The sequence below is a fragment of the Pseudomonas siliginis genome, assembly GCF_024072275.1.
GTDB lineage: Bacteria > Pseudomonadota > Gammaproteobacteria > Pseudomonadales > Pseudomonadaceae > Aquipseudomonas > Aquipseudomonas siliginis.
Genome location: NZ_CP099598.1, coordinates 3,614,786 through 3,730,128, shown reverse-complemented (window position 1 = coordinate 3,730,128; position 115,343 = coordinate 3,614,786). Strand labels below are relative to the sequence as shown.

General features: G+C 59.3%; 95 protein-coding genes (2 of these 95 running past the window's edge). 42 read left to right on the top strand and 53 right to left on the bottom strand.

Annotated features, from left to right (window positions below):
• On the top strand, positions 1-457 hold the final stretch of the coding sequence (locus NF676_RS17065) for a DHA2 family efflux MFS transporter permease subunit (protein ID WP_252886434.1). It extends 1,073 nt beyond the left edge of the window; the window shows 457 of its 1,530 coding nt (coding positions 1,074-1,530); its start codon lies off the left edge, out of view; its stop codon occupies positions 455-457.
• 179 nt (positions 458-636) lie between these two features.
• Here NF676_RS17065 and lpxH read toward each other — a convergent pair whose 3' ends face one another.
• Together lpxH and NF676_RS17055 are read right to left on the bottom strand one after the other, a co-directional pair.
• A complete protein-coding gene (lpxH, locus tag NF676_RS17060) occupies positions 637-1,383 on the bottom strand; it encodes a UDP-2,3-diacylglucosamine diphosphatase (protein WP_056788853.1) in 747 nt (248 codons plus the stop codon).
• Positions 1,380-1,886 (bottom strand): peptidylprolyl isomerase, encoded by a 507-nt coding sequence (locus NF676_RS17055; protein ID WP_252886433.1) that lies wholly within the window; start codon positions 1,884-1,886, stop codon positions 1,380-1,382. Before NF676_RS17055 ends, lpxH begins: the two co-directional genes overlap by 4 nt.
• Positions 1,887-2,136: 250 nt before the next feature.
• Between NF676_RS17055 and NF676_RS17050 the strand changes: the two genes are divergently transcribed.
• Entirely contained in the window at positions 2,137-3,834 is a 1,698-nt protein-coding gene (locus tag NF676_RS17050) for a glutamine--tRNA ligase/YqeY domain fusion protein (RefSeq protein ID WP_252886432.1), read from the top strand.
• Between the two features lie 18 nt (positions 3,835-3,852).
• Entirely contained in the window at positions 3,853-5,235 is a 1,383-nt protein-coding gene (cysS, locus tag NF676_RS17045; RefSeq protein ID WP_095182076.1) for a cysteine--tRNA ligase, read from the top strand.
• Between the two features lie 181 nt (positions 5,236-5,416).
• Here cysS and NF676_RS17040 read toward each other — a convergent pair whose 3' ends face one another.
• The gene (locus NF676_RS17040; protein WP_252876569.1) at positions 5,417-7,252 is read right to left on the bottom strand and encodes a sigma-54-dependent Fis family transcriptional regulator; all 1,836 of its coding nucleotides are present in this window, start codon (positions 7,250-7,252) and stop codon (positions 5,417-5,419) included.
• Positions 7,253-7,636: 384 nt separating this feature from the next.
• On the opposite strand from NF676_RS17040, the gene NF676_RS17035 reads away from it, so the two are divergent.
• From NF676_RS17035 to NF676_RS17010, 6 genes are read left to right on the top strand one after another with little or no spacing between them, the layout of a single operon-like run.
• Positions 7,637-8,731 (top strand): ABC transporter ATP-binding protein, encoded by a 1,095-nt coding sequence (locus tag NF676_RS17035; protein ID WP_122508090.1) that lies wholly within the window; start codon positions 7,637-7,639, stop codon positions 8,729-8,731.
• On the top strand, positions 8,731-9,843 hold the full coding sequence (locus NF676_RS17030) for an ABC transporter ATP-binding protein (protein ID WP_252886431.1): 1,113 nt from the start codon (positions 8,731-8,733) through the stop codon (positions 9,841-9,843). The genes NF676_RS17035 and NF676_RS17030 overlap by 1 nt, the downstream gene beginning before the upstream one ends.
• Complete coding sequence (locus tag NF676_RS17025) at positions 9,840-10,706, top strand: carbohydrate ABC transporter permease (RefSeq protein WP_007912484.1); 867 nt, start codon at positions 9,840-9,842, stop codon at positions 10,704-10,706. Before NF676_RS17030 ends, NF676_RS17025 begins: the two co-directional genes overlap by 4 nt.
• A gap of 9 nt (positions 10,707-10,715) precedes the next feature.
• Entirely contained in the window at positions 10,716-11,516 is an 801-nt protein-coding gene (locus NF676_RS17020) for a carbohydrate ABC transporter permease (protein ID WP_024013421.1), read from the top strand.
• A 10-nt stretch (positions 11,517-11,526) separates the two neighbouring features.
• Entirely contained in the window at positions 11,527-11,799 is a 273-nt protein-coding gene (locus NF676_RS17015; RefSeq protein WP_038861868.1) for a DUF2160 domain-containing protein, read from the top strand.
• Positions 11,800-11,846: 47 nt separating this feature from the next.
• Entirely contained in the window at positions 11,847-13,589 is a 1,743-nt protein-coding gene (locus tag NF676_RS17010) for an ABC transporter substrate-binding protein (protein WP_016775286.1), read from the top strand.
• Between the two features lie 154 nt (positions 13,590-13,743).
• Here the strand turns inward: NF676_RS17010 and NF676_RS17005 are convergent, their stop codons facing one another.
• Genes NF676_RS17005 through NF676_RS16990 form a run of 4 tightly spaced genes read right to left on the bottom strand, consistent with a single transcriptional unit; the run spans position 13,744 to position 29,464 of the window.
• Complete coding sequence (locus tag NF676_RS17005; protein ID WP_252886430.1) at positions 13,744-16,422, bottom strand: RHS repeat domain-containing protein; 2,679 nt, start codon at positions 16,420-16,422, stop codon at positions 13,744-13,746.
• A complete protein-coding gene (locus tag NF676_RS17000; protein ID WP_252886429.1) occupies positions 16,419-21,029 on the bottom strand; it encodes a SpvB/TcaC N-terminal domain-containing protein in 4,611 nt (1,536 codons plus the stop codon). Before NF676_RS17000 ends, NF676_RS17005 begins: the two co-directional genes overlap by 4 nt.
• Positions 21,026-25,876 carry a Tc toxin subunit A-related protein gene (locus tag NF676_RS16995; protein WP_252886428.1) on the bottom strand — a complete coding sequence of 1,617 codons (4,851 nt, stop codon included), beginning with the start codon at positions 25,874-25,876 and terminating at the stop codon, positions 21,026-21,028. The genes NF676_RS17000 and NF676_RS16995 overlap by 4 nt, the downstream gene beginning before the upstream one ends.
• A gap of 9 nt (positions 25,877-25,885) precedes the next feature.
• Positions 25,886-29,464, bottom strand: coding sequence for a Tc toxin subunit A (locus NF676_RS16990; protein WP_252886427.1), 3,579 nt, complete (start codon positions 29,462-29,464; stop codon positions 25,886-25,888).
• A gap of 426 nt (positions 29,465-29,890) precedes the next feature.
• Here NF676_RS16990 and NF676_RS16985 point away from each other — a divergent pair, with 426 nt between their 5' ends.
• Complete coding sequence (locus NF676_RS16985; RefSeq protein WP_252886426.1) at positions 29,891-35,053, top strand: hypothetical protein; 5,163 nt, start codon at positions 29,891-29,893, stop codon at positions 35,051-35,053.
• A gap of 137 nt (positions 35,054-35,190) precedes the next feature.
• Here the strand turns inward: NF676_RS16985 and nuoN are convergent, their stop codons facing one another.
• The 22 genes from nuoN to NF676_RS16875 all read right to left on the bottom strand — a co-directional run bounded on the left by nuoN (position 35,191) and on the right by NF676_RS16875 (position 61,471).
• On the bottom strand, positions 35,191-36,654 hold the full coding sequence (nuoN, locus tag NF676_RS16980; protein ID WP_024013420.1) for an NADH-quinone oxidoreductase subunit NuoN: 1,464 nt from the start codon (positions 36,652-36,654) through the stop codon (positions 35,191-35,193).
• Between the two features lie 7 nt (positions 36,655-36,661).
• Positions 36,662-38,194 carry an NADH-quinone oxidoreductase subunit M gene (gene nuoM, locus NF676_RS16975; RefSeq protein WP_016775285.1) on the bottom strand — a complete coding sequence of 511 codons (1,533 nt, stop codon included), beginning with the start codon at positions 38,192-38,194 and terminating at the stop codon, positions 36,662-36,664.
• Between the two features lie 39 nt (positions 38,195-38,233).
• Positions 38,234-40,087 carry an NADH-quinone oxidoreductase subunit L gene (gene nuoL, locus NF676_RS16970; RefSeq protein ID WP_024013419.1) on the bottom strand — a complete coding sequence of 618 codons (1,854 nt, stop codon included), beginning with the start codon at positions 40,085-40,087 and terminating at the stop codon, positions 38,234-38,236.
• Complete coding sequence (gene nuoK / locus NF676_RS16965) at positions 40,084-40,392, bottom strand: NADH-quinone oxidoreductase subunit NuoK (RefSeq protein ID WP_003180046.1); 309 nt, start codon at positions 40,390-40,392, stop codon at positions 40,084-40,086. The genes nuoL and nuoK overlap by 4 nt, the downstream gene beginning before the upstream one ends.
• A 3-nt stretch (positions 40,393-40,395) precedes the next feature.
• Positions 40,396-40,896 (bottom strand): NADH-quinone oxidoreductase subunit J, encoded by a 501-nt coding sequence (nuoJ, locus tag NF676_RS16960; RefSeq protein WP_007951462.1) that lies wholly within the window; start codon positions 40,894-40,896, stop codon positions 40,396-40,398.
• A 9-nt stretch (positions 40,897-40,905) separates the two neighbouring features.
• The gene (nuoI, locus tag NF676_RS16955; protein ID WP_016775283.1) at positions 40,906-41,454 is read right to left on the bottom strand and encodes an NADH-quinone oxidoreductase subunit NuoI; all 549 of its coding nucleotides are present in this window, start codon (positions 41,452-41,454) and stop codon (positions 40,906-40,908) included.
• Between the two features lie 11 nt (positions 41,455-41,465).
• On the bottom strand, positions 41,466-42,473 hold the full coding sequence (gene nuoH / locus NF676_RS16950) for an NADH-quinone oxidoreductase subunit NuoH (RefSeq protein WP_016775282.1): 1,008 nt from the start codon (positions 42,471-42,473) through the stop codon (positions 41,466-41,468).
• Positions 42,470-45,184 (bottom strand): NADH-quinone oxidoreductase subunit NuoG, encoded by a 2,715-nt coding sequence (gene nuoG / locus NF676_RS16945; RefSeq protein WP_252886425.1) that lies wholly within the window; start codon positions 45,182-45,184, stop codon positions 42,470-42,472. Before nuoG ends, nuoH begins: the two co-directional genes overlap by 4 nt.
• A gap of 136 nt (positions 45,185-45,320) precedes the next feature.
• Complete coding sequence (nuoF, locus tag NF676_RS16940) at positions 45,321-46,676, bottom strand: NADH-quinone oxidoreductase subunit NuoF (protein WP_024013417.1); 1,356 nt, start codon at positions 46,674-46,676, stop codon at positions 45,321-45,323.
• Positions 46,673-47,170, bottom strand: a complete 498-nt coding sequence (nuoE, locus tag NF676_RS16935) for an NADH-quinone oxidoreductase subunit NuoE (protein ID WP_003223804.1) — start codon at positions 47,168-47,170, stop codon at positions 46,673-46,675. The genes nuoF and nuoE overlap by 4 nt, the downstream gene beginning before the upstream one ends.
• Positions 47,171-47,172: 2 nt before the next feature.
• Complete coding sequence (gene nuoC, locus NF676_RS16930; RefSeq protein WP_056788887.1) at positions 47,173-48,957, bottom strand: NADH-quinone oxidoreductase subunit C/D; 1,785 nt, start codon at positions 48,955-48,957, stop codon at positions 47,173-47,175.
• Positions 48,958-49,026: 69 nt separating this feature from the next.
• Positions 49,027-49,701, bottom strand: a complete 675-nt coding sequence (locus NF676_RS16925) for a NuoB/complex I 20 kDa subunit family protein (protein ID WP_016775278.1) — start codon at positions 49,699-49,701, stop codon at positions 49,027-49,029.
• Positions 49,702-49,711: 10 nt separating this feature from the next.
• On the bottom strand, positions 49,712-50,125 hold the full coding sequence (locus NF676_RS16920) for an NADH-quinone oxidoreductase subunit A (RefSeq protein WP_003223812.1): 414 nt from the start codon (positions 50,123-50,125) through the stop codon (positions 49,712-49,714).
• Positions 50,126-50,771: 646 nt separating this feature from the next.
• Complete coding sequence (gene aceA / locus NF676_RS16915) at positions 50,772-52,097, bottom strand: isocitrate lyase (protein WP_016775277.1); 1,326 nt, start codon at positions 52,095-52,097, stop codon at positions 50,772-50,774.
• 474 nt (positions 52,098-52,571) lie between these two features.
• Positions 52,572-53,333, bottom strand: a complete 762-nt coding sequence (locus NF676_RS16910) for a secretin N-terminal domain-containing protein (protein ID WP_252886424.1) — start codon at positions 53,331-53,333, stop codon at positions 52,572-52,574.
• A 287-nt stretch (positions 53,334-53,620) separates the two neighbouring features.
• Positions 53,621-54,046, bottom strand: coding sequence for a GNAT family N-acetyltransferase (locus NF676_RS16905; protein WP_016775275.1), 426 nt, complete (start codon positions 54,044-54,046; stop codon positions 53,621-53,623).
• Complete coding sequence (locus tag NF676_RS16900) at positions 54,039-55,208, bottom strand: ribosomal protein uL16 3-hydroxylase (RefSeq protein ID WP_016775274.1); 1,170 nt, start codon at positions 55,206-55,208, stop codon at positions 54,039-54,041. The genes NF676_RS16905 and NF676_RS16900 overlap by 8 nt, the downstream gene beginning before the upstream one ends.
• Before the next feature lie 86 nt (positions 55,209-55,294).
• Complete coding sequence (gene purB / locus NF676_RS16895; protein WP_095182064.1) at positions 55,295-56,665, bottom strand: adenylosuccinate lyase; 1,371 nt, start codon at positions 56,663-56,665, stop codon at positions 55,295-55,297.
• 126 nt (positions 56,666-56,791) lie between these two features.
• Entirely contained in the window at positions 56,792-57,415 is a 624-nt protein-coding gene (gene hflD / locus NF676_RS16890; protein WP_039763308.1) for a high frequency lysogenization protein HflD, read from the bottom strand.
• The gene (gene mnmA / locus NF676_RS16885; protein ID WP_150634940.1) at positions 57,412-58,536 is read right to left on the bottom strand and encodes a tRNA 2-thiouridine(34) synthase MnmA; all 1,125 of its coding nucleotides are present in this window, start codon (positions 58,534-58,536) and stop codon (positions 57,412-57,414) included. The genes hflD and mnmA overlap by 4 nt, the downstream gene beginning before the upstream one ends.
• A 59-nt stretch (positions 58,537-58,595) precedes the next feature.
• Positions 58,596-59,042, bottom strand: a complete 447-nt coding sequence (locus NF676_RS16880; protein WP_041477075.1) for an NUDIX hydrolase — start codon at positions 59,040-59,042, stop codon at positions 58,596-58,598.
• Positions 59,043-59,245: 203 nt separating this feature from the next.
• On the bottom strand, positions 59,246-61,471 hold the full coding sequence (locus tag NF676_RS16875) for an NADP-dependent isocitrate dehydrogenase (protein ID WP_252886423.1): 2,226 nt from the start codon (positions 61,469-61,471) through the stop codon (positions 59,246-59,248).
• A 481-nt stretch (positions 61,472-61,952) separates the two neighbouring features.
• Between NF676_RS16875 and icd the strand changes: the two genes are divergently transcribed.
• On the top strand, positions 61,953-63,209 hold the full coding sequence (gene icd, locus NF676_RS16870) for an NADP-dependent isocitrate dehydrogenase (protein ID WP_024013414.1): 1,257 nt from the start codon (positions 61,953-61,955) through the stop codon (positions 63,207-63,209).
• A gap of 78 nt (positions 63,210-63,287) precedes the next feature.
• Here the strand turns inward: icd and NF676_RS16865 are convergent, their stop codons facing one another.
• Positions 63,288-63,569 carry a cold shock domain-containing protein gene (locus NF676_RS16865; RefSeq protein WP_095182061.1) on the bottom strand — a complete coding sequence of 94 codons (282 nt, stop codon included), beginning with the start codon at positions 63,567-63,569 and terminating at the stop codon, positions 63,288-63,290.
• Positions 63,570-63,793: 224 nt separating this feature from the next.
• Here NF676_RS16865 and clpS point away from each other — a divergent pair, with 224 nt between their 5' ends.
• Both clpS and clpA read left to right on the top strand, forming a co-directional pair.
• A complete protein-coding gene (gene clpS / locus NF676_RS16860) occupies positions 63,794-64,177 on the top strand; it encodes an ATP-dependent Clp protease adapter ClpS (RefSeq protein ID WP_011334948.1) in 384 nt (127 codons plus the stop codon).
• A gap of 30 nt (positions 64,178-64,207) precedes the next feature.
• Complete coding sequence (gene clpA / locus NF676_RS16855; RefSeq protein ID WP_016775266.1) at positions 64,208-66,478, top strand: ATP-dependent Clp protease ATP-binding subunit ClpA; 2,271 nt, start codon at positions 64,208-64,210, stop codon at positions 66,476-66,478.
• A gap of 653 nt (positions 66,479-67,131) precedes the next feature.
• Here the strand turns inward: clpA and infA are convergent.
• The 3 genes from infA to aat form a co-directional block, all read right to left on the bottom strand.
• Positions 67,132-67,350 carry a translation initiation factor IF-1 gene (infA, locus tag NF676_RS16850; protein ID WP_002553999.1) on the bottom strand — a complete coding sequence of 73 codons (219 nt, stop codon included), beginning with the start codon at positions 67,348-67,350 and terminating at the stop codon, positions 67,132-67,134.
• A 112-nt stretch (positions 67,351-67,462) separates the two neighbouring features.
• Complete coding sequence (locus tag NF676_RS16845; RefSeq protein WP_041477071.1) at positions 67,463-68,170, bottom strand: arginyltransferase; 708 nt, start codon at positions 68,168-68,170, stop codon at positions 67,463-67,465.
• A 58-nt stretch (positions 68,171-68,228) separates the two neighbouring features.
• Positions 68,229-68,909 carry a leucyl/phenylalanyl-tRNA--protein transferase gene (aat, locus tag NF676_RS16840; protein WP_095182060.1) on the bottom strand — a complete coding sequence of 227 codons (681 nt, stop codon included), beginning with the start codon at positions 68,907-68,909 and terminating at the stop codon, positions 68,229-68,231.
• Between the two features lie 521 nt (positions 68,910-69,430).
• Here aat and ftsK point away from each other — a divergent pair.
• The 6 genes from ftsK (at position 69,431) to cysG (ending at position 77,110) form a co-directional block, all read left to right on the top strand.
• Entirely contained in the window at positions 69,431-71,839 is a 2,409-nt protein-coding gene (gene ftsK, locus NF676_RS16835) for a DNA translocase FtsK (protein ID WP_041477069.1), read from the top strand.
• Between the two features lie 67 nt (positions 71,840-71,906).
• Positions 71,907-72,527, top strand: coding sequence for an outer membrane lipoprotein periplasmic chaperone LolA (lolA, locus tag NF676_RS16830; RefSeq protein ID WP_056788905.1), 621 nt, complete (start codon positions 71,907-71,909; stop codon positions 72,525-72,527).
• A 195-nt stretch (positions 72,528-72,722) separates the two neighbouring features.
• Entirely contained in the window at positions 72,723-74,045 is a 1,323-nt protein-coding gene (locus NF676_RS16825) for a replication-associated recombination protein A (RefSeq protein WP_042609225.1), read from the top strand.
• The gene (crcB, locus tag NF676_RS16820; protein WP_016775261.1) at positions 74,045-74,419 is read left to right on the top strand and encodes a fluoride efflux transporter CrcB; all 375 of its coding nucleotides are present in this window, start codon (positions 74,045-74,047) and stop codon (positions 74,417-74,419) included. Before NF676_RS16825 ends, crcB begins: the two co-directional genes overlap by 1 nt.
• Before the next feature lie 15 nt (positions 74,420-74,434).
• Positions 74,435-75,715, top strand: coding sequence for a serine--tRNA ligase (gene serS, locus NF676_RS16815; protein ID WP_041477066.1), 1,281 nt, complete (start codon positions 74,435-74,437; stop codon positions 75,713-75,715).
• Positions 75,716-77,110: a siroheme synthase CysG gene (cysG, locus tag NF676_RS16810; RefSeq protein ID WP_041477064.1), complete on the top strand. Its 1,395-nt coding sequence runs from the start codon at positions 75,716-75,718 to the stop codon at positions 77,108-77,110. It abuts the gene before it with no gap.
• 94 nt (positions 77,111-77,204) lie between these two features.
• Here cysG and NF676_RS16805 read toward each other — a convergent pair whose 3' ends face one another.
• The 6 genes from NF676_RS16805 to tusD form a co-directional block, all read right to left on the bottom strand.
• Complete coding sequence (locus NF676_RS16805) at positions 77,205-78,206, bottom strand: glutathione S-transferase family protein (protein WP_252886422.1); 1,002 nt, start codon at positions 78,204-78,206, stop codon at positions 77,205-77,207.
• A gap of 91 nt (positions 78,207-78,297) precedes the next feature.
• Complete coding sequence (locus NF676_RS16800; RefSeq protein ID WP_252886421.1) at positions 78,298-79,299, bottom strand: glycosyl transferase family protein; 1,002 nt, start codon at positions 79,297-79,299, stop codon at positions 78,298-78,300.
• On the bottom strand, positions 79,296-79,631 hold the full coding sequence (locus NF676_RS16795) for a TusE/DsrC/DsvC family sulfur relay protein (RefSeq protein ID WP_016770652.1): 336 nt from the start codon (positions 79,629-79,631) through the stop codon (positions 79,296-79,298). The genes NF676_RS16800 and NF676_RS16795 overlap by 4 nt, the downstream gene beginning before the upstream one ends.
• Positions 79,628-79,921 carry a sulfurtransferase complex subunit TusB gene (gene tusB, locus NF676_RS16790; RefSeq protein WP_056788919.1) on the bottom strand — a complete coding sequence of 98 codons (294 nt, stop codon included), beginning with the start codon at positions 79,919-79,921 and terminating at the stop codon, positions 79,628-79,630. Before tusB ends, NF676_RS16795 begins: the two co-directional genes overlap by 4 nt.
• On the bottom strand, positions 79,921-80,277 hold the full coding sequence (gene tusC, locus NF676_RS16785) for a sulfurtransferase complex subunit TusC (protein ID WP_056788922.1): 357 nt from the start codon (positions 80,275-80,277) through the stop codon (positions 79,921-79,923). Before tusC ends, tusB begins: the two co-directional genes overlap by 1 nt.
• 2 nt (positions 80,278-80,279) lie before the next feature.
• A complete protein-coding gene (tusD, locus tag NF676_RS16780) occupies positions 80,280-80,672 on the bottom strand; it encodes a sulfurtransferase complex subunit TusD (protein WP_150741136.1) in 393 nt (130 codons plus the stop codon).
• Between the two features lie 397 nt (positions 80,673-81,069).
• On the opposite strand from tusD, the gene NF676_RS16775 reads away from it, so the two are divergent.
• On the top strand, positions 81,070-82,041 hold the full coding sequence (locus tag NF676_RS16775) for an IS110 family RNA-guided transposase (protein WP_252867835.1): 972 nt from the start codon (positions 81,070-81,072) through the stop codon (positions 82,039-82,041).
• A gap of 24 nt (positions 82,042-82,065) precedes the next feature.
• Here NF676_RS16775 and NF676_RS16770 read toward each other — a convergent pair whose 3' ends face one another.
• Entirely contained in the window at positions 82,066-82,395 is a 330-nt protein-coding gene (locus NF676_RS16770) for a DUF6388 family protein (protein ID WP_041477057.1), read from the bottom strand.
• 133 nt (positions 82,396-82,528) lie between these two features.
• On the opposite strand from NF676_RS16770, the gene NF676_RS16765 reads away from it, so the two are divergent.
• Positions 82,529-82,879 (top strand): hypothetical protein, encoded by a 351-nt coding sequence (locus NF676_RS16765; protein WP_024013401.1) that lies wholly within the window; start codon positions 82,529-82,531, stop codon positions 82,877-82,879.
• Between the two features lie 102 nt (positions 82,880-82,981).
• Here NF676_RS16765 and NF676_RS16760 read toward each other — a convergent pair whose 3' ends face one another.
• On the bottom strand, positions 82,982-83,407 hold the full coding sequence (locus tag NF676_RS16760; RefSeq protein ID WP_236168577.1) for a GNAT family N-acetyltransferase: 426 nt from the start codon (positions 83,405-83,407) through the stop codon (positions 82,982-82,984).
• Between the two features lie 152 nt (positions 83,408-83,559).
• On the opposite strand from NF676_RS16760, the gene NF676_RS16755 reads away from it, so the two are divergent.
• From NF676_RS16755 to NF676_RS16730, 6 genes are all read left to right on the top strand, one after another.
• Positions 83,560-84,000 (top strand): hemerythrin domain-containing protein, encoded by a 441-nt coding sequence (locus tag NF676_RS16755; protein WP_016775257.1) that lies wholly within the window; start codon positions 83,560-83,562, stop codon positions 83,998-84,000.
• Positions 84,001-84,207: 207 nt separating this feature from the next.
• A complete protein-coding gene (locus NF676_RS16750) occupies positions 84,208-84,843 on the top strand; it encodes a lytic polysaccharide monooxygenase auxiliary activity family 9 protein (RefSeq protein ID WP_095182054.1) in 636 nt (211 codons plus the stop codon).
• Between the two features lie 97 nt (positions 84,844-84,940).
• The gene (locus NF676_RS16745) at positions 84,941-85,528 is read left to right on the top strand and encodes an NUDIX domain-containing protein (RefSeq protein ID WP_024013397.1); all 588 of its coding nucleotides are present in this window, start codon (positions 84,941-84,943) and stop codon (positions 85,526-85,528) included.
• Positions 85,529-85,699: 171 nt separating this feature from the next.
• On the top strand, positions 85,700-87,427 hold the full coding sequence (ggt, locus tag NF676_RS16740; RefSeq protein WP_095182053.1) for a gamma-glutamyltransferase: 1,728 nt from the start codon (positions 85,700-85,702) through the stop codon (positions 87,425-87,427).
• A 64-nt stretch (positions 87,428-87,491) separates the two neighbouring features.
• Positions 87,492-88,025 carry a cysteine hydrolase family protein gene (locus NF676_RS16735; protein ID WP_056788931.1) on the top strand — a complete coding sequence of 178 codons (534 nt, stop codon included), beginning with the start codon at positions 87,492-87,494 and terminating at the stop codon, positions 88,023-88,025.
• 184 nt (positions 88,026-88,209) lie between these two features.
• Positions 88,210-89,226: a lysozyme inhibitor LprI family protein gene (locus tag NF676_RS16730; RefSeq protein ID WP_252886420.1), complete on the top strand. Its 1,017-nt coding sequence runs from the start codon at positions 88,210-88,212 to the stop codon at positions 89,224-89,226.
• Here the strand turns inward: NF676_RS16730 and NF676_RS16725 are convergent.
• On the bottom strand, positions 89,193-89,537 hold the full coding sequence (locus NF676_RS16725; protein ID WP_150634953.1) for a DUF7693 family protein: 345 nt from the start codon (positions 89,535-89,537) through the stop codon (positions 89,193-89,195). The genes NF676_RS16730 and NF676_RS16725 overlap by 34 nt on opposite strands.
• A 160-nt stretch (positions 89,538-89,697) precedes the next feature.
• Between NF676_RS16725 and NF676_RS16720 the strand changes: the two genes are divergently transcribed.
• The gene (locus NF676_RS16720) at positions 89,698-91,143 is read left to right on the top strand and encodes a SulP family inorganic anion transporter (protein ID WP_041477048.1); all 1,446 of its coding nucleotides are present in this window, start codon (positions 89,698-89,700) and stop codon (positions 91,141-91,143) included.
• Here NF676_RS16720 and NF676_RS16715 read toward each other — a convergent pair.
• The gene (locus NF676_RS16715) at positions 91,111-93,342 is read right to left on the bottom strand and encodes a response regulator (protein WP_252886419.1); all 2,232 of its coding nucleotides are present in this window, start codon (positions 93,340-93,342) and stop codon (positions 91,111-91,113) included. The genes NF676_RS16720 and NF676_RS16715 overlap by 33 nt on opposite strands.
• Before the next feature lie 186 nt (positions 93,343-93,528).
• Positions 93,529-94,047 (bottom strand): carboxymuconolactone decarboxylase family protein, encoded by a 519-nt coding sequence (locus tag NF676_RS16710; RefSeq protein ID WP_056788939.1) that lies wholly within the window; start codon positions 94,045-94,047, stop codon positions 93,529-93,531.
• Between the two features lie 131 nt (positions 94,048-94,178).
• Between NF676_RS16710 and NF676_RS16705 the strand changes: the two genes are divergently transcribed.
• Entirely contained in the window at positions 94,179-94,994 is an 816-nt protein-coding gene (locus NF676_RS16705; RefSeq protein ID WP_150741130.1) for an AraC family transcriptional regulator, read from the top strand.
• Positions 94,995-94,997: 3 nt separating this feature from the next.
• On the opposite strand, the gene NF676_RS16700 is transcribed toward NF676_RS16705, so the two are convergent.
• On the bottom strand, positions 94,998-95,891 hold the full coding sequence (locus NF676_RS16700) for a DMT family transporter (RefSeq protein WP_252886418.1): 894 nt from the start codon (positions 95,889-95,891) through the stop codon (positions 94,998-95,000).
• Between the two features lie 89 nt (positions 95,892-95,980).
• Here NF676_RS16700 and NF676_RS16695 point away from each other — a divergent pair, with 89 nt between their 5' ends.
• Positions 95,981-97,312 (top strand): aminotransferase-like domain-containing protein, encoded by a 1,332-nt coding sequence (locus tag NF676_RS16695; protein ID WP_252886417.1) that lies wholly within the window; start codon positions 95,981-95,983, stop codon positions 97,310-97,312.
• Between the two features lie 40 nt (positions 97,313-97,352).
• Complete coding sequence (locus tag NF676_RS16690) at positions 97,353-97,730, top strand: c-type cytochrome (protein WP_236168584.1); 378 nt, start codon at positions 97,353-97,355, stop codon at positions 97,728-97,730.
• Between the two features lie 519 nt (positions 97,731-98,249).
• Here the strand turns inward: NF676_RS16690 and NF676_RS16685 are convergent.
• Positions 98,250-99,905: a sensor domain-containing diguanylate cyclase gene (locus NF676_RS16685; RefSeq protein ID WP_252886416.1), complete on the bottom strand. Its 1,656-nt coding sequence runs from the start codon at positions 99,903-99,905 to the stop codon at positions 98,250-98,252.
• A 177-nt stretch (positions 99,906-100,082) separates the two neighbouring features.
• On the opposite strand from NF676_RS16685, the gene NF676_RS16680 reads away from it, so the two are divergent.
• The gene (locus NF676_RS16680) at positions 100,083-100,418 is read left to right on the top strand and encodes a hypothetical protein (RefSeq protein ID WP_095182042.1); all 336 of its coding nucleotides are present in this window, start codon (positions 100,083-100,085) and stop codon (positions 100,416-100,418) included.
• A gap of 74 nt (positions 100,419-100,492) precedes the next feature.
• Here the strand turns inward: NF676_RS16680 and NF676_RS16675 are convergent, their stop codons facing one another.
• The gene (locus NF676_RS16675; RefSeq protein ID WP_236168586.1) at positions 100,493-101,050 is read right to left on the bottom strand and encodes a phage infection protein; all 558 of its coding nucleotides are present in this window, start codon (positions 101,048-101,050) and stop codon (positions 100,493-100,495) included.
• 124 nt (positions 101,051-101,174) lie between these two features.
• Positions 101,175-101,744: a chorismate mutase gene (locus NF676_RS16670; protein ID WP_150634961.1), complete on the bottom strand. Its 570-nt coding sequence runs from the start codon at positions 101,742-101,744 to the stop codon at positions 101,175-101,177.
• A 198-nt stretch (positions 101,745-101,942) separates the two neighbouring features.
• Between NF676_RS16670 and NF676_RS16665 the strand changes: the two genes are divergently transcribed.
• The 4 genes from NF676_RS16665 to NF676_RS16650 all read left to right on the top strand — a co-directional run bounded on the left by NF676_RS16665 (position 101,943) and on the right by NF676_RS16650 (position 105,809).
• Positions 101,943-103,301, top strand: coding sequence for an MATE family efflux transporter (locus tag NF676_RS16665; RefSeq protein WP_252886415.1), 1,359 nt, complete (start codon positions 101,943-101,945; stop codon positions 103,299-103,301).
• An 88-nt stretch (positions 103,302-103,389) separates the two neighbouring features.
• Positions 103,390-104,415 (top strand): acyltransferase family protein, encoded by a 1,026-nt coding sequence (locus NF676_RS16660; RefSeq protein ID WP_252886414.1) that lies wholly within the window; start codon positions 103,390-103,392, stop codon positions 104,413-104,415.
• A 62-nt stretch (positions 104,416-104,477) separates the two neighbouring features.
• Entirely contained in the window at positions 104,478-105,035 is a 558-nt protein-coding gene (locus NF676_RS16655) for a YceI family protein (protein WP_252876548.1), read from the top strand.
• 87 nt (positions 105,036-105,122) lie between these two features.
• A complete protein-coding gene (locus NF676_RS16650; protein ID WP_110600861.1) occupies positions 105,123-105,809 on the top strand; it encodes a GNAT family N-acetyltransferase in 687 nt (228 codons plus the stop codon).
• 62 nt (positions 105,810-105,871) lie between these two features.
• Here NF676_RS16650 and NF676_RS16645 read toward each other — a convergent pair whose 3' ends face one another.
• Entirely contained in the window at positions 105,872-106,312 is a 441-nt protein-coding gene (locus NF676_RS16645; RefSeq protein WP_095182037.1) for a hotdog fold domain-containing protein, read from the bottom strand.
• Between the two features lie 158 nt (positions 106,313-106,470).
• Here NF676_RS16645 and NF676_RS16640 point away from each other — a divergent pair, with 158 nt between their 5' ends.
• Complete coding sequence (locus NF676_RS16640) at positions 106,471-107,103, top strand: TetR/AcrR family transcriptional regulator (RefSeq protein WP_252876547.1); 633 nt, start codon at positions 106,471-106,473, stop codon at positions 107,101-107,103.
• Positions 107,104-107,320: 217 nt separating this feature from the next.
• Here NF676_RS16640 and NF676_RS16635 read toward each other — a convergent pair whose 3' ends face one another.
• Entirely contained in the window at positions 107,321-108,445 is a 1,125-nt protein-coding gene (locus NF676_RS16635) for a DmpA family aminopeptidase (RefSeq protein ID WP_252876546.1), read from the bottom strand.
• Between the two features lie 73 nt (positions 108,446-108,518).
• Positions 108,519-109,622: a polyamine ABC transporter substrate-binding protein gene (locus NF676_RS16630; RefSeq protein ID WP_252876545.1), complete on the bottom strand. Its 1,104-nt coding sequence runs from the start codon at positions 109,620-109,622 to the stop codon at positions 108,519-108,521.
• A 111-nt stretch (positions 109,623-109,733) separates the two neighbouring features.
• On the opposite strand from NF676_RS16630, the gene NF676_RS16625 reads away from it, so the two are divergent.
• Positions 109,734-110,513: a helix-turn-helix transcriptional regulator gene (locus NF676_RS16625; RefSeq protein ID WP_252876544.1), complete on the top strand. Its 780-nt coding sequence runs from the start codon at positions 109,734-109,736 to the stop codon at positions 110,511-110,513.
• Between the two features lie 122 nt (positions 110,514-110,635).
• Here NF676_RS16625 and NF676_RS16620 read toward each other — a convergent pair whose 3' ends face one another.
• Complete coding sequence (locus NF676_RS16620) at positions 110,636-111,577, bottom strand: class I SAM-dependent methyltransferase (protein WP_252886413.1); 942 nt, start codon at positions 111,575-111,577, stop codon at positions 110,636-110,638.
• Between the two features lie 198 nt (positions 111,578-111,775).
• Here NF676_RS16620 and NF676_RS16615 point away from each other — a divergent pair, with 198 nt between their 5' ends.
• The 4 genes from NF676_RS16615 to NF676_RS16600 all read left to right on the top strand — a co-directional run bounded on the left by NF676_RS16615 (position 111,776) and on the right by NF676_RS16600 (position 114,495).
• Positions 111,776-112,189: a response regulator gene (locus NF676_RS16615; protein WP_056788985.1), complete on the top strand. Its 414-nt coding sequence runs from the start codon at positions 111,776-111,778 to the stop codon at positions 112,187-112,189.
• Positions 112,190-112,245: 56 nt separating this feature from the next.
• Positions 112,246-112,914, top strand: coding sequence for an HAD-IA family hydrolase (locus NF676_RS16610; protein WP_252886412.1), 669 nt, complete (start codon positions 112,246-112,248; stop codon positions 112,912-112,914).
• A 351-nt stretch (positions 112,915-113,265) separates the two neighbouring features.
• On the top strand, positions 113,266-114,063 hold the full coding sequence (locus NF676_RS16605) for an SDR family NAD(P)-dependent oxidoreductase (protein ID WP_252886411.1): 798 nt from the start codon (positions 113,266-113,268) through the stop codon (positions 114,061-114,063).
• A gap of 21 nt (positions 114,064-114,084) precedes the next feature.
• Positions 114,085-114,495: an SRPBCC family protein gene (locus NF676_RS16600; protein WP_252878487.1), complete on the top strand. Its 411-nt coding sequence runs from the start codon at positions 114,085-114,087 to the stop codon at positions 114,493-114,495.
• A gap of 131 nt (positions 114,496-114,626) precedes the next feature.
• On the opposite strand, the gene NF676_RS16595 is transcribed toward NF676_RS16600, so the two are convergent.
• A protein-coding gene (locus NF676_RS16595) for a sensor histidine kinase (RefSeq protein ID WP_041477024.1) crosses the window boundary here: on the bottom strand, positions 114,627-115,343 show its 3' portion. Its footprint extends 678 nt past the window's final position; 717 of the gene's 1,395 nt are visible here — the last part of the coding sequence; its start codon lies off the right edge, out of view — the gene reads right to left on this strand; it ends in the stop codon at positions 114,627-114,629.

Sequence of the window (115,343 nt, the reverse complement as noted above, 5' to 3'; positions counted from 1 at the left end):
CGACTTCCAGCACATCGCTCTGGTGCAGTTGTTCATGGGTATCGGTGTGGCGCTGTTCTTCATGCCGACCCTGAGTATTCTGATGTCGGACTTGCCGCCGAGCCAGATCGCTGATGGCGCAGGCCTGGCGACGTTCCTGCGGACATTGGGCGGCAGCTTTGCGGCGTCGCTGACCACCTGGATCTGGATTCGCCGGGCCGATCAGCATCATGCGTATATGAGCGAAAGCATCAGCACGTTTGAGCCTGCCACCCGTGAGACCTTGAATCAGTTGGGTGGGGCGAGTCAGTCGGCGTATGCGCAGATGGAGCAGATCCTCACCAGCCAGGCGTACATGCTTTCGACCGTGGATTACTTCACGTTGCTAGGGTGGGGATTCATGGGGCTGATTTTGATTGTATGGCTGGCGAAACCGCCGTTTGCCGCCAAGGCCGGGCCGGCAGCTTCGGGGCACTAGAATCAAGAGCCCCTCACCCTAACCCTCTCCCGGAGGGAGAGGGGACTGACCGCGGTGCATGTTCGAGGTACATCGACTTGCGATACCGAGTCGAACTCAGGTTTTGAACTGCATGCGATCAGCTCCCTTTCCCCCTCGCCCCCCTGGGGGAGAGGGCTGGGGTGAGGGGGTAAAGCTCTTCAGCCGTGCGGCAATGCCAGCGGCGGGGCGAAATCGAACGGCGCCAAGGCATACCCGCTCTCATCCACCTGCAACGCCCAACCCTGACGATCCCAATCCCCCAGCACAATCCGCTTCGCCGCTTGTTCACCAAGCTGCAACTTGTGAATTGCCGGGCGATGGGTATGGCCGTGGATCAGGGTTTTCACGCCGAACTCCTGCATCACTCGCGGAATCTCTTCCGGGGTGACATCAACGATGTCATTGGCCTTCATCCGCGTCTGTGCGCGGCTTTCGCTGCGTAGCTTGCGCGCCAGTTTATGGCGGCTGCGCAGTGGCAGGTGACGGAGGATGAACAGGGTGATCGGATTACGCAGATAACGCCGCAGCTTCATATAGCCGACGTCGCGGGTACACAGGCTGTCGCCGTGCATCAGCAGCACCGGCTCGCCGTAGAACTGCACGACACTCGGATCCTTCAGCAAGGTGCAGCCGGCCTGTTTGCAGAAGGCCTTGCCGAGCATGAAGTCGCGATTGCCGTGCATCAGGAATATGGCTGTGCCGCTGTCGCTCAAATCGCGCAGGGCCTGGCAGATGGAACGCTGAAAGGGCGTCATGGCGTCGTCGCCAATCCACGCCTCGAAGAAGTCGCCGAGGATGTACAACGCACTCGCCGAGCGGGCGCGTCCGGCGAGCAAATCCAGAAACGCCCGGGTAATGTCCGGGCGCTCCTCTTCCAGATGCAAGTCTGAAATCAGCAATATCACGCTTCGATGATCTCGGCTTTCTCGATGATCACGTCGTCTGCGGGTACGTCCTGGTGGCCGGACTTGGAAGTGGTCGACACGCCTTTGATCTTGTCGACAACGTCGGTGCCGGCGGTGACTTTACCGAATACCGCGTAGCCCCAGCCCTGCACGTTCTTGCCGCTGTGGTTGAGGAAGGTGTTGTCGGCGACGTTGATGAAGAACTGCGCCGAAGCCGAATGCGGCTCCATGGTGCGGGCCATGGCGACGGTGTATTTGTCGTTGGAGAGACCGTTGTCCGCTTCGTTCTGGATGCTTGGACGCTTATCTTTCTTTTCTTTCATGCCAGGCTCGAAACCGCCGCCCTGGATCATGAAGTTACCGATGACGCGGTGGAATACGGTGTTGGTGTAGTGACCGGCGTTGACGTACTCGATGAAGTTGGCAACGGTGATCGGCGCCTTTTCAGCGTTCAGTTCGATGACGATGTCGCCATGGTTGGTGGTCAGTTTGACTTGAGTCATGATCGCTACTCTTCTGAGGAATTCGTGGTTCTGGGACATTGAGCCCCACAACCGGTTCAGCCTGCTTCGGCCAAGGTGCGCAGTTTAGCGTGACAGGCGCGAATTTCGAGGCGGTTTTTCATTTCCCGGCGATTAAATGCATGCCTTTATCGGGGCTGCTCTGTCAGGCCCTTGACAGCATCGGCTATGATAGCGGCTTTGTTTTGTCTGGCCCCTCTTTGCGGCCGCGCACCTGTACGTCAAGGATCCTATGAGCAAGCCCACTGTCGACCCTACCTCGAATGCCAAGTCCGGCCCTGCCGTGCCGGTCAACTTCCTGCGGCCGATCATCCAGGCAGACCTGGACTCGGGCAAGCACACCCAGATCGTGACTCGTTTCCCGCCGGAGCCTAACGGCTATCTGCACATCGGCCACGCCAAGTCGATCTGCGTCAACTTCGGCCTGGCCCAGGAGTTCGGTGGCGTCACGCACCTGCGTTTCGACGACACCAACCCGGCCAAGGAAGATCAGGAATACATCGACGCCATCGAAAGCGACGTCAAATGGCTGGGCTTCGAATGGTCCGGTGAAGTGCGCTACGCCTCGCAGTATTTCGACCAGTTGCACGACTGGGCCGTCGAGCTGATCAAGGCCGGCAAGGCCTACGTCGACGACCTGACCCCGGAGCAGGCCAAGGAATACCGTGGCAGCCTCACCGAGCCGGGCAAGAACAGCCCGTTCCGTGACCGTTCGGTTGAGGAAAACCTCGACCTGTTCGCGCGCATGAAGGTCGGTGAATTCCCGGACGGCGCGCGCGTGCTGCGGGCGAAGATCGACATGGCCTCGCCGAACATGAACCTGCGCGACCCGATCATGTATCGCATCCGCCACGCCCATCACCACCAGACCGGTGACAAGTGGTGCATCTACCCGAACTACGACTTCACCCACGGTCAGTCGGACGCCATCGAAGGCATCACGCATTCGATCTGCACCCTCGAGTTCGAAAGCCATCGCCCGCTGTACGAATGGTTCCTGGAGAACCTGCCGGTGCCGGCGAACCCGCGCCAGTACGAGTTCAGCCGTCTGAACCTGAACTACACGATCACCAGCAAGCGCAAGCTCAAGCAACTGGTTGACGAGAAGCACGTCAATGGCTGGGACGATCCGCGCATGTCCACGCTGTCGGGCTTCCGCCGCCGTGGCTACACGCCGAAATCGATCCGCAACTTCTGCGAAATGATCGGCACCAACCGTTCCGACGGTGTGGTTGATTTCGGCATGCTCGAATTCAGCATCCGTGACGACCTCGACCACAGCGCCCCGCGCGCCATGTGCGTGCTGCGTCCGCTGAAAGTGGTCATCACCAACTACCCGGAAGGCCAGGTCGAAAACCTCGAACTGCCACGCCACCCGAAAGAAGACATGGGCGTGCGCGCGCTGCCGTTCGCCCGGGAAATCTACATCGACCGTGAAGACTTCATGGAAGAGCCGCCGAAGGGCTACAAGCGCCTGGAACCGGCCGGTGAAGTGCGTCTGCGCGGCAGCTACGTGATCCGCGCCGACGAAGCGATCAAGGACGCCGACGGCAACATCGTCGAACTGCGTTGCTCGTACGACCCGGACACCCTCGGCAAGAACCCGGAAGGGCGCAAGGTCAAGGGCGTGATCCACTGGGTGCCGGCCGCCGCCAGCGTCGAGTGCGAAGTACGTCTGTACGATCGCCTGTTCCGTTCGCCGAACCCGGAAAAGGCCGAAGACAGCGCCAGCTTCCTCGACAACATCAACCCTGACTCGCTGCAAGTGCTGACCGGTTGTCGCGCTGAGCCATCGCTCGGCAACGCACAGCCGGAAGACCGTTTCCAGTTCGAGCGCGAAGGCTACTTCGTCGCGGATCTGAAGGACTCGAAACCCGGTCAGCCGGTATTCAACCGTACCGTGACCCTGCGTGATTCGTGGGGCCAGTGAGTGAGTCAAGGAACTAACGTGCTAACGATCTACAACACGCTCACCAAGAGCAAAGAAGTCTTCAAGCCGCTGGATGGCAACAAGGTGCGCATGTACGTCTGCGGGATGACCGTGTACGACTACTGCCACCTCGGCCACGGCCGCAGCATGGTTGCGTTCGACCTGGTGACGCGCTGGCTGCGCTTCAGCGGTTATGACCTGACCTACGTGCGCAACATCACCGACATCGACGACAAGATCATCAATCGCGCCCGCGAGAACGGTGAGTCGTTCGAAGCGCTGACCGAGCGCATGATCGCCGCGATGCACGAAGACGAAGCGCGCCTGAACATCCAGAAGCCGGACATGGAACCGCGCGCCACCGATCACATCGCTGGCATGCACGCGATGATCCAGACCCTGATCGACAAGGGCTACGCCTACGCGCCGGGCAATGGCGACGTGTACTATCGCGTCGCCAAGTTCATGGGCTACGGCAAGCTGTCGCGCAAGAAGATCGAAGATTTGCGCATCGGTGCGCGCATCGAGGTCGACGAGTCGAAACAAGACCCGCTCGACTTCGTCCTGTGGAAAGCCGCCAAGCCGGGCGAGCCGAGCTGGGAATCGCCATGGGGCGCCGGACGTCCGGGCTGGCACATCGAGTGCTCGGTGATGTCGACCTGCTGCCTCGGTGAGACTTTCGATATTCATGGCGGCGGCAGCGACCTGGAGTTCCCGCACCACGAAAACGAAATCGCCCAGAGCGAAGCGGCCACCGGCAAGACCTACGCCAACGCGTGGATGCATTGCGGGATGATTCGCATCAATGGCGAGAAGATGTCCAAGTCCTTGAACAACTTCTTCACCATCCGCGACGTGCTCGACAAGTACCACCCGGAAGTGGTGCGTTACCTGTTGGTCTCGAGCCACTACCGCAGCGCGATCAACTATTCGGAAGACAACCTCAAGGACGCCAAGGGCGCACTGGAGCGTTTCTACCATGCGCTGAAAGGCCTGCCGAGCGTGGCGCCGGCCGGTGGCGAGGCGTTCGTCGAGCGTTTCACCACGGTGATGAACGACGACTTCGGCACCCCTGAAGCGTGCGCTGTGCTGTTCGAGATGGTGCGCGAGATCAACCGTCTGCGCGAGAGCGATCTTGATGCAGCGGCGGGGCTGGCGGCACGTCTGAAGGAACTGGCGAGTGTGCTGGGCGTGTTGCAACTTGAGGCCGATGACTTCCTGCAGGCGGGCGCTGAGGGGCGGGTCGATGCGGCTGAGGTTGATGCGCTGATTGCGGCGCGTCTGGCGGCTCGGGCGAGTAAGGATTGGGCTGAGTCCGATCGTATCCGTGATCAGTTGACGGCGATGGGTGTCGTGCTGGAAGACGGCAAGGGTGGGACTACCTGGCGTCTGGCTGACTGAGGCCCAGAGCCCCTACCATGATCGTTCCCACGCTCTGCGTGGGAATGCCTCAACGGACGCTCCGCGTTCGGCTCTGTAGGGACGCGGAGCGTCCCGGGCTGCATTCCCACGCGGAGCGTGGGAACGATCGATCCCCTGTGGGAGCGAGCCTGCTCGCGAAGAGGCCCGTCCAGACAACTTGTCATTCAGCCTGCCGCAACCGCTTGTAAAGCGTATTCCGGCTAACCCCCAGCCGCCGCGCCAGATGCGAAATATTTCCCCCGGCCGCCTTCAACTCGCGATTCAACGCCTCAACATCATTCAAATCCAGCCCCAGCGGCGCAGCCGTCTCAACCGGCTCCATCTCCAGATCGACAAAAAAATCATCCGGCAAATGCTCCGGCCGTACCGGTTGCTCCTCGGCCATGGCCAACGCCACCTGCATCACGCTGCTGACCTGACGCAAATTCCCCGGCCACGGATGCTTTTCAAACAACTCCAGAACTTCAGGGCTCAGCCCCGCCCATTGCGTCGGCTCGCGATGCTGCTCCCACAGTCGTTTGAACAACGCTTGCTTGTCGCTGCGCTCGCGTAACGGCGGCAGCTCCAGCGTCAGCCCACCAATGCGGTAATACAAATCTTCGCGGAAGCGGCCCAGTTGCACCTGTTCGCGCAACGAACGGTTGGTCGCGGAAATGATCCGCAAATCAACCGGGAATAACTCGCTGCTGCCCACCGGCTGCACGCAACGCTCTTGCAACACTCGCAACAAACGCGCCTGGGTCGGCAGCGGCATGTCACCGATCTCATCGAGAAACAGCGTGCCTTTGTCGGCCTTGCGGATCAGGCCGATGCTGCCTTTCTGGTTGGCCCCGGTGAACGCGCCTTTCTCGTAACCGAACAACTCGGACTCGACCAGTTCAGCGGGGATCGCTGCACAGTTCACCGCGATGAATGCCTGTTTTTGCCGGGAGCTGGCCTGGTGCAAGGCTTTGACGAACACTTCCTTGCCGACGCCGGTTTCACCGTGGATCAACAACGGAATGTCTTTTTCCAGCAAGCGCTCGGCCTGGCGCACGGCCTTTTCCACGCGGCTGTCGCCGAAATGCAGCGTATTGAGACTGATCACGCTGGCTGGCGCAGGCTTGTCCTCGGCGACAAACACTCGCGCCTGCACCGGTGCCTGTTTCGGCCGTTTCAGCAAACACTGGAAACGGTTGCGTCCAGAGGTCTGCAGGGCAAACGGCAGACCCTCGGGCTGATTGATCAACTCCAGCAGCGACACCTTGAACAGGCTTTCAACGCTGACGCGCGACAAACGCACACCGAGCAAATTGTCGGCGCGGCGATTGGCCGACAGCACTTGACCGCTTTCATCGAAGATCAGCAACCCGGCCCACTGGCTGTCGAGGTTGTTCAACCCGGTGTTGAATGTCAGTTGAAAGTGCTGGCCATGGAACAGGTTGAGGATCAGCCGGTTTTCCACGGTCTGGCTCATCATCTTGACCATGCCGAGGGTGTGCGAGGGTGGCAGATAGCTGTCGCTGGAGACATCGAGCACGGCGATGACCTTGCGCTCGGCGTCGAAAATCGGCGCGGCGGAGCCGGTCATGAAGCGGTTGGCCTTGAGGAAGTGTTCATCGTGTTCGATGTGCACAGCCTGCTCACAGGCCAGTGCGGTGCCGATTGCATTGGTGCCGCTGCTGCGCTCCATCCAGCTCGCCCCGGCCTGAAAGCCCCGGGCCAGATTCGGTTCGATAAAGCGCTGCGTGCCCCACGAGGTCAGCACTTGGCCCTGATTGTCGGCGAGCATGATCAGGCAGTTGGAATTGCTGAGGATGTTTTCGTAGTAGGGCAGGACTTCCTGATGCGTGGTCTGCACCAGCGAATGATGGCTGTCGAGCAATCGTGCAATGCCGGCGGCGGGTAATTGATCGAAGGCCGGCGCGCTCTGGTGGTCGAGGCCGAACGCGCGGCAACGTTGCCAGGAGGTCTGGACGATCGCGTCGTGGGACAGCGGCGAAGCAGGTGCGGCCATGGGGGCGAGCCTCTGAGTGCAGCGATTTTATTATTGTTATGAGCCCGATCTTCAAAACTACACAAATCCCCATGTGGGAGCGAGCCTGCTCGCGAAAGCGTCGGTTCAGTCAATGGATTCATTGAATGACACACCGCTTTCGCGAGCAGGCTCGCTCCCACAGGGGATCCATTTTGCATTCAGGATTGGGCAAAAGCGTGCATAGAGTGTTGTTCACTATTGTTCATTGTCAATCACCCCGACTGTTCAAAAGTGTTCAGCTGTGAACGCCGCTTGCCCCCGTAAACACTGCTTCTCAAGACAAATCAACCACTTGCCATTTCTGGCACGAATGTCGCTCTGTTGCTCCGGTCGCTTGACTCCAAAAATAAAAAAGGCCGAGCCATGTCACTCACCCTGGAGCACGTCAGCCGTACCGTCGAGGGCCAGATCTGGATCGACGATGCGTGCCTGAAATTCGAACCCGGATCCTTCAACGTTCTGCTCGGGCGCACCCTGTCCGGCAAGACCAGCCTCATGCGCCTGATGGCCGGCCTCGACAAGCCCGACAGCGGCCGCGTGCTGATGAACGGTGTCGACGTCACCCAGCGCCCGGTGCGGCTGCGCAACGTGTCGATGGTCTATCAGCAGTTCATCAATTACCCGACCATGACGGTGTTCGAGAACATCGCCTCGCCACTGCGTCAGGCCGGTATTTCGAAAGAGATCATCCACAGCAAGGTGCAGGAAACCGCACGCATGCTGCGCATCGAGAAGTTCTTGCAGCGCTATCCGCTGGAGCTCTCCGGTGGGCAGCAACAGCGCACGGCCATGGCCCGCGCCCTGGTCAAGGATGCTGAACTGATCCTCTTCGACGAGCCGTTGGTCAACCTCGACTACAAGCTGCGCGAAGAGCTGCGTCAGGAAATGCGCGAGCTGTTCAAGGCGCGCCACACCATCGCCATTTACGCCACCACCGAACCCAACGAAGCGCTGGCGCTCGGCGGCACCACGACCATTCTTCACGAAGGCCGGGTGATTCAGAGTGGCCAGTCGACTTCGGTGTACCACCAGCCGCAAACCGTGTTGGCGGCGGAATTGTTCTCCGAACCACCGATCAACCTGATGCCGGGACGCATCGCCGGCAACGAAGTCAGCTTTGCCAACTTCGTCCACTTCCCGCTGAACGTCGATCTGCGCCCGGTAGGCGAGGGCGAGTTCCGCTTCGGCGTGCGCCCGAGTCATATCTCGCTGGTGCCGAGCAACGATGACGATCTCGAACTGGCCGTGACCGTCGAGGTCGCCGAAATCAGCGGCTCGGAAACCTTCCTGCATGTGCGCAACGAGCATTTCCTGCTGGTGCTGCACTTGCCGGGTGTTCATGAATACGACGTCGATGCGCCGATCCGCATCTATATCCCGACCCACAAACTGTTCGTTTTCGATGCGCAGGGCCGTCTGGTGCAAGCACCGGGCCGGCGTGTCGCGAGGGTTGCCTGATGGCCGAAATCCGTTTGCAGCACCTCGCCCACAGCTACAGCAAAACCCCGAGCGGCGCGGAGGATTATGCGATCCGCGAGATGGATCACGTCTGGGAGCAGGGCGGCGCCTATGCTTTGCTCGGCCCGTCCGGTTGCGGCAAGTCGACCTTGCTCAACATCATTTCCGGCCTGCTCAGCCCGTCCCAGGGCCACGTGTTGTTTGACGGCAAAGCGGTCAACGACCTCACGCCGGAGAAGCGCAACATCGCCCAGGTTTTCCAGTTTCCGGTGGTCTACGACACCATGACCGTGTTCGACAACCTCGCTTTCCCGCTGCGCAATCAGGGCATGGCCGAGGCGAAAGTGCACAGCAAGGTGCAGGAAATTGCCGAAGTGCTCGACCTGCAGAATCTGCTGAGCAAGAAGGCGCGCAATCTCACCGCCGACGAAAAGCAGAAAGTCTCCATGGGTCGTGGACTGGTGCGCGATGACGTCTCGGCAATCCTCTTCGATGAGCCGCTGACGGTGATCGACCCGCACTTGAAGTGGAAACTGCGGCGCAAGCTCAAGCAGATCCACGAGCAGTTCAACATCACCATGGTCTACGTCACCCACGATCAACTGGAAGCCTCGACCTTCGCTGACAAGATCGCGGTGATGTACGGCGGTCAGATCGTCCAGTTCGGTACACCACGGGAATTGTTCGAGCGGCCGAGCCACACCTTTGTCGGCTATTTCATCGGCAGCCCGGGGATGAATCTGATCGAGGTGCAGCCGCAGTCCGGTGGCGTCGGTTTCGCCTCGACGCACCTGCCGTTATCCGACGCCTTGCAGCGCCATATCGAGCACGGCCAGTGGAAAAATCTCAAGGTCGGCATCCGCCCCGAGTTCATTCATGTGTGGGACGAGCCGTTTGACGACGCGATGCAGGCCGAAGTCGTACACGTCGAAGACCTCGGCACCTACAAGATCATGACCCTCAACCTCGACGGCGTACCGTTGAAGGTGCGTCTGGCTGAAGACAAACCGGTGCCTCAGGGCACGGCTTACATCAGCTTCCCGGCGCAATGGCTGATGGTCTATGCCGACGAATTTCTCCTGGAAGTCAGCGACGAGGAGGCGCAGCCATGAACAAAGTGCAGAACAACAAGGCCTGGTGGCTGGTGTTGCCGGTGTTCCTGCTGGTGGCGTTCAGTGCGGTGATCCCGATGATGACCGTGGTCAACTATTCGGTGCAGGACATCTTCGACCAGTCCAGCCGCTACTTCGTTGGTGCCGACTGGTACAAGCAAGTGTTGCTCGATCCGCGTCTGCACGACTCGCTGCTGCGCCAGTTCATCTATTCGGCGTGCGTGCTGCTGATTGAAATTCCGCTGGGCATCGCCGTCGCGCTGACCATGCCGACCAAGGGCCGCTGGTCTTCGGTGGTGCTGATCATTCTGGCGATACCGCTGCTGATTCCGTGGAACGTGGTCGGCACCATTTGGCAGATCTTCGGCCGCGCCGACATCGGCCTGCTCGGTTCCAGCCTCAACGCGATGGGCATCAGCTACAACTACGCGGCCAACACCATGGACGCCTGGGTGACGGTGCTGGTGATGGACGTCTGGCATTGGACTTCTCTGGTCGCGCTGTTGTGTTTCTCCGGCCTGCGGGCGATTCCCGACGTCTATTACCAGGCCGCGCGGATCGATCGCGCCTCGGCCTGGGCAGTGTTCCGCCACATTCAATTGCCCAAACTGAAAAGCGTACTGCTGATCGCGGTGATGCTGCGTTTCATGGACAGTTTCATGATCTACACCGAGCCTTTCGTGCTCACCGGCGGCGGGCCGGGCAATGCCACGACCTTCTTGAGTCAGACGTTGACGCAGATGGCTGTAGGGCAATTCGACCTCGGTCCGGCAGCGGCGTTTTCGCTGGTGTACTTCCTGATCATCCTGTTGGTGTCCTGGCTGTTCTATACCGCCATGACGCACTCCGACGCCAACCGCTGAGGCCCGGCCATGAGCAAGAAAAAGCTTATTCCGTTGCTGGTCTACATCCTGTTTCTGCTGGTGCCGATCTACTGGCTGCTGAACATGTCGTTCAAGAGCAACACCGAAATCCTCGGCGGCCTGACGCTTTTCCCACAGGACTTCACGCTGGCGAACTACAAGGTGATCTTCACTGATCCGAGCTGGTACACCGGCTACTTGAACTCGCTGTATTACGTCAGCCTCAACACGGTGATTTCCCTGAGCGTGGCGTTACCGGCGGCTTACGCGTTTTCACGCTATCGTTTCCTCGGCGACAAGCATCTGTTCTTCTGGCTGCTGACCAATCGCATGGCGCCGCCGGCGGTGTTCTTGCTGCCGTTCTTCCAGTTGTATTCGTCGATCGGCCTTTTCGACACGCATATCGCCGTGGCTTTGGCGCACTGCCTGTTCAACGTGCCGCTGGCGGTGTGGATTCTCGAAGGTTTCATGTCCGGCGTGCCCAAGGAGATCGACGAAACGGCCTACATCGACGGCTACAGTTTCCCTAAGTTCTTCGTGAAGATTTTCATCCCGTTGATCGGCTCCGGTATCGGCGTCACGGCGTTTTTCTGCTTCATGTTTTCCTGGGTCGAACTGCTGCTGGCGCGCACGCTGACCTCGGTCAACGCCAAGCCGATTGCGGCAGTGATGACGCGCACGGTGTCGGCATCGGGGATCGATTGGGGCGTGCTGGCAGCGGCGGGGGTGTTGACCATCCTGCCGGGCATGCTGGTGATCTGGTTTGTGCGCAACCACGTGGCCAAGGGCTTTGCCCTCGGTCGAGTCTGAGGAGCTGATGATGGAATGGATGAGCTGGACGACACCGACCGCCGCGTTCTTCATCGGCATCGGTCTGATTCTGGTGGGCATGACCACCTGGGAATTGCGCTCGCCGAGCATTCTGCGGCGCGGGTTTTTGCCGATTGCCACCACCCGTGGCGATCGCTTGTTTATCGGTCTTCTCGGCAGCGCCTACCTGCATTTGCTGGTAATCGGCGTCACCGACTGGAGCATCTGGGTGGCGTCCGCGTTGTCCCTGGTGTGGCTGTTGGCTGTGATGCGTTGGGGCTAGTCGAATCGTTCGGCAACGCGGCTCCACAACTTAAACAGGAGGTCTCTATGTTCGATAAAAACAATAAGCTGCGACATAGCATTTCATTGGCAGCCATGCTGGCACTCAGCGGTTTGAGCGCATCTGCCTGGGCCGACGCCTACGAAGATGCTGCGAAAAAATGGATCGGCAGCGAGTTCAAGCCCTCGACCCTGACGGCCGAACAGCAGCTTGAAGAATTGAAGTGGTTCATCAAGGCCGCCGAGCCGTTTCGTGGCATGGACATCAAGGTCGTTTCCGAAACCCTGACCACCCACGAATACGAGTCCAAGGTGCTGGCCAAGGCCTTCAGCGAAATCACCGGGATCAAACTCACCCACGACCTGCTGCAGGAAGGCGACGTGGTCGAGAAAATGCAGACGGTGATGCAGTCGGACAAGAACATCTACGACGGCTGGGTCAACGACTCCGACCTGATCGGCACGCACTTTCGCTACGGCAAGACCGAATCGATCACCGACCTGATGGCCAACGAAGGCAAGAACTTCACTTCGCCGACCCTCGACATCAAGGACTTCATCGGCATCTCCTTCACCACCGCACCGGACGGCAAGATCTATCAACTGCCCGACCAGCAATTCGCCAACCTGTACTGGTTCCGCGCCGACTGGTTCGAGCGCGCCGATCTGAAAGCCAAGTTCAAGGAGAAGTACGGTTACGAGCTGGGCGTGCCGGTGAACTGGTCGGCCTATGAAGACATCGCCAAATTCTTCAGCGAAGACGTCAAGGAAATCGACGGCAAACGCGTCTACGGCCACATGGATTACGGCAAGAAAGACCCGTCGCTGGGCTGGCGCTTCACCGATGCCTGGTTCTCCATGGCCGGTGGCGGCGACAAGGGACTGCCCAACGGCTTGCCGGTGGACGAGTGGGGGATCCGCGTCGAGGACTGTCATCCCGTCGGTTCAAGCGTGACCCGTGGCGGCGACACCAACGGCCCGGCGGCCGTGTTTGCCACCACCAAATACGTCGACTGGCTGAAGAAATATGCGCCACCGGAAGCGGCCGGCATGACTTTCTCCGAGTCCGGCCCGGTGCCCTCGCAGGGCAACATCGCCCAGCAGATTTTCTGGTACACCGCGTTCACCGCCGACATGACCAAACCCGGCCTGCCGGTGGTCAACGCCGACGGCACGCCGAAATGGCGCATGGCGCCGTCGCCTAAAGGCCCGTATTGGGAAGAGGGCATGAAGCTCGGCTATCAGGATGTGGGGTCGTGGACATTCATGAAATCCACGCCTGAGAAACAGAAACTCGCGGCGTGGCTGTACGCGCAGTTCGTGACCTCGAAAACTGTTTCGCTGAAGAAAACCATCGTCGGTCTGACACCTATTCGCGAGTCGGACATCAACTCGCAGGCGATGACCGATCTGGCGCCGAAACTCGGTGGTCTGGTCGAGTTCTATCGCAGCCCGGCCCGCGTGCAATGGTCGCCGACCGGCACCAACGTGCCGGACTACCCGCGTCTGGCGCAACTGTGGTGGAGCCATATCGCCGAAGCCGCCAGCGGCGAGAAGACCCCACAACAAGCGCTCGATGGCCTGGCCAAGGATCAGGACCGCATCATGGAACGCCTCGAACGCTCCAAGGCCCAGGCCACTTGCGCACCGAAGATGAACCCGGAACGCGATGCGCAATACTGGTTCGATCAACCGGGCGCACCGAAGCCGAAACTGGCTAACGAGAAGCCGAAGGGTGAAACGGTGAGCTATAGCGAACTGCTGAAATCCTGGGCGGATGCGCGTAAATGATGTTGGAAATGTAAGAAGCGAACGGCACCGGAAGGTGCCGTTTGCTTTTCTCCCCCTTCACTTGAATCGACAGCGGCCTGGCTCCCATATGTATTGTAATGCACGCATTTCGCATACACCTCAATGTCCCTTCAAGGGCTTGAGGGAATGGAAGTCAGCGTTTCACGTTGCGAGCAAATTGAGTCAGCAACTGTTTTTTACTTCGCTCGTATGAGTCTATCGTGTACTGGGCAAGCTCAAAGGGGAACGGCTGCATGTCGACGGGGTAAACTTTAGTATCTCTCTCCGACCAGAGGAAATTATGGTCCTGTACATCCTGGTGATATAGGTCCTTTGCTTCCATTTCATTAAACATCTCCAAAAGTGCATTGGCGCCGCTTGCCGGAATGGAACCTTTCTTGATGTCGCCGAGGGGGATGCCATCGAGTTTTATCATCTTGAGGTAACTCTGATTGTCTTCAATAAGTGCCGTCGCCGAGCCTGCTCCATAGTAAGCATTGAAACCCTCGGCTTCGGTTTTTACATACCCCGGAATACTGTTTCGCTTGTCGGCTCCTCTGAACTTTTTATAGACATGTTTTCCGTCGGCGCTTTCGTATATTTCTCCTTCGCCCCCGCCGCCTATAGCAGGGCGACCACCAATATCATCTGCAATCGACGTTGGCTTGTTCTTCAGCGAAGAATCGGTCAATTGCACTTTCTCCATCAACACTTCGATGGAGTGGCTTGCGCTCGCTACTTCTGGAGACAATGGTGGTGTATCAGGAAATCCAAATCTCGTGCTTTCGTTAATTACAGAGTTTGCTGAAAATGGCGTTGATGATTGCGGCGAAGGCGAAGATCCGATGGTCGCTTGAGTCGGGTACTCCTCATTGACGCCTTCACGAATTCGCCCATCAGTATCGAAGTAGGCCAACGGATTGCCTTTCACCATGCTGAACAGATTCAGACCATCAATCGCCCCGGACGGATCCGGATTCAACCATCGCTGCCAACCCGCCACGTAATACCTGAACCCGTAATAATAAAGCCCGGTCGCATCCCGCTCTTTGCCTGAATAGCGCAGCGTTTTATAGCTTGTCTCGATTTCGCTGCGCCCGGCAAACCACGCGGTGGTGCCGAAAGGGTGGTATCGCTCCTGACTGATGAGCTTGCCCGTGGCGTCGAGTTCCAGGGTGCAGGAACCCAAATGGTCGTTGAGGCTGTAACGCGCTTGATCGTTGTCGATGCCTTGGGGCGGTTCGGATTCCCAGTGCAACACCTGCACGCTGCTGCGCCCGGCCTGGACACTGATCACCTGCAGTATTTCTCCCGTACCACTGTGGGTACGGATTTGCAGATTCGGCAGATAACGCACTTCGTTCATCAGCGTTTTAGCGTTGGTCTGCATCAGCCGCACTTTGCGCACGCGCATGCCGTCTGCGGCGTATCGGTATTGCTCGTTATCAGCCGAACGGTCTTCACGCAAAACCAGCCGGACTTCACGCAATCGGTTACGCAAGTCCCAGTTGAAAGTCTGTCCTGGTTGCAGGCCAAGCAGATTGCCATTGGCATCGAAGCCGTTGCGCAAATCTTCCTCGCCCGGGTCCATGCCATCGCGCACCGGCAAGCAGCGGTTACTGTGCTTGGCGGCGACCAGGCGGTGACCGTGGCCTTGTGGGCCGTCGTGGATCAATTTGAGCAAATTGCCACCGCAGTCATAGTGATAGGTCTGGGTGTAATTGGCGATCGCTGCAGGATCTGCCAGTGAAAACTTCGATGTCTGACCGGCCTCCCAACCCGTGGCCTCGATCAACTGATCGAGACTGTCATAACGGTAGCGGTTGACCGGTTCGATGCGCTGGTTGGCAAAGTATCGAATCGGGAGGGCGGCGTCTTCAATACTCAACACGTTGCCTACCGGGTCGTAGACATAACGCAGGTCTTGCAGGATGTCATTGCCGCGCTGGCTTTGCAGACTGATCAGCCTGCCATCCTCGGCGGCGTAGTCCAATGTGGTGATCACTCCGTTGTCAGCGGTTTCCCGAAGGGTATGTCCTTGGGCATCGTACTGGATGGCGCCGACCAGGGTTTTCGGCGCGGAGCCCATCAATTGCAGTCGAACGTCTCGCAACTGGCCGTCCAGGGTCTGGCTGAAAAGCTGTCGGTGTCCTCTGGCGTCGATTTGTTCGATGGTTTCCGAGAGCGGGTTGAAACGCGAGTAGCTCGTGGCGGCAGGCGCGTCTTCGAGCAATTTGTCACGCTCGCTGAGCGATACCGGCCAGTCAGGAGGGTCGAGTGAGCGCAGAAAGCGTCGAGACTGCGCGATGATTCCACCGGTCAATCCGAACTGTTCGAACAACTGCGTGCCGGCCGGATCATCGAGGCGGATGATCTGTCCGCACTGATTCCGCGTGGCAAATGTCGGATTGCTGCCGGCATAACCATATCGCTCCGTGCACAAAGGTTTTCCGTCATCGGCGTGTTCGAACACAGCCAGTGGTCGCAGCTGTTCGTCATACTCGATGCTGCGCACGCTACCCCGGCCATCCCAACCGTGCAGCGGTTGACGCGCCTCGCCCCACAGACTGACGTGCCATCCGGCATCGACGCTGAGCGTGATCAGCACCTGACCGGTCAGTGAGTAAACCGTCCTGAGATTGGCGGGGGCTGATGCGTCGGCGAACAATCGTGGATCGCGCTGCGCCACCCGTCGCCCGGCAACGTCATGCTGAACCGCGGTGATGCGCGCTTCAGATTCGCTGCCATCTTCGCGCCAGTAGGCAACCTGCCGCACCGGTAAGCCTCGGGCATCAGTGACGCTAAGATGCGGTGTCTGCGCATGCTTGCTCACCTTCCTGTCCACCAGTTGCGTCGCCGTTGTTCCGGTGGCGGGTCGAACAGGTCATTTTCGTCGAAGGCGACGTTACACCAGATCCAGTACCAGACTTCCCGGCGTAGGGGTTTGAGCGTCGGTGGATTGCCTTGCAGCATTTGCTTCGCCAGCACGGTTGCGGTCGGTCGGCCCACCGCGTCGTAGAACTGCTGGTCGTGAAAAGCATGCTTGCGCATCGAGCGATCATTGATGTAGCGCGGTTGATCGGCGAAGTAGGGCCGGTAAATCCGCACAGTCTGGCCTTTGTTGTTGTATTCCACTGGCTCGCTGACACGCCAGCGTCGCTGGGCCTGGGCGTCTATTGGTTTGCCATTGTCGTCGAGGACCAACTCACCGTTGTCATCGACCTGCCAGGCCACGCCCGGGGGGACCTCATGTTTGGTTTGCAGAGTGCGGCCGAAACCGTCCAGGCAAGCAATGCTGACTCGCACTTGCAGATCGGGATCAAGCGGATAGCGGTCGGCCACCAGAGAGACGGCATACACGGGCTCACGCTGTGCATTATCGATTTGCTGCTGGAGTTCGGTTTCATTCCGATCGGGATTTTCCACAGCGGCAAGGTACTGTCGGGCGCGATCGCAAATGTGTCCTTCGGGCAGAATGTAGCCTTGGCTTTTCGCCCAGTCCCACCACTCTTGGGAGCGTGAGGACGTGCGGGAGATGCAACCCATCCAACTGAACGTATCCCAGAAAGCGGCATGGGCGAAGTTGCCAATGGCTTGTTTCGGATCGGCGATGGCAATGGCCGGGTCGCGGTCTGCCGGCGGGACGTAGGTTTGCAGCGGGTCAAAACCCACCGGTTCTCCAAGTTCGGTGCCGTGGAAACTGCTCACCAGCGGCTCGCCGAAAGCGTTGTAGCGCGCTTCCTGCAGGTTGCGGTTGGCATCTTCAATGGCCGCAGGGAGGAAGGTGCGGTAGTCCACGTCGAGGCTGCGGGTAGTGCAGCCGTCCGGTAAGGTCACAGCGGTTGTCACACACCAATACGCGTCATAGGTAATCAGGGTTTCGCCGTGACTGCGGGTTTCACGGTATTTCTGCACGTTATGAAAGCCGTCTAGCGTGTGGTAGGTGGGAAAACCTCTGTGCACTGACCACAGATAGTTCTTCGCATCGTCAGGATCATCGATCGGACCGTGGTCTTGCTCGGGCAGGAACAGCGGCATGATGTGGTAACCGACCTCCTGCGATTCGAGTTTCTCTTTCAGGTTGAAGGGTAATTGGCCATCGACCTCGAGTTTGTCATATGCGCTGAGGGCGACGGCGTCCAGTTCGGCCGTCTCCATGTAGGCGGGCAAACCCTCGAAAGTCGCGTCGCCCGGATCCAGCGTTGCACCGCTGCGAGGGTCGATGTAGCGCTGCAGCGTCAATGCAGACAACACTGCTTGCTGCGCCCATTCGCCATCCTCGCGGGCCATTAGCAAAATATGTTCATGGTGGATCGTTGCGGCACTCAGCGCCGCTTTTTCCAGCACCAGCGAATTGCTGCGCAAGCGGCAGGGCAATCCAAGGCGCCAGGCCTCGTCATTGGGCAAATGAATCGATTCTGACCGGAGCTGCGTCAGGTACCATTTTTGTTGCGCATCGTCATGAGCATCCTTCCACCAGTTCTGCTGATGCTCTTCAGTGAACGGCGGCGCATCGCTGCTGATTTTGCGTCGCGCGTAGTTCACCGTGAAAGCATGCACCACACGGCCGTAGGGGTCCCATTCCAGATTCAACTGGTGCTGGCACATCGGATCGTCGGCAATTGCCGGTTCGTACTGATAACTGATGGATTCCGCGTCCAGGGGCAAGATCACTGCATAAGGCTGGTACTTGCCTTTGGGGCGCAGCACCCGTGCACCATAGCGATGTTCCTGGACCACATAGGGGACTGCGGTCGCCGCGTCGTCACCGGCGGCGAACACTTCCGAGCGCATCACTCGGCCGCTCAGGGTGCGGGCGATCTCTCGCGCAGTCTCCTCATCGGCTTCGGTGAAAGGTTGCGCGATGCGATCATTGAAGTGATAGAGCTGCAGCAGTGTGGGTTTGAGATCGACCGCATCATCGTCACGGCTGTAATAACCGGTTCTTGACGGGTCGATGGTTTCGCCTGTGTGAAACCAGGTCTTGCTGAGAATCGGCGCGGTGAACTCGGTTGCTGACGCTTCGGTGTCGCTTTGCAGTAGCAGGCGAAAACCACGGAATTCGCGCTCGAAACGGTCGTAATAACCGCCGCGATAGCTGAAGAGCTGTGTCAGTGCGTTGCCGGTGATCTCATCATTTTGGATTTGCTCGTGTACCAGGTGCATGGCCATTAGTAGACCGGACACTGGATTTTCAACACCGGCTGCCTGTTGCTCACGTTTTTCATCCAGCCATTCCTGCGCCGAACTGCGGTAATTCACGCTGGCGCTGCAACCCATGTTGTTGCAGCTTCTGTTGAGGAGATAGGGTTTGGCGTCGACGAAATCGTAACGCCAGTGTCTGGGCGACATGTGCGGCAATGTCACCACCAGGCTCGAGCAGCCCAGGCCTTGCAGATCTGCGCTGGTGACCTGCCAGAGCGCGTCATGGGCGAGGCCCTCAGGCCAGGGAAGATCAATGGATGTCTGGGCGAAACCGCTGCCGGCATGGTTCATGAAAATACGCAGGCGCTCGGCTTCCATGTAGATCAGGTCAGCCGCACCCGAGCCGTCGAGATCCGCCAGCAAGACCCGTGAGGCGTTGAATTCATCGTAGGCAAAGGGCAGGGTGCACAGCACAAAGCCTTTGCCGAAACGACCATGTCCCAAATTCGGCCAGCACTTGACTTCGTTATGACGGATCCGCACCAGATGTTGCTGACCGCTGCCGATGAGATCGGCGAATGCAACGATTTCGCTCGGTGTATTGCTCAGCACAGGCAGCTCATCATCATCGCCTGCGGCGGTTTTTTCCGCATGCGGCACGTCGACGGCCTCGGCGAAGCCAGCCGCGCGACGATTGGCATACAAACGCACGCTGCGCGGGCCGACCAGCGTCAGGTCGCTCAGGCCGTCACCCAGCAAGTCGGCGATCTGCGCCATCGGGTGGGAAAATTCGCCGGGAAATGCATCGAAGGGCACGAACCCTGACCAGTTGCGGTCTGGGTCGAGGGTGAAAAATCCGCACATGCCCGGCGCGGCGAGCACCCAGTCGAGCTTGCCGTCGCCGGTCAGATCGGTAAGCGACTGATGCACGGGTTTGCCGGCGTCGGACATCGGCACGCCTTCAAGAAGTTTCCACTCGCTGTACTCGACCTGGTCGCTGCCGGTCTCTGCGCGCAACGGCTCGCGGTAATACCAGCCGTGGTCATAACGGCAGAGCACACCCGCCAGGCCCTCACCGTACAGGTCAACCAACTGATATTGATGACCATCGTCGAGGCCGGGCATGGCCGTGAATTCTTTCCAGCCTTGCGGCTGCGGGGCGAGGTCGAACGTGTTGTAGCTGAACTCCATGGGCGGTCGGCTTTCGATCTGGCCGAGGCCGTCATAGGCCTGCTGATGCGCCGCGCTCAGATGGCTGTAACCCAGTGGGCTGAGGCGATATTGCAGGAGCAGGCGCTGCACCAGAACCGGATGGTCACCCAACTCTTTGGGGAAGTGATGAAACATCAGCACTTGTCGACACAGGCGTCGGTTGCCCAGCTCGAAACCGTAGGCGTAGATCCAGTAAGGGTCGCTGCGCTCGGCCCATGGCTGTTGCTCTTCAAACGTTGGCACTTGTTCCAGATCGCTGCTGCGTTCGCCATAGTCGAACACCAGTTGAAAGTGCCACAACTGTTTTTCCCGGCTACCGCTGTCCCAGGCATACAGGTGCGCTGAGGCTTTTTCGTTGCCATAACACACGCGTTTGAGATAGCGCTGAGCGCGATAGTCGCGATACTGCGGAGCGACTGGCAGTTCGGTTTCCGCCTTGTATTCGTAGATGATGTGTTCGCCGCGGGTATTGAGGCTTTCGTCGATCATCCAGACGCCGACGCGCTGCGGGTCGGCAGGGTCGGCCCGGCGTGAATTGGCGGTGGTGCCATAGATATGCAGGCTGCCGTCGGCACCGTGAATCAGCCAGAAACCGGCTTTGTCGGTCTCGTTCGACCAATGTTCGATCAAGGCGAATGCACCCTCGACCCGTGGCCAGTGGCGAACGACGTCATACGCTGTCGTCAGGGGCAAGCCGTTGTATTGCTCAGTGGTGCGGAAGATCAATTCACCGGTGCTTTCATTGCGCTCGGGCAGCCATACATCACCGTCAGGCCCCACGACCTGGTCAGTGCCGTCATAAGTCGGCACGCCATTGACCGTGCGCAGGGTCACCGCGTCAACCGTCAACTGCCAGCCAATCCCGCAGGAACTGTTGCCCGTGCCACTGCTATAGCCCAGACCCAATGGCGGGACAAAACCGCGTCCGGTGGAAATCGGCAACGACAGTTCCAGCGACGCAGTGCCTTTGGTACCCACGCCGGCCGATCCCTTGCCAATACTCTGGATGGCGCCGCCGCCCTTGGGCAGGCTCGGTGTGTTGATCTGCATTGTCGACTGTTGCGGCGGCGGCTGTTCGTTCATAGCGAACCGCCTTCGCATCTCGCGGTGTAGCACACATGCAGGATGATGTCGGGCAAGCGCTGGAGTATGTGCTCCTGACCCTTGGGAAACGTCAGGATCCAGCGTGAAATCGCGCCGGTGTATTCGAATGGCAGATAGCGTTCGTCCTGGAAGTTGAGCTGAAACATGCCGTTGTCTTCCAGCGAACTCGACAGGGCGATCTGTTGACTGGATCGCAGGTTTTCTTTGACGCTGCTGCCGATCGTGGGGGCCATTTCAACTTTGCTGTAGGTCTGTTTCAGCACCGCCCGAATATCTTGATAAGGCCCGAGCACGGCCGGTAGCGTCACGCTTATAGTCTTGATCCGGCGCAGGTAATGATTTTGCCCGGCGTAATCATCGTCGAACATTTGCTGAGTCAGTTCCAATTCACACGTGCCGTTGTCCATCAGCGATTGCTTGATCTGTGCCCACGGTTTATTGATGGTTGAACTCGGGTCCTTGCCGGTCAAATCCTTCAGTGACACGGTTTTCCTGATTTCCAGATCGCGGCGGTTGTGCTGCACGTACTGGCTGTACATCTGTTGCAGGCTCATCTTCAACTCTTCCCCGGCACCGAGGCCGCGGTACGTGGCATTCCACGCGCCGGGATGGACAAAGGTTCGGGTGAAATCGCCCATTTCGTATTGCCAGCAGGCCTCAGCGGCCTGGCATAGCGATTGTGCGTTGGTGAAGGCGGTATGGTAGAAACCGGCGAATTTGCTGTTGAGCCAGTCGTAGGTCTGCGATCGGCTGAAACGATTGCTGCTCAGCAGGAAATCGTGGGTGGCCTTGGCCTGGTTGAGTGCTGCTCGCGCCTGGCGCAGTTGCAGTTGCGTGGCTTTATGTTGTTCGTCGGAGACGGCAAGCTGGGCCTTGATTTGCTCGGCTTCGAGTTTTGCCTGGTCGCGGGCCTGGGTCCATTCCTGGGCGCGGCGCCGGTATTGTTCGATGCGATCCATGGTTTGGCTTGCGCCATACGCAACGTGTGAAAACGCTTGCATATGGGCCGCGAAGCCGTTGGCAGCACCTTCCAGGCGTGCGCCACCGGCCGCCATGCCAAATATGTTCGGTGCTACAGTCATTGCCTGGCCGATTCCGTGGGCAATCGTCGCTCCGGTCTGGCCGAGACTTCCCAGCAGGTAAGAAGCTCCCGCGCCGATTTCCAAGGTGCTGACACCGTCTTTCAGCAATTTCTCGTAATAACTCACTCGGTCCAGAATGGTGTCCTGACTCGCCAGCAACGCCTCCTTGTTTTTTTCATCAATCTTCTCGGCCTGAACCTGTATTTGCACCGCCATCTCCGCGAGGTTCCACGCCTGCTGCTGTTGCAATTCCAGGTACTGCGCCTGCTCCTTGCGTTCGATCAGCGACAGTAGCGTGGCGCCGAACGCGATCACGCTGTCCACCGCGTTCTGCGCGAGTGCGAACATGAAACTGAAGCGACAATGGGGAATCTGCGGGTTCAACAAGCGGCTGAGTGCTGCCCCGGACAAGCCTTGGCCCCAAGCGGCGAGCAGTGCGCGCGGATCCAGCGGCGTGGCGAATAACGGCAGGTTCAGCGGAGCGCCGGCCATATCGAGGTTATGTCGCAGGTTAAACAAGCGGCTTTCGGCTCGATCCCAGTGCATGATCAGTTCGGGGTTGAAGGGCCGACGGAAATACTCAGTGTCCGCGCTCGCCAGTAGCGGGTCATGGCCGTCAGGCCGCAGACACAATAGTGGTGCAGGCTGCGAAGCCGGGGCCCTGCCGATACGCAAAGGTGGCTGTTGTTGCAGCTGCTGGTGCGCGCTGATCAGGCGCTGTTCGAATTGACGCAGTTGCACATTCTTCGACGAACTCAATTCGTCGAGCGTGAGCGGCAACCATTCGTCGATCTGGCGTACATCCGGGCGCGGTCCCAGCAGATCCATGATGTGGACGTAGCGCATCTTGGCTTCAGCCAGGCCGTCCGGCGTCAACTCTGCATACGCCAGATCAGCTTGGCGGCTTTCGATCTCGATAAACAGTTTCCACAGCGCCTTGCGAAAGTGCACCGGAAAACTCAAGGCAATCTGATGCGGATCGTCCGGGTACAGAATGGCCAGGCTGGGGTCGACCGGACCGGGCCATACCGGCTCTTCCAACGGTACGGCCTGCCAGTAACCGGGGTGTCCCGGGTCCGCGCTTTGTCGTGTCGGGTCAAACAGATACGCAAGCCACTGTTTCGCTTCGTCGTACTGCTGCTCTTCGTTCAAGCGGTAGGCCACCAGCCAGGGCAGGTACAGGAACAGTTCCAGGAAATACAGGTAGTAAGCGCCCGAGAAATCCATGGCTTGCGATCCCTGACCGTCCGGGATAGGTGGTTCTGTGTGCTGGGTCTGGGTTTCCCAGCTCAGCAGAGGTTCCATGCCGCCTTCGGCAAGGTTGATCAGTTGCCGGGCGAAGGTGGTGTTCATGCGCACAGCGGCCCGACGTGATCCTTCGGGTTCCTGCCCGTCGCTCAACTCGATGCCGGAGCCGCTGAAGTCAATGAATTGCGCCTTGCCCAAAGAAGGGCTGTCCCCCAGAGACGGGTCGATCATGCTGTTGATGCTGGGCGCTATTTGCAAGTTTGAGGGAGGCACTTCTGCCCATTCAACGGTCAGCGCCTTGAGTGCTCCGCCAATCAGCGTGGTTGCCAAGGAGCCTGCGTGATAAACCAGAACACCATAGATCAGCGGGATTTTCAGTTCCTTTGGATCCTCAGGCCACTCCACTGGCCAGCCGTCGGGCTGGAGGGTGGATTGATCGACCGAAAACGAATAAGTCAGCGAGGAGTCCTTCGACAGGCTATTGACGATGGCTGTAGACGCCAGCTTGCGCATTGCGCTGAATGTTTCAGGCGGCTTTGTTGACAGAACATTCAGCGGGTGTGCGATGAAAAACTGGTAGCCCACGCTGCTGTTATAGCGCCCTGCTGAAGGATGAAGATCGATTTCATTGTGATCGGTGGTAGAACGCCAAAAGGACGTAAACAAAACCATGCTGGAGCCGATCAGTTCATAGAGCACCCTTCGATTTGCATGTTTACCTGCAAGGCACGCCGTTTCTCCTTGCTTGGTGGCGGGTACCGTAAATTCAGTCGGATTCCCGACAGGGTCGGCGATCAAGCTACGCAGCCGATCAGGGTACCCCTTGAAACAGAATGCCGTATCTGCGACATCCATGAAGTCGGTACCAACAGGTTCAATGATGGAGCCTGGAAGTAGTGGAACTTCAAGGTGATTTTCCGAAGGATCGAACACCAGCGTAACTTTGATGAGCTCCTTGTTTTCGTCGTGTTTGTCGAAGACGGAAAGTTTGAAAATCAGGAGGTTGTTGAATCCTGCCGCCAGTCTTGCGGTCAACTCGATATTGGACGCCGCCCGGTTATAGACAAAGTCGACGTCTTTCACGCTGGTCTCGATTCGCGACTGCCACCCCTGATAATCCCAGGTGGTCTTTTCGCTATCCGGTGTCTGGTACTCCACTGCACCAAACATTGGCGTGCCAGAGGGAAGCCAGTATTGGAAACGACCAGCGTTGCCATTGGCGAAAATATTGCCGATCAGCCTCACGTGGGCTTCGCCGTTCTTGAGGACCTCGACGGAGGGAGGTGAGGCCGGTCTGACCTCCGGCGCCATGCCGAATGACGGTGGCAGCGGTGTAACATTGAAGTTCTTGTCTATCTGTACCGTTCGCAGAAAATCATAGGTATCTGCATCGCCCGGAATCTCGGAAGGGACGCCCTGATAGTTCGAATACAGCATGAGCACCATCGACTCAGGTGACGTCGAGTGGTCATACACCGCAATGGTCTGGGTTTGCTCCGCAATTTCTTCCTGCGGTTTTTCGATCAGCGCTTTGGTCTGGCAGTAACTCTCGATGTAAACCCGCGGCGTGCTCCAGGTCTCGTCATATTTCTTGTAGCTGGCATATAGGCGGAACCTGGGATTGACCTTGACGCTCTGGTCGGCCTTGCCGTCAACGGGGGTCTGCATGGCGTCCGCATCCTGAAGCTCCAGCTCGGCCCAGATCACGAACAGACGATTGTTGAACCAGCACGGGCGAATGGTGTGTTCCAGCGCCTTTTCCGAAATGGGCACGTTGGCTTTTTGCCAATCCGACCAGGCATTGGGCAGCGGCTTGTCATATTTGACCGGGGTTTCGCCTGCTGCACTCGCGGGCGCTTTGACCGCGCGCTGCGACATGTCCAGTGAGCGCCAGTAATAAGCATTTTCGGCAGGGGATTTGCCGATGAAATAATAAGTACTGTTGGCAAAATCTTCTCCGTCAATGTAGCCATTGCAGATTTTCAGGTTGGCAATTTCTTCGAACCTGGCAAGGTAAGCCAGCACTGCGGTTTGTACTGTTTCGGGCTGAATCTGCGCCTGGTTGAGGTCATTCTCCAGTTGCTCGAAACTGGCGCTCTTGGTCAGGCGCAGGGTCGGGTCCAGATAGATGTCCGGGAACGTGCGCAACTGCTGGAGGGCGGGCCAGATCGAGTAGCGATTGAGGCCGTCGCGCCAGGTGCTGGTTTGCAAAGGCGTAAAGCTGTCATCGCTGTAACCGGGCTCCAGGTTCAGCATCATGCTGTTGATTTGCTGTTGGTAGCTGGCAATGGCGCAGGCCACCGGACTGGTCGGGACATCCTGGCTGACCAGTACATCCAGCAACCAGAATTCATAAAGGTCGTTGGCGGTCTTGATCGTTTGAGCCAGCCCTTGCTCGATCAGGTAGGGATCGCTGGGTATGGCTTCGTGCAGATAAAGGGCGAGCATCGCGTCACGCAGTGCTTCGTTAAGCGGCGCATCGAAGGCAGTCGTCATGATCGTTCCTCAACCATTGTCACGTGATGGGGCGGCGTTAGAGTGGGCGGCCATGACTCCCTCACCGACGGCTTTCCAGGCCAGCAGATCGCTTTGTTCGCCCAGCGCGGTGGCTTGCAATAGGGTTTTGGCGGCCAAGCCGCTGGCCTGACAAGCGGCCTGGCAACGACGGACCCAGTCGACTTGAGCCATCGAGGTGGCGCGTTTATCGGGGAGCGAGCTGGTCAGCTCGGCAACTTGCGCCTGCGGCCAGTTCAGCAAACGAGCAAGGGCAGCATCGGCCGTTTCGCTGGCGAGCTGGCGCAGGGCCTTGTTTTTCAATTGGGCCTTGGCTGGATTGGCGCAGCTGAAATAACTCAGGACATGGTCTTCGGACTGGCTCTGGCTGTGGAACCAATGACTGAAGCGTTCAAGCAGATAGAGATCGGAAAGCGAAGGCATGCTGTTACTGCCTTCCTCGTATGCCGCGCCACCCAGCCACATCGGATTGATTGCAAACAGGCGCAGAGCGCTATTGCTCAAACGCAGCTCTCTGGCGATCTCGGCGTGGCGAGCCACCCGTTGATAATCCTCGATCAACGCTTGGGGCAGCGGGGTCTTGAGTGCTTGCTGCAAAATGCTATAGGGCGTGGCCCACGCCCAGTGAATGACCGCCCGGCAGCAATCCGGCGCGAGTTTCGCGGTTTCCTGGAAAAGCCCTTCGAGCAACTGGGCCTGACGGTCATGCACATCGAGCAGGAACTTGACGAGTCTGTCTGCGCAAGCATCTTTGACAGGTTGGGCCAGCCCTAGACCTTTGAGCGCTTGCGCGACATCGGCCTGTAACCAGGCAACGGGTTCATCTGTCAGGGTCAGTGTGCGATCAAGGCCAGACAGCAGGCCGTCAGCAGTGATCAGATGGTGTTCGATCAGCAACTGAAACCAATTGATTTCTCCTCGCTTGCGTTTGCCATCCTCTTGCAGTGGCAGACCCAACGCATTGACCTGCGCCTCGGTCGCCAGGCTGCGACGCGTATCGCTCTGCAGCGTGGTCAGACGCGCCCGCAACTCATCGGGCAGGGGAGCTTGCTCGGCCAATCTGATCTGCTGATCATTTTCCTGCTCTTCGGGATTTGGCGGGGCATCGATGCCCAGGCGTTGCAATACCTGCGTCACGGTCTGCTGACTGTCTTTGAGCCAGGCGAAGGCCCAATCCAGTTGCATCAGCACATCGAGGATGTCCGGATTCGCCTCCGCGGTCGTTGCACTCAAGCGGCCGCTGGCCAGTGCGGTTTTGTAAGACGAGCCTCCGAGAAGTCCCGCCAACGCCAGCAGTTCTTCGACCGAGTGACCGAACAACCGGGCTATCCGCGCCTGGCGGTACAACGAGGAAACGGTAGGCAAGTCACGCTTGAGCGCGCCCACGTGCTTTTCGGTCTGACGGGCAATTAACAGCAAAGAGTCTTCGGTGGGTTGCACACCGAGCCCGGCACAGAGTTGCAGCAGGGTTTTCTGCGTCGCGGCATCGAGGGTGGTCAAATCGATGGGTGTTTGATCAAGAATCAGCGGTGTGTCGAACAGTTGCACATGGTTGAACACTTGATCGAACAACGGCACCGCGTCCTTGCCGCTGGCATAGGGGCTGAGGTCGTGCAGCAGCGCCGCGAACTCTTCAGGTTCGATGCTGTAGCGCTGGTTCAGGTAGCGATAGACGCCCAGCGCACGCAGGGTGTTTTCGTTGAGCTCCATGCCCAGGTTTGATTCGCCCTCGGCGCGGATGGCACTGCAGATCAACGTGTCGAGCCTGGCGAAAGGAATGCCGCTCCAGCGTTGCAGGCGGATCATCCGCTGAAGACGATCGAGACGATCAAGTGAGGTTTTGGTCAGACGCCATTGTGTGTTGTCACCCGACGCTATCCGCTCCAGTCCTATGGCGTGGTCTGACTCATCGCTCAGGTCTGTTTCCGGGGCCGGTTCCGGCGCGCTGTCGGACAGTTCAGCACCGGGACCGATGCCATTGACGTAGCAGGCACCGTAGTGATTTGGAAAAGACCCGGTCAGCAGGTCAATCCTGTTCGGGGTCGGCTGCAGGTATGGACAATTGGGCGACAATCGCACTGCAAAGCTGCGGCGGGCCACAAGTTGCTCGACCTGTTCAGCGGTGAGGCCAGTGTGCTGCATGAAGTCGGTCAACAGGGTCAATTGCTGCACAGGCGCATCGCTGGTGACTTCGACACCGTAGGCGCCTTTGAAAAAGTTCTTTTCTGTCGTCGTCAGGCGGTACTGCTCATCCAGCGTAAAGGCGAAGCGCTGTCTGGCCAGACGGACCGGTTGCTCCACCGTCCCGGTGGCGGTGATCAGATCGAATCTGGCTGTGTATTCCTGCTCGGTCGGCGTGGGAAGGGTGGCAGCCTGGAAATGCACAACGATGGGTTTATCTATCGCAGCGTGCAGACGATTTATCAGCCAGCCAGTCCCTGTGAGGTCCGGCACGTTAGAGCTCAGATCGATACTGGCAGGCACGGTCTTGTCGTCTTTACGAAAGGTCAGTGAGACAACGGTTTTGGAGCCGCCTTGATTCGTTGGTGCGTCCGCCAACGGAGTCGCGACCACGTAGTCGGGCTGCCCGGACAGGAGCAAGTAACATCTGCTTGGTGTGGTATGTGGCCGCAGGTAGGCAGTGAGAGGGTTTTGCCAGCCGTTGATGAGATTGCTGCGGGTCAGATAAAAATGGCTGAACACCGGGGGGGCGAGCAGCAATTGCTGCTGTTGCGGGCTCAACCCGCACAGCAACCGTTGTGCCTGTAGCGCCGGTTGCTGCAATTGCCCGTAGTCATTGATTGCCACCTGTTTGATCGGTAGCAACAGACTGGCCCGGTAATTCAACTCGCCCAGACGCGGCTTATTATCAGCGAGCCCAAGTTGGCATTGGTGATGATAGAAGTTGTAGGGCAGTTCGAAGGGGTAGCTCCGTTCGGCCAGTACCTGATAGGTGGATTTGCTTTTGTCGGGAAGATTGCCATCCAGATAGGTGCGCAGATGACTTTCCAATACCTGCGTGACAATTTCCAGCATTGGTCTCGGTGTGAAGGTGCTCTCCTGGCTGATCAACAGGTCCTTGAGGTCAGGACGGCGTTGGTCCATCAACAGTCGCTTGGGATCCTCACTGGTGGCTTCCAGTTGCAGGGAAAATCTCCGCAGTTCAGTCAGGTAGGCCACCGGACTATCGTTGGCGGCAATGGCTCCGACCTTGGTGAACTCGTCCCAGTTTTCATTGAACATGCGTTGATAGGTAGCGCCCAGCGAAACCAGCGAGCTCACACCACTGCGTTGAGCCATTTGCTGCAACGTGCCGGAAGAGGTCTGGTATTCCCGATACAGGCGCGAAATGAGCGCCGCATACTTCATCGCATTGTCATAAGCCACATCGGCGTTGGCGTCGCTGTGAAGGGCGAGCTGGCGAGCGAACGCTGCTTTGGATAAACGGACGATGTCGAAAACTGACGTGAAGCCCATTTGCTGCATGGCGGTGGGGAAGTCGCTGCGGTCTTTCTGTACCGAAACGTGTGGCTTTACCAGTCTCTGCAGCAACGAGTTGTTGTCAGCCATGACTGTGATTCTCCTACTTTCAAGAGTGGCATTGAGGCAATGCGCGGTTAGAGCAAACTAACGGTAAACAACAGGGACGTAACCTGTCAGACCTGACAGGTATTGCCGTATTGATTAGAACTAATTCGAATAAGACGGAATAATTTAAGGGCTTTATGTGCTGGCGGCTTCGGTTGTCTTGGTTTTCGGTTTCGTCCGTTTTGTCTTTGATATCTCTGTTTTTATAATGAGAAGTCATTTTGTTTTGTTCTGGTAATCGCTATTTATTATAAAAGCCTGTCAGGAATGACAGTGTGAATGAGCTCTGTAGTGAATTACTGTGAACTGAAGTTTCCATTCCATATAAAGGCACGCTTCGCTCTGTTTTGATTGTTGTCTGGCGTTGTGCGTTTGTCTGATATGAACCTATTCATCCGAGAAGCCATAATGGAAAATGACGTCACTAAGAAAGAAGACAGTTCAATTACTCAGAGAGAGGCTGCCGAAGGAAGATATGTCAGGCTTATTTCAACAATTACAATGCATGTGAAATATCCGGATTTATTCCTTCCGTGGGAGGCATTTCTTACAGTTGAATGTTTTTGGAATCCTTCAGGTACTTTGTTTACTTGTCACGCGAAGCAGTACGCGGCCACCAATAATGGCAGGCGAAAGGGCAATGTCTACTTGAGTTTCAGCTCGTCAGGGAGGTGGCCTGAGACGGAACTGACGAACGATGATGCGATTCAGGATGGTCGATGGCATGCTATCAGTGGTGGAGGTTCCGTAACAGGTAACAAACATTCGGCCGAGATCAATTTCAAGTTTGTGTTTGATCATGAGCTTAGTGCTGACAAGTCGAAAGATACCTCGGTAACCATGAGTTTTGAAGTTGACTTTCGTCCTCCCATTTTCGTGCATCCTCATGTTGTACATTCGCCGCTGCCGCAAATAAGTGGAACAGGCTATCCAGGCGCCTTGGTTAAACTGTATGAGGTTGATCAACTTGAGTTGGTGATCGGAGCTGCAATTGTAGACAACCATGGCAGATGGACGACTCCCCTGACAAAGCCTTTGTCCATGACCGAGAGCTTTTCGATAACAGCCTTGCAGCTCTATGAGAATGTACCCTCTCGCTGGGCAGTCCATTCCTCTTTTGCGGTTCTTTTTGCGCCCCACATTCTTGGCACAACTGTTACTCCGGAACGTAAACTCAGCGTCCACGGCGGCGGTGGCTTGGCGGGCGCGAAACTTGAGCTCTGGCTTGAAGACAAGAGCAAGGGAATTCAGTTAGCCACGACTGTCTGGCAGGACGGCACCTGGTTGGCGCTCAGTGTTGAAGCGTGGCTTCCTGGCAAGCATCTGCTCACTGCAAAACAGGTGGCATCGGTCAGCGGACAGAGCTCTGACTGGTCAGATACCTACGTCGTCAACGTAAAACCGCCAACTCCACGGATTGAAGTTCCACCCGCATCCAGCTCGGTAAAACAGGCGCTGAAGATTATGAATGTCTGGCCCGAAAGGGCATCCGTGCAAATATTCACTGACAAAGACGAAATTGTCGTTGGCACTTTCGATCGCTTCACATGCACTTTTACACCGTCGGGACAGTGGGCGGTAGGCACCACAAGCCTCAGGGCGGTGCAGACAGTGGACGGAGCGACATCCGACCCGAGCAGTGCGGTATCCGTCAAGATTCGACCCTCGAGACCGGTCATCGAGCCTCCCGCCGTCCCGATTGCAGCCCGGCAGACGCTGAGTATCAAATTCGTTTCACCCGATGCTACCTTGCTGGAAATGTTCAACGAAGTTGGCGAAAGCGTGTCGGGTGAATTTACCGGAAGTGGTACGTCCCGTACCTTCACCCCGGCGCAGGACTGGTCTGTATCCAGCCAGGTCAAAATCGTACAGACCGTAGGCGGTGTCCGCTCCAATCCAAGCGCGCTGGTGCCTATAGTGGTGAAACTCTTCATTGCTCCGCCATCTGATCCGGCAGCCGCGAAAGAAAAGCTGGCCATCAGTTTTTTCCTGGCCAGCGATGACGACTTGCGAATGTACATACAGGGCGGCGGATTGGTTGAAGGCACCTTCCTGGAAAGCGGCTCCGTCCGGTACTTCACCCCGAAGGAGGAGTGGAAGCAGGGAAAAACCACGGTCAGCGTTCACCAGGTCGTGGGTGGCGTCGTCAATTGGAGCAATCTGGTTACCCTTGCGGTACAACCCTCTGAACTGTCGCTTGCCAATCCGCCAGGCTCCGTGAGCTCGGACCTACAACTGACGCTTTTGTCGGCCCCTCCATCTTCCTCGGGCAGTGTGTTGCAGATGCTTACCGAAGCAGGCGCACCGGTGACGGGCGAATTCACCACTGGAACCCCACGCAAGTTCAAACCCTCGCCGCGGTGGCCAGCGGGCTACAATGCGGTCATGGCCGTGCAGTTCGTCGACGGAGTGCCATCCGCACCAAGCAACGTTGTCAGGTTTTTGGTCATACCCGCCAAGCCGGAAATCGAGCCGCCACCAAAACCTGCCTTGCCGAGACAGCGACTGAACATTATCGGGGTCGACCCCGGCGCCGTTACCTTGCAGATGCTTACCGAGGACGGGGCGGCGATTGAAGGTGATTTCACGGGAGTCGACACGTCTCGTATCTTCACACCCGCTGAGGACTGGGCAGGCACGCGCAAAATCGTGGTCGTGCAGACTGTCGACGGTGGCGCGTCGCAGCCTAGTAATGTTGTTACTGTGTATGCGCCCCCGCCGAAGCCGGAAATAGAACAACCACCCATCCCGGCAACATTTAGTCATGTGCTGAACATCAACAGGGGACGTTCATACGGTCCCGTCATCCTGCGAATGTACACGGCAGCGGGCATCAGGCTGGATGGCGAATTCAGCGCGTACAGTACTCCCGCCACCTTCACGCCAAGAAACGGGTGGCCACCGGGGAGGACCGAGGTCATGACAAAACAGGACATAAACGGCGTGGGTTCCGAGTTTAGCGATCCTGTTTTATTAGAGATCCTTCCCCGAAAGCCCTTCATCCAACCACCATACAACCCTGTCACTTCGAAGCACCAACTGAGCATTTCCAGCGTGTATGCCGGTGACGTGACCCTGCACATGTTCTACGAGGACGGCGAAACGGTGCCGGGTTATTTCAACGGCGATGGCGAATTCCGCACCTTCACGCCGGCCATTGACTGGACAGGAACCACCAAAGTCAATGTGGTACAGATCGTAGATGATGTACTTTCCCATCCAAGCGATCCGGTCACTGTTTCGGTAATAGGGAAGCTTCCCACACCCGTAATCACTCAGCCTTTACCCCACACCAGTCATCATGCCGATCTCAGGGTGCAAGGAACCTGCGTGGCTGGAGCGACGATCGCCGTGCAAGATGCCGCTGGCAACTTTCTGCAAGGCAACCTGACCTACAGTGGCACGACATGGTATTTCGAGTATGCCTGGCTGGCCGGTCCGCAACAGATCAAAGCACAGCAGAGCATTGGTGGGGAAACGTCTGAAGCTACCGAGATTCTTGAGTTCTCCATCAAGCCGGCGACGCCTGCTATCGAGCCGCCAAGCCACCCGGTCGCGCTGAAGCAATCTCTGAAAATCACCGGTGTAGCGTCAGGCGCCGTCAGCTTGCAAATGCTCACTGAGGCCAACAGACCGTTGGCTGGCAAATTCACTGCCAGCGGAGCCAACCGCCTCTTCACTCCGGTGGAGGACTGGTCGCCCGGCGAAAACACCGTCTACGTCATGCAAACAGTAGACGGCGTGGACTCTGACCCCAGTGACTTGTGCACTTTCACCGTGGAGGTGGAGGACCGGCCCGACGCCCCTCAATTCCAGCAACCGCAGGCGGGGGGCTTAACCTCACGGTATCCCTCCCTCAAGATCGCCGGCCGGCCAGGCGCGCTGCAAACCGTTCGTTTTGAGAACGGCGCGACGTTGCACGAAGAGACAGCGGGTGCAGACGGGATCCTGACATTCACAGTGGTGGAACCGTTGGATCCAGGCACCATTGTCCTTGAGGCTAAACAGGCCAGCGGTGGGACTGATTCGGATTGGAGCGCGCCGCATCGGTTTACGGTCAAGGCTGCCCCGTCAACTCCATCGATCGAAGCGCCACGGGCGAACTCCGAAACATCCCGCTATCCGAGGATTCGAGGCACAGGAGCAACGGGAGGTGAGATTGTCCTGCGTCATGCGCTTGATCCCAAGGAAGAGTTTGCCATCGTCGACGGTTCAACCCGGTGGAATTGGACCGCAGAAAAAGCGTGGCCCCTCGGAGACTACGCCGTGCAGGCCCGGCAGACATTCGACGGCGACTGGTCCGACTGGACTGAGGCTCGCTCCTTCAAGGTCAGCGAATCGCGGTATGCCATTGGCGACGCTACACCCGCCATCGGTACACCGGTGGTGGGCACCGAGCAGAGCGTGCTGTTGCGAATCCAGGTCATCTCCGGTGTCAGCGGGGAGGTAGCGGCTGGCGTGGAGGTGAAGTGGCGCGTCAATGGGGAGGAGGAATTGCTGGCGACAACGCAGACCGATGTCAACGGCTGGACCAGTTATCGCTATACACCTGAGACAGTCGGCAAGCATGACATTCTGGCGGACGTCACTCAGGATAACGCCGGTGTGATTTTGACCGAACTCTATGAAGTGAATGCCGTACTGGACGATGTCTGGGCGCAGGCAGCAGAGCTTTATCTGGACGGTGAGCGCGTCGACGCTGCAAGCGAACTCGTGCTGTTGAGAAAAAACCTGCCCTATAAGCTGGAGCTGAAGATTGCCGACGACAGTGTTTTGATTGGCTCTACCGTCACTTTGCAGAACTTCTGGGGCGCGAAGGAACGAGGCCTGACTTTCAACCCTGATCTGGGCACGCCGCTGACAATAAACAAAGGATCGTCAATCCATTGGTATATTTCTACCGAAGAGGCGAACAGTGGTTTTTATGGTTTGAGTCTGGCCAGTTCGATACTGCCCGACTGGGAGCTGCCCGGGCGAGTGGAAGCGGGGGATTTGGCTGACGCCGTGAGGTTTGATCTGGATGGGTTCCCCCAGGTGTTCGGTGGTGCCCCGGCGTACCCCTGCCTTGGGGCCACGCATACATTGACTTTGCGACCCCAGGACAGCAGTTTTTTGCTCGGCCAGGACGTGGTTCTGGAGTTGAGTGCGCAAGCGGCCGATCTAGGCGTGACCTTGAGTCCGAGCATTCCGCAAACGCTCGGCGAGGACGGGTTGAGCTGGTTGCTGAACTGCGTCGACAGTACCAGTGCCGGCGATTTCGCAGTCTGGTTGAAGGTGCCGGCGCTGGAATTCAGTTCGCTGGAGTTGCCCATGTCGCTGGCGCATAACAGTGCTGAGGTATCTGAAAGATTCGGCCCTCAGCAAATGGGAGGTTCGGCCTCGTTCTGGAGATATGGCATTCGCGCGGTTTCCACTTTCACGGGGCTGCCGGCGGGGGGAGTGCCGGTGACCGTCGCGGTGACTGGCAAGCCAACCATGGAAAATGTTACTGCTCGCGATGGCTGGATATTTATCAGCTACTACGACGGAGAGTCTGCAAGCCTGACCATTCGTAACCGCTATGGAAAGTAATGGCTGAGCAAGCGTCGGCAAGAGGAGTGAGACGCGCCACTCGTCGAGGATAGCTTGCTGCGCAACAAATCCCGGAGCAAAAAAAAACGGCACCTGCAAAGGTGCCGTTTTCATGTATAGCCAGATCAGCCGAGCAATCAGCCCGCCAGACCCGCCTGTTGTACCAGCACCAGCAACGGCTGCGGGTACACGCCCAGGAAGAAAGCGACCAGGGCGATGGCCAGCAGCATTACGCCGCCTGCCTTCTGTTCCCAGTGCAATTGGGCGTCGTGGCGACGCAGGTTTGGCTCGATCAGGTACAGGGTGACCATCACGCGCAGGTAGTAGAACACGCCGATGGCGCTGCCCAGTACCAGTGCGCCGACCAGCCACCACTGACGCGTTTCGACGCCGCTGGCGATGATGTAGAACTTGCCGATGAAGCCAGCGGTCAGCGGAATGCCGGCCAGGGACAGCATCATCACGGTGAGCACGGCGGTCAGATACGGACGGCGCCAGAACAGGCCGCGGTACTCGTACAGGGCGTCGGCGTCGCGGCCGTTGTACGGCGAGGACATCAGGGTGATCACGCCGAACGCGCCGAGGCTGGTGATGACATAAGTCACCAGATAGACGCCGATGGCTTCTACCGCCAGCCCCTTGCTCGCCACCAGTGCGATCAGCAGATAGCCGAAGTGCGCGATGGACGAGTAACCGAGCAGACGCTTGAGGTTGCTCTGGGTCAGGGCCAGCAGGTTACCGAACAGGATCGAGGCGACCGCGATAACGCTGAGCACATCGCTCAGCACACCACTGCTGGCAGCAGGGGAGAGCTGGAACAGACGCACCATCACCGCAAACACCGCGACCTTCGAAGCGGTGGCGAGGAACGCCGCCACTGGTGCCGGAGCACCTTCGTAGACGTCGGGCGTCCACAGGTGGAACGGTACCAGCGACAGCTTGAACGCCAGACCGATCAGCATCATGCCCAGGCCCAGTTGCGCCAGCGGGCTTGGCAGGCCGGTCGCGGCCAGGGCCTGACCGATGCCGACGAAGCTCAGCGAACCGGCGTCGGCGTAGAGCAGCGCCATACCGAACAGCAGGAACGCGGAACCGGCGGCCGACAGCACCATGTACTTGATGCCGGCTTCCAGCGAACGCTTGTTGAAAAAGGCGTAAGCGACCAGACCGTAGACCGGTACCGAGAGCAGCTCCAGACCGATGAACAACCCGGCCAGGTGCTGCGCGCTGACCAACACCAGACCACCGGCGGCGGCCATCAGGATCAGCAGGTACAGTTCTTCGCGATTGCCCGGGTAACCCGAACCGCCATCACCCAGATAGGCGTGGGCGAGGGTGACGCAGGCGAGGGTGGCGACCAGGATCATCGCCATGTACAGGCAGGCAAACGCGTCGATCTGCAGCAACGGGGTGACGGCCAGAGGCGCGACTTTCAACGCAGGCAGGATCGACAGCAGGGCCAGGTTCAGACCCGCCACCGAAATCAGGAAGGTCTGCGAGTGGTTGCGGCGCCAGGCGATTGCCAGCATCACCACGATAATGGTGAGGCTGGTGATCAACAGTGGCGCAAGCGCAATAAAGTGTTGAATCGTGAATTCCATAGCGCTCTTACCGGGCCGAAGCGAGTTGAGAGAAGGCGGTGCCGAGCCACTGCTGCACGCCATGCATGGTGGCGGCAGAGGTGTCGAGGAACGGTTGCGGGTAGACGCCGAGGTAAATCAGCAACACCGCCAGACCGAGCACCATGATCAGTTCGCGCGCGTCCATGCCGTGCAGCACCGCGTCGGATTTCGACGGGCCGAAGTAGGCACGGTGAATCATGATCAGCGAGTAGACCGAACCGAACACCAGACCGGAAGTGGCAATCGCCGTGACCCATGGAGCGCTGGCGAAGGAACCGATCAGGATCAGGAACTCGCCGACAAAGTTACCGGTGCCCGGCAAGCCCAGCGACGCCGCCGCGAAGAACAGGCTGATCGCCGGCAGGTAAGCGATACGCGACCACAGACCGCCCATCTCACGCATGTCACGGGTATGCAGACGCTCGTACAACTGACCGCTGAGGATAAACAGCGCCGCTGCCGACAGACCGTGCGCCAGCATCTGGATCACTGCACCTTGCAGCGCCAGTTGGCTGCCGGAGTAGATGCCGATCAACACGAAGCCCATGTGGGAAACGGAAGAGAAGGCAATCAGACGCTTGATGTCGGTTTGTGCGAACGCCAGGAACGCGCCGTAGAAGATCCCGATCAGACCGAGGGTCATGGCGATCGGCGCGAACTCCGCCGAAGCGTTCGGGAACAGCGGCAGGGCGAAACGCAGCAGACCGTAGGCCGCAGTTTTCAGCAGGATACCGGCGAGGTCGACGGAACCGGCAGTCGGTGCCTGGGCGTGAGCATCAGGCAGCCAGGAGTGGAACGGTACGACGGGCAGCTTGACCGCGAAAGCGATGAAGAAACCGAGCATCAGAATGTACTCGGTGGTCATCGACATCTTGGTTTTCAACAGGTCGGCGTAGTTGAAGGTGATCACGCCGGTGTTGTTGAAGTTGACCAGCACCAGACCGAGGATCGCCACCAGCATGATCAGGCCGGACGCCTGAGTGAAGATGAAGAACTTGGTCGCTGCGTAGATCCGGGTTTTCTTGCCGTCCGAAGAACTGTGACCCCAGAGCGCGATGAGGAAGTACATCGGCACCAGCATCATTTCCCAGAAGAAGAAGAACATGAACAGGTCGAGGGCGAGGAACACGCCGACGACGCCGCCCAGGATCCACATCAGGTTGAGGTGGAAGAAGCCAACATGACGTTGAATCTCTTTCCACGAGCAGAGTACCGAGAGGATACCCAGCAGACCGGTCAGCAGGATCATCAACAGCGACAGGCCGTCGAGGGCCAGGTGCACGTTGATGCCGAAACGCTGGATCCAGACATGCTTGAACTCAAGCGCCCAGGTCGGATCGGCGCCCGGCGCCGGTGCGAATGAATAGTCACCGTGGGCCCACAGCCAGAGGCCGAGCGCGAGTTCCAGGGTCATGGTCAACAGCGCAATCCAGCGCGGGAGGGTAGCGCCGAAGCGCTCACCCATCCAGCACAGCAGGCCGCCGATGAAGGGGATCAGGATTAGCCAAGGCAGAATCATGACGGGCTCGTTTCCTTTCGCAAATTCGCAAGGTTCATATCAGACCGCTACCAGCACGATGGCGCCGATCACCAGCACGGCACCAGCAGCCATCGAGGCGGCGTACCAACGCAGTTGACCGGTCTCGGTGCGGCTCAGGGCAGTGTGACCACCCTTGGCCATACGCGGGATCAGACCGATGGTCTGGTCGAGCGGGTCTTTGCGCAGTACATGGCTGATCGCAAGGTACGGCTTGACGAACAGTTTGTCGTAGATCCAGTCGAAGCCCCAGGCAGCGAACCACCAGGCCGAAAGGAAACGGCCGATGCCGCTGTTGGCAATTGCCGTGACGAAGCGACGCTTGCCGAGGAACAGCAGCGCTGCCAGCAGGATACCGGCCAGGGCGATGGCGCCCGAGGCGATTTCCAGACTGTGCTTGGCTTCGCCACCGGCATGCCCGACGCTTTGCGGCAGTACGCCGTGCAGCGGTGGCACGATCATCGCGCCGACGAAAGTCGACAGCACGATCAGCACCGACAATGGCAGCCAGTGGGCAATGCCGTGGCCGGCGTGGGCTTCGGTCTTGGCTTCACCGTGGAACGCGATGAAGATCAGGCGGAAGGTATACAGCGACGTCATGAACGCACCGACCAGACCTGCGTAGAGCAGACCCTGGTTGCCGCTGGCGAACGCTTCCCAGAGGATTTCGTCCTTGGAGTAGAAGCCAGCGGTAACCAGTGGCAGAGCGGCCAGCGCGGCACCACCGACGATGAAGCTGGCGTAGGCCAATGGCAGTTTCTTCCACAGACCGCCCATCTTGAAGATGTTCTGCTCGTGGTGGCAGGCAACGATCACCGCACCGGAAGCAAGGAACAGCAGGGCCTTGAAGAAGGCGTGGGTCATCAGATGGAAGATCGCGCCTTCCCAGGCACCAACGCCCAGCGCCAGGAACATGTAGCCGATCTGGCTCATGGTCGAGTAGGCGAGGATACGTTTGATGTCGGTCTGCACCAGCGCGGCGAAACCGGCCAGTACCAGGGTCACGCCACCGACGATGCCGACGAGGTGCAGGATGTCCGGCGCCAGCGCAAACAGACCGTGGGTACGGGCAATCAGGTAGACACCGGCGGTGACCATGGTCGCGGCGTGGATCAGTGCCGAAACCGGGGTTGGGCCGGCCATCGCATCCGCGAGCCAGGTTTGCAGCGGCAGTTGCGCCGATTTACCGACAGCACCGCCGAGCAGCATCAGGGTTGCCAGAACGATCCAGAAGTCACCGACCTTGAAATGCTCCGGCGCACGTACCAGCAGTTCCTGGACGTTCAGCGTGCCCAGTTGCTGGAACAGGATGAACAGGCCGATGGCCATGAACACGTCGCCGATGCGGGTGACGATGAACGCCTTGAGTGCCGCGTTACCGTTGTTGCGGTTGCTGTAGTAGAAACCGATCAACAGGTACGAGCACAGGCCCACGCCTTCCCAACCGAAGTAGATGAACAGCAGGTTATCGCCGAGGATCAGGAACAGCATGCTGGCGATGAACAGGTTGGTGTACGAGAAGAAGCGCGAGTAACCGTCTTCACCACGCATGTACCAGGACGCGAACAGGTGGATCAGGAAGCCGACGCCGACGACCACGCCGAGCATGGTCACCGACAGGCCATCCAGGTACAGCGCGAAGTTCGGCTGGAAACCTTCCACCGACATCCAGCGCCACAGCACCTGGGTGTACACGCCACCTTCCGGCGGCGCGACGTTGAATTGCCAGATCACGTAAGCGGTGACGATGGCCGACAGGCCGATCGAACCGACACCGATCAGCGCCGAGAGGTTTTCCGAGAAGCGGCCGCGCGAGAACGACAGCAACAGGAACCCGATCAGAGGGAATACGAAAGTCAGAAAGAGTAGGTTCATCCGCGCATCTCACTGGCAGCGTCGATATCGAGCGTGTGGAAGCGGCGATACAGTTGCAGCAGGATCGCCAGGCCAATACTGGCCTCGGCTGCGGCAAGGCTAATCACCAGGATGAACATGATCTGTCCATCCGGCTGCGCCCAGCGGGCGCCCGCAACAATGAAGGCCAGGGCAGAGGCGTTCATCATCACTTCCAGACTCATCAACACGAACAAAATGTTGCGGCGGACCATCAGGCCGACCAGACCAAGGCAGAACAGGATGCCGGCGACGGCCAGTCCATGTTCGAGAGGGATAGCAGGCATGTCTTACTCCTTCGCCTCGTTACGGCCCAAATGGAACGCCGTGACGGCTGCGGCGAGCAGCAGCATCGAGGCGAGTTCGACCACCAGCAGGTACGGGCCGAACAGGCTGATGCCCACGGCTTTCGCGTCTACGGTGGTGTGGCCGATGGCCTGGCCGCTCTGGTGAGCGAACAGCACATACAGCAGTTCGGCCAGCAGCAGCGCGGCAAGAATCACCGGTCCTGCCCAGATGCCGGGCTTGAGCCAGGTGCGTTCCTGCTGCACCGAGGCGGGACCCAGGTTGAGCATCATCACCACGAACACGAACAGCACCATGATGGCGCCGGCGTAGGCGATCACTTCCAGCACACCGGCGAACGGCGCGCCGAGGGCGAAGAAAGTCATGGCCACGGCGATCAACGAGATGATCAGGTAGAGCAGGGCGTGCACAGGGTTGGTGTTGGTGACCACACGCAGCGTGGACACCACAGCAATACCCGATGCGAAATAGAAAGCGAATTCCATCGTTCTTCCTTAAGGCAGCAAGCTCTTCACGTTGATCGGTTCGGCTTCGTTCTGCGCAGCGCCTTTCGGCTTGCCAGCGATTGCCATACCTGCAACACGATAGAAGTTGTAATCAGGGTTTTTGCCGGGGCCGGAGATCAGCAGATCTTCTTTCTCGTACACCAGGTCCTGACGTTTGAACTCGGCCATCTCGAAATCCGGGGTCAGCTGGATCGCGGTGGTCGGGCAGGCTTCCTCGCAGAGACCGCAGAAAATGCAGCGCGAGAAGTTGATCCGGAAGAAGTCCGGGTACCAGCGACCGTCTTCGGTTTCAGCTTTCTGCAGCGAGATGCAACCCACCGGGCAGGCCACGGCGCACAGGTTGCAGGCTACGCAGCGTTCTTCGCCATCGGGGTCGCGGGTCAGGACGATGCGGCCACGGTAGCGCGGCGGCAGATAGACCTGCTCCTCGGGGTATTGCAGGGTGTCGCGCTTGCGAAAGCCATGGCCGAAAACCATGACCAGGCTGCGCAACTGGGTACCGGTACCCTTAACGATGTCGCCAATATATTTGAACATGGGTCAAATCCTCACTGAACCGCAACCGCAGGCGTGTTCATCAACACAACCGCAGCGGTCACCAGCAAATTGATCAGGGTCAGTGGCAGGCAGAATTTCCAGCTGAAATCCATCACCTGGTCATAACGCGGACGCGGGATGGAAGCGCGCAGCAGGATGAACAGCATGATGAAGAACGCGGTCTTCAGTGCGAACCAGACGAAGGACAGTTGCGGCAGGATGCCGAACGGACCGTGCCAGCCACCGAAGAACAGGGTGACCAGCAGCGCCGAGATCAGGATGATGCCGATGTATTCACCGACGAAGAACATGCCCCATTTCATACCGGCGTATTCAATGTGGTAACCGTCGGCCAGTTCCTGTTCCGCTTCCGGCTGGTCGAACGGGTGACGGTGAGTCACGGCGACGCCAGCGATGAAGAAGGTACAGAAGCCGAAGAACTGCGGAATGATGAACCACAGGTTCTGCGCCTGGTATTCGACGATGTCGCGCATGTTGAACGAGCCGACCTGCACCACGATGCCCATCAGGGCCAGGCCCATGAACACTTCGTAGGACACGGTCTGCGCCGAGGCACGCAAGCTGCCGAGCAGGGCGAACTTGTTGTTGCTCGACCAGCCGGCGAACAGCACCGCGTACACCGACAGACCGGCCATGGCGAAGAAGAACAGCAGGCCGATGTTCAGATCCGCCACGCCCCAGGTCGGGGTGATCGGGATGATCGCGAAGGCGATCAGCAGGGCGGACATGGCCACCACCGGCGCCAAAGTGAAGATCACCTTGTCGGCAAACGGCGGGGTCCAGTCTTCCTTGAAGAACATCTTCAGCATGTCGGCGGCGATCTGGAACATGCCGAACGGGCCAACGCGGTTCGGACCGTAACGGTCCTGCCACCAGCCCAGCAGGCGACGTTCGACAAAGCTGAGCAAGGCGCCCGCGACCACCACGGCCAGCAGGATCACGATGGCTTTGATGACCGTCAGGATCACATCGATCACTTCAGGGGTGAACCAGGTCATTGCGCTGCCTCCTGCAGACCGTCGACGGATACGCCGGCGAATGCCGGTGGAATGCCGGCGATGCCCGCAGGCAATGCCACCAGACCGGCGCCCAGTTCTTCGTTGATGCGCAGCGGCAGACGCAGGGTCTGGCCGGCAACGTTCAGGCTCAGCAGAGCACCGTCGTTGACGCCGAGGCGATCCGCTTCGGATTTCGCCAGAGCCACGTACGGAGCCGGAATGCGCTCTTGCACCGGCGCGGCTTTCGAAGAATTTTCTTCGCTGCCGAACAGGTGGTAGAACGGCACGGCCTGCCAAGTGCCCGGCGCCGGATTGAATGCGCGCGGAGCAGCAGCGAACCAGTTCAGCGAGTCGCCAGTGCTTTCGATCAGGCGCGTGCCCGGATCGCCAGCGCGCAGATGACCACCGACTTCGTCCTGGAACTTGTTCCAGGCTTGTGGCGAGTTCCAGCCCGGCGACCATGCGAATGGCACTTGTTGACGCGGTTCGGCGGAGCCCGAGTAACCTTCCATGGAGAAGGCGAACGCGGTGTCCTGGTCTTGCGGGGTGCGTGGTTCGTGAACGCTGATGTCGGCGCGCATCGCGGTGCGACCGGAGTAACGCAGCGGCTCACGGGCCAGTTTCAGACCCTTGATGCGGAACGCAGCGGAAGGTGCAGCATCGACGATACGTGCCAGTTGCGCGGTGCTCGAGGCAACGGCAGCGGTGACGTGGTCGAGTTGCGTCCAGTCGATCGGCTGGTTCAGCAGGGTCGCGCGCAGGGCGTGCAGCCAGCGCCAGCCTTCGTGAACCAGGATGCTCGCGTCCAGGTATTGCGGATCGAAAACCTGGAAGAAACGCTGGGCGCGACCTTCCTGGCTGACCAGCGTACCGTCGCCCTCGGCGAAGCTCGCCGCTGGCAGAACCAGGTGCGCGCGATCGGTGGTGGCGGTTTTCTGATGGTCGGCGACGATCACCACTTTCGCGGCGTTCAATGCGGCATCGACCTTGGCGTTGGCAGTGCGGGTGTACAGATCGTTTTCCAGCACGACGATCGCGTCGGCCTTGCCATCGATGACCGCTTGCAGCGCGTCGTCGACCGACTCGCCACCGAGCATGGCCAGACCGAGGCTGTTGGCCTCCGGCACGATCAGGCTGATCGAACCGTTCTTCTCGCGCAGCTTCAGGGCTTTGGCGATGTTCGCGGCGGCTTCGATCAAGGCTTTGGAGCCCAGCGAAGTACCGGCGATGATCAGCGGACGCTTGGCGGCGAGCAGGGCATCGGCGATACGCTGCGCCAGTTCCAGGGCTTCGGTGTCCAGACCTTCAACGGCCGGCGCGCTGGCATCCAGCGCGTGAGCCACGGCGAAACCGATGCGTGCCAGGTCGTCGGGAGCTGCGTGTACGCATTCTTCGGCAACGTCGTCGAGCTTGGTTTCGGCGAGGCTGGCGATAAACAGCGGGTTCAGCGCGTGCTGACCGATGTTCTTCACCGCCGCGTCGAGCCAAGGCTGGACGCGCATGGCTTCGGCCATGTCTTCAGCCTTGCCCTTGACCGACTGACGCAGAGCCAGCGCCATGCGCGCAGCGGTCTGGGTCAGGTCTTCACCGAGGACGAAAATCGCGTCGTGGTCTTCGATATCGCGCATGTTCGGCACTGGCAGCGGGCTGTCGTTCAGCACCTGAAGGACCAGACGAATGCGCTCCAGCTCGGAGGCTTCGATACCCGAATAGAAGTGCTCGGCGCCTACCAGTTCGCGCAACGCGTAGTTGCTCTCGAGGCTGGCGCGTGGCGAACCGATGCCGACGATGTTGCGTCCGCGCAGCAGGTCGGCGGCTTTGTCCAGCGCAGCGTCTAGGCTGAGCTTGGTGCCATCGGCCAGCAGCGGCTGACGTGGACGGTCAGTGCGGTTCACGTAGCCATAACCGAAACGGCCACGGTCGCAGAGGAAATACTGGTTCACCGAACCGTTGAAACGGTTTTCGATGCGACGCAGTTCACCGTAACGCTCGCCCGGGGAAATGTTGCAACCGCTCGAGCAGCCATGGCAGATGCTCGGGGCGAACTGCATGTCCCACTTGCGGTTGTAGCGCTCGGAGTGAGTCTTGTCGGTGAACACGCCGGTCGGGCAGACCTCGGTGAGGTTGCCGGAGAACTCACTTTCGAGGGTGCCGTCTTCAACGCGACCGAAGTACACGTTGTCGTGGGCGCCGAATACACCGAGGTCGGTACCGCCGGCGTAGTCCTTGTAGAAACGCACGCAGCGGTAGCAGGCGATGCAGCGGTTCATTTCGTGGGAAATGAACGGGCCGAGTTGCTGGTTCTGGTGGGTGCGTTTGCTGAAGCGATAACGGCGCTCGTTGTGGCCGGTCATCACTGTCATGTCTTGCAGGTGGCAGTGACCGCCTTCCTCGCACACCGGGCAGTCGTGCGGGTGGTTGGTCATCAGCCATTCGACAACGCTGGCGCGGAACGCCTTGGATTCTTCATCGTCGATGGAGATCCAGGTGTTGTCGGTGGCGGGCGTCATGCAGGACATGACGATGCGACCACGGGTGTCGTTCTCGTCGGTGTACTGCTTGACCGCGCACTGGCGGCAGGCCCCGACGCTACCAAGCGCGGGATGCCAGCAGAAATATGGAATGTCGAGGCCCAGCGACAGACATGCCTGTAACAGGTTGTCTGCCCCGTCGACTTCGAGCGCTTTGCCGTCTACGTGGATAGTGGCCATGGTTCAAAGGTCTTCGTTGGCCCGGTGTCAGCGGGCGTGGCTAATGGAATCTTGTTATGCGTCCGAATCCAAACAGCCCCGGAGGGCGTCATCGGACGAAAGGCGAAGGGCACGGACCCTTCGCCTTTTTAAGCGTTTAAGCGCCGACTACGATCGGCCTTGCCAGAGGCGGGACGGCGGCGCTGACAGGCGCGATACCGGCTTCGAACTCTGGACGGAAGTATTTGATCGCGCTGCCCAGCGGCTCCACGGCTCCCGGTGCGTGAGCACAGAAGGTCTTGCCCGGGCCGAGGAAACCGACCAGGCCCAACAGGGTCTCGATGTCGCCCGGCTGGCCCTTGCCCTGTTCGATGGCCATCAGGAGCTTGACGCTCCATGGCAGACCATCGCGGCACGGGGTGCAGAAACCGCAGGATTCGCGAGCGAAGAACTGCTCCATGTTGCGCAGCAGCGAGACCATGTTGACGCTGTCATCCACCGCCATCGCCAGACCGGTACCCATCCGGGTGCCGACCTTGGCGATACCGCCGGCATACATTTGTGCGTCGAGGTGCTCGGGCAGGAGGAAACCGGTACCGGCGCCGCCTGGCTGCCAGGCCTTGAGCTTGAAGCCGTCGCGCATGCCGCCGGCGTAATCTTCGAACAGTTCACGACCGGTGACGCCGAATGGCAGTTCCCACAGGCCCGGGTTCTTGACCTTGCCGGAGAAGCCCATGAGCTTGGTGCCCATGTCTTCGGAACCTTCGCGGGCCAACGATTTGTACCAGTCAACGCCGTCGGCAATGATCGCCGGCACGTTGCACAGGGTTTCGACGTTGTTCACACAGGTCGGCTTGCCCCACACGCCGACGGCGGCAGGGAAGGGCGGCTTGGAGCGCGGGTTGGCGCGGCGGCCTTCGAGGGAGTTGATCAGCGCGGTTTCTTCACCGCAGATGTAACGCCCGGCACCGGTGTGGACGAACAGCTCGAAATCGAAACCCGAACCGAGAATGTTCTTGCCCAGCAGGCCGGCCGCCTTGGCTTCTTCCACGGCACGGTTGAGGTGCTTGGCGGCGGTAGTGTATTCGCCGCGCAGGAAGATGTAGCCACGGTAGGTTTTCAGCGCGCGGGCACTGATCAGCATGCCTTCGATCAGCAGATGGGGCAGTTGCTCCATCAGCATGCGGTCTTTCCAGGTGTTCGGCTCCATTTCATCCGCGTTGCACAGCAGGTAGCGGATGTTTATGGATTCGTCCTTGGGCATCAGGCCCCACTTCACACCAGTGGGGAAGCCGGCACCGCCGCGACCCTTGAGGCCAGCGTCTTTGACGGTCTGGACGATCGCGTCCTGATCCATCTCGGCGAAGGCTTTGCGCGCAGCGGCGTAACCGTTCTTGGCCTGGTACTCGTCGAGCCACACGGCTTCGCCGTCATCGCGCAGACGCCAGGTCAGCGGGTGCGTCTCGGCCGAGCGCTGGATGCGGTTGGCTGGACCAAAAGATGTCAGGGTCATACGTAGCCCTCGAGCAGTTTGGCCACGCCAGCAGGCTGCACGTCGCCAAAGGTGTCGTCGTCGATCATCAGCGCCGGTGCCTTGTCGCAGTTGCCGAGGCAGCAGACAGGCAGCAGGGTGAAACGACCGTCGGCGGTGGTCTGACCCAAGCCGATGCCCAGATTGTTCTGGATTTCGCTGACCACCGACTCGTGGCCGCCGATGTAGCAGACCATGCTGTCGCAGACGCGAATGATGTGGCGGCCGACCGGCTGACGGAAGATCTGGCTGTAGAACGTCGCCACGCCTTCAACGTCGCTGGCCGGGATGCCGAGGATCTCGCCGATCGCGTACAAGGCGCCATCCGGCACCCAGCCGCGTTCCTTCTGAACGATCTTCAGGGCTTCGATCGACGCCGCGCGCGGGTCTTCGTAGTGATGCAGCTCGTGCTCGATGGCCGAGCGCTCGGTTTCACTCAAGGTGAAACGGTCTGTCTGGATAAGCGTGCTGTTCATGCTTAGCGGTCCACGTCGGCCATAACGAAGTCGATACTACCCAGGTACGCAATCAAGTCCGCGACCATGCTGCCTTTGATCACCGAAGGGATCTGTTGCAGGTGCGGGAAGCTCGGAGTACGGATCCGGGTACGGTAGCTCATGGTGCCGCCGTCGCTCGTCAGGTAATAACTGTTGATGCCCTTGGTCGCTTCGATCATCTGGAAGGATTCGTTGGCCGGCATGACCGGGCCCCACGAAACCTGCAGGAAGTGCGTGATCAGGGTTTCGATGTGCTGCAGCGTGCGCTCTTTCGGCGGCGGCGTGGTCAGCGGGTGATCCGCCTTGTACGGGCCTTCCGGCATGTTGCGCATGCATTGATCGATGATCTTGATGCTCTGGCGCATCTCTTCGACGCGGACCATGCAGCGGTCATAGGCATCGCCGTTGACGGCCAGTGGCACTTCGAATTCGAAGTTCTCGTAGCCCGAGTACGGACGCGCTTTGCGCAGGTCGAAATCGCAACCGGTCGAACGCAGGCCGGCACCGGTGACGCCCCATTCCAGGGCCTCTTTGGTGTTGTAGGCAGCGACGCCGACAGTACGCCCCTTGAGGATGCTGTTCTGCAGGGCGGCCTTGGTGTATTCGTCCAGACGCTTGGGCATCCACTCGACGAAATCCTTGACCAGTTTTTCCCAGCCGCGCGGCAGGTCGTGGGCGACGCCACCGATGCGGTACCAGGCCGGGTGCAGACGGAAACCGGTGATCGCCTCGATCACCGTGTACGCCTTCTGGCGGTCGGTGAAAGTGAAGAACACCGGGGTCATGGCGCCGACGTCCTGGATGTAGGTACCCAGGAACAGCAGGTGACTGGTGATCCGGAAGAATTCGGCCATCATGATGCGGATGACATCGACCTTCTGCGGCACCTTGATGCCGGCGAGCTTCTCGACCGAGAGCACGTACGGCAGGTTGTTCATCACGCCGCCGAGGTAGTCGATACGGTCGGTGTACGGAATGTAGCTGTGCCAGGACTGACGCTCGCCCATCTTCTCGGCGCCACGGTGGTGGTATCCGATGTCCGGGACGCAGTCGACGATCTCTTCACCGTCCAGCTGCAGGATGATGCGGAACGCACCGTGCGCCGAAGGGTGGTTCGGGCCGAGGTTGAGGAACATGTAGTCCTCGTTGGCTCCGGAACGCTTCATGCCCCAGTCTTCCGGACGGAAACGCGCGGCTTCTTCCTCAAGCTGCTGCTTGGCGAGGTTGAGGCTGAACGGATCGAATTCGGTGGCGCGCGCCGGGAAGTCCTTGCGCAGCGGGTGACCTTCCCAGGTCGGCGGCATCATGATGCGCGACAGGTGCGGGTGGCCTTTGAAGTCGATGCCGAACATGTCCCAGACTTCGCGCTCGTACCAGTTGGCGTTGGGCCAGATGCTGGTGACGGAAGGCATGCTGAGGTCGCCTTCGGACAAGGCCACCTTGATCATCACGTCACTATTACGCTCCAGCGACATGAGGTGATAGAACACGGTGAAATCGGCGCCGGTTGGCAGCCCTTGACGCTTGGTGCGCAGACGCTCGTCCACGCCGTGCAGGTCATAGAGCATGACGTACGGCTTGGGCAGGTTGCGCAGGAAAGTCAGGACTTCAACCAGTCTGGCACGGGCCACCCACAGCACAGGCATGCCGGTGCGGGTTGCCTGCGCGGTGAACGCTTCGGCGCCAAAACGGTTGTTCAGTTCGACGACCACATCCTGGTCGTCTGCCTTGTAAGGCGGGATGTACAGAGCACTGCCTGTAGTCATGGTTATTTTTTCGCTTTCGGTCAACGTAAAGAATGAAGCCAGCTTCTCGTTACTTGGAACAGAACTGGATCAGACTTCGTCAGGGCTGCGCAGATTGGTGACTGCGATTCGCTGTTCGCGGCGCTGTTCCTTCTGCGATGGCATGTCGGCGCGATACACGCCTTGATCACCAACGACCCAGGAAAGCGGACGACGCTCCTGTCCAATCGATTCCTGCAACAGCATCAAGCCTTGCAGAAATGCTTCCGGACGGGGCGGGCAGCCAGGTACGTAGACGTCCACGGGCAAGAACTTGTCCACCCCTTGAACCACGGAGTAGATGTCGTACATGCCGCCGGAGTTGGCGCACGAACCCATGGAGATAACCCATTTCGGTTCGAGCATTTGCTCGTAGAGACGCTGAATGATCGGCGCCATCTTGATGAAGCAGGTACCGGCGATAACCATGAAGTCGGCCTGACGCGGCGAGGCCCGGATGACTTCGGCGCCAAAGCGCGCGATGTCGTGGGGCGCCGTGAAGGCGGTGGTCATTTCCACGTAGCAGCACGACAGGCCGAAGTTGTACGGCCACAGGGAGTTCTTACGTCCCCAGTTGACCGCGCCGCTCAGCACGTCTTCCAGCTTGCCCATGAAAATGTTTTTGTGAACTTGATCTTCTAACGGATCGGCAACGGTTTCCCGCTGGCCAATCGGATACTGCTCGTTAGGAGCATCGGGGTCGATCCTGGTGAGATTGTATTGCATTGCCAAAGCCTCATTGTTTCAGCTTCGCCTGCCGCTTGCGACGAGCTTCCGGAGCCCAGTCAAGGGCGCCCACTCGGAACAGGTAGACAAGACCTGCCAACAGAATTGCTATGAAAACGAGAGCTTCGACGAATCCGGTCCAGCCGCTTTCGCGGACGGACACAGACCATGCAAAGAGAAAGAGGGCTTCGATATCGAAGATCACGAAGAGCATCGCGACCAGATAGAATTTGGCTGAGAGCCGCAAGCGGGCGCCACCGGTAGGTAGCATGCCCGACTCGAACGGTTCGTTTTTGCTGCGACCCCAGGCTTTTGACCCGAGGAGGCTGGAGACGCCAAGCATGAAGGCACACAGGCCGACGACACCCAGAAGGAAAATGGCAAAGCCCCAGTTGTGGGCCATGAGTCCTGTCGCTTCGGGCATGCTGGTAATCCTTAACAGAGAGCAAAGGTCTCTGAGCTTGATAAAGAAATAAGGCAGTGACGATATGTCGCAGCAATCAATCGGGCTGATTTTATGGCTAAACACCCGGCAAGTAAAATTCCAAAGGCGAAATTATTTACCGGATTAAGGACATAGCGTCTCCTGAAGGCGCTGCGGCCCATGCGTTGCGGGCATTAGCCGGGTTTCCGTCAATTATGTTTTGTAGGCTTTGTAACGAACATAGTTGCTGCTAAATGATAATTGATATCGTTTGGAGTGGTTTTGTAACTGTTTAACCAGTGAGTGGCTGGGAAGTTGTCTTACTTGCGCATTACTGCAAGTAGCGAAGCCTACCGTTTTAGCGGAAATTTCTGACGCTTGTAGCGCTTCAGATCAATGTTCCATCTCTCGGCTGACGGTAGCCCTGTGGGAGCGAGCCTGCTCGCGAAAGCGGTGGATCAGCCTCCAGATGTGCAAGCTGACTTATCGCCTTCGCGAGCAGGCTCGCTCCCACAGGAAATTTATGGGGGCTTTGAGATTCCAACAGGCAAAAAAACGCCCCGATCCAGTCGGGGCGTCAGTCTTGCGGCTCTGCGGTTAGCTTTTTATTCGATCCGCAAAGGCCGTTTGCTCAGGTGAAGCCGAATCAGTGGAACTGTTCTTCTTCGGTCGAACCGGTCAGCGCGGTCACCGAGGACGAGCCGCCCTGGATCACGGTGGTCATGTCGTCGAAGTAGCCAGTGCCCACTTCCTGCTGGTGCGCAACGAAGGTGTAACCCTTGGCGGCGTCAGCGAATTCCTGCTCTTGCAGCTTCACGTAGGCGGTCATGTCGTTGCGGGCGTAGTCGTGCGCCAGGTTGAACATGCTGTGCCACATGTTGTGAATGCCGGCCAGGGTGATGAACTGGTGCTTGTAGCCCATGGCGGACAGTTCGCGCTGGAACTTGGCGATGGTCGCGTCGTCCAGGTTCTTCTTCCAGTTGAAGGAAGGCGAGCAGTTGTACGACAGCAGCTGGTCCGGGTATTCCTTTTTGATCGCTTCAGCGAAGCGACGGGCTTCTTCCAGATCCGGCTTGGCGGTTTCGCACCAGATCAGGTCGGCGTACGGTGCGTAAGCCAGGCCACGGGCGATCGCTTGATCCAGGCCGGCACGTACCTTGTAGAAACCTTCCTGAGTACGCTCGCCGGTCACGAATGGCTGATCGTACGGGTCGCAGTCGGAAGTCAGCAGGTCAGCCGCGTTGGCGTCGGTGCGGGCCAGAATGATGGTCGGCGTGCCGGCAACGTCAGCTGCCAGACGGGCAGCGGTCAGCTTCTGTACGGCTTCCTGGGTTGGCACCAGAACCTTGCCGCCCATGTGGCCGCATTTCTTCACCGAAGCCAGTTGGTCTTCGAAGTGAACGCCGGCGGCGCCTGCTTCGATCATGCTCTTCATCAGCTCGTAGGCGTTGAGTACGCCGCCGAAGCCTGCTTCAGCGTCGGCCACGATTGGCGCGAAGTAGTCGATGTAGCCGTCATCGCCCGGGTTCTTGCCGGCTTTCCACTGGATCTGGTCAGCACGACGGAACGAGTTGTTGATGCGCTTGACCACGGTCGGTACCGAGTCAACCGGGTACAGTGACTGATCCGGGTACATCGATTCGGCGGAGTTGTTGTCCGCAGCCACCTGCCAGCCGGACAGGTAGATCGCCTGGATACCGGCCTTGACCTGCTGAACAGCCTGGCCGCCGGTCAGGGCGCCCATGCAGTTGACGAAATCTTTCTCTGGACGGAAGGACGGCTTGGCACCCTGGGTAACCAGGTTCCACAGCTTCTCGGCGCCCATCTTCGCGAAGGTGTGCTCAGGCTGAACCGAGCCACGCAGGCGGACCACGTCGGCAGCGGAGTAAGTGCGAGTCACGCCTTTCCAGCGCGGGTTCTCGGCCCAGTCTTTTTCGAGGGCTGCAATTTGCTGTTCGCGTGTCAGTGCCATGGAGATAAACCTCGTCGCGTCTTTTATGAAAAGTTGTTCTGCGGTGGAAAATTCCTGCGCTCGCTGACCAGAAGCTTAGGTGGTCAAGTCGAATTCGGCGGGGTAGGCGACGGGATGAACGATGGGCTCGAGGGGAAGTGAGCAGGTAGTGGCGCGGTGCGGGCGCATTCCGGCGTCGTGGGCCTTTATACGGTCTGCAGCGTGAAGCCGGGTTACCTAAATACGCTTCCGTCCCTCGGGACAACTTCGTTCCAGTCGGCAACCTCGTCAAACACACCTTGTGGGCGGTACAGACACGAAACGGTTCGCGGGATAGGTGCGAACGGCGCTTCGAAGGCCCTTGCCAGGGCCTCTGATTAGCGGGAGCGAGGCCATCATGCCTTCGCTTTTTGGCCTCGTCAAACGTTTTGTAGTGCTTTTTTTAAGGCACTACATCTTTCGTCTAATACGACTAATCAGTCAGTTTTCGGTGCTTTAGTCCAGGGAGTCGACTTTCACCCGCAAGGTCATGTCATCCCGGCCTTGAGTCGAGTAGCTGCGGGTCAGCCCCTGTTTGTCGGCCTGAGTCTGGCTGTTGACGCCCGCCAGGGTGATCCATTCACCGAGGCGTCCGGTGACGGTTGTGTCGGTGCTTTGCACGTTCACTACATCGGGACGTTCCTGGCTCATGCGGTCACGGTTTGTACTGATCGCCAGATGAACGGTCTCGCCGGTAACGCTGGCGGTGACGTAGAAACCCTGGGTGACGTTGCGGTATTGGGTCTCGCTGCTGTAACCGCCGTAGGAGTCGCTCTGGGTGTTGGTGATCGGCACGCTCTGGCCAACCTGAATCAGCGCCGGAGTGCCTTCACTGGTCTGCACTTGCTGAACGCCGCCATTGCGGCTGGTGGTGCTGCGGCTGATGATCCGGGTCTGGTTCGGCTGGGCGCCGTTGACCGCATAACCTTCGTCGCCACGGCCATTGTTTTCGTTGGTGTCGACGGTGATCAGCAAGCGCTTGGGCGCGGTGTCGAGTTGTGCGAGCAAATCCTTCAGTTCTTGAATCTTGCCCGGCTCGGCCTTGACGATCAGTTGGTTGCCGTAAGCGCTGACCTGACCGTCCTGGCCGATGAAGTCCTGCGCCACCGGCAGCATGTCGGCGCTGGTGTGGTATTTGAGGGGGACGATTTCTGTGGCTGCCAGCACCGAAAAACTGCAGCCGAGCAGCAGGGTGGTGAGCAGGGTGCGTAGGGACATGTCCGTTATCTCCGCGTTCGAAAGGCTTGATATTGCCAGTTTGTCGGCCCGGGGTGGGGCAAGTTGAATCGTAGACAGCAAAACGCCCCGGCATCCGAAAATGGCGGGGCGTTTTGTGGTGTGCTTGCGGCCATTGTGGCGAGGGGATTTATCCCCGCTCGGCTGCACAGCAGTCGCCGACCCAGCGCGCTCGATTTAACTGACTCACCGAGTTTTCTGGATTTGGGGCTGCTTCGCAGCCCAGCGGGGATAAATCCCCTCGCCACAGGGATCTAGAGGTCTCGGAATCAGGCCGAATGCCGAACCATGTCGACATGCGGAATGCCGGCCTCGAGAAACTCCTCGCTGACCAGGCTGAAGCCCAGGCGCTCATAGAACGCCGTGGCCTGCACCTGAGCGCTGAGCTTCTGCTGTTTCAGCCCGCGTGCTTCGGCTTCGGCGATGACCGCTTGCATCAGCGCGTCACCGACCTTCATTCCGCGCCAGTCTTTGAGCACCGAAACCCGGCCGATGTGGCCGTCGGGCAACAGCCGCGCCGTGCCGATCGGGAAGTCGCCTTCGAACGCCAGAAAATGCACGGCGGTCGCGTCATCGGCGTCCCACTCAAGCTCGGGTGGCACCGATTGTTCGGCGATGAACACCGTTTCACGAATGCGCCGGATCTCGGCGATATCCTTCTGCCAGTCTGCGACACGAACGCGAATTTTATTCATCGGCAAACCCCAGGCTTCCTTGCTTGACCAGTTCGCAGAGCAGGCTGCGGCCGTCTTCATCGCTCAGCCATTCGCCCAGGTTGTCGGCGTGCAGCGCGTCAGCGGCGCAGATCAGCTTCAGCAGTTCGCGCAGCTTGCCCGGCAGGTAACGGCTCTGGCCGCTGGCGAACAGCAGCAGATCGTCGTCGACTTCCGACCAGGCCAGGCGCGCGCTCGGGTTGCGGATCAGCACAGCGCCGTCCTGCAGGGCGGCGAGGAAGTCTTCTTCTTCGACGTCTTCCGGGCCGACCACCAGTTCCGGGTAGCGCGGCTCGGTCATGTACTGGCCGAACCAGGTCAGCAGCAGGCGCTCATCGCTCATGTGTTCGGCGAGCAGGCTTTTCAGACGATCCAGCGCATCGTGTTGAATCTGGTGCGGATCGACCGCCGGCTTGGCGTCGGCATCGGTGTAGCGCTCTTCGTCGGTCAGGAACTGGCTGAGGAAGTCGGTGAAGTGGGTCAGCACTTCAGCAGCGCTCGGCGCACGGAAGCCGACCGAGTAGGTCATGCAGTTGTCGACTGCGACGCCGCAATGGGCCAGACGCGGCGGCAGGTAGAGCATGTCGCCTGGCTCCAGCACCCATTCTTCGGTCTCGTGGAATTCAGCGAGGATGCGCAGGTCAGCGTGCTGCAGGAGCGGGCTCTCGGAATCGCACATCTGGCCGATTTTCCAGTTGCGCTTGCCATGGCCCTGCAGCAGGAACACATCGTAGTTGTCGAAATGCGGGCCGACGCTGCCACCCGGTGCGGCAAAGCTGATCATTACGTCATCGACGCGCCAGCTCGGCAGGAAGCGGAAGTTTTCCAGCAGTTCGCTGACTTCCGGCACGAACTGGTCAACCGCTTGCACCAGCAGTGTCCACTCTTTTTCTGGCAATTTGCTGAACTCGTCTTCGGCGAACGGGCCGCGACGCAGTTCCCATGGACGCTCGCCATGTTCGATCACCAGGCGCGATTCGACTTCTTCTTCCAGGGCCAGGCCGGCCAGTTCGTCGGCGTCGATCGGGCTTTCGAAGTCAGGAATCGCCTGACGAATCAGCAGCGGTTTTTTCTGCCAGTAGTCACGCAGGAATTCGCGTGCTGTGAGGCCGCCCAGAAGTTGAAGAGGAATATCGGAATTCATATGTAACCTATTGAAAAAAAGCACTTTTCAGACGGGAATAAAAACGCCCGGCGCGGCCGGGCGTCTCAAACGGGGCAAACGGTCGATCAGATGCGTTTGGCTTGTGCCACTGCGTTGCCGATGTAGTTGGCCGGGGTCAGTTGCTTGAGCTCGGCTTTGGCTTCGGCTGGCATGTCCAGACCATCGATGAAAGTCTGCAACGCTTCAGGGCTGATGCCCTTGCCGCGGGTCAGTTCTTTCAGCTTTTCGTACGGGTTTTCGATGTTGTAGCGACGCATCACGGTCTGGATCGGCTCAGCCAATACTTCCCAGCAAGCATCGAGGTCAGCGGCAATCTTCTGCTCGTTGAGCTCGAGTTTGCTGATGCCTTTGAGGCTGGCTTCGTAAGCGATCACGCTGTGGGCGAAGCCGACACCGAGGTTGCGCAGGACGGTGGAGTCGGTCAGGTCGCGCTGCCAGCGGGAGATCGGCAGCTTGCTCGCCAGGTGCTGGAACAATGCGTTGGCGATACCCAGGTTGCCTTCGGAGTTTTCGAAGTCGATCGGGTTGACCTTGTGCGGCATGGTCGACGAACCGATTTCACCAGCGATGGTGCGCTGCTTGAAATAACCCAGGGAAATGTAGCCCCAGATGTCGCGGTCGAAGTCGATCAGGATGGTGTTGAAGCGTGCGATCGCGTCGAACAGCTCGGCGATGTAGTCGTGCGGTTCGATCTGCGTAGTGTACGGGTTGAAGCCCAGACCCAGCTCGTCTTCGATGAAGGCGCGGGCGTTGGCTTCCCAGTCGATCTGCGGGTAGGCCGAGAGGTGTGCGTTGTAGTTGCCGACAGCGCCGTTGATCTTGCCCAGCAGCGGCACGGCAGCGACTTGAGCGATCTGACGCTCGAGACGGTAAACCACGTTGGCCAGTTCTTTACCCAGAGTAGTCGGCGAAGCCGGCTGGCCGTGGGTGCGCGACAGCATCGGCACGTCGGCGAAACGGATGGCCAGTTCGCGGATGGCGTTGGCGGTCTGGCGCATCAGCGGCAGCATCACGTCGTCACGGCCTTCGCGTAGCATCAGGGCGTGGGACAGGTTGTTGATGTCTTCGCTGGTGCAGGCAAAGTGGATGAATTCGCTGACCTTGGCCAGCTCCGGCAGCTTGGCCGCCTGCTCTTTGAGCAGGTATTCGATCGCTTTGACGTCGTGGTTGGTGGTGCGCTCGATCTCTTTGACGCGCTCGGCGTGCTCCAGCGAGAAGTTGTCAGCCAGTTCGTTGAGAACGGCGTTGGCCTCGGCGGAGAAGGCTGGCACTTCAGGGATGCCAGCGTGGGCGGCCAGGCGCTGGAGCCAGCGCACTTCAACCAGAACGCGGGCACGGATCAGGCCGTACTCGCTGAAAATCGGGCGCAGGGCCTGGGTTTTGCCGGCGTAGCGGCCGTCAACAGGGGAAACCGCAGTGAGCGAAGAGAGCTGCATGGGGTGTTCTCGGACAGTCGGGCAACGAAATGGGGCGCGTATCATACATGAAAAAATCCGCCGGTCCGTCGCCAACTGACCGGCGTATTACGCGTTACAGACTACAAAGCCTTCGTGACGCGGCGTTTACTCGCTGCGCATCAACGGATAAAGCTCTTTAAGCAACTTGCGGCGGCTGATCACCAACTGCCAGCGATGACCACCGAGCTGACGCCACAGGCGCGCCGAGCGGATACCGGCGAGGAGCAGGGCGCGGATCTTCGAGGCATTGCTCGGCTGTTGCAGGTTGCGCATGTCGCCGTGCACCTGAATGCGCTGGCGCAGAGTGCTCAAAGTGTCCTGGTACAACGCACCGCAAGCGGCCACGACGTTTTCGTGGGCCGGGCCAAAATGCTCCACCTGCGACTGGATCTGCGGCAGGCGTTTGGCAATCGTCTCAAGCATGTCGTCACGCTTGGCCAGTTGCCGCTCCAGACCGAGCATCGACAGCGCGTAGCGCAACGGCTCGCGCTGCAAGGTGCTCGGATCGCGCTCAAGGGCGCCAATCAGCGCGCGATAACCCTCGCGCAGATTGATGTCGTCGCCGCCGTACACGTCCAGCGTATCTTTCGGGTCGCGGACCAGCAGGCTGCCGAGCATGCAACTCAGGCCGGCCTCGTTGGTCTGGCCGGTCTTGGCGATGCGATCGACCAGCACGGCGGCGAGAAACACACCGCCCAGCGCTGTCAGTTGCTCCTGAGTCGGGCTCATGCCTGGCCGCTCCACGGCTCGGCCACTTCGATCACGCCGCCACCCAAGCAGATTTCACCGTCATAGAACACCACCGATTGGCCCGGCGTCACCGCGCGTTGCGGTTCGTCGAACACGGCGCGATAACCGCTGGCGGTTTTTTCCAGGGTGCAGGCCTGATCGCTCTGGCGATAGCGCACTTTCGCCGTCAGGCGCAGCGGCTGGCTCAGGTCGATCGGGTTGACCCAGTAAATTTCCGAAGCGAGCAGGGCGCTGGAGAACAGCCACGGATGGTTGTTGCCCTGGCCGACGATCAGCTCGTTGCTCTGCAGATCCTTGCGCAGCACGTACCACGGCTCGTCACCGGCATCCTTCAAGCCGCCGATGCCGAGGCCCTGACGCTGGCCGATGGTGTGGTACATCAAGCCGTGGTGACGGCCGATGACTTCGCCTTCGGTGGTCTTGATCTCGCCCGGTTGTGCCGGCAGGTATTGCTTGAGAAAATCGCTGAAACGGCGCTCGCCGATGAAGCAGATCCCGGTGGAATCCTTCTTCTTGGCGGTGGCCAGTTCGTACTTCTCGGCAATCTCGCGCACTTGCGGCTTTTCCAGTTCGCCGACCGGGAACAGGGTCTTGGCGATTTGTTCGCCGCCGACGGCGTGCAGGAAATAGCTCTGATCCTTGTTCGGATCGAGGCCCTTGAGCAGTTCGGTGCGATCATCGATATCACGGCGGCGCACGTAGTGGCCGGTGGCGATCAGGTCGGCGCCGAGCATCATCGCGTAGTCGAGGAACGCTTTGAACTTGATCTCGCGGTTGCACAGGATGTCCGGGTTCGGCGTGCGCCCGGCCTTGTATTCGGCGAGGAAGTGCTCGAACACGTTGTCCCAGTACTCGGCGGCAAAGTTGGCGGTGTGCAGCTTGATGCCGATCTTGTCGCAGACAGCCTGAGCATCCGCCAGGTCGTCCATGGCGGTGCAGTATTCCGTTCCGTCGTCTTCTTCCCAGTTCTTCATGAACAGGCCTTCCACTTCGTAACCCTGCTCGATCAGCAGAAGGGCAGAAACGGAAGAGTCCACGCCGCCGGACATGCCGACAATGACGCGCTTCTTGGATGTGTCAGAAGGGGCTGGATCACGCATAGGGATTCAATGAGTGTCTTGGAAAAGGGCGCGATTCTATCAGGCTCGCGGCCGCAAGGCTAAAGAGAAGGGCGGATCAGTTCGAGGCTGAAGTGATGACCGGCCAGATAATCGTCGATGCAACGGATGATCAGTTCACTGCGCCAGTTATCGCGCTGGGCGATTAATTCGTCGCGGGTCAGCCACTTGGCGCCGACGATGCCGTCGTCCAGCCGGTAATCCGGGTGATGCTGCACGGCTTTGGCGCTGAAGCATATGCGCTGGTAAGTCACGCCGTTGCTCGGTGCGGTGTACAGATAAATGCCGATCACGCCTGTCGGTTCGACGTCCCAGCCGGTTTCTTCGAGGGTTTCGCGAATGGCCGCATCGATCAGGGTTTCATCCGGATCGAGATGGCCGGCGGGCTGGTTGAGCACATTACGCCCACCTTTGTGCTCTTCGACCATCAGGAAGCGACCGTTGTCCTCGACGATGGTGGCGACGGTGATGTGGGGGAGCCATTCCATAAAACCTTCCTCAATCTATTGGTTAAATCCCAATCCCTGTGGGAGCTGGCTTGCCAGCGATAGCGGTGGTTCAGTCACCATCCATGCTGGATGATAAACCGCCATCGCTGGCAAGCCAGCTCCCACAAAGTTTTGTGGTGATCACAAAACCCGGAAACACAAACCCCGGCACAAGGCCGGGGTCTGTTCACCGCATTACAACCTTAAACCAGCGCAGCAATCGCCGCGTTGAAGGTTGCGCTTGGACGCATGGCCTTGCTGATCAGCTCGGCGTCGGCGTGGTAGTAACCGCCGATGTCGACTGGCTTGCCCTGAACGGCGTTGAGCTCGGCAACGATGGTTGCCTCGTTCTCGGTCAGGGTTTTGGCCAGAGTCGCGAACTGCGCTTGCAGTGCAGCGTCTTCGGTCTGGGCAGCCAGGGCCTGAGCCCAGTACATCGCCAGATAGAAGTGGCTGCCGCGGTTGTCGATGTTGCCGACCTTGCGCGATGGCGACTTGTTGTTGTCGAGGAACTGGCCGGTGGCCTGGTCCAGGGTTTTCGACAGCACCAGTGCTTTCGGGTTGTTGTAGTTCACGCCCAGGTGCTCAAGGGAAGCGGCGAGGGCAAGGAACTCACCCAGCGAATCCCAGCGCAGGAAGTTTTCTTCAACCAGTTGCTGCACGTGCTTCGGCGCCGAACCGCCGGCGCCGGTTTCGAACAGGCCGCCGCCGTTCATCAGCGGCACGATCGACAGCATCTTGGCGCTGGTGCCCAGTTCCATGATCGGGAACAGGTCGGTCAGGTAGTCGCGCAGTACGTTGCCGGTCACCGAAATGGTGTCCTTGCCTTCGCGGGTGCGCTGCAGGGTGTACTTCATCGCGTCGACCGGCGCCATGATCTGGATGTCCAGACCGCTGGTGTCGTGGTCCTTCAGGTAGGCCTGAACCTTCTCGATCACCACGCCGTCGTGGGCGCGCATCGGGTCGAGCCAGAAGATCGCCGGCGTGCTGCTCGCGCGAGCACGGTTGACGGCCAGTTTGACCCAGTCCTGGATCGGCGCGTCTTTGGTCTGGCACATGCGGAAGATGTCGCCGGCTTCGACAGCCTGTTCCATCAGCAGCTTGCCTTTGCTGTCGGTGACGCGAACAACGCCGTCAGCCTTGATCTGGAAGGTCTTGTCGTGGGAGCCGTACTCTTCGGCTTTCTTCGCCATCAGACCGACGTTCGGCACGCTGCCCATGGTGGTCGGATCAAAAGCACCATTGGCTTTGCAATCTTCGATCACAGCCTGGTAGATGGTCGCGTAGCAACGATCCGGGATCACAGCCTTGGTGTCGTGCAGCTGACCGTCGGTGCCCCACATCTTGCCGGAGTCACGGATCATCGCTGGCATCGAGGCGTCAACGATGACGTCGCTCGGCACGTGCAGGTTGGTGATGCCTTTGTCGGAGTTGACCATCGCCAGCGACGGACGAACGGCATAGACCGCTGCGATATCGGCTTCGATCTGCGCTTGCTGCTCGGCCGGCAGGGCCTTGATGCGCGCGTACAGATCGCCGATGCCGTTGTTCAGATTGAAGCCGATCTGGTTCAGCACGTCAGCGTGCTTGGTCAGTGCGTCTTTATAGAACTCGGCAACGATCTGGCCGAACATGATCGGGTCGGAGACCTTCATCATGGTCGCTTTCAGGTGAACCGAGAGCAGCACGCCCTGGGCCTTGGCGCTTTCGATCTCGGCAGCGATGAACGCACGCAAGGCGTTTTTGCTCATCACGGCGCAGTCGAGGATCTCGCCAGCCTGAACGGTGGTTTTTTCTTTCAGAACGGTAGCGCTACCGTCCTTGGCGATCAGCTCGATCTTCACAGCGTCAGCGGCGTCGATCAGGACAGCTTTTTCGCTGCCGTAGAAATCGCCGGTGCTCATGTGCGCGACGTGAGACTTGGAGTCCTTGGCCCAGGCGCCCATTTTGTGCGGGTGCTTGCGCGCATAGTTCTTCACCGACAGCGGAGCGCGGCGGTCGGAGTTGCCTTCACGCAGAACCGGGTTCACGGCGCTGCCCTTGACCTTGTCGTAACGCGCCTTGGCGTCTTTGTCGGCGTCGCTGGTCACGGTTTCCGGGTAGTCCGGCAGGTTGTAGCCCTGCGCCTGCAGCTCTTTGATCGCGGCTTGCAGCTGTGGCACCGAAGCACTGATGTTCGGCAGCTTGATGATGTTGGCTTCAGGCGTAACGGCCAGGTCGCCCAGTTCGGCGAGGTGGTCGGCTACGGCTTTGTCGCCCAGTTGCTCGGGGAAGCTTGCCAGGATGCGCGCTGCAAGAGAGATATCGCGGGTTTCCACGGCGATATCGGCCGAGGCGGTGTAAGCCTCGATGATCGGCAGCAGGGAATAGGTGGCGAGGGCAGGAGCTTCGTCGGTGAAGGTATAGATGATCTTCGAGCGGGTGGGCATATTCGGATTAACTCTCTCTTCTTTGCTAAAGCGTGCGCAGAAACTCGAGGGGCGCCGGGTAAGCGCGTTCGTTCAAAGTCATCCATGAACCGAATGTCGAGATTCTTCGCGGTGATGTTGGGTGCATCAGTAGAGCGTCAAGCAGTCAGGCTGCGGTAACAACCCGACCAATCAGGCGGAAAGTCTCGTGCTAGAGAGGCCAGCCGTCGTGACCCTGTGGTCAGCGGGCGGCATTATACATAGGTAGCTGGCAATCTGCCGATGGTTCATATGCAACGATTCTCGTCCATTGGTCTAAAGGTCGCAGGGCGCGACCGGGCAAAGACTCGTTACGAATGCTGGAGTTTGGCGCTTTTCCCTTTGCTTTCAGGCTTGTAGGAAACGAGATGTGCGCGGCGCAGGAACATAGGGTTTGCGTGTTGATTCAACTGGGTTACGCTCGAAGCAAGCCAGGTGTTCAATCCAAACAATGGAGTTCAGCATGGGTTACAAGAAGATTCAGGTTCCAGCCGTCGGCGACAAAATCACCGTCAATGCAGACCATTCTCTCAATGTTCCTGATAACCCGATCATCCCCTTCATCGAAGGTGACGGTATTGGTGTCGACATCAGTCCGGTGATGATCAAGGTTGTCGATGCTGCTGTTGAAAAGGCCTACGGCGGCAAGCGCAAGATTTCCTGGATGGAAGTCTACGCCGGCGAAAAGGCCACTCAGGTTTATGACCAGGACACCTGGCTGCCGCAGGAAACCCTCGACGCGGTCAAGGATTACGTGGTTTCGATCAAAGGCCCGCTGACCACTCCGGTCGGTGGCGGCATCCGCTCGCTGAACGTGGCCCTGCGTCAGCAGCTCGACCTGTACGTCTGCCTGCGTCCGGTGCGCTGGTTCGAAGGCGTGCCAAGCCCGGTGAAAAAGCCCGGCGATGTCGACATGACCATCTTCCGCGAGAACTCCGAAGACATTTACGCCGGTATCGAATGGAAGGCCGGTTCGCCGGAAGCCACCAAGGTCATCAAATTCCTTAAAGAAGAAATGGGCGTCACCAAGATCCGTTTCGACGAAAACTGCGGCATCGGCGTCAAGCCGGTCTCCCGCGAAGGCACCAAGCGCCTAGCGCGCAAGGCTCTGCAATACGTGGTCGACAATGACCGCGACTCGCTGACCATCGTGCACAAAGGCAACATCATGAAGTTCACCGAAGGTGCCTTCAAGGAATGGGCCTACGAAGTGGCGGCCGAAGAATTCGGTGCGACGCTGCTCGATGGCGGTCCGTGGATGCAGTTCAAGAACCCGAAAACCGGCAAGAACGTTGTGGTCAAGGACGCCATCGCCGACGCCATGCTCCAGCAGATCCTGCTGCGCCCGGCCGAATACGATGTCATCGCAACGCTTAACCTCAACGGCGACTACCTGTCTGACGCCCTGGCGGCGGAAGTGGGCGGTATCGGCATCGCGCCGGGTGCCAACCTGTCCGACACCGTAGCGATGTTCGAGGCGACCCACGGTACCGCACCGAAATACGCCGGCAAGGATCAGGTCAACCCGGGCTCGCTGATTCTCTCGGCCGAGATGATGTTGCGTCACATGGGCTGGACTGAAGCGGCGGACCTGATCATCAAGGGCACCAACGGTGCGATCGGCGCGAAGACTGTTACTTATGATTTCGAGCGTTTGATGGATGGCGCGAAGCTGGTTTCGTCCTCCGGGTTCGGAGATGCGCTGATTTCGCATATGTAAAAGTTGCAGGCACGCAAAAACCGCCTGACTCGATGGGTTGAGTCAGGCGGTTTTTTTATGACCGAATGTTTTGAGGCTTCAACTGGTTGCCGTTTGTTTTTCCGTGGCAATCGAGCTCGGCGCCGAAGCGACTTCGACCGAAGTTATCTTCACGGCATGCAAGCCTTTAGGGCCTTGAACGATCTCGAAGTTTACCGCCTGACCCGCTTTCAGGGTCTTGTACCCATCCATTTCAATGGCCGAGTAGTGGGCAAAGAAATCAATGTCCTTGCCATCCTCATCGCGACCTTCCCGGGCGTCGGTATTGATAAAGCCGAATCCCTTGGCATTGTTGAACCATTTCACCTTGCCGACAGCCATGCTCAAATCCCTCTGCAACAGACTCCATCGCTGGAGTATCATCCACGACATCCGCAATCGAATTCGATAAAAGAATTGACTCCGCGGATCTTTTTTACCCACTGTGGGCTCTATTGGTTGTAACACCGTTTTCCCGATAGTCAAGGTGACCGGGCAGTCGTAGTTGAAAACGTGTGCAACCGCCCCCACCACTGTATTCGCACAACTGACGAACCTTTTTTTCCATGCATGCAATCAGCCAGATTCGACTAACATTCAATCAGGATCGCCCGCTTCTCCAAAAGGATCTTCCACAGGAGCACGACGACGATTCGGCAGGCGTTGCTGTTCAGGAAGCAAAGCCCGCGTTACAGGCGCCGCCGATGTACAAGGTGGTTTTGTTCAACGATGACTACACACCGATGGATTTCGTCGTCGAAGTGCTCGAGGTGTTTTTTAACCTGAATCGCGAGCTGGCGACCAAGGTCATGCTGGCCGTCCATACAGAAGGACGGGCAGTATGTGGAGTGTTTACCCGCGACATCGCCGAGACAAAGGCCATGCAGGTCAACCAGTACGCCAGGGAAAGCCAGCATCCGCTACTCTGTGAAATCGAGAAGGACGGTTAATCGCCGACCACTTGGGTATGAGGTGAAGCTATGTTAAACCGCGAGCTCGAAGTCACCCTCAATCTTGCCTTCAAGGAGGCTCGTTCGAAGCGTCATGAGTTCATGACCGTCGAACATCTCCTGCTGGCCCTATTGGATAATGAGGCTGCCGCCACCGTTTTGCGTGCCTGCGGCGCAAACCTCGACAAACTCAAGCATGATCTGCAGGAGTTCATCGACTCCACCACGCCATTGATCCCCGTCCATGACGAGGATCGCGAAACCCAGCCAACCCTGGGCTTCCAGCGTGTCCTGCAGCGTGCTGTTTTTCACGTACAGAGCTCGGGCAAGCGCGAAGTGACCGGCGCCAACGTGCTGGTCGCCATCTTCAGTGAGCAAGAGAGTCAGGCCGTGTTCCTGCTGAAACAGCAGAGCGTGGCGCGCATCGATGTCGTCAACTACATCGCCCACGGCATTTCGAAAGTACCGGGGCACGGCGATCACTCTGAAGGTGAACAAGATATGCAGGACGACGAGGGCGGTGAGTCTTCTTCTTCAGGCAATCCTCTGGATGCTTATGCCAGCAACCTCAACGAACTCGCGCGCCAGGGTCGCATTGATCCGTTGGTTGGTCGTGAGTCGGAAGTCGAGCGTGTCGCGCAGATTCTTGCGCGCCGGCGCAAGAACAATCCGCTGCTGGTGGGCGAGGCAGGCGTGGGTAAGACCGCCATTGCCGAAGGCTTGGCCAAGCGCATCGTCGACAATCAGGTGCCGGATCTGCTGGCCAATGCGGTTGTTTATTCGCTCGACCTCGGCGCTCTGCTTGCGGGTACCAAGTATCGCGGTGATTTCGAGAAGCGCTTCAAGGCGCTGCTCAATGAACTGAAGAAACGTCCGCAGGCGATCCTGTTCATCGACGAGATCCACACCATCATCGGTGCGGGCGCAGCGTCCGGTGGCGTGATGGATGCATCCAATCTGCTCAAGCCGCTGCTGTCGTCTGGCGACATTCGCTGCATCGGTTCGACCACGTTCCAGGAATTTCGCGGCATCTTCGAGAAGGACCGTGCCTTGGCGCGTCGCTTCCAGAAAGTCGATGTCGTCGAGCCGTCGGTGGAAGACACCATCGGTATCCTGCGTGGTCTGAAAGGGCGTTTCGAGCAGCATCACAATATCGAGTACAGCGATGAGTCGTTGCGTGCCGCTGCCGAACTGGCGTCGCGCTACATCAATGACCGGCACATGCCGGACAAGGCCATCGACGTGATCGACGAGGCGGGCGCCTACCAGCGTCTGCAACCGGTGGAGATGCGCGTCAAGCGTATCGAAGTGCCACAGGTCGAGGACATCGTCGCGAAAATCGCGCGGATTCCGCCGAAGCATGTCACCAGTTCCGACAAAGAGCTGCTGCGTAACCTGGAGCGTGACCTGAAGCTTACGGTGTTTGGTCAGGACGCGGCGATCGATTCGCTGTCCACTGCGATCAAGCTGTCGCGTGCCGGGCTCAAGTCGCCAGACAAGCCGGTCGGTTCGTTCCTGTTCGCCGGGCCTACCGGTGTCGGTAAAACCGAGGCCGCGCGACAGCTGGCCAAGGCGCTGGGGATCGAGTTGGTGCGTTTCGACATGTCCGAGTACATGGAGCGTCACACCGTATCGCGTCTGATCGGTGCCCCTCCAGGCTATGTCGGTTTCGACCAGGGCGGTCTGCTGACCGAAGCGATCACCAAGCAGCCACATTGCGTATTGCTCCTCGACGAAATCGAGAAGGCGCATCCGGAAGTCTTCAACCTGCTGTTGCAGGTCATGGATCACGGCACGCTGACCGACAACAACGGGCGCAAGGCGGACTTCCGCAATGTGATCGTGATCATGACCACCAACGCCGGTGCCGAGACGGCAGCGCGGGCTTCGATCGGTTTCACCCATCAGGACCACTCGTCCGATGCGATGGAAGTGATCAAGAAGAGCTTCACGCCGGAATTCCGTAACCGTCTGGACACCATTATCCAGTTTGGTCGCCTCAGCCATGAGGTCATCAAAAGTGTGGTGGACAAGTTCCTCACCGAGCTTCAGGCGCAGCTGGAAGACAAGCGTGTGTTGCTTGAGGTTACTGATGCGGCACGCAGCTGGCTGGCGGCGGGTGGTTATGACTCGGCGATGGGCGCACGTCCAATGGCGCGTCTGATCCAGGACAAGATCAAGCGTCCGCTGGCGGAGGAGATTCTGTTTGGCGAACTGGCCGAGCATGGCGGTGTGGTGCACATCGACATCAAGGATGGGGAGTTGACGTTCGACTTCGAAACCACGGCTGAGATGGCCTGACGGTCGTATATCAAGAGGGCGCCTTCGGGCGCCTTTTTGTTGCTCGTTGTTTGATAGTTTTGGGTGTATATCCGTTGCTGCGGTTACGGCTGCTTAGGGTTTCGCCCTTACGGCGACTCACTTTTTTTACAAACGCCTAAAAAAAGTAAGCAAAAAAACGCTTGCTCCTGCGTTCGGCCCTCGCAGGCTCGGGTTCCTTCGCTCCGGGATCGATCCGGGCGCAGCGGCTCCGGTTTGCTTCGCTGCACCTCCTTCCGCTGTGTCTGGCTGCGCCAGACGGTCGCTGCGCTCCCACCCCCGGATCAATCCCTCCACTCAGCCTTCCGACGTCGCCGGTGAATCAAGATCAAAAGCGGTACTCGAGCTAAAGCTCATTGTGTAGGAGCTGCCGGAGGCTGCGATCTTTTGCCTTTGCCTTTGCTTTTCTGTGGGAGCGAGCCTGCTCGCGAAGTCGGCCTGCAGGTCAACCCGTTTCTATCGAATTCACGCGATCCAACCGGAGCTGCCGAAGGCTGCGATCTTTTGATCTGCTTGCTGTAGAGCGAAACCGCCAGCGGCAACACCCGCAGCAACGATTAAGTCCCAAGCCTCCAAACCTCAAAACGCAGACACAAAAACGCCCGGCATAACCCGGGCGTTCTGTATTGACTTGATTAACGAGCGCGGTAAGTGATCCGCCCTTTGCTCAAGTCATAGGGCGTCAGCTCGACGCGCACTTTGTCACCGGTAAGAATACGAATGTAGTTCTTGCGCATCTTGCCGGAAATATGCGCGGTTACGACGTGCCCATTTTCCAACTCCACACGAAACATGGTGTTGGGCAGGGTGTCGACGACAGTGCCTTCCATTTCGAAGCTGTCTTCTTTCGACATGCAGTAAAGCCCTCGGTATCCAATGAATGGCCCGGTGCAACTGCGCCAGGCAAAAGCGGCGTGCATTGTGCCCGAAAAATGGTGTTTACGCCAAGGGGTTTAGGCCGCAGGTTCAGTTCAGGATGACCCAGCGCTGATTGATCAGCAATTCGATGGGCCGATATTGCGTCTTGTAGTTCATCTTTTTGCAGTTCTTGATCCAGTAACCCAGGTACACGGCCTCAAGGCCCAGACGCTGGCTCTCGGCGATTTGCCAGAGGATTGCGTAACGGCCGAGGCTGCGGCGTTCTTCGTTCGGTTCGTAGAAGGTGTACACCGCTGACAAACCGTTGGGCAGCAGATCGGTCACCGCCACCGCGAGCAACCGTCCGTCGAGTCGAAACTCGTAGAAGCGCGAGAAGGGCAGGTCACGCACCAGGAACGTCGAGAACTGATCGCGGCTTGGCGGGTACATGTCGCCGTCGGCATGGCGCTGTTCTATGTAGCGCTGGTACAGGTCGAAATATTCTTCGCTGAAGTGCGGTTTGACCGGCTGCACCTGCAAATCCGCGTTGCGTTTGTAGATGCGCTTTTGCTGGCGATTAGTGATGAATTGTGCGGAGGGAATGCGCGCAGGCACGCACGCATTGCAATTCTGGCAATGCGGCCGGTACAGATGATCGCCGCTGCGGCGAAAGCCCATTTCCGACAGGTCTGCGTAGACATGCACATCCATGGGCTGACTCGGGTCGAGAAACAGCGTCGTGGCCTGCTCCTCGGGCAGATAACTGCAAGAGTGGGGCTGAGTGGCATAAAACTTCAAACGCGCCAACTCGGTCATGAATCAACCCTCGGGATAAGCTGGTGGATTAAGTGTAAGCCACCTGCGCAAAAGTCGCTCAGCAAACCCAGGTCGCTGAATTCGGTTGATCGAGATGGCGCCGCAGATAGTCGGCGAATTCGCCGCGCGGAATCGACCGCGCACCGAGGCTGTGCAGGTGATCGGTCGGCATCTGGCAGTCGATCAGCACAAATCCGGCGGCTTTCAAATGCTGGACCAGCGTGGCAAAGCCATATTTGGACGCGTTGTCAGCGCGGCTGAACATCGACTCGCCAAAAAACAGTTGGCCCATCGCCAGGCCGTACAGGCCGCCGACCAGCTGTCCCTCGTCCCAGACCTCAACCGAATGCGCGAAACCGCGCCGATGCAATTCTACGTAAGCATCCTGCATGGCCTCGGTGATCCAGGTGCCGTCGGCGTAATCACGCGGTGCAGCGCAGGCGCGGATGACGGCGTCGAAATCCTGATCGAAGGTCACTTGATAGCGTTGCTTGCGCAGCAGCTTGCCGAGACTGCGCGAGACGTGCAGTTCGTCGGGAAACAGCACGGTGCGAGGGTCTGGCGACCACCAGAGAATCGGCTGGCCCTCGGAAAACCAGGGGAAGCAGCCATGGCGATAGGCCTGGATCAGTCGATCGGCGGAAAGATCGCCGCCGGCGGCGAGCAATCCGTTCGGCTCGCGCATGGCTTTTTCCAGTGGCGGAAAGGTCAGGGAGTTACGTTGTAACCAAGTCAGCATGGCATCCAGGCTTGCAGAAGGGGAGGGCAGTCAGGGGCGTGCAGGCCCCGCGAAAGAGTTTGCCGCGAAACGGCGCCGCTGTCCTGCACAGATGTCTGCTGCAGTGAGCATTGAGCTGCAACTTGATGTGTCGCCCGTGGTCGTAAGCGTCACCGTACCGATGCTGTCGAGCATTCCTGTGAGCCTGATCCGGCCAGGTTCGCTACGTTCATCAAATACAGCTCATAAGCCTTTGTCACAAAAGACAATGCATGCTCCAATTGCAACGCAGTGCATGTACGTTTGGCTATGCTCAAGGCTGGGGTCTCAAACATGGCATCGGACGCACAAACCCGTACAATGCCGGGTTGTGACAGGCTATACGCTGCGCACAGTGTTTATGGCTGTGTTTATAAAACCAGTGGCACAGTGTTAAAAGTAGTCCCAGTTGAGCTTTTCACCTTTTTTACCTGCCTGGATTGGGCAGTTTTTTATCGTCATTCAATAGATGGACGCGCCTCGGGCGCAGGAAAAGAAGCGTTTTGAAGAAGACCACCGAAGCACCCAAAACAGTCGTTCCGCTCTGGCGCCAGCAACTGCACTACCGGCTCAAGGAAGGTGCATTGATCGCCATTGGCGCTTTGTGCCTGTTCCTGATGATGGCTTTGCTGACCTACGGCAAGGACGATCCGGGGTGGAGCCATAACAGCAAGATCGACGATGTGCAGAACTTCGGCGGCCCGGCCGGCTCGTACAGCGCCGATATCCTGTTCATGGTGCTCGGTTACTTCGCCTATATCTTTCCGTTGCTGCTGGCGGTCAAGGCGTACCAGATCTTCCGTCAACGCCATGAACCATGGCAGTGGAGCGGCTGGCTGTTTTCCTGGCGTCTGATCGGCCTGGTATTCCTCGTGCTCTCCGGTGCTGCGCTGGCGCACATTCATTTCCATGCCGCGACCGGTCTGCCGGCCGGCGCTGGCGGTGCCCTGGGCGAAAGCCTTGGCGATCTGGCGAAGAATGCGCTGAACATTCAGGGCAGCACTTTGCTGTTCATCGCTCTGTTCCTGTTCGGCCTGACCGTATTCACCGACCTGTCGTGGTTCAAGGTGATGGATGTCACCGGCAAGATCACCCTCGATCTGTTCGAACTGTTCCAGGGCGCGCTCAACCGCTGGTGGTCGGCGCGCACTGAACGCAAGCAACTGGTTGCGCAACTGCGTGAGGTTGATGACCGCGTCCACGATGTGGTCGCGCCGACTGTCACCGACAAACGCGAACAGGCCAAGGTCAAGGAACGCCTGATCGAGCGTGAGCAAGCGTTGAGCAAGCACATGTCCGACCGCGAGAAGCAGGTGCCACCGGTGATCGCGCCGGCACCAGCCAAGGCGCCGGAGCCGAGCAAGCGCGTGCAGAAAGAGAAGCAGGCGCCGTTGTTCGTCGACAGTGCGGTCGAAGGCACCTTGCCGCCGATCTCGATTCTTGATCCTGCGGAAAAGAAACAGCTCAACTATTCGCCTGAGTCCTTGGCAGCGGTCGGCCACTTGCTGGAAATCAAGCTCAAGGAATTCGGCGTCGAAGTCACCGTTGATTCGATCCATCCGGGTCCAGTGATTACCCGATACGAAATCCAGCCTGCCGCCGGGGTAAAAGTCAGCCGCATCGCCAACCTGGCCAAAGACCTGGCGCGTTCGCTGGCGGTGACCAGTGTGCGGGTGGTCGAGGTGATTCCGGGCAAAACCACTGTGGGTATCGAGATTCCCAACGAAGACCGCCAGATCGTGCGTTTCTCCGAAGTGCTGTCGACACCCGAGTACGACAACTTCAAATCGCCGGTCACCCTGGCGCTCGGTCACGATATCGGTGGCAAGCCGGTCATTACCGACCTGGCGAAGATGCCGCACTTGCTGGTGGCCGGTACCACCGGTTCCGGTAAGTCCGTGGGCGTGAACGCGATGATCCTGTCGATCCTGTTCAAGTCCGGCCCGGACGACGCCAAGCTGATCATGATCGACCCGAAAATGCTTGAGCTGTCGATCTACGAAGGCATTCCGCACCTGCTCTGCCCGGTTGTGACCGACATGAAGGACGCTGCCAACGCCTTGCGCTGGAGCGTTGCCGAGATGGAGCGTCGCTACAAACTGATGGCGAAAATGGGCGTGCGTAACCTGTCCGGCTTCAACGCCAAGGTCAAGGAAGCCCAGGATGCCGGCGAGCCGTTGAGCGATCCGCTTTACAAGCGCGAAAGCATTCACGACGAAGCGCCGCTGCTGCAGAAACTGCCGACCATCGTCGTAGTGGTGGACGAATTCGCCGACATGATGATGATCGTCGGCAAGAAGGTTGAAGAACTGATCGCGCGTATTGCGCAAAAGGCGCGTGCGGCGGGGATTCACTTGATTCTTGCGACCCAGCGACCGTCGGTGGACGTGATCACTGGTCTGATCAAAGCCAACATCCCGACACGTATGGCGTTCCAGGTATCGAGCAAGATCGACTCGCGAACCATCATCGACCAGGGTGGCGCCGAGCAACTGCTCGGTCACGGTGACATGCTCTACATGCCGCCGGGCACCAGTTTGCCGATCCGGGTTCACGGCGCGTTCGTCTCCGACGATGAGGTTCACCGCGTGGTCGAGGCCTGGAAATTGCGCGGTGCGCCTGAGTACAACGACGACATTCTGAACGGTGTCGAAGAGGCGGGCAGCGGCTTTGAAGGCAGCAGCGGTGGTGGCGACGGTGATGATCCGGAAGCCGACGCGCTGTATGACGAAGCGGTGCAGTTCGTCCTCGAAAGTCGTCGTGCGTCGATTTCCGCTGTGCAGCGCAAGCTGAAGATCGGCTACAACCGTGCCGCGCGGATGATCGAGGCGATGGAAATGGCCGGCGTCGTTACCTCAATGAACACCAACGGTTCGCGTGAAGTCCTGGCCCCGGGCCCGGTACGCGACTGAAACGCAACGACTCGAGTGGCGCAATGACGCGCCACTCGCTCTCCCACGAGTATTCAAGAGGACTCTCATGCGCCTTATCCGCATGCTGTTGCCAGTACTGGCGCTGACCACACTCACGGCCCACGCCGATGAAAAGGACGTGGCGCGTCTGACCCAATTGCTCGAAACATCGAAAACCCTGTCGGCGAACTTCTCGCAGTTGACCCTCGACGGCAGTGGCACCCAGTTGCAGGAAACCACCGGCAACATGACCCTGCAGCGTCCGGGCCTGTTCTACTGGCACACCAATGCGCCGGCCGAGCAGACCATGGTCTCCGATGGCAAGAAAGTCACCCTGTGGGACCCGGATCTGGAGCAGGCAACCATCAAGAAGCTCGATGAGCGTCTGACCCAGACGCCGGCCTTGCTGTTGTCCGGCGATGTCTCGAAGATCAGCCAGAGCTTCGATATCAGCGCAAAAGAGGCGGGCGGCGTGATCGACTTCACCCTGAAGCCCAAAACCAAGGACACTCTGTTCGACAATCTGCGCCTGTCGTTCCGCAACGGCCTGCTCAATGACATGCAACTGATTGACAGCGTCGGCCAGCGCACCAATATCCTGTTTACCGGGGTCAAGGCCAACGAAGCGGTGCCTGCGTCCAAATTCAAATTCGACATTCCCAAGGGTGCCGACGTTATCCAGGAATAAACACCGGCCCTTTGTGTCAGGGCCTTTGTGGTGAGGGCCTGCTATTGAGGGGCTATTGTGGCGAGGGGATTTATCCCCGTCCGGCTGCGCAGCAGTCGTCGCTTTTGGGGCCGCTTCGCAGCCCAACGGGGATAAATCCCCTCACCACAGGTACTTCAGCAGATTTCAGAAAATCAGAGGTTTCAACGCTACGTGATGGATCTGTTTCGCAGTGCACCGATTGCCCAACCCTTGGCCGCCCGTCTGCGTGCGGCCAATCTGGATGAGTACGTCGGTCAGGAACACGTGCTCGCTCGCGGCAAGCCTTTGCGTGAGGCGCTGGAGCAGGGCGCGCTGCATTCGATGATCTTCTGGGGACCGCCGGGCGTGGGCAAGACCACCCTGGCGCGCTTGCTCGCAGAAGTCTCCGATGCGCACTTCGAAACGGTCTCGGCGGTGCTCGCCGGGGTCAAGGAAATCCGTCAGGCCGTTGAAATTGCCAAGCAGCAGGCCGGCCAGTACGGCAAGCGCACGATCCTGTTTGTCGACGAAGTACACCGTTTCAACAAGTCGCAGCAGGACGCGTTTCTGCCTTACGTTGAAGACGGCACGCTGATCTTCATCGGCGCCACCACCGAAAACCCTTCGTTCGAACTGAACAACGCCTTATTGTCGCGGGCCCGCGTCTACGTGCTGAAAAGCCTCGACGAAGCGGCCTTGCGCAAACTGGTCCACCGCGCACTCACCGAAGAGCGCGGCCTGGGCAAGCGCAACCTGACCCTGAGCGATGAAGGCTTCCAGATGTTGCTGTCCGCCGCTGATGGCGATGGCCGGCGCCTGCTCAATCTGCTGGAAAACGCCTCTGATCTGGCCGAAGACAACAGCGAAATCGGCACCGAGTTGCTGCAAAGCCTGCTCGGCGATACGCGCCGACGTTTCGACAAGGGCGGTGAAGCGTTTTACGACCAGATCTCGGCGCTGCACAAATCCGTGCGCGGTTCCAATCCCGACGGCGCGCTGTACTGGTTTGCGCGGATGATCGACGGCGGCTGCGATCCGCTGTATCTGGCCCGGCGCGTGGTGCGCATGGCCAGCGAAGACATTGGCAACGCCGACCCGCGTGCGCTGAGCCTGTGCCTGGCGGCGTGGGAAGTGCAGGAGCGTCTTGGCAGCCCCGAGGGCGAATTGGCAGTCGCCCAGGCCATTACTTATCTGGCCTGCGCACCGAAAAGCAATGCGGTGTACATGGGCTTCAAAACCGCGCTGCGCGCAGCGGCTGAGAACGGCTCGCTGGAAGTCCCGCTGCACCTGCGCAATGCACCGACCAAGCTGATGAAGCAATTGGGTTACGGCGACGAATACCGCTATGCCCATGATGAACCGGATGCTTATGCTGCCGGTGAAGACTATTTTCCGGAAGAACTCGAGCCGATTCCGTTCTATCAGCCCGTGCCCCGCGGCCTGGAGTTGAAGATCGGCGAAAAACTCAATCACCTCGCTCAACTCGATCGTCTGAGCCCTCGGCAGCGGAGAAAATAGTGGTTCCATTGATACTCGCAGTGTCGGTCGGCGGTGTTGCCGGCACCTTGTTGCGCTTCGCCACCGGCAATTGGGTCAGCGCCAATTGGCCGCGGCACTTCTATACCGCGACGCTGGCCGTTAATATCGTGGGCTGCCTGCTGATTGGCGTGTTGTACGGCCTGTTTCTGATACGCCCTGAGGTGCCGATCGAGGTGCGCGCCGGGTTGATGGTCGGCTTCCTCGGGGGGCTGACGACTTTTTCATCCTTTTCACTGGATACGGTTCGCCTGCTGGAAAGCGGGCAAGTGTTGCTGGCCCTGGGCTACGCGGCACTCAGCGTATTCGGCGGGCTGCTCGCAACGTGGGCCGGCCTGTCCCTGACCAAACTTTGATAACGAGAAACCGACATGCTCGATTCCAAACTGTTACGTAGCAACCTTCAGGACGTAGCGGACCGCCTGGCTTCCCGTGGCTTTGCCCTGGACACCGCGCGCATCGAAGCGCTGGAAGAACAGCGCAAGACCGTCCAGACCCGCACCGAAGCACTGCAGGCTGAGCGTAACGCGCGTTCCAAATCCATCGGGCAGGCCAAGCAGCGCGGCGAAGACATCGCACCGCTGATGGCGGACGTCGAGCGCATGGCAGGCGAGCTGAGCGCTGGCAAGGTTGAGCTGGACGCGATCCAGACCGAACTCGATTCGATCCTGCTCGGTATCCCCAACCTGCCGCACGAATCGGTTCCGGTCGGCAAGGACGAAGACGACAACGTCGAAGTACGCCGTTGGGGCACCCCGACTCAGTTCGATTTCGAAGTGAAAGACCACGTCGCCCTCGGCGAGAAGTTCGGCTGGCTGGACTTCGAAACCGCCGCCAAGCTGTCCGGCGCGCGTTTCGCCTTGCTGCGCGGCCCGATTGCCCGTCTGCATCGCGCACTGGCGCAGTTCATGATCAACCTGCATGTCACCGAACATGGCTACGAAGAGGCTTACACGCCTTATCTGGTTCAGGCTCCGGCGCTGCAAGGTACCGGCCAGCTGCCGAAGTTCGAAGAAGATCTGTTCAAGATTGCCCGCGAAGGCGAAGCCGATCTGTACCTGATTCCAACCGCCGAAGTGTCGCTGACCAACATCGTTGCCGGCGAAATCGTCGATTCGAAGTTGTTGCCGATCAAGTTTGTCGCCCACACCCCATGCTTCCGCAGCGAAGCCGGCGCGTCGGGTCGCGACACGCGTGGCATGATCCGCCAGCACCAGTTCGACAAAGTCGAAATGGTCCAGATCGTCGAGCCGTCGCAATCGATGGAAGCGCTGGAAAGCCTGACTGCGAACGCCGAAAAAGTCCTGCAGCTGCTCGGCCTGCCTTACCGCACCCTGGCGCTGTGCACTGGCGACATGGGCTTCAGCGCGGTCAAGACCTACGACCTCGAAGTGTGGATTCCGAGCCAGGACAAATACCGCGAAATCTCCTCGTGCTCCAACTGCGGTGACTTCCAGGCGCGTCGCATGCAGGCGCGTTTCCGTAACCCGGAAACCGGCAAGCCTGAGCTGGTGCACACCTTGAACGGCTCTGGTCTGGCGGTCGGTCGTACTCTGGTTGCGGTACTGGAAAACTACCAGCAGGCCGACGGTTCGATCCGCGTTCCGGACGTGCTCAAGCCGTACATGGGTGGCCTTGAGGTCATCGGCTAAATGAAATATCTGCCGCTGTTTCACAACCTGCGCGGCAGTCGTGTGTTGGTTGTCGGTGGGGGGGAAATTGCCTTGCGCAAATCCCGCCTGCTGGCCGATGCCGGTGCGCTGCTGCGGGTGGTCGCACCTGAAATCGAAACGCAACTGGCCGAACTGGTCGCTGCCAGCGGCGGTGAATGCCTGTTGCGCGGTTACGCCGAAACGGATCTGGACGGTTGCGGGCTGATCATTGCCGCTACCGACGACGAAACGCTCAACGCGCAAGTCTCCACCGACGCCCACCGCCGTTGCGTGCCGGTCAACGTGGTCGATGCGCCGGCCTTGTGCAGCGTGATCTTCCCGGCGATCGTCGATCGCTCGCCGTTGATCATCGCCGTGTCCAGCGGCGGCGATGCGCCGGTACTGGCGCGTCTGATCCGCGCGAAAATCGAAACCTGGATTCCTTCGACTTACGGCCAGTTGGCTGGATTAGCTGCGCGTTTCCGCAATCAGGTGAAAAACCTGTTTCCGGATGTTCAGCAGCGTCGCGGCTTCTGGGAAGACGTTTTCCAGGGCCCGATCGCCGATCGTCAACTGGCCGGGCAGGGCGCTGAAGCCGAGCGCCTGTTGCAGGCCAAGGTCGATGGCGAGCCAATGGTCACCACTGGCGAGGTTTATCTGGTCGGTGCCGGTCCGGGTGATCCGGATCTGTTGACCTTCCGCGCACTGCGTCTGATGCAGCAAGCCGATGTGGTGCTCTATGACCGCCTGGTGGCGCCGGCGATTCTCGAGTTGTGCCGTCGCGATGCCGAGCGGGTGTATGTCGGCAAGCGGCGCTCCGAACACGCCGTGCCGCAGGATCAGATCAACCAGCAACTGGTCGATCTGGCCAAGGCTGGCAAGCGTGTGGTGCGGTTGAAGGGCGGCGATCCGTTTATCTTCGGCCGCGGTGGCGAAGAGATCGAAGAACTGGCGGCCCACGGTATTCCATTCCAGGTGGTGCCAGGCATCACGGCGGCCAGCGGTTGCGCCGCTTATGCGGGGATCCCGCTGACCCACCGTGACCATGCGCAGTCCGTGCGGTTTGTCACTGGCCACTTGAAGGATGGTTCCACCGATCTGCCATGGGCTGACCTGGTGGCTCCGGCGCAGACGCTGGTGTTCTACATGGGCCTGGTGGGCCTGCCGATTATCTGCGAGCAGTTGATCAAGCATGGTCGCGCGGCGGATACCCCGGCGGCGTTGATTCAGCAGGGCACTACAGTCAATCAGCGGGTTTTCACCGGCACGCTGGCGGATCTGCCGCGAATGGTGGCGGAGCATGAAGTGCATGCGCCGACTCTGGTGATCGTCGGCGAAGTGGTGCAACTGCGCGAGAAGCTGGCGTGGTTTGAAGGGGCTCAAGCGCAGGTCTGAGTCAGATCAAAAGATCGCAGCCTTCGGCAGCTCCTACAGAGGAACGCATTCTCATGCAGGAGCTGCCGAAGGCTGCGATCTTTTGCTTCTGCTGTTAGCCCTTTAACCAAACCCCTTTCCCGATCAACCGCGACCGGTCATGCGCTACGCTGAAATCCTGCTGCGGCCCCTTCGGCACCACGCCGGTCGGGTTGATGGTCTTGTGGCTGCCATAGTAGTGATGCTTGATGTGCTGGAAATCCACCGTCTCGGCAATACCCGGCCATTGATACATCTCGCGCAGCCAGTTCGACAGATTCGGGTAATCGGCAATCCGCCGCAGGTTGCACTTGAAGTGCCCGTGATACACCGCGTCAAAGCGAATCATCGTGGTAAACAGGCGCACGTCGGCCTCGGTCAGGTATTCCCCGCTCAGGTAGCGATTGGCACCCAGCAGTTGCTCCAGATGATCCAGTTCGGCGAATACTTCATCGAACGCCTGTTCGTATGCCTGTTGCGAGGTGGCGAACCCGGCACGATAGACACCGTTGTTCACCGCCGGGTAGATCCGCTCGTTCAGCGCATCGATCTCGTTGCGTAGCGGCGCCGGATAAAAGTCCAGATCGTTGCCAGTGATCCCGTCGAAGGCGCTGTTGAACATGCGGATGATTTCCGCCGATTCATTGCTGACGATGCGCTTGAGTTTCTTGTCCCACAGCACTGGTACCGTCACGCGCCCGGTGTAATCAGGCGTGTCGGCGGTGTATCGCTGATGCATGAAATCGAAGCCATCGAGTTTGTCGCCTGTCGAACCCAGCGCCTTGTCGAAGGTCCAGCCGTTCTCCAGCATGAGCCAACTGACCACCGACACGTCGATGAGACTTTCCAGCCCTTTGAGTTTGCGCACGATCAGCGTGCGATGCGCCCAAGGGCAGGCGAGGGAAACGTACAGGTGATAGCGCCCGGCTTCGGCAGTGAAACCGCCTTCACCGCTGGGGCCTGGCTGACCGTCGGCGGTCACCCAGTTGCGGCGTTGCGCTTGTTCGCGCTGGAACGCGCCGTCCTTGCTCCTTTCGTACCACTTGTCCTGCCAGTGGCCGTCGACGAGTAAACCCATGATCAAGACTCCCAAAACCAATATTCGTTGGAGTCGAGTCTATTCCGATGAGTTCGAACAAAAAGCGCAAAGATCGGGCGCTAATGATCGGTTAGATCGATGTGTTGCGCGCCGCCCAATACTGCTCGGCGGTTGCGAACGCCTCTTCGCGATTCTGACCGAGACCGCGCAGGGCGAGGGCCATGGTCGCAATCAAGGCCATTTGCGGGTAACTGTCGACCACATCGCCACGCCACACGGCTTTCAAGTGCTCGATTTCCAGCGAAGCGGGTTTGACGTGGCGCTGCGCTGACAGCTGCGGCCATTCTTCATCCCAGCTCTGACCGCCGCTGGTGCCATAAAGGTGGCTGGTGGCGTCGGGGTTGATCTCGATTTCACCGCCATCACCCTTGACCACAATTGCCGCGTCGCCGAGCAAGCCGCTGGCATCGCGATGCACCGCCTGGTAACCCGGGTGAAAAATGCTTTGCAGGCCGCAGCGTGCGCCCAACGGATTGAGAATCCGCGCCAGCGAGTGGATCGGCGACCGCAGGCCCAAGGTATTGCGCAGGTCGATCATCTTTTGCAACTGCGGCGCCCAGTCCACGAGCGGCATAAACGCCAGGCCGCCGTTGTCCAGTGCCGCGCCGACCTGCTGCCAATTGCGGCACAGGGGAATGTTCAGTTCGCCCAGCAGTTGTTCGCTGTACAGGCGCCCGGCAGTGTGCGCGCCGCCGCCATGCATGAAGATGCGTACGCCGTTTTGCGCCAGGCATTTGGCCGCGAGCAGATACCACGGCAGATGGCGTTTTTTGCCGGCGTAGGTCGGCCAGTCCAGGTCGACATTCAGCGCCGGTGCCTGCAAGCGTTCGCGCAGGGCTTCGGTGAAACCGGCCATTTCCTCTGCGCTTTCTTCCTTGTGCCGCAGCAACATCAGGAAGGCACCCAGTTGCGTATCTTCGACCTTGTCATCGAGCACCATGCCCATGGCCTCGCGGGCTTCTTCGCGCGTCAGGTCGCGGGCGCCGCGCTTGCCCTTGCCGAGAATGCGCACGAATTGCGCGAACGGATGCTCGGCAGGCGTTTCGAGGGTCAAAGCTGGAAAGTCGTTCATAGGCAATTCGTCGGTTTGGGCAGGCCCGCCAGTTTCGCGGCGAGTTTGGCAGGGGTGCCTTTGAACAGTCGGTTCAGGTGCAGGCTGTTGCCTTTGTCCGCGCCAAGTTTCAACGCGGTGTACTTGATCAGCGGCCGCGTGGCCGGCGATAGCTGGAATTCGGCGTAGAAGCTGCGCAGCAGCTCGAGGACTTCCCAGTGTTCAGGCGTCAACTCGATGTCTTCTGCGGCGGCGAGGGCGCTGGCGACTTCAGCCGACCAGTCGCTGAGGTCAACGAGAAAGCCGTCCTTGTCCAGTTCGATGGCGCGGGCGCCGACGGTCATTGAATTCATAGCCAGCTGTTGACCTTGGCGTGATGGATCGACAGTTCGACAAACGCCGGGTAGTCGATGGCCTCGGCCCAGTCTGGAATCTCGATCGCACGCGCCTGTGCGTCCTCAATCAATACAAAAAGTCTGATTGCTCGCTCTTGAAGGGTTGAGAACGGCACAGTGTCCGGTTGCAGCGCATACACCGCATCGCCGGACAACAATACCGCATCGGCGCTGCCGAGCAGGCGCAGGCAACTGCTCAGACGATCGTCGCCGAACGGGGAATGAGACAACACATGCAAAGTCGACATCAGAGGGTGATCACCTGATCGTAACGGTCAATAAGGGCGGTGATGTGTTCAGCAGCAAGCGGCTGCGCTTCGTCCAGCGACAGTTTGCCAAGACCGCGAGCATTGGCGCTTTCGGCGCAATAGAACAGCTCTTCGACACCAAACATCGGCAGCGCCTGCAGATTGGCGCTGAGGTCTTTCTGCTGCAAGGCCTTGGCGTTCTGCCCGGCGGCCAGTTGCAGCACGCCGTCATCGAGAAACAGCAAACCGATCGGCAGATCAAAGGCGCCACCGGCCAGCACGATATCCAGCGCTTCCCGCGCACCGGGGCCGGACCATGGCGATTGGCGGCTGATGATCAACAGCGATTTGGCCATGTTCAAGCGCCTCCGAAACAGATGAGACGGTCAGCGTCCTGCACGGCATCGTGCAATTGACCCAGACCGGACAATTCCCACGGCGCGCTCAGCGAAATCGCTTCACGCTGGTAACGCTTGGATTCTTCTTCGTTCAACACGCCACGGCGCAGAGCGGCGGCGATGCAGACCACCCCATCCAGTTGCTTTTCGTTGATGAAGGCGCGCCATTGCTTGGGCAAATCCTGTTCATCCTGCGGCGTCACCACTGCATCGGAGGCGTTGAACACGCCGTCCTGATAGAAGAACAGCCGGACAATCTCATGGCCGCCGGCCAGCGCGGCCTGGGCAAACAGCAGGGCACGGCGCGAGGAGGGCGCATGGGCGGCGGAAAACAGCGCGATGGCGAACTTCATGATGGACTCGATCAGCGAAACTGCGGCCATGATAAAGCTTTATCGCTCGTGCCGCGAAACCCGAGTTTTACGCAGATACCTTTGTAGGAGCTGCCGAAGGCTGCGATCTTTTGATCTTGAAGAGCAAAATCAAAAGATCGCAGCCTTCGGCAGCTCCTTGTATCTCGACTAACGCTCCGTCAGGAGCGATAGTTCTCGACTGATCATCGAGGGAGGGACTTGGAAGCCGCGCAGCTCCTTAGGCTTTTTGCCTGTGACGTAGATCGTGCTCCAGCCCTCCACACTCACTCGTACAGTTCGCACGGTATCTTGGGCCCGCCTGCGGCGAGAGCCCGCATTCGCAAGGTTGGACAGAGTGACGTGATGATCGCAACAGGGAACAAGTGGAGAAACGATCATGTCCGGTTTCGTTGGCGTCGACATCGCAAAGAACACCTTTGATATCGCTACACACCAGCCCAACGGCAAGCACAAAACCAAGGCCAAGCTGGCCAACGATCCAAAGGGCTTTAAAGAGTTTGAGGCGTGGCTAGAAAAAAACGCCGAGCGTTCGGCCCTGATCGTGATGGAAGCCACCAGCGTCTACCACTTGGAGCTCGCGGAATTCGTTTACAACAAAGGCTTCCGGGTCTGCGTCGTGAACCCGGCTACGACCAAAGCGTACGCTGACAGCGAACTGCGCCGCATCAAGACCGATAAAAGCGATGCCAAACTGATCGCCGACTTTGCCCGGGAAAAGGATCAAAAACTTCACCCATGGGCGCCTGAGCCGCTGAAATACCGCCAGTTAAAAGCAATGGTGCGCCGCCTGGATGACCTTCAGGAAATGGAACAAATGGAGCTTAATCGTCTGGACGTTTCCGACGAAAAGGTCAAAGACTCGATCAACTCCGTTCTGCGCCATATCGAAAAAGAGATCGTAGAAACGCATAAGGCGATCAAAAAACACATCGATGACGACCCGGATATGCGTCAGATGCGGGATCTCATCGTAACCATCGACGGCATCGGACAAAAAACGCTTGAACGATTGCTCGCCGAACTGGGTGACCTGCGCAAATACAGTGATCCTCGCCAACTGGTCGCTGCCGCAGGGCTCAATCCAAAGCTGCAGGAATCAGGAAAGCTCAAAGGTCACACCCTGATCTCAAGAGTAGGGTCAGCACGGCTGCGTGCAGGCCTTTACATGCCTGGCATGGTGGCGCTGAAACACAATAAGGCGATCAAGGCGATGAAAGAACGCCTGGAAGCCAATGGCAAGGCCCCCAAGCAGATCATCTGCGCAGCAATGCGCAAGCTGCTGCACTTCATTTACGGAGTGCTCAAGTCAGGACTGCCATATGACCCGAAACTTGCGCTTGCCCGGTGAGGCTCAAGACGGTATCTACATCGATTACGGGGTGATGCCGTAAAGATCGCAATACTCGATCCAGTCCATCCCCGCCATTTCCGCCACTTCCCGATGCACTTCCAGGCGTTGCGCCTGATAGTCCTCCGGTGAATCAGCGGTCAGCTGCAACGTCAGCTCCCAGGCAAACAACCCCTGGCTTTCCGCCTCAGCCTCGAATGCTTCATGCAAGCGTTCTTCGCGGTACTGCGCCTGGGTTTCACCCTTGGCCTGAGCCAACAGCGGATTGAGGTGGTCGAGAGTCTCACGCAGTTCGGGTCGCGCATCGAGAAACAGTTTCAAGGCGTGTTCATGTCGTTGGTCGCTAGGCGCCATGTAATGTCCTTGTGTGGCTGAAGATCTCAGAGTGCCGCAGCTGCTCACGCGTGTCGCGCATAAAAACAGTAAAGCAGAACGATTTGCCGCGTTGCAGTGCTACAGTCCGCTTTTTTCTCGATGAGCAAATGCAATGCGAATGCTGATGGTAGTGCTGGCGGCGGCCCTGTTGGCCGGGTGCGCCGGTTCGGTGATGAACGATGCTCGCAGCAAGAGCCCGGACAAGGTCCTGACCTCGGACAAGCCGGAGAAAGACGTCGCCCGGTGCGTGCAATTCGCCTGGCAGGACGAAGCGGTTTTCGGCGTGGACGCGGCGGCCTATCTGGAGCCGCGCGAGTCTGGCGGCACGACGGTCTACACGCGTTCAGCGGAGTCGTTTGTCGATGTGATCACCGAAGCGTCCGGCACAACCTTGAACTATTACGCGCAGAAGAGTGATTTTGTCGCGATGCGGCGGATGGCGGCGATGGCGACCTGCCTCTGATTGTGTGTCGAGGCGGCTGGCGCTTTCGCGAGCAGGCTCGCTCCCACCGATTGAATGCTTTCCAGTGTGGGAGCGAGCCTGCTCGCGCAAAGGGCGATACAGTCAGTCGATCAGCCGCTTCTGGAAAAAATGCCGCTTGTGCCCTGGTGGATAGTCTACGATCTCACCGAACTGGCTGAAGCCCAGCTTCTTGTAGAACTCCGGCGCCTGAAAATCGAAGGTGTCGAGCCAGATTCCGTAGCAGTTCCTGTCTTCGGCCAATGCTTCTGCCTGTGCCATTAACCGGGAACCAATCCCCTCTCCGCGACTTTGTTCCGGTACTGACAGCAAATCGATGAACATCCAGCGCAAAGTCACTCGCCCGTACAACCCGCCCAGTATCGCGCCATACTCATCTTTTACCATCAAGGCGAACGGCTCGGTTTTCGATATGCCGGTCTTCGCATCGTTGTATTCAATTAACGGTTGGAGAATGGCCTGACGCTGTTCCTCGGTAGGATTGTCCGTCAACTCGATACGCAAATTCATGCATGACTTCCTTGTGTGATTGAACGCCCAGCCTAACCCGTCCGGGCAAACGCCTCCAAGCCCTTCGATCGAACAAGCGGAACCGTCAAACCAGCGTTGCGGTCTAGGCTTTTATCGCGTCTTTCCCTGAGCGCGATTGATGAGGAAATCCCGTGAATATTTTTGAAGCCCTGCGCGAAAGCCACGAGCGCCAGCGCACTTACGCCAAGGCTCTGATCGCGACCAGCGGCGACAGCCCTGAGCGGGTCGAGGCCTACAAGCAGCTCAAAGCAGAACTGCAAGCGCATGAAACCGCTGAAGAGCGGCACTTCTACATCCCGTTGATGGAAATCGACGAAGGCGTTGACCTGAGCCGCCACGCCATCGCCGAGCACCACGAAATGGACGAAATGATGGAAGAACTCGACGAGACCGAAATGTCCAGTCCGGCGTGGCTGGCCACGGCCAAGAAGCTTTCCGACAAGGTTCATCACCACCTTGAGGAAGAAGAGCACAAGTTCTTCCAAATGGCCGGCAAACTGCTCGACGATAAACAGAAAACGCAACTCGCCGGGCAGTACGAAAAGGAGTATCAGGCGCAACTGTCTGAATGACCAAAGGCGACTCGGCGTGTAGGTGTTCAGCTACACGTTGAGTGCGACGTGTCGACTTGAACTGGTTATCCATCCAGTGTTTTAGGGTTTTTTACGTCCTGCAAAATCGCATTGCGACAAAAGCGCCAATGGACAAAAAATTCACCTCCGTTAGCTTGAAGGCCTCTCCTCGGGAAGGAGAGTTCTCAAATCAACGGAGTGAAGACGATGAATCAGGCAATCCCACAAACCCAACTCAAACACGGTCGTGTCATCTCGCCAGCAAGTCGCGGCGCAGTGGCCATTGACCTCGGCTTGCTCGGCGCTTGGCAAGTCAATGAAATGGAGGGCGGCAAAAACTTTCCGGCCGTGAATGCCGGGCCGTTCCCGCAACCCTTCGAGACCGACTCGGACAGCGTCGCGCCGCCGGCCGATGGCTACATTCTCAGCGGCGGCAAGACCGATGCCCGCGATTGCGTCAATTACACCGACGACGAGATGAGCAAGAAGCTCGGCCGTTCATTCAACTGGCCGCTGCTTAATGTCGATCCGGGGCAGATTCTCGAGGTCAGCTGGGCGTACACCGCGCCGCACACCACCCGTGGTTATCGCTGGCTGATCACCAAAGACGGCTGGGATCCACAGCAACGCATCAGCCGTGCGCAGCTCGAAACCCAGCCGTTCTTCGAAGACTTCTACCCGCAAGTGCCGTATTACAGCCATGCCGGCGAATTGAAGGCCAAGGTTGATCACCAAGTGCAACTGCCGACGAACAAGAAGGGTCATCACGTCATTGTGCTGATGTGGATCGTCGCCAACACCGGCAACGCCTTCTACCAGGCCTTCGACGTCGACTTCCAGTAACAACCCAGGCTGAACGAGCCCGGTAGCGCTGCCGGGCTTTTTTTGTCGGCGCAATTGTCCGACCATGGCAGTCCCCATGAAAACAGGATCAGACGCGATGTCCAACACAGCCGAACGGGTCAACATCGTCGACACACAGGTGTTGTCCCACGACTGGTATCTGTTGAAGAAAATCACTTTTGATTACCACCGCAACAACGGCGAATGGCAGCGCCAGACCCGCGAGGTCTACGACCGGGGCAACGGCGCGGCGATTCTGCTGTTCAACCGCGAAAAGCGCACGGTGGTGCTGACCCGCCAGTTTCGTTTGCCGGTGTTCGTCAACGGCCACGATGGATTGTTGATCGAGGTGGCGGCGGGGTTGCTGGAAGGTGCCGCCCCTGAGCAACGCATTCGTGACGAAGCCGAGGAGGAAACCGGTTATCGCGTGCATGACGTGAAGAAGGTATTCGAGGCGTATATGAGCCCCGGCTCGGTGACGGAGAAGCTGCACTTTTTTATCGCCGAATACGACGCCGCGTCCAAAGTCAGCGACGGTGGTGGGCTGGAAGAGGAAACCGAAGAACTGGAAGTGCTCGAGTGGGGCTTCGATGAGGCACTGGCAGCATTTCAACGCGGCGAGATCTGTGACGCCAAGACCATCATGCTGTTGCAATACGCAGCGATGAACAACCTCTTCGCTTGATGAAAGATCGCAGCCTTCGACGCATTTTTCAGGAGCTGACAAATGCTGCGATGGCTCAGCATACTGGCTGAACGGGGAGGCGCAATACGCAAAGCCGGCCATACTGCTTGTTGCTCCTGAAGCGCTGCCCTGCGTTTTGCGCAGTCCCCAAAAACAAAAAGAGATCGACTCATGAAGTACGAACCTTTGGCCAGATCGCTCATTGCGACCTCCCTGGCGCTCAGCTGTCTCATGGCTCACGCGGCATCAGTGGCGCCGGTTGCGGCGGAAAACGGCATGGTGGTCACCGCGCAACATCTGGCGACCCATGTCGGCGTCGATGTGTTGAAAAACGGCGGCAATGCCGTGGATGCGGCAGTGGCCGTGGGCTATGCGCTGGCGGTGGTCTATCCGGCTGCGGGCAACCTTGGCGGCGGCGGGTTCATGACTATTCAACTGGCGGACGGGCGCAAGACCTTTCTCGACTTCCGCGAGAAAGCCCCGCTGGCAGCGACCGCCAACATGTATCTGGACAAGGACGGTAACGTCATTCCGGAACTGAGCACGCGCGGCCATCTGGCCGTCGGGGTGCCGGGCACTGTGTCCGGCATGGAGCTGGCGCTGAGCAAATATGGCACCAAACAGCGCAAGGACATGATTGCCCCGGCGATCAAACTGGCCGAAGACGGTTTCGAGCTGCAGCAGGGCGATGTCGAGCTGCTCGAATACGCGACGGATGTGTTCAAGAAGGACATGCGCGATTCCGGCTCGATCTTCCTCAGCAACGGCGAGCCGATGCAGGTCGGGCAGAAACTGGTGCAGAAGGATCTGGCGAAAACCCTGCGGACGATTTCCGAGAAGGGCGCCGACGGCTTCTACAAAGGTTGGGTCGCCGATGCCATTGTCACGTCCAGCCAAGCCAACAAAGGCATCATCAGCCAGGCCGACCTGGACAAATACAAGACTCGCGAACTGGCCCCGGTGGAATGCGATTATCGCGGCTATCACGTAGTCTCGGCGCCACCGCCCAGCTCCGGCGGGGTGGTGATCTGCCAGATCATGAATATCCTCGAAGGCTATCCGATGAAGGACCTGGGCTTCCATTCCGCTCAGGGCATGCACTACCAGATCGAAGCGATGCGCCACGCGTACGTTGATCGCAACAGCTACCTCGGCGATCCGGATTTCGTGAAGAATCCGATCGAGCACCTGCTGGACAAGAACTATGCGACCAAACTGCGCAACGCCATCCAGCCGCAAAAGGCCGGCGTGTCGGCTGAGCTCAAACCCGGTGTAGCGCCGCATGAAGGCAGCAACACCACGCACTATTCGATCGTCGACAAGTGGGGCAATGCCGTTTCGGTCACCTACACCCTTAATGACTGGTTCGGCGCTGGCGTGATGGCGAGCAAGACCGGGGTGATCCTCAACGACGAAATGGACGACTTCACCTCCAAGGTCGGCGTGCCGAACATGTACGGTCTGGTTCAGGGGGAAGCCAATGCCATCGCGCCGGGCAAGGCGCCGCTGTCGTCAATGAGTCCGACCATCGTCACCAAGGATGGCAAAGTGGTGATGGTGGTCGGCACGCCGGGCGGTAGCCGGATCATCACCGCGACCTTGCTGACCATGCTCAATGTGATCGATTACGGCATGGGGCTGCAGGAAGCGGTCGACGCGCCGCGCTTCCATCAGCAGTGGATGCCGGAGGAAACCAACCTCGAAGACTTCGCCGCCAGCCCTGATACGAAAAAGCTCCTCGAGAGCTGGGGCCACAAGTTTGCCGGCCCGCAGGATCCCAACCACATCGCCGCGATTCTGGTCGGCGCGCCGTCACTGGACGGCAAACCGGTTGGCAAGAATCGCTTCTACGGCGCCAATGATCCACGGCGTAATACCGGCTTGTCACTGGGTTACTGAGCGGAGTAAAAAGGGGCGGGCTCAGGTCCGCCCCATCTCAAGGACTGATCAAGGAAGGCTCGACATGACCACCGCATTACTGATCATCGACGTCCAGCAGGCGCTGTGTGCTGGTGAATATCAGTGTTTTGAAATCGACCGCGTGATCGCCACGATCAATGATCTCAGCCAACGCGCCCGCACGGCTGGCGTTCCGGTGGTGTTGATTCAGCACGAAGAAAAGGACGGTCCGTTCGTGCATGGCGCGGACGGTTGGCAACTGGCCGAAGGTTTGCTGACTTCGACGAAAGACCTGCGTGTAGGCAAGACTACCGGGGATTCTTTCTACCAGACCGATCTCGGCAAGCTGCTGCCCAGCGAGGACTTCGAACGCCTGATCATCTGCGGCCTGCAAACCGATTACTGCGTCAACGCCACGGTGCGCAGCGCGCATTCACTGGGCTACGACATCGTCGTTGCGCGGGATGCGCATTCGACGGTCGATAACGGCAACATGAGCGCTGAAGACATCATTGCCCAACACAACAAGGACTTCGCCGCCCTGACCAGTTCCGTGGCACGGATCGACGTCAAACCGGCAGCCGAGATCACCTTCTGAACTCACACAAACCCCCTGTGGGAGCGAGCCTGCTCGCGAAAGCGCTATGACAGCCAAGATCAAACCGACTGATATACCGCCTTCGCGAGCAGGCTCGCTCCTTGGGTGAGCAGGCTCTACGACAACAGCGATTTACGGCAGCAGCACTGGCATAATCCCCGCCGCCCGAAGAATGGAATCTTTCATGTTCGCTATCTACCTGCGTCACGCCGTGGCGCTGGCCTCTCTCGTCATTGCCTGCACCGCCCAAGCCAGCAGTTTCGATTGCACCAGTGCCGACAGCAAAACCGAAAAAGCGATTTGTAGCGATCCCTACCTCTCAAGCCTCGACGACAAGCTCGCCACGCAATGGCGGAACACGCTGGGCAAAGTTGCTGATCCCAAAACTCTGAAATCCGACCAACGCCAGTGGCTGAAACACCGCAACGCTTGCGGTGCCCAGAGTGCGTGTCTGCGTCGTGAATATCTGATGCGCCTCAGCGAACTCGGACACGCCGTCCAACCGTTCAGTTGGGACGCCACTTGGCAATTGATCCCGCCCGGCACCTCGACCTCGGCGACCCTTGTCACCCAACGTCGTGATGCCACGCATATCGCCATCGATATCTCAGCAGGCGAGGGCGCCAATTCCGGAGACTTGACCGGCGTTGCCATACTCAAGGATGGAACAGCCCTGTACGCCGAGGACGCCTGCAAACTCGCCTTCACGTCCATCAATGGCGTACTGAACGTCACGCAAACCGGTGCGGATTCCGACTGCGGCGGTGGCATGGGCGTGTATTACGCCGGTCGGTATGTCGCCTCCGAACAACCGCTGAAGCTGGATTACGATCTGCTCAGCCTGGGTCTGGCTCGCACACCCGCAGAAGATCAGGTACTGCGTTCGCTGCTCAAGACCGACTACCAGAAACTGGTAGAGACCTCCGGTTCCTTGCAGGTCGGCGAAGACTCAAAAGATGTGGCCGATGCTCAGGTTGTAGAAATGTGGATGCGCGGTCTCGGCGGCATCGGCATTCTGATGAGTGCTGCAGACGCACAGGTCTGGCTGATCTTCAAAAGCTACGATGATCAGGGCCATGAACATCTGCGGTACTACACCAACGTGGCGAAGTGGAAGAAGCGGTTGCCCGATGTGCTGCAGGGCTGGTATGACCGCATGCAAGAAAATCAGTCGTCACTGGTTCTGGAAATGATGCCCTGAGCCACATCTCCATCCGCCTCACACAGCAACCGCTCGATCTGCGCCAGTTCCCATGTGCTGAGCAGACTCACCGGGTCCGTGCCATAACGCTGCCAAGTGTCCAGCGTCGCTTCATCCCCGGCGCAGTTGCGCGCGTATTCACAGTGATGCAAGTGTCCCTCGGCGAAGTCCAACAGCAGATGCCAGCCCTCGATGTAAACGGCAATCAGCCCGGACTGGGACATTACCTCGCAGACTTCGAACGCAAGCACGCCCAGCGCAGCTTCGCGCAGACGCTGACACACATCCCGGGCGGACAAAAACGCTGACATGCTGCGACTCGATTCGATGGACAAGCCTGCAAGGATAAGGTCCGCGCTACTCCATGTCAGCGTTTCACTGGCCCGAGGCCGAACAATTCCGTAACATTCGCCTCCCTCTTTTTTCGCGAAAACAGCAGCCGTGCCCAGCGGCCGCTCAGTCAGGTAAGCCATGAAACCGATTCGTCTGCGCGCCGATGTCCTCGCCGGACTCACCACCTCGTTCGCCCTGTTGCCCGAATGCATTGCTTTCGCCCTGGTCGCGCATCTCAATCCGCTGATGGGCCTGTACGGCGCGTTCATCATTTGCACGCTGACAGCGTTGTTTGGCGGCCGGCCGGGCATGGTTTCCGGCGCGGCGGGCTCGATGGCGGTGGTGATCGTCGCGCTGGTGGTGCAACACGGCGTGCAATATCTGCTGGCAACGGTGCTGCTCGGCGGTCTGATCATGATGGCGTTCGGGCTGTTGCGCTTGGGCAAACTGGTGCGCATGGTGCCGCATCCGGTGATGCTCGGTTTCGTCAACGGCCTGGCGATCATCATTGCTCTGGCGCAACTGGAGCACTTCAAAAGCGGCGAGCACTGGCTCAGCGGTACGCCGCTGTATCTGATGACCGGGCTGGTGCTACTGACCATGGCCATCGTTTACATCCTGCCGCGCCTGACCAAAGCGGTACCGCCGGCCCTGGTGGCGATCCTTGGTGTCGGCCTGCTGGTCTACCTGTTCGGCCTGCCGACCCGTACCCTCGGTGACATGGCGCACATTGCCGGCGGTCTGCCGACTTTCGCCATGCCGGACATTCCGTGGAGCCTGGAAACGCTGCGCATCATCGCTCCGTACGCGATCCTGATGGCGATGGTCGGCCTGCTGGAAACCTTGCTGACACTGAACCTGACCGACGAAATCACCGAGACCCGTGGCTATCCGGATCGTGAGTGCGTGGCGCTCGGCGCGGCCAACATGGTGTCCGGTGCGTTCGGCGGCATGGGCGGTTGCGCGATGATCGGCCAGACCGTGATCAACCTCAGCTCCGGCGGGCGCGGGCGCTTGTCCGGCGTTGTTGCCGGTGTGCTGATTCTGTTGTTCATTCTGTTTCTGTCACCGCTGATCGAGCGTATTCCGCTGGCCGCACTGGTGGGGGTGATGTTTGTGGTATCGCAGCAGACGTTCGCCTGGGCGTCGTTGCGGGTGATCAACAAGGTGCCGCTGCACGATGTGCTGGTGATCATCGCCGTAACCACCATCACCGTGTTCACCGATCTGGCCACGGCCGTGCTGTGCGGGATCATCATCGCCGCGCTCAATTTCGCCTGGCAGCAGGCGCGCGAACTGTACGCCGATGAACACCTGGAGGCCGACGGCAGCAAGCTCTATCGCCTGCACGGCACGCTGTTCTTTGCCTCGACCACGCCGTTTCTCAATCAGTTCGATCCGGCCAACGATCCGGCGAAAGTCACTCTCGACTGCCGACACTTGAGCTTTGTCGATTACTCGGCGATTGCCGCGTTGAAAACCCTGCGTGAACGCTACGCCAAGGCTGGCAAGCACTTACAGGTGTTTCACCTGTCGGAACGCTGCAAGAAATTACTCAAGCGCGCCGGCGTCGATCACGACTGACGCCGCTGGTTTTGCGTCCTTGAGCCAGGTCTTGCCGAGAATCCGTGAGACCTGTTCGGCGGAGTAGGGCTTGGCGAGAAACTCGAAACCTTCGTAACCGCTGCGGGCCAGTTCTTCGCTGTAGCCGGAGGTCAGAATCACCGGTAGATCGGGGCGGCGCTGGCGCAGCTCCCTGGCCAACGCGACGCCGGTGATGCCCGGCATGACCACGTCGGAAAACACCGCATCGAACGCGCTGGCATCGCTACCGGCCAACTGCAGGGCTTCTTCAGCGTTGGTTGCCCATGCGGTTTCATAGCCCAGATCCTGGAGGATCTGGTTGGCAAAACGACCGACATCGAGATTGTCCTCGACCACCAGTACCCGGCGTTTTTCGCAGGCCGGCTGCACCTCGCCATCGTCCTCGGTGTTGTCCTGTTCAGCCTCGTCCGCCGGCACTTGCGGCAAATACAAGGTGAACTCGGTGCCTTGGCCAAGGACGCTGGAAACATCGACGTTGCCGCCCGATTGCTTGGCGAAGCCGAACACCTGCGACAGCCCGAGCCCCGTGCCTTTGCCGACAGCCTTGGTGGTAAAGAACGGTTCGAAGATGTGTTCGAGGGTGTGTGCGTCGATGCCGGCACCGGTATCGGCCAAGGCTATCGACACGAAATGGCTGCTGGACCCGGCGTGACCGCGAATCGGCGGCAGCGCTTTGTGGCACTCCAGGCGCAATTTCAGCTCACCCTGACCATTCATGGCGTCGCGAGCATTCAAGGCGATATTGATCAACGCGGTTTCAAACTGACTCAGATCGACACGGATGTAGCAGGGGTGATCCGGACGTTCGACGCACACATGAATCTGCGCGCCGGTGACCGATTCGAGCATCTCGCCGATGTTTGCCAAACGTTCGCCGGCGTCGACTACCTGCGGATTGAGCGGCTGACGGCGGGCGAAGGCGAGCAACTGGCTGGTCAGCTTGGAGGCGCGCTCGACGGTGTCGGACACCGCGCGCATGTAGCGCTGACGGCGTTCTTCCGGCAGGTTGGGCTGGCGCAGAAAGTCCACCGACGAACGAATGATCGTCAGCAGATTGTTGAAGTCGTGGGCGACGCCGCCGGTCAATTGGCCGATGGCTTCGAGCTTCTGCGACTGGCGCAACGCCGACTCGGCCTGGGCCAGGCGCAAGCTGCGCTCTTCGACCCGTTGCTCCAGCGTGGCGTTGAGCTCAGCCAGAGCCAGCAGGCCTTCACGCACATTGGCATCGGCGCGCACCCGCTCGATGTGCGCCCAGCACCGTTCGGTCACTTCGCTCATCAATGCCTGCTCAAATTGCGACCAGACCCGCGGCACTTTGTCGTGGACGGCCATCAATGCGGTCAGACGGCCCTGCTTGATCAGTGGTACACAAATGGTCGCGGTAATACCGATGGCCTGAAAGGTCGCCGACTCTTCCGGTGGTAGCTCGCTGCGGTTGTCATGGATGACCAGCGGTTCCCCGGCGCGCAGCAGAGTCACTGCCTTCTCACCGAAATCGCGCAGGCGGTAGTGGCCGACGATGCTTGGCGAACCCGGTGCCGCATAGTCGCCGCGAATGGTGAAGCCGTCCTCGTCGGCATCCATGTCGGCGTACGCGCAGTTGGACAATTGCAACTGCTCGACCATCAGCCGGGTGCTCGCCGCCAGGATTGCTTGCGCATCGGTGGCATTGGTCACCGCTTCGCCGATGGCATCGAGGACGGCCAGGCGTTGGTTGAGATAAACGGTCTGGGTGGTCTCGGTGACCGTGTCGAGCATGCCGACGACATTGCCCAGCGAGTCACGAATCGGGCTGTAGCAGAAAGTGAAGAACGCCTGCTCCGGACCGTTGCCGCGTTCGATCTTCAGGGCAAAGTTTTCGATGTAGGTGGCTTGGCCGGCATAGGCCGCCTCGGCTATCGGGCTGATCTCATGCCAGGCTTCTTTCCAGATGTCGCTGAAAGGACGTCCCAGCGCATGCGGCTTGTCGCCGAGAATCGGCACGAAGGCGTCGTTATAAAGGGTGATCAGTTGCGGACCCCAGACGATCGCCTGAGGGAAATGCGACGCGAGACTGAGCGAGACAGTGGTCTTGAGTACATCGGGCCAGTGTTCCAACGGGCCGAGGGGCGAATTCGCCCAGTCGTGACGGCGGATCTGCCCGGCCATCTCGCCGTTGTCTTGCAACCAGTCTGTCATGGGGTTCGTATCTTTCCGGGCATTTGTCTGAGAACAAAGACCTGCGCGCAGGGTGTTTGGTTTCAGCGCACCAGACACTGTTTGCGCTGCGAATTATTCTGACCTACATCATGGCAGCAAAAAACAGCGCTGGCGAAAAGAGCATCTTTTCGCCAGCGGATTTTTCTTCAGTTCGTGAGCGACTGCTCAGGCCTCGACGGCCGGGAAATCAATCTCGGTCAACGCCGTGTTGTTCAGGTAGTTGGTCAATGTCTGCACGGCCACCAGGGCAATCACTTCGATAATCTTGCGGTCATCGATACCGGCAGCGCGAGCAGCGGCCAACTGTTCATCGCTCAAGTGGCCACGGGTTTCGGTCAGTTGGCGGGCGAGGGCGGCGTAGGCATTCAGTTCGCCTTGACGGGCCGCGACGATGTCCTGTGGCGAGAGCCCGGCCTTGCCGGCGAACATTGTGTGTGCGGACAGGCAGTAGTCGCAGCCGTTTACTTGCGAAGTGGCGAGGTAGACGGCTTCTTTTTCCTGGGCGCTGAGCGAGGTCTTGCCGAGGATCGCCGAAGCTTGCAGGTAAGTGTCGAATGCAACTGGCGCTTGGGCGAGGGTAGTGAAGACGTTGGGCAGGAAGCCGATTTTTTTCTTCACGCCTTCCAGTGCAGGACGGGTGGCATCGGTGGCGGTGTCGAGGCTGATAGCGGGGATGCGGCTCATGGTGATTCTCCGAAATTCCGCAGCGAAGTGCAGCGGCGATGGAGAGATCTTAGGGGCTGCCAATGGCGCTTTGGCGGCAAATCGTCGAGGATATGCGGCAGATCGTCCAGATATGCCTTCGGGAGTCAGCCATGGATCGCCTTTCCACATTACTCAGTCATTTCGGCGTGAACGCCGGCACCTTTCATAGCGGCGCGTTTTGCGGCGTGAGCGTTCACGAAGGCGAGCCGGTCGGGCACGTGCATGTTCTGCAAGCCGGGGCGTTGCTGCTCAAACCGGGCAACGAGCGGGAGATCCGTCTGGACGAACCGTCACTGATTTTCTTTCCCCGGCCGTTTACCCATCGAATGTTTGCCGACGAAGCCATGGCCAGTCAGATTGTCTGTGCATCGCTGACCTTCGACGGCGGCTCGGGCAATGCCCTGGCCGCCGCGCTACCCGACTATCTGGTATTGAAACTCACCGACATCCCGGAACTGCGCAGCACCCTTGACTGGCTGTTCAATGAAGCCTTTGAAGGGCATTGCGGGCGCGTGGCGGTGATGGATCGCCTGTTCGAATTGCTGGTGATTCTGTTGCTGCGCCATCTCATCGGCAGTCGAGATCAGCAACCGGGCATGATGGCCGGGCTGGCTGACCCGCGCTTGTCTCGCGCTTTGAACCTGATCCATGAGCAGCCGCACAAGCCTTGGAGTGTGGCCGATCTCGCGGCGGCGGCGAACCAGTCCCGCGCCGGTTTCGCCGAGCAGTTTCGCCGCGTGGTCGGGCAGACGCCGGCCGATTATCTGCTGAGCTGGCGCGTCAGTCTTGCGCAGAAACGCCTGCGCGAAGGCCGGCCGATTGCGTTGATTGCCGAAGAGGTCGGTTACGAAAGTCCGTCGGCGCTGGCCCGGGCGTTTCGGCGCAAGACCGGTCTCAGTCCTCGGCAATGGAAAGCCGGACACTGAACATTACCTGGCGAATTTCTTCGCTCCGGCCACGCAAAGAATCACCCCAAGCGTTACGCCGAGCATGCCGACGCTGACCTGCTCATGCAGCAACGTCGCCGCCAGTGCCAGACCAAAAAACGGCTGCAGCAACTGCAACTGCCCGACCGCCGCAATCCCGCCCTGGGCCAGGCCGCGATACCAGAACACAAAGCCGATCAGCATGCTGAACAGCGACACGTAGCCCAGGCAGATCCACGCAGGCAAGCTGATGTTGCCGAACGAGGCGGGCGCCAGCCACAGGCTCAGCACTGCCATCAGCGGTAACGACATTACCAGCGCCCAGCAGATCACCTGCCAGCCGCCGAGGCTGCGTGACAGTTTCGCGCCTTCGGCGTAACCGAGGCCGCAGGCGAGAATCGCCGCGAGCATCAGTAGATCCCCAGTCGGCGAGGCGCTCAGTCCTTGGGACAGGGCGAAGCCCACCACCAATGCGCTGCCCAGCACCGAAAAGATCCAGAACACCGGCCGTGGCCGCTCACCGCCACGCAAGACACCAAACATTGCCGTGGCCAGCGGCAGCAATCCTACAAACACGATCGAATGCGCTGACGTTACGTGCTGCAATGCCAACGCGGTCAGCAGCGGAAAACCCAACACCACGCCCAGCGCCACAATCACCAGCGACAGCCACTGATGGCGCGACGGTCGCGGTTGCTTGAACAACAGCAGAAGTCCGACCGCCAGTGCGCCGGCAATCGCTGCTCGCACCACGGTCAGAAACACCGGATCGAATTCCAGCACCGCCAAACGTGTGGCCGGCAGCGAACCGCTGAAAATCAGCACGCCGATAAAACCGTTGATCCAGCCACTGGTTTTTTCCAGCGCCGGGTGGGCCGCAGTCGATGTTGTGTGCATGTCGGTTGCGCTCAAATAGTGGGTTGTATTGCGGCGATCCTAGGGCTGAGAATCAGCACAATCAAAAAATTGTCATGGATACAGCCTGCATGCCCCGATCCCGTTACAAGACCTTGGTTGACCGTTATGCGGCGGAAATTCGTGGCGGACGACTGCCGCCGGGCACGCGATTGCCTACGCATCGGCAACTGGCGGTGCAGGAAGGACTGGCGCTGGTTACCGCTTCACGGGTTTATGCCGAGCTTGAGGCGATGGGCCTGGTCAGTGGCGAAGCCGGGCGCGGCACTTTTGTGCGGGAAACGTCGCTGGCGCCGGGGCAGGGCATCGATCAGAAAGACGTAGCGGTCGGCATGATCGACCTGAATTTCAACTATCCGTCGTTGCCCGGTCAGGCTGAGCTGTTGCGCACGGCGTTGCGGCAACTGGCGTTGTCCGGCGATCTCGAAGCGTTGCTGCGTTATCAACCCCACGCCGGACGTGCCCACGAACGCGCCTCGGTGGCGCGACATTTGTCGACACGCGGCGTGACCGTTGAAGCCGACCAAGTGCTGATCGTCAATGGCGCTCAGCAAGGTTTGGCGGTGACGCTGATGGCCCTGCTCAAACCCGGTGATGTGATCGCCGCCGATGCGCTGACGTATTCCGGGTTCAAGGTGCTGGCCGACGCGTTGTATCTGGAAGTGCTGGCGATCCCGATGACAGAGCACGGCCCGGATTTGCCGGCACTGGACAGGCTCTGCCGCCAGCGTGCGGTGCGCGCCGTGTACAGCATGCCGACGCTGCACAATCCGCTGGGCTGGGTCATGCCACTGGAACAGCGCGAGCAATTGGTGGCGATTGCCCGGCGCTATGATCTGACACTTATCGAAGATGCGGCCTACGCGTTTCTGGTGGAAAATCCGCCGCGAACCTTGATCGATCTGGCACCGGAACGGACGTTTTACGTATCGGGCCTGTCGAAAAACATCGCCACCGGTTTGCGCGTCGGCTTCATCGCGGCGCCGCCGCCTCAAGTGCCCGCACTGGAGCGAATCATTCGCGCGACAACGTGGAACACGCCCGGGGTGATGACCGCCATTGCGTGCGGTTGGCTCGACGACGGCACCGTCACCGTGCTTGAGGAGCAGAAACGTCGTGATGCGATGGCGCGACGGGCCTTGGCCGCCGAGGTGCTGAAAGGGCTGCGCTACATTGCTCATCCGGCCTCGTATTTTCTGTGGTTGCCGTTGCCCGAAGATGTGCGTGCCGATCAGATCGTGGTCGAGTTGATGCAGCAGCAGATTTCGGTCACCACCGCCGAGCCGTTTTCGCTGTCGGCCAATACGCCCCATGCGATTCGTCTGGCGTTGGGTTCGGTGGACATGAAGGTGTTGCGTCAGGCGTTGATCACTGTCAGAACGATTGTCGGCGCTTATCTGTAAACTGCGTTCACGCCATGCAAAGCCAGGTTTGGACTGTTTAATGAAATTCACCACAGCACTGCTTCTCGCCTTGATCTTCAGCACCAGCGCTCAGGCTGAGGGCGATCCTGAAGCCGGGGCGAAAATCTTTCCGCGTCTGTGCGGCGGTTGCCATCAGGTTGGCGAGTCGGCTCGTTCGGGGTTTGGTCCGCAGTTGAACGGCATCGTTGGCCGGGCTGCGGGGACTTCGGCAAATTATGTTTATTCCGCTGCGATGAAGAACTCGGGGATTACTTGGGATCGGGCGACGTTGAAGGCTTATCTCAAGGATCCGAAAGGGGTGGTGCCGGGGACGCGGATGATTTTCTGGGGGCTGAGTGATGAGGAGAAGTTGAATAATTTGTTGGCTTATCTGCAGAGGTTCAGTGCTGAGCCCTAGTCGGGCGATGGTTTCCTGGCTGATTGAGTACATATCCATTGCTGCGGTAACGGCTGCTTAGGGTTCCGCCCTTACGGCGGGTCACCTTTTTCAAACGCCGGAGTGCCGGCCCAGCAAAAAGGTAACCCAAAAGGCTTGCTCCTGCGTTCGGCCCTCGCAGGCTCGGGTCCCTTCGCTGCGGGATCGATCCGGGCGCAGCGGCTACGGTTTGCTTCGCTGCACCTCCTTCCGCTGTGTCTGGCTGCGCCAGACGGTCGCTGCGCTCCCACCCCCGGATCAATCCCTCCGCTCAGCCTTCCGACGTCGCCGGTAGATCAAGATCAAAAGCACTCGAGCTAATGCTCATTGTTGAGTGGGGCGGCTTCGCCGCGGGCAGCTGCGCTGCTTTGCTTTTTTGTGGGAGCGAGCCTGCTCGCGAAAGCGGTTCTCCAGCCGACCCATATTTGCGGTTTTACCCCATCCCTGTGGGAGCTGGCTTGCCAGCGATGGCAGCCTGTCTCTGGTTGATATACGCCGGTGTCAGTGAGCATGGAACGCCACCTGATTGCGCCCCGCAGCTTTCGCCTGATACAGCTGCTGATCGGCGCGTTTGATCAGGGCCGTGTGGTTGTTGTCTGCCGGATCTGCCAGGCCAAGGCCAATACTCACCGTGACGTGGCCGACGCCGGGAAACTGCGCTTCGGCGACCGCCGTGCGAATCTTTTCGGCGACGACTTCCGGGGTGTCGGGTTGCGCGACTTCCGGCAGCAGTACGGCGAACTCTTCGCCGCCGTAGCGGGCGACGAAATCGGTGCTGCGTACGCTGTTCTGGATCAAGGTCGCCAGTTGTTGCAGGACCTCATCACCGACCGCGTGGCCGTGGCTGTCATTGATGCGTTTGAAGTGGTCGGCATCGATCAGCAGCAGGGCGAACGGGCGTCCGGTGCGTCGGGACAGCAGCGAATACTCAGTGATTTTTTCGTCAAAACGGCGACGGTTGTAAACGTCGGTCAAGCCGTCGTGTGTGGCCAGACTCAGCAGTTCGGCGTTGGCCTCGGTGAGTGCGGCAGTGCGTTGCGCCACGGTGGCTTCCAGCGAGGCGTTGGCTTCTTGCAGTTCGCGCTCCTTGCCTAGTAGCGACTGCGTCATTGCGTCGATGGACTGGCCGAGCTGGGCGATTTCCAGCACCGGATGCTGCAGCTGGAACTGCGCGCCGGACTGGTTGTTTTGCACCTGTTTGGCCGAGTGCGCGAGTTGTTCGATCGGGCGGCTCAGGTACAGCGCCAGGTAATAAGCCACCAGACCGAAAACGATGGCGGCGAAAACGCCGAGTATCAGCAATTCGTATTGCAGCGTCCGCGCCGGTTGCAGCGCAGTCTCCAGTGGCTGGCGAATGGCGATCGACCACGACAGCGCCGTGCCCGATGGCGTCGGCACAGTGACCATGCTGGTCAGGTAACCGTTGGCCGCCGTCCAGCCCGACAATACCGGATCGTTGGTCGCCAGCTGTTGGCCCATCAGCGCTTCGGGGTAGAGCACCTTGCCGTCGTGATCGACAATCAGCGCCTGGATATCCGGCGCCGAGTTCTTGTGGGAAAACGCTGCCGACTCGACGATGCGCGTTACCCAACTCCAGTGTGCATGTGCGCCCAGCACGCCAATCACCTGTCCTTCGGCATTGTGGATCGGCGCGGCGAAATCGATGAAGCGCAGCGGCTCGCCATTGGGCAGGCCCGGCAACAACTTGGCCAGCAACACTGCTTCATGGGGATCGCCGGTGTATTGCCGGCGCAGGCCGATCTGGAACCACGGGCGTTTCTGCACTGATTGACCGACCAGCAGATCATTGACGGCCTGGCGGACGTTGCCCTCGGCGTCGGTGACGCCCATCCACGCATATTCGGCGCGCGCCTGGGTGCGCAACTGCATCGACTTGAGGATGGCTGGGTTGTCCAGATCTCCGCGCTCCAGATGCGGTGCGCGACTGAGCAGGTAGACCTCCAGTTGCCGTTCGCGCAGCTGTTCGCCCAACAGCGTCGCCGCTGCACGCGCGGTGTTCAGCAAGGCGTTGCCGCTGGCCTGCTTCATTTGTTCGGTGGCGATGTGACCGACATAAAAGCCGACGCTCAATAACGTCAGCAGGGACAAACCGCCGAACCACAGGGTGAGATGGCTACGCAGACTGGCTTTGAACATGGAGGCGGGTGTCTGTCTTTATTGAAGTGGCGCCATGGTATGCGACATCGCCGATGGGCGGCCAGCGAACGGGTTCATGTAAATACAAAGAAGATTGATGCCAATGAGCCATCATTTTGGTTAGAATGCGCGCCGCCCGAGAGACGGATCCCGGGCTTTTTCCCATGGAGTTTTACCGTGAAATACCTCAGCAAAGTAGTCGCCGCCACACTGTTCGGTGTGGTTCTGGCAGGTTGCACCGGCGCCCCGATGAAAACCGCCCATTACGACAGCAACCAATACACCGTGGTTGGCCACAGCGAAGCATCGGCCACCGGCCTGCTGCTGTTTGGCATCATCCCGATCCGCCAGAACAGCCGATTTGTGCGCGCGCAAAACGCGGCCATCCAAGCCAAGGGCGGCGATGCAATGATCAACACGCAGGTTCAGGAAAACTGGTTCTGGGCCTGGGTCCTGACCGGTTACACCACCACCATCTCCGGTGATGTGGTCAAGCTGAAAACCGCGCAATAAGCGACGGTTGAATGCAAAAAAGCCCGGCTGATCAGGCCGGGCTTTTTCATGGGTGTTGCGGTCATGCAGATGATTCAGGCGACACGGCGTTCGATCAGACGATCAGAACCACCTTCGGCAACACGGCGTTCGAGCAGACGATCCGAACCACCTTCGGCAACGCGGCGTTCGATCAGACGATCAGAGCCACCCTCGGCAACGCGGCGTTCGATCAGACGATCGGAACCACCTTCAGCAACGCGGCGTTCGATCAAGCGATCAGAGCCACCTTCAGCAACGCGGCGTTCGATCAAGCGATCAGAGCCACCTTCAGCAACGCGGCGTTCGATCAGACGATCGGAACCACCTTCGGCAACACGGCGTTCGAGCAGACGATCAGAGCCTCCTTCAGCAACGCGGCGATCGATCAAGCGATCGGAGCCACCCTCGGCAACACGGCGTTCGATGAGACGATCCGAACCGCCTTCAGCAACACGGCGTTCGAGCAGACGATCTGAACCACCTTCAGCCAGACGGCTTTCGATCAGCTTGTCCGAGCCGCCTTCAGCGACCAGGGTGTGAGCAGGCGTTACTGCAAAAGCGTTAACTGCGAAAACCGAGAAAGCGATGCCGAGAAGGGTTTGGCGTTTCATGATCGTGTGCTCCAGAAAGTTGTTTGTTTGTCTGGAGCCGATGTTACGCCGCGCAGTTTTTATGAGAACTTCATTGACGTGATGGTGAACATCGACGCCGATGATGTTTGCCATGAGCGGCGATTCAGAGGGCTTTTGCCCGAATGCACAACTCGCCGCTGGCACGAATCAGCGCCATGTCATGCAGCGAATCGGCGGCCAGACCGTTGCGGACATTGGCCAGCCATGCCGGGCAATTCGGATCCTGGCGATAGGGCGCGAAGGCGGCGTACTGCTGCAACAAGCGCTTTTGCAGTTCATCCAGGCGCGGGCGGATCTGTTTGCCCAGATCCGGACGCGGTGTGTCCGGTGCAGCACCTGCCGCTTGCCATTGCGCGAGCAGACCGTATTGCACCAGTTTGTTCGCTTCCATCTGTGCGGCGATCAGCTGCGCGACGTCGTCCGGATCGAGTTTGTGTTCGGTGGCCAGAGTTCGGGCATTGGCGATGACCTGCGCCTCTCGCGGGCTGTCCTGGATCGGCTTGCCGCTGTCCCACTTGGTCAACGCAACCAGATCGCCGATGCTCAGGCGTTCATTCAAAGTGGCCAGTAGCGGTTTCAATGAAGCAGGCGCCGCTGCGGGTGCGGCCGCCTGAGCGTAGGCGGCCGACAGAGCGAGGAGGGAGCCAAGCAGAAAATTTGCAACGTTACGCATGAACCGAGCCTCAATAGTCAGTGTCGAGAGAATCGCTGATTTACCACAGCCGCACACTGACACAAAGCGATGCCTGGCATTTACACAAATGCAAAACAGGCAATCAACGCCGATGGGAAATGTTGATTGCACGCTGCACGCAACTCACCGAAGCTATCGTCAATCAGGCCTGCCGCCGTCGAGATGGACCTCCATTCAATGCAAAGCGCCACCTTCGCCAAGCCGCTCTGGCAAACCTATCTGCTGTTTCTCGCGCCGATGGTGCTGTCGAACTTCCTGCAATCGATGTCCGGGACGGTCAACAGCATCTATATCGGCCAGATGCTCGGCACACAGGCGCTGGCGGCGGTATCCGGCATGTTTCCCGTCGTGTTCTTTTTCATCGCCCTGGTCATCGGCCTTGGAGCTGGCGCGGGCGTGTTGATCGGTCAGGCGTGGGGCGCGCGCGAAACGCACATGGTCAAGGCGATTGCCGGAGCGACGTTGCTACTGGGTGTGTTGATCGGTTTGGTCGCGGCGGTGCTGGGCACGGTGTTTGCGCGACAGGCACTGACGGGGTTGGGCACGCCGGCGGATGTGCTCGACGACGCGGTGGACTATGCCCACGTCATGTTGTGGATTCTGCCATCGCTACTGGTATTCGTGCTGTTCACCCAATTGCTGCGTGGTGTCAGCGATACGCTGTCGCCACTACTCGCGCTGATCGTCTCCACCGCCGTGGGGCTGGCGCTGACGCCAGCGTTGATTCGCGGCTGGCTGGGCTTGCCACCGTTGGGCATTCAGAGCGCGGCGTATGCCGGGCTGGCGGGGAATCTCTCAGCAATGGCGTGGCTGGCCTGGCGGCTGATCCGCAAGGGCCATCCGCTGGCGCCGGATCGAGAGTTCTTTGCCGCACTGCGACTGGATCGGGCCATTCTCGGCAAGGTCCTGCGCATCGGCCTGCCCACCGGCGTACAGATGATCGTGCTGTCGTTGTCGGAGCTGGTGATCCTGGCACTGGTCAACCAGCACGGCTCGCAAGCGACGGCGGCGTATGGCGCAGTAACGCAGATCGTCAACTATGTGCAGTTTCCGGCGCTGTCGATTGCGATCACCGCATCGATCCTCGGTGCCCAGGCGATCGGCGCCGGGCATTTGCAACGCATGGGGCCGATCCTGCGCACCGGGCTGTTGATCAACGTGTGCCTGACCGGTGGCCTGATTGTGTTGGGTTATCTGCTATCGCACTGGTTGCTGGGCCTGTTCCTGACCGAGGACTCGACCCGGGCGATGGCCGAGCATCTGCTGCACATCATGCTCTGGAGCCTGTTGGTGTTCGGCTTTCAGGCCATCATCGGCGGGATCATGCGCGCCAGCGGCACCGTCCTGGTGCCGGTGGTCATTTCGATTGTCTGCGTGGTCGGCGTGCAGTTGCCGGCGGCGTACTGGCTCGATGGGCAGTTCGGTTTGCAGGGTGTGTGGATGGCTTTTCCGGTTGCCTATCTGGGGATGCTGATACTGCAGACGCTCTATTACAAACTGGTCTGGAAACACCAGAAGATCGAGCGGTTGATTTAGGCACGGCGGACAAACATTTCTCTGTCCCCCGAGACGAAAGCATCGTAGCGTATGCGCCCACAACAATAAGGGAATGACGAGGGTTCAAGTGGGAGCTTTTCGACTGCTGTTGGCGGTGTTGGTCGCTGTATCTCATATGGGCAAAAAGTTCGCCGGACTGAATCCTGGTGTGATCGCCGTCATCTCGTTCCTGATCATCAGTGGATTCGTCATGGCTTCGCTCATCGAGCGAAACTACCGTGAGCCGAGGAAGATCGGTCTGTTCTATATCGACAGGGCTCTGAGGTTGTATCCGCAATTTCTGGTCTACTTCGTCGCCTCGTGTCTGGTTATTCATTTTCTGTTGCCCGGTACGCCCCAAGCGGCTGAGCTGACATGGAAGACCCTGTCCACCAGTTTGCTCATGCTACCGCTTGGCTATTACATGTTCGGCGTCGGCGGGACCGAGATCCTGCCACCGGGCTGGTCGCTGGGGCTGGAAATGAGTTTCTACCTGCTGATTCCATTTCTGCTGATTTGCAAGGCGCAGGGTGTCGCCTTTGCTGTCTCGGTCGGGGTTTTTCTGCTGGCCTGCCTGGGCTTCATCAATACCGATGTCTATGGATATCGTCTGTTGCCGGGTGTGTTGTTCATCTTCCTGTGCGGCTGTTATCTATACCAACGCAATATCAGAGCAATGGTCGTTGTCACCGGCACAGCCGCTGCGGCGGGACTGCTGTTTGTAGCGATCATGGTCGGATGGATTGAGCGTCGTCCGTTCAATGCCGAAGTCACTCTGGGTATCGCCGTGGGCATTCCCTTGGTCTACCTGTTGACCAAACTCAAGTTCCACCGGATGGACGAGTTCCTGGGCAATATCAGTTATGGCGTGTTTCTTAACCACTTTGTGGTGATGTATCTACTGCGGGGTTTTTGGCCCGTCGCGTATGACGCCTACGTTGTCGGAGCGGTGCTGGCGTTGTCATTTTTCTGCAGTGGCCTGACGTATTACTGCGTCGAGCGACCGGCGCTGAAGTTGCGTCACCACCTGCGCGGCAGGGCGAAGGAAAGGCCGGTTCAACCGAGGAGCGCCGAGAAAATTGTATCCCCTTTGGGTGAGCGTGAACTGGCATAACGCTCGGCTGTTTGCTTAAGTCAACCAAGGCCCTCGACGACACACGCCGCCCGGAGAATTCCATGACGTCGCGATTGCTGCTGGTTGCCGCGTTTACATCCTTTGTCATGGCCTGTGCGCAGGCCGCTGAATATAACCGGGTCAACACCAGCGCCAGCCAGATCAGTTTCACCTACAACCAGATGGGCTCGCGAATGTACGGCACCTTTGGCAAGTTCGAGGCGGCTCTGGATTTAGATACCGAAAACCTTGCCAACGCCCGCACCACCTTGCATATCGACCTGAGCAGCATTGACGCCGGCAGCGAAGACGCCAATACCGAGCTGGTGAAACCCGCCTGGTTCGATACTGAAAAATTCCCGCTCGCGGTATTCGAGTCCCGCCGCTTCACCCAGGTGGCCGAGCATCGTTACCAGGTCGCCGGTCAGCTCACGCTCAAGGGCGTCACTCGCGATGTCGAGGTGCCGGTGGAGCTGAAACCGGACAACGCCATTGGCATTTTCGACGGCGAGCTGGTGCTCAACCGTGAGGAGTTCGGCCTCGGCGCAGGGGAGTGGGCGGACAGCGTGGTGTCGAAGGACATCTACATCAAATTCAGGGTGGTGGCGCCACAACAGTGACGGTTCGATAGATTCGGCGCGGTATGATGTCGCGGTTCGTCGACGGCTCTGATCATCGGCAACGTTTTTTATCGCCGGAGTTTGCCCATGCCACGCATCACCCACTACACCTCCCCATGCCCGGAAAGCGTCAACAGCCAGATCCTGCAAATGGTCGTCGATTACCTGACCGACATCAGTGCTGTCGGCCTCGGCCCGAGCAATCTGCTGTACAACGTTTATCAGTACGCGGTGGGTTATGAGGTGCATCTGTACCTCGAGGCGTTGAACGGCCAGAAGGGCACCGAGGTGGAATTGCTGGTGGCCACTGACGATGAGGATCCAGAGCAAGTCATCGGATTTCTCATCTGTCTGCCGGTGCAGGGCGATTGGGAGGCGTGCAGCGTCGCGTACATGGCGGTGCGTGAAGGCCATCGGCGCCAAGGTGTGGCGCGGGCGATGCTCGCGGACATGGTCGGGCGCTATCCGCATGCGGAACTGGCCTGCAGCATTGGCAAGGTGCCGTATTTCGAGGCGCTGGGTTTTGAAGTGATCGGCCAGCGCGAGACTCAGGTGCTGATGAGCACGCGGCATTACCGCAGCAACGGCTTGCGCGGGTTCATCGACACCACGCCGATCTACCGCTCGCTGGAAGTGCAGCAGATTCATACTTACTTGCTGCAGAAAAACGGCAAGCGCGCGATGCTCGATGCGGAAAAACAACGCGACCGCCATCTGGACCAGACCAGCCGCCACGTAGAAGAGTTTGTCCGTCAGCGCCTGACTCTGCACTGACCCGGCCAGTAAAAAGCCCTTGCTGCGCATTGCGCAACGAGGGCTTTTTTGTGCCTGCAATCTCAACCGATCTTGACGTTCATGGTGATGCGCGCGGTGAAGACTTTTTTGCCCTCGGTATCGTGAATGTCGACGTTGACCACCTTGTCGCCATCGCTTTGCCAATCCACACCTTCGGCGCTGGCCACGGCGGTGACGTCGGTTTTCGCCTTGGCCAGGTATTCCACGGTCATGCCCTTTGGAATCCAGCGCGCGCCGGGCGGGATCGAGACGTCGGTCATCATTCCGCCGGCCAGTTCCGCCGCGTTGCACAGGGCGATCGCATGCACCGTGCCAAGGTGATTGGTAATTTCCTTGCGAAACGGCACTTGTACGGTGGCGGCGTTCGGGCGCAATTCGCTGATCAGCGGATTGATGGTGCTGAAGTACGGGGCGAACTGACAGGCCATTTTGCTGAATGCATCCGCGCCGACGCTGTTGAACATGCTGAGAGATTGACTCATGGAAGCCTCACTGGGTGGTTTGCAGAATTATGTTCCGTCACAGAATAATGTTCTGTAACGGAACGGTATTCTGTTCGCGGCAAATCTGTCAACCTAGGCGCGATTTGTTCACGGGCACGTGACGCCTTTATCAACCTCCGTTTTTGGACCCGAGCAGCATGGACACCGCCGATCTACTGGAACGCAGCTACCCCGGCCGCCGCGCCGAACTCAAACGCGATATCTTTCGCAAGGCCCTGAGCCTGTTCAATGAACAGGGGATCGAAGCCACCACCATCGAAATGATCCGTGCCGAGTGCGACACCAGCGTTGGCGCGATCTACCACCATTTCGGCAACAAGGAAGGGCTGGTCGCGGCGCTGTTTTTCACCGCGCTGGAGGATCAGGCGTGTCTGCGTGATGCGTATCTGGACGCGGCCAATACCACGGAGGAAGGAGTGCAGGCGCTGGTCTTCAGCTATGTCGACTGGGTCGAGCAGCAGCCGCAGTGGGCGCGTTTTCAGTACCACGCACGATTCGCAGTGACCAAAGGCCCGTTCAAGGAAGAGCTGGCCGAGCGCAACAAGACGCGCAACCTGCGCTTGGGCCAGTGGTTGGCCGAATCGGGTCGCGCCGCTGAGCTTAAGGATTTGCCTGCGGAGTTGCTGCCATCGCTGATCATCGGCCAGGCGGACAGTTACTGCCGGGCCTGGCTGGCAGGGCGAGTTAAGGGCAGTCCGATGGCTTATCGCGAAGTGCTTGCGCAGGCGGCATGGCGGTCGATTCGCGCCGAAGGTCTCGCCGAGGACTGAAATACGCAGACAAAAAAAGAGCCTCCAAGCTCTTTGATGGGGAGGAAGTAGAGCCAGTGAGGCTCAAGAGGCGTGTGAAGCAGAACTTGGGCTTGATTGGGAGTCAGTACACCCACGCCTACGCAGCGCCGGATCAATCCAGGCACCGCGTAGCTTCATCCTGGGAGCGTGCAATGGACGACTCAAGTACCGCCAGTCGTCCTTGCACAATGCCGGATTATGCCGGGCGCGACCCCGGCCAACCGGATTTTTTCAGCGCCGCCAGAAGCGTCTGCCCATCCAGGCCCGGCACCGAATGGCCGTTGCCCTCGCTGCTGTCGCTGGCGAGCAGGGCATTGATGATCGCTTCTTCAACGGCTTCGGTCGCGGCCAGAAACAGCTCGCTGATGTGGTCGTTGTTGACCATGCGCAAGCCGTTGCAGGTGGCTGCGCGTTTAGCCTCGTAAGCGGCGGGCGGGACGTGATCATTGCCGGTGGCGAAGGCAATGAAGATGTCGCCGCTGTGGTCTTCGTTACCGCCGCCGGTGCGCGCCAGGCCCAGGCTGGCACGCTGTGCCAGGCGCGTGCATTGATGGGGCAGCAGCGGCGCATCAGTCGCCAGGCAAACGACGATCGAGCCCATGCCCGGGTGCGGCAGCGCTGCCCGCAGGAACGGTGAATCCTTCTGTTCCATATAGCGCCCGACCGGGTAACCATCGACGCGTAATTCACTGCGAATACCGTGGTTGGCCTGCACGATCGCGCCAACGGTCCAGCCACCCTGGGCAGCACTCAAACGGCGCGATGCGGTGCCGATGCCACCCTTGAATTCGTGGCAGATCATGCCGCTGCCACCACCCACCGCACCTTCGAGCACCGGGCCGTCCACTGCGCCGTTCAGTGCCTCGGCGACATGCTCGGGCTTGACGTGAAAGCCGTTGATGTCATTGAGCAGCCCATCGAAGGTCTCCAGCACCACCGGCATATTCCAGTAAAGCCGCCCGTCATCCGGCTGTTGTTCACGGTCCAGCACAATCAGCGCATCCCGCACCACACCGAGGCTGTGGGTGTTGGTAAAGGCAATCGGACTGGTCAGCAGACCGGCCTCGCGAATCCATTCCAGCCCGGTCGCATCACCGTTGCCATTGAGTACATGCACGCCGGCAAAGCACGGTTGCTGGCTGGTCGAGCCGAGGCGCGGCTCGATCAGCGTGACGCCGGTGCAGATGTCACGGCCGCTGCTGCTGCGACCGCGTACATTGCTGTGACCGACGCGCACGCCCGGCACATCGGTGATGGCATTGAGCGGGCCGGGTTGCATCTGGCCAATCAGGATATCGAGATCACGGGCACGCGGATTCATAAGGTTCAGTCTCTTGATTCAAAAGGTCGGGCGGCTTACCGCTCGGATGAGGCAGGCAGATTTCTCGCGCGGACTACTGGCCGTTCTTGACCTTGCTCCACACCCGCGTACGCACACGTTCGGCGGCTTTGGGCAAGGGTTCGAGGGTGTAGAGAGTGGCCATGGCGGCAGGGGACGGGTAGACCGCCGGGTTGTCGCGAGTTGCTGCTGCCACCAGCGTTGTCGCGGCGCGATTGCCATTCGGGTATGACAAGTGATCACTGACCGGCGCGATCACCTCCGGTCGCAGCAGGTAATCGATAAACGCCAGGCCCTGGGCGCGATTGGGCGCGTCCTTGAGCAGTACCAGAGTGTCGAACCACACCGGCGCGCCTTCCTTTGGCAGGCTGTAGGCGATCTTTACGCCGTTATTGGCCTGCTCGGCGTTGGTCTTGGCTTCGAGCATCGCCCCGGACCAGCCAACCGCCACGCAGATATTGCCGTTGGACAGATCGCTGATGAACTTCGAAGAGTTGAAGTAGGCGATGTGCGGGCGCAGCCTGAGCAGCAGTGCTTCGGCTTTTTTGTAGTCCTCGGGATCGGTGCTGTTGGGCGGCAAGCCCAGGTAATGCAGGGCGACCGGCAGCATTTCCGACGGCGAATCGAGCATCGCCACGCCGCACTCGGCAAGTTTGGCCAGATTGGCTTCGTTGAACAGCAACTCCCAGGAGTCCACCGGCGCTTTGTCACCCAACACGGCGCGGACTTTGTCGACGTTGTAGCCGATGCCGTTGGTGCCCCACAGGTAAGGCACAGCGTACTGATTGCCCGGATCGTTGACCGCGAGTTTTTTCAGCAGATCGGGGTCGAGGTTTTGCCAGCCTGGCAGTTGATCGCGAGGCAATGGAGCGAGGGCGCCGGCCTTGATCAGGGTCGGCAGGCTGAAGTTGCTCGCCACGACAACGTCGTAGCCGCTGCGGCTGGTCATCAGTTTGCCTTCGAGCACTTCGGCGCTGTCGAAGGTGTCGTACACCGGCTGGATGCCGCTGTCGCGCTGGAAATCGTGCAGCGTGTTCGGCCCGATGTAGTCGTACCAGTTGTAGACATGCACGCTCGGTACGTCTGCCGCCATGGCGACCGAGGAGAGACAAAAACAGGCCAGCAGGCCCGGGTTGATAGATCCACGGTGACGACGCATGATGCGGCACTCCTGGCCTGTCGCAGGCCGGTGAGGAACTGGAGTGGTCAGGCTAACGGGCCGGTCACACCAGCCCCATTCCCATCATGGGTTACTCGAAAGGGGTAGTGCGTGGACGCGTTGTTGCAGGAATTGCCGGTGCATCAGAGTCTGGCGCGGGTATTTTCCCACCTCGGGCAGGACGGTTTCTGGCGCGCGCTGGTCGACACCCTGCGCCTGCTGGTGCCGCTGGACAATGCCCTCGTCGCCCTGATGCAGCCCGGCCAGCCGCCGCGTTTGCTGATCGACTTCGACAGCAAGGGGGGCGTGGACGACCAGCAGGAGCTGGCCGGTTATACCGCCGGCATGTACCTGCTCGATCCGTTCTATCAAGCCGCCGTCAGCGGGATCAGCGACGGCCTGCACAGCCTGGCGTCCGTTGCGCCGGATCAGTTTCTGCACAGCGAGTATTACCAGAGCTACTTTCGTGCCGTGGTGGGCGAGGATGAATTGCAGTTTCTGATCAACGTCGAAGGCGCGGTACTCGGCTTGTCCCTGGGCCGCTCGACCGCGTTTGGCATGGCCGAGCAGGGCCGGCTGTTGTGCGTTCGTGACTGGGTATTGGCGGCGATGCATCGCCACATGCAGTTGCTGCCACCGCAAGGACCGGTGGCTGAAGCGGTGGTGGGTGATCTGGCGACGCTGCTGGACCGTTTCGATGCCCGGCTGACCGCGCGCGAGATCGACACGGCGCGTCTGATCCTGCAGGGCTTTTCCAGCAAGGCGATGGCCCAGCAGATGGGGATTTCGCCGGAGACCGTGAAGGTGCATCGGCGCAATCTCTATCACAAGCTCAACGTCACCGGGCATGGTGAGTTGTTTGCACTGGTGCTGCGGCCGACGGCTTTTTGATCAACACAGAACTTGTGTGGGAGCGAGCCTGCTCGCGAAAGCGGTGTATCAGTCAACAAAATTGTTATCTGACACTGCGCTTTCGCGAGCAGGCTCGCTCCCACAGGTGAACTTACGCTGTGTTAGTGGCTGCGCTGGAAGACCAGGGCTTTCAGGCCGCTCTCTGGATCGATATCGGGAAACTCCGGCGGATTGTCCAGCCGATGATCGAAGCGCAGGCTTGGCGCTTCCTGGGTCACGCCATCAATCAGAAAGTCGGAACCGAACGACGGATCGTTCATGCACGCCAGCACCGTACCTTGCGCGGTCAGCAGTTCCGGCAAGCGGCGCAATACGCGTTGATAGTCCTTGGTCAGCAAAAAGCTGCCTTTCTGAAACGACGGCGGGTCGATGATCACCAGATCGTACGGGCCGCTGTTGATCACTTTGCCCCAGGATTTGAACAGGTCGTGGCCGAGAAAACTGACCTTGCTCAGGTCGTGGCCGTTCAGGCGGTGATTGTCACGCCCTCGGCTCAGGGCCGCACGGGACATGTCGAGATTCACCACATGGCTGGCGCCACCCTCGATTGCCGCTACGGAAAAGCCGCAGGTGTAAGCGAACAGGTTCAACACCCGCTTGCCCGCTGCCTGTTCGCGCACCCAGTTGCGGCCGTAACGCATGTCGAGAAACAGTCCGGTGTTCTGCTTGCGCCCCAGGTCGACGCGGTACTGCAAGCCGCCCTCGACGATGGTCATTTCTTCGATTTCCTCACCGATCAGGCATTCGGCCGTGCTTTGCGGCAGGTAACGGTGCTGGATCAGCAGGGTATGTGCACCGGACTGCTGCCATTGGGGCGAGGCGGCGAGTTGCAGCAGCGAATCCCGCAGATCCTGCAGTTGCTCAGGCGCCGGTTCTTTGAACAGCGACACCAGCACCACGCCCTGCAACCAGTCCACGGTCAACTGCTCCAACCCCGGCCAGCAGCGCCCGCGCCCGTGAAACAAACGGCGGGTTTCGCTGGGCGCCGTTGCCAGTGCGGGCAGCAAATGAGCGTGGAGGGTAGCGAGGGCTTCAGGGTTCATGGATCAGGATCGGCCAGGCAAAGGGCCGGCATTTTAACCACAAATGAGGGGATTCGATGGGCGCCGCGCTTCGAAAAACAACACCTTGGCGAAATCCTCTGTATCAAAAATGAATTTCTACAGGGCGCGCTGCTCATACCAGATAAGCAGCGGATTCAAAACCGCTTATCAAAAATGTAATTCGGGGGAGTGCTGTTCATGTGCCCTACACCTACGTCGAGCGCGCACCTTCCTGGCGGGTTGATTCTGGTTGTCGAGGACGATCCGTTGATTCTGGAGTTTCTTTGCGAAATTCTTCAGGAGGAAGGGTTCAAGGTCGAACCGCAAACCAGCGCCGACGCCGCCTCACTGTATCTGGAAGAACACGCGGCGAACGTCGCGCTATTGCTGACCGACATCACCATGCCCGGCACGCTTAACGGCGCCGACCTGGCGAATCTGGTCGGCGATCGCTGGCCGGAAAAACCGGTGATGGTCATGTCCGGCTACGAGACGCCCGAGACCTCCGGGGTCAAGCATTCGGTGGCGTTCATCAAGAAGCCGTGGGCGATCGGTCAATTGCTCGACTGTGTGGAAAGTGCGTTCAAATCCAAGGCCCCGCAGCTGCACTGACTAGTGCTACATTGCCGGGCCAGGCTGCCCGGCCAACTGTCAGAGGATTTGTTCTTTTGTCTGCACAAGCATCGGTTTTTGATCGCGCATTCGGCGCGTTTCTGTTCGACATGGACGGCACCGTCCTCAATTCCATCGCCGCCGCCGAGCGCATCTGGTCAGCGTGGGCGGTGCGCCATGGCGTGGAGGTCGAGACGTTTTTGCCGACCATCCATGGCGCACGGGCGATCGACACCATCACCCGGCTGAATCTGCCGGGGCTGGATGCTAAGGAACAAGCGGCGTTCATCACCGCAGCGGAAATCAATGACGTTGAAGGCATTGTCGAGATTCCTGCGGCGGCGGCATTTCTCAATGCTCTGCCGAAAGATCGCTGGGCAATGGTGACGTCGGCGCCTCGCGATCTGGCGTTGCGGCGGATGGCGGCGGCGGGTATCCCCGAGCCGGCGGTCATGATCACGGCGGAAGATGTAAAGGCTGGCAAGCCTGATCCTGCGGGTTATCTGCTGGCGGCGAAAAAGCTCGGTGTCGAGCCAGCGGATTGCCTCATTTTTGAAGACGCCACGGTTGGTATTCAGGCTGCGGAAGCGGCGGGCGCCGCGTTGATGATCATCACCACCACGCACCAGCATCCGATCGAAACGGCGCATGCGACGTTGGCCAGTTACGATGCGATCAGCGTCAGCGTCGGCGCCGATGGTCTGCTTCGTCTGACGGAAATCTGATCTGTTCCGAAATGCCCCTCACCCTAGCCCTCTCCCGGAAGGAGAGGGGACTGACCGGGGGATATTCAGGTAATACGCCGACGTGAAAGGTCTTCTCTGAATCCATAATCGCTATGGTCTTTCAGGTCGAGGGCAAACTCAGCACAACTCGATCGGTTCCCTCTCCCCCGGGAGAGGGCCAGGGTGAGGGGCTACGGTCTGCCAGACACAGGGGATCGTCGATCAAACAACATCCCCGTCACCGGTCGGCAGCTCAACCATGCCGGCAATATCGCAACTACGCTGATCCATGCTTGTGAAATCGTCGCCAAAGTCGAGCGCGGTGGAACTCCTTGCTAATGAGGTAAACGCATGAAGATCGATCTGAGTGGAAAGCTGGCCATTGTCAGCGGCAGTACCGGCGGCATCGGTCTGGGCATCAGCCAGTCGCTGGCCGAAGCCGGGGCGACGGTGGTGGTCATCGGTCGCGACACGGCCAAGGTCGAGCAGGCGCTGGCGAGCATTCGCCAAGCCGTGTCCAGCGCACAGTTGCGCGGTCTGACCGCTGATCTGGGCACGGCCGAGGGGGCGGAAAAGCTGTTCGCCGCCGAACCGCGCGCGGACATTCTGGTCAACAATCTGGGCATCTTCAATGACGTCGATTTCTTCGAGACTCCCGACAGCGAGTGGACGCGCTTCTACGAGGTCAACGTGATTTCCGGCGTGCGCCTGGCGCGGCATTATGTGCCGGCGATGGTTGAGCAGGGCTGGGGCCGGGTGATCTTTCTGTCATCGGAATCCGGCGTGGCGACGCCGGCGGACATGCTCAATTACGGCGTGACCAAAAGCGCCAACCTGGCGGTGTCCCACGGCCTGGCCAAACGTCTGGCTGGTACCGGTGTCACGGTCAATGCAGTCCTGCCGGGGCCGACTTTCACGGATGGTCTGCAGGACATGCTCAGAGACGCGGCCGCCGAGTCCGGGCGCGACCTGCGCGACGAAGCCGACGCCTTTGTGCGCAAGGCCCGTCCGACCTCGATCATCCAGCGCGTGGCGGATGTTTCGGAAGTGGCGCATCTGGTCACGTACATTGCTTCGCCGCTGTCCTCGGCCACCACGGGCGCAGCCTTGCGCGTTGATGGCGGCGTGGTCGACAGCCTGACTATCTGAATTTTCCAAAAGAGAGGTTTTATGCCAACTGCATCTGCAACCATCGACATCCCGGCCTCGGCCGATCAGGTCTGGCAGTTGATCGGCGGCTTCAACACGCTGCCGGACTGGCTGCCGTTGATCACCAACAGTGAACTGAGCGAAGGCGGGCGAGTGCGCACCCTGCACACCGCTGACGGCGGCGTTGTCGTCGAACGTCTGCAGACTTTCGATAACGCCGCAAAAACCTACAGCTATTCGATTGAACAGGCACCGTTTCCGGCCAGCGATTACCTGGCGACGATCAAGGTTGAAGCCCAGGGGCAGGGCGCGCGGGTGACGTGGTCGGGGCGCTTCAATGCGGTCGGCGTGAGCGATGAAGAAGTGGTGGCGCTGTTCAACGGCATCTACCAGGGCGGGCTCGAAGCCTTGCGGGCCAATTACCCAACCTGAGACGCAGATCGTTCCCACGCTCTGCGTGGGAATGCAGCCCGGGACGCTCTGCGTCCCATTTCGAAAGCCGGAACGCGGAGCGTCCCTTGAGGCATTCCCACGCGGAGCGTGGGAACGATCGGCGCGAGACGTCAGGCCTGGCTAATCAAACTCTGCCGACAATCCAGCACCAGTTTCGCCCCACCCAGATCACTGCTGCCGACTTCAAGACTGAAGCCGTGCAAGCTGACAATCGCCGCGACAATCGACAGCCCCAGACCAAAGCCACTCTGCGGCTGGCCACCCTCGGTGCGATAAAAGCGCTGGAACACCGCCTCACGTTCCGCCTCGGGAATCCCCGGCCCTGAATCGTGCACCTCGATCCGCGTCTGCCCACCGGCATTGACCCCACGCAACATCACCGTGCCGCCGGGCGGGGTGAATTTGATCGAGTTGCTCAACAGGTTCGCCAGCGCTTCGAACAGCAACGCGCGGTCGCCATTGAGCGGCGGCAGCGTCTCCGGCATGTTCAACTGAAAGCGCAGATCGCCTTCCTCGGCCAGCGGCAGATAGAACTCGTGCAACTCCTCCAGCAAACGCACCGGATCAAGTTCGACGAAACCTGAACGGCGCTGGCGATCTTCCAGTTCGGAAATCCGCAGCAAACCGCGAAACCGCGCCATCAGCGTATCCGCTTCAGCCAGTACCAAGTCCAGTTGCGCCGCTTCTTGCGAACCTTCGCCGGCCTGTTGCTGCATGCGATACAACTGCGCGCGCAGGCGGGTCAGCGGCGTGCGCAAATCGTGGGCGATGTTGTCGCAGACGCCCTTGACCTCGTTCATCAAGCGCTCGATGCGCTCGAGCATGGC

Bases quoted from the DNA above. Each gene is read 5' to 3' on its own strand.
- NF676_RS17055 (WP_252886433.1), bottom strand. From the start codon at position 1,886: ATGACTCAAGTCAAACTGACCACCAACCATGGCGACATCGTCATCGAA.
- NF676_RS17050 (WP_252886432.1), top strand. From the start codon at position 2,137: ATGAGCAAGCCCACTGTCGACCCTACCTCGAATGCCAAGTCCGGCCCT.
- NF676_RS17040 (WP_252876569.1), bottom strand. From the start codon at position 7,252: ATGGCCGCACCTGCTTCGCCGCTGTCCCACGACGCGATCGTCCAGACC.
- NF676_RS17035 (WP_122508090.1), top strand. From the start codon at position 7,637: ATGTCACTCACCCTGGAGCACGTCAGCCGTACCGTCGAGGGCCAGATC.
- NF676_RS17030 (WP_252886431.1), top strand. From the start codon at position 8,731: ATGGCCGAAATCCGTTTGCAGCACCTCGCCCACAGCTACAGCAAAACC.
- NF676_RS17025 (WP_007912484.1), top strand. From the start codon at position 9,840: ATGAACAAAGTGCAGAACAACAAGGCCTGGTGGCTGGTGTTGCCGGTG.
- NF676_RS17020 (WP_024013421.1), top strand. From the start codon at position 10,716: ATGAGCAAGAAAAAGCTTATTCCGTTGCTGGTCTACATCCTGTTTCTG.
- NF676_RS17015 (WP_038861868.1), top strand. From the start codon at position 11,527: ATGGAATGGATGAGCTGGACGACACCGACCGCCGCGTTCTTCATCGGC.
- NF676_RS17010 (WP_016775286.1), top strand. From the start codon at position 11,847: ATGTTCGATAAAAACAATAAGCTGCGACATAGCATTTCATTGGCAGCC.
- NF676_RS17000 (WP_252886429.1), bottom strand. From the start codon at position 21,029: ATGAACGAACAGCCGCCGCCGCAACAGTCGACAATGCAGATCAACACA.
- NF676_RS16995 (WP_252886428.1), bottom strand. From the start codon at position 25,876: ATGACGACTGCCTTCGATGCGCCGCTTAACGAAGCACTGCGTGACGCG.
- NF676_RS16990 (WP_252886427.1), bottom strand. From the start codon at position 29,464: ATGGCTGACAACAACTCGTTGCTGCAGAGACTGGTAAAGCCACACGTT.
- NF676_RS16985 (WP_252886426.1), top strand. From the start codon at position 29,891: ATGGAAAATGACGTCACTAAGAAAGAAGACAGTTCAATTACTCAGAGA.
- nuoN (WP_024013420.1), bottom strand. From the start codon at position 36,654: ATGGAATTCACGATTCAACACTTTATTGCGCTTGCGCCACTGTTGATC.
- nuoM (WP_016775285.1), bottom strand. From the start codon at position 38,194: ATGATTCTGCCTTGGCTAATCCTGATCCCCTTCATCGGCGGCCTGCTG.
- nuoL (WP_024013419.1), bottom strand. From the start codon at position 40,087: ATGAACCTACTCTTTCTGACTTTCGTATTCCCTCTGATCGGGTTCCTG.
- nuoK (WP_003180046.1), bottom strand. From the start codon at position 40,392: ATGCCTGCTATCCCTCTCGAACATGGACTGGCCGTCGCCGGCATCCTG.
- nuoJ (WP_007951462.1), bottom strand. From the start codon at position 40,896: ATGGAATTCGCTTTCTATTTCGCATCGGGTATTGCTGTGGTGTCCACG.
- nuoI (WP_016775283.1), bottom strand. From the start codon at position 41,454: ATGTTCAAATATATTGGCGACATCGTTAAGGGTACCGGTACCCAGTTG.
- nuoH (WP_016775282.1), bottom strand. From the start codon at position 42,473: ATGACCTGGTTCACCCCTGAAGTGATCGATGTGATCCTGACGGTCATC.
- nuoG (WP_252886425.1), bottom strand. From the start codon at position 45,184: ATGGCCACTATCCACGTAGACGGCAAAGCGCTCGAAGTCGACGGGGCA.
- nuoF (WP_024013417.1), bottom strand. From the start codon at position 46,676: ATGACCCTGACATCTTTTGGTCCAGCCAACCGCATCCAGCGCTCGGCC.
- nuoE (WP_003223804.1), bottom strand. From the start codon at position 47,170: ATGAACAGCACGCTTATCCAGACAGACCGTTTCACCTTGAGTGAAACC.
- nuoC (WP_056788887.1), bottom strand. From the start codon at position 48,957: ATGACTACAGGCAGTGCTCTGTACATCCCGCCTTACAAGGCAGACGAC.
- NF676_RS16925 (WP_016775278.1), bottom strand. From the start codon at position 49,701: ATGCAATACAATCTCACCAGGATCGACCCCGATGCTCCTAACGAGCAG.
- NF676_RS16920 (WP_003223812.1), bottom strand. From the start codon at position 50,125: ATGCCCGAAGCGACAGGACTCATGGCCCACAACTGGGGCTTTGCCATT.
- aceA (WP_016775277.1), bottom strand. From the start codon at position 52,097: ATGGCACTGACACGCGAACAGCAAATTGCAGCCCTCGAAAAAGACTGG.
- NF676_RS16910 (WP_252886424.1), bottom strand. From the start codon at position 53,333: ATGTCCCTACGCACCCTGCTCACCACCCTGCTGCTCGGCTGCAGTTTT.
- NF676_RS16905 (WP_016775275.1), bottom strand. From the start codon at position 54,046: ATGAATAAAATTCGCGTTCGTGTCGCAGACTGGCAGAAGGATATCGCC.
- NF676_RS16900 (WP_016775274.1), bottom strand. From the start codon at position 55,208: ATGAATTCCGATATTCCTCTTCAACTTCTGGGCGGCCTCACAGCACGC.
- purB (WP_095182064.1), bottom strand. From the start codon at position 56,665: ATGCAGCTCTCTTCGCTCACTGCGGTTTCCCCTGTTGACGGCCGCTAC.
- hflD (WP_039763308.1), bottom strand. From the start codon at position 57,415: ATGAGCCCGACTCAGGAGCAACTGACAGCGCTGGGCGGTGTGTTTCTC.
- mnmA (WP_150634940.1), bottom strand. From the start codon at position 58,536: ATGCGTGATCCAGCCCCTTCTGACACATCCAAGAAGCGCGTCATTGTC.
- NF676_RS16880 (WP_041477075.1), bottom strand. From the start codon at position 59,042: ATGGAATGGCTCCCCCACATCACCGTCGCCACCATCGTCGAGGACAAC.
- NF676_RS16875 (WP_252886423.1), bottom strand. From the start codon at position 61,471: ATGCCCACCCGCTCGAAGATCATCTATACCTTCACCGACGAAGCTCCT.
- icd (WP_024013414.1), top strand. From the start codon at position 61,953: ATGGGTTACAAGAAGATTCAGGTTCCAGCCGTCGGCGACAAAATCACC.
- NF676_RS16865 (WP_095182061.1), bottom strand. From the start codon at position 63,569: ATGGCTGTCGGCAAGGTGAAATGGTTCAACAATGCCAAGGGATTCGGC.
- clpS (WP_011334948.1), top strand. From the start codon at position 63,794: ATGCATGCAATCAGCCAGATTCGACTAACATTCAATCAGGATCGCCCG.
- clpA (WP_016775266.1), top strand. From the start codon at position 64,208: ATGTTAAACCGCGAGCTCGAAGTCACCCTCAATCTTGCCTTCAAGGAG.
- infA (WP_002553999.1), bottom strand. From the start codon at position 67,350: ATGTCGAAAGAAGACAGCTTCGAAATGGAAGGCACTGTCGTCGACACC.
- NF676_RS16845 (WP_041477071.1), bottom strand. From the start codon at position 68,170: ATGACCGAGTTGGCGCGTTTGAAGTTTTATGCCACTCAGCCCCACTCT.
- aat (WP_095182060.1), bottom strand. From the start codon at position 68,909: ATGCTGACTTGGTTACAACGTAACTCCCTGACCTTTCCGCCACTGGAA.
- lolA (WP_056788905.1), top strand. From the start codon at position 71,907: ATGCGCCTTATCCGCATGCTGTTGCCAGTACTGGCGCTGACCACACTC.
- NF676_RS16825 (WP_042609225.1), top strand. From the start codon at position 72,723: ATGGATCTGTTTCGCAGTGCACCGATTGCCCAACCCTTGGCCGCCCGT.
- serS (WP_041477066.1), top strand. From the start codon at position 74,435: ATGCTCGATTCCAAACTGTTACGTAGCAACCTTCAGGACGTAGCGGAC.
- cysG (WP_041477064.1), top strand. From the start codon at position 75,716: ATGAAATATCTGCCGCTGTTTCACAACCTGCGCGGCAGTCGTGTGTTG.
- NF676_RS16805 (WP_252886422.1), bottom strand. From the start codon at position 78,206: ATGGGTTTACTCGTCGACGGCCACTGGCAGGACAAGTGGTACGAAAGG.
- NF676_RS16800 (WP_252886421.1), bottom strand. From the start codon at position 79,299: ATGAACGACTTTCCAGCTTTGACCCTCGAAACGCCTGCCGAGCATCCG.
- NF676_RS16795 (WP_016770652.1), bottom strand. From the start codon at position 79,631: ATGAATTCAATGACCGTCGGCGCCCGCGCCATCGAACTGGACAAGGAC.
- tusB (WP_056788919.1), bottom strand. From the start codon at position 79,921: ATGTCGACTTTGCATGTGTTGTCTCATTCCCCGTTCGGCGACGATCGT.
- tusC (WP_056788922.1), bottom strand. From the start codon at position 80,277: ATGGCCAAATCGCTGTTGATCATCAGCCGCCAATCGCCATGGTCCGGC.
- tusD (WP_150741136.1), bottom strand. From the start codon at position 80,672: ATGAAGTTCGCCATCGCGCTGTTTTCCGCCGCCCATGCGCCCTCCTCG.
- NF676_RS16775 (WP_252867835.1), top strand. From the start codon at position 81,070: ATGTCCGGTTTCGTTGGCGTCGACATCGCAAAGAACACCTTTGATATC.
- NF676_RS16770 (WP_041477057.1), bottom strand. From the start codon at position 82,395: ATGGCGCCTAGCGACCAACGACATGAACACGCCTTGAAACTGTTTCTC.
- NF676_RS16765 (WP_024013401.1), top strand. From the start codon at position 82,529: ATGCGAATGCTGATGGTAGTGCTGGCGGCGGCCCTGTTGGCCGGGTGC.
- NF676_RS16760 (WP_236168577.1), bottom strand. From the start codon at position 83,407: ATGAATTTGCGTATCGAGTTGACGGACAATCCTACCGAGGAACAGCGT.
- NF676_RS16750 (WP_095182054.1), top strand. From the start codon at position 84,208: ATGAATCAGGCAATCCCACAAACCCAACTCAAACACGGTCGTGTCATC.
- NF676_RS16745 (WP_024013397.1), top strand. From the start codon at position 84,941: ATGTCCAACACAGCCGAACGGGTCAACATCGTCGACACACAGGTGTTG.
- ggt (WP_095182053.1), top strand. From the start codon at position 85,700: ATGAAGTACGAACCTTTGGCCAGATCGCTCATTGCGACCTCCCTGGCG.
- NF676_RS16735 (WP_056788931.1), top strand. From the start codon at position 87,492: ATGACCACCGCATTACTGATCATCGACGTCCAGCAGGCGCTGTGTGCT.
- NF676_RS16730 (WP_252886420.1), top strand. From the start codon at position 88,210: ATGTTCGCTATCTACCTGCGTCACGCCGTGGCGCTGGCCTCTCTCGTC.
- NF676_RS16725 (WP_150634953.1), bottom strand. From the start codon at position 89,537: ATGTCAGCGTTTTTGTCCGCCCGGGATGTGTGTCAGCGTCTGCGCGAA.
- NF676_RS16720 (WP_041477048.1), top strand. From the start codon at position 89,698: ATGAAACCGATTCGTCTGCGCGCCGATGTCCTCGCCGGACTCACCACC.
- NF676_RS16715 (WP_252886419.1), bottom strand. From the start codon at position 93,342: ATGACAGACTGGTTGCAAGACAACGGCGAGATGGCCGGGCAGATCCGC.
- NF676_RS16710 (WP_056788939.1), bottom strand. From the start codon at position 94,047: ATGAGCCGCATCCCCGCTATCAGCCTCGACACCGCCACCGATGCCACC.
- NF676_RS16705 (WP_150741130.1), top strand. From the start codon at position 94,179: ATGGATCGCCTTTCCACATTACTCAGTCATTTCGGCGTGAACGCCGGC.
- NF676_RS16700 (WP_252886418.1), bottom strand. From the start codon at position 95,891: ATGCACACAACATCGACTGCGGCCCACCCGGCGCTGGAAAAAACCAGT.
- NF676_RS16695 (WP_252886417.1), top strand. From the start codon at position 95,981: ATGCCCCGATCCCGTTACAAGACCTTGGTTGACCGTTATGCGGCGGAA.
- NF676_RS16690 (WP_236168584.1), top strand. From the start codon at position 97,353: ATGAAATTCACCACAGCACTGCTTCTCGCCTTGATCTTCAGCACCAGC.
- NF676_RS16685 (WP_252886416.1), bottom strand. From the start codon at position 99,905: ATGTTCAAAGCCAGTCTGCGTAGCCATCTCACCCTGTGGTTCGGCGGT.
- NF676_RS16675 (WP_236168586.1), bottom strand. From the start codon at position 101,050: ATGAAACGCCAAACCCTTCTCGGCATCGCTTTCTCGGTTTTCGCAGTT.
- NF676_RS16670 (WP_150634961.1), bottom strand. From the start codon at position 101,744: ATGCGTAACGTTGCAAATTTTCTGCTTGGCTCCCTCCTCGCTCTGTCG.
- NF676_RS16665 (WP_252886415.1), top strand. From the start codon at position 101,943: ATGCAAAGCGCCACCTTCGCCAAGCCGCTCTGGCAAACCTATCTGCTG.
- NF676_RS16655 (WP_252876548.1), top strand. From the start codon at position 104,478: ATGACGTCGCGATTGCTGCTGGTTGCCGCGTTTACATCCTTTGTCATG.
- NF676_RS16650 (WP_110600861.1), top strand. From the start codon at position 105,123: ATGCCACGCATCACCCACTACACCTCCCCATGCCCGGAAAGCGTCAAC.
- NF676_RS16645 (WP_095182037.1), bottom strand. From the start codon at position 106,312: ATGAGTCAATCTCTCAGCATGTTCAACAGCGTCGGCGCGGATGCATTC.
- NF676_RS16640 (WP_252876547.1), top strand. From the start codon at position 106,471: ATGGACACCGCCGATCTACTGGAACGCAGCTACCCCGGCCGCCGCGCC.
- NF676_RS16635 (WP_252876546.1), bottom strand. From the start codon at position 108,445: ATGAATCCGCGTGCCCGTGATCTCGATATCCTGATTGGCCAGATGCAA.
- NF676_RS16630 (WP_252876545.1), bottom strand. From the start codon at position 109,622: ATGCGTCGTCACCGTGGATCTATCAACCCGGGCCTGCTGGCCTGTTTT.
- NF676_RS16620 (WP_252886413.1), bottom strand. From the start codon at position 111,577: ATGAACCCTGAAGCCCTCGCTACCCTCCACGCTCATTTGCTGCCCGCA.
- NF676_RS16615 (WP_056788985.1), top strand. From the start codon at position 111,776: ATGTGCCCTACACCTACGTCGAGCGCGCACCTTCCTGGCGGGTTGATT.
- NF676_RS16605 (WP_252886411.1), top strand. From the start codon at position 113,266: ATGAAGATCGATCTGAGTGGAAAGCTGGCCATTGTCAGCGGCAGTACC.
- NF676_RS16600 (WP_252878487.1), top strand. From the start codon at position 114,085: ATGCCAACTGCATCTGCAACCATCGACATCCCGGCCTCGGCCGATCAG.